At 58.8% G+C, this 108,745-nt stretch carries 133 protein-coding genes, 3 tRNA genes and 1 pseudogene (2 of these 137 cut by a window edge); 80 read left to right on the forward strand and 57 right to left on the reverse strand.

Features of this window, described 5'->3' with window-relative positions:
* Positions 1-2,978, reverse strand: the 5' portion of a protein-coding gene (locus P2T68_RS16710) for a hypothetical protein (protein ID WP_277379620.1). 97 nt of this gene lie to the left of the window's left edge; the window shows 2,978 of its 3,075 coding nt (coding positions 1-2,978); it begins with the start codon at positions 2,976-2,978; the stop codon falls past the left edge of the window.
* Between the two features lie 229 nt (positions 2,979-3,207).
* On the opposite strand from P2T68_RS16710, the gene P2T68_RS16715 reads away from it, so the two are divergent.
* On the forward strand, positions 3,208-4,674 hold the full coding sequence (locus tag P2T68_RS16715) for a hypothetical protein (protein ID WP_277379621.1): 1,467 nt from the start codon (positions 3,208-3,210) through the stop codon (positions 4,672-4,674).
* Here the strand turns inward: P2T68_RS16715 and P2T68_RS16720 are convergent, their stop codons facing one another.
* From P2T68_RS16720 to P2T68_RS16740, 5 genes are all read right to left on the reverse strand, one after another.
* Positions 4,675-5,106: a YqaA family protein gene (locus P2T68_RS16720; protein WP_024075735.1), complete on the reverse strand. Its 432-nt coding sequence runs from the start codon at positions 5,104-5,106 to the stop codon at positions 4,675-4,677.
* 3 nt (positions 5,107-5,109) lie between these two features.
* Positions 5,110-5,556, reverse strand: a complete 447-nt coding sequence (locus tag P2T68_RS16725) for a DUF411 domain-containing protein (RefSeq protein WP_024075734.1) — start codon at positions 5,554-5,556, stop codon at positions 5,110-5,112.
* Between the two features lie 110 nt (positions 5,557-5,666).
* A complete protein-coding gene (locus P2T68_RS16730; RefSeq protein WP_277379622.1) occupies positions 5,667-6,122 on the reverse strand; it encodes an SRPBCC family protein in 456 nt (151 codons plus the stop codon).
* A 90-nt stretch (positions 6,123-6,212) separates the two neighbouring features.
* On the reverse strand, positions 6,213-8,207 hold the full coding sequence (locus P2T68_RS16735) for a methyl-accepting chemotaxis protein (protein WP_069076285.1): 1,995 nt from the start codon (positions 8,205-8,207) through the stop codon (positions 6,213-6,215).
* A gap of 143 nt (positions 8,208-8,350) precedes the next feature.
* Positions 8,351-9,346: an aldo/keto reductase gene (locus P2T68_RS16740; RefSeq protein ID WP_277379623.1), complete on the reverse strand. Its 996-nt coding sequence runs from the start codon at positions 9,344-9,346 to the stop codon at positions 8,351-8,353.
* Positions 9,347-9,463: 117 nt separating this feature from the next.
* On the opposite strand from P2T68_RS16740, the gene P2T68_RS16745 reads away from it, so the two are divergent.
* Positions 9,464-10,375 carry a LysR family transcriptional regulator gene (locus P2T68_RS16745; RefSeq protein ID WP_168232950.1) on the forward strand — a complete coding sequence of 304 codons (912 nt, stop codon included), beginning with the start codon at positions 9,464-9,466 and terminating at the stop codon, positions 10,373-10,375.
* Between the two features lie 45 nt (positions 10,376-10,420).
* On the opposite strand, the gene P2T68_RS16750 is transcribed toward P2T68_RS16745, so the two are convergent.
* Positions 10,421-11,341, reverse strand: a complete 921-nt coding sequence (locus tag P2T68_RS16750; RefSeq protein WP_024075729.1) for an AraC family transcriptional regulator — start codon at positions 11,339-11,341, stop codon at positions 10,421-10,423.
* A 102-nt stretch (positions 11,342-11,443) separates the two neighbouring features.
* Between P2T68_RS16750 and P2T68_RS16755 the strand changes: the two genes are divergently transcribed.
* The 5 genes from P2T68_RS16755 to P2T68_RS16775 are packed head-to-tail and all read left to right on the forward strand — an operon-like array spanning position 11,444 to position 15,870.
* Positions 11,444-12,004, forward strand: a complete 561-nt coding sequence (locus tag P2T68_RS16755) for a carboxymuconolactone decarboxylase family protein (protein ID WP_024075728.1) — start codon at positions 11,444-11,446, stop codon at positions 12,002-12,004.
* Between the two features lie 51 nt (positions 12,005-12,055).
* Complete coding sequence (locus tag P2T68_RS16760; RefSeq protein ID WP_168232951.1) at positions 12,056-13,117, forward strand: acyl-CoA dehydrogenase family protein; 1,062 nt, start codon at positions 12,056-12,058, stop codon at positions 13,115-13,117.
* The gene (locus P2T68_RS16765; RefSeq protein ID WP_168232952.1) at positions 13,114-13,917 is read left to right on the forward strand and encodes an ABC transporter ATP-binding protein; all 804 of its coding nucleotides are present in this window, start codon (positions 13,114-13,116) and stop codon (positions 13,915-13,917) included. The genes P2T68_RS16760 and P2T68_RS16765 overlap by 4 nt, the downstream gene beginning before the upstream one ends.
* The gene (locus P2T68_RS16770) at positions 13,904-15,103 is read left to right on the forward strand and encodes an ABC transporter substrate-binding protein (RefSeq protein WP_024075725.1); all 1,200 of its coding nucleotides are present in this window, start codon (positions 13,904-13,906) and stop codon (positions 15,101-15,103) included. Before P2T68_RS16765 ends, P2T68_RS16770 begins: the two co-directional genes overlap by 14 nt.
* Positions 15,100-15,870, forward strand: coding sequence for an ABC transporter permease (locus P2T68_RS16775; RefSeq protein ID WP_024075724.1), 771 nt, complete (start codon positions 15,100-15,102; stop codon positions 15,868-15,870). Before P2T68_RS16770 ends, P2T68_RS16775 begins: the two co-directional genes overlap by 4 nt.
* Before the next feature lie 84 nt (positions 15,871-15,954).
* Here the strand turns inward: P2T68_RS16775 and P2T68_RS16780 are convergent, their stop codons facing one another.
* Both P2T68_RS16780 and P2T68_RS16785 read right to left on the reverse strand, forming a co-directional pair.
* Positions 15,955-19,656: a membrane-targeted effector domain-containing toxin gene (locus P2T68_RS16780; RefSeq protein WP_277379624.1), complete on the reverse strand. Its 3,702-nt coding sequence runs from the start codon at positions 19,654-19,656 to the stop codon at positions 15,955-15,957.
* A 333-nt stretch (positions 19,657-19,989) separates the two neighbouring features.
* Positions 19,990-20,124: a hypothetical protein gene (locus tag P2T68_RS16785; RefSeq protein WP_277346835.1), complete on the reverse strand. Its 135-nt coding sequence runs from the start codon at positions 20,122-20,124 to the stop codon at positions 19,990-19,992.
* A 188-nt stretch (positions 20,125-20,312) separates the two neighbouring features.
* Here P2T68_RS16785 and P2T68_RS16790 point away from each other — a divergent pair, with 188 nt between their 5' ends.
* Positions 20,313-20,507, forward strand: coding sequence for a hypothetical protein (locus tag P2T68_RS16790; RefSeq protein ID WP_017846379.1), 195 nt, complete (start codon positions 20,313-20,315; stop codon positions 20,505-20,507).
* A 14-nt stretch (positions 20,508-20,521) separates the two neighbouring features.
* Here P2T68_RS16790 and P2T68_RS16795 read toward each other — a convergent pair whose 3' ends face one another.
* Positions 20,522-20,902 (reverse strand): fe2+ zn2+ uptake regulation protein, encoded by a 381-nt coding sequence (locus P2T68_RS16795; RefSeq protein WP_024075720.1) that lies wholly within the window; start codon positions 20,900-20,902, stop codon positions 20,522-20,524.
* Positions 20,903-21,139: 237 nt separating this feature from the next.
* On the opposite strand from P2T68_RS16795, the gene P2T68_RS16800 reads away from it, so the two are divergent.
* The 3 genes from P2T68_RS16800 to P2T68_RS16810 all read left to right on the forward strand — a co-directional run bounded on the left by P2T68_RS16800 (position 21,140) and on the right by P2T68_RS16810 (position 24,830).
* A complete protein-coding gene (locus P2T68_RS16800) occupies positions 21,140-23,428 on the forward strand; it encodes an acylase (RefSeq protein WP_277379625.1) in 2,289 nt (762 codons plus the stop codon).
* A gap of 213 nt (positions 23,429-23,641) precedes the next feature.
* Positions 23,642-23,715, forward strand: a tRNA-Cys gene (locus P2T68_RS16805).
* 137 nt (positions 23,716-23,852) lie between these two features.
* Complete coding sequence (locus P2T68_RS16810) at positions 23,853-24,830, forward strand: site-specific integrase (protein WP_277379626.1); 978 nt, start codon at positions 23,853-23,855, stop codon at positions 24,828-24,830.
* Here the strand turns inward: P2T68_RS16810 and P2T68_RS16815 are convergent.
* From P2T68_RS16815 to P2T68_RS16960, 30 genes are all read right to left on the reverse strand, one after another.
* Entirely contained in the window at positions 24,827-25,072 is a 246-nt protein-coding gene (locus P2T68_RS16815) for a hypothetical protein (RefSeq protein WP_277379755.1), read from the reverse strand. The two genes, P2T68_RS16810 and P2T68_RS16815, sit on opposite strands and share 4 nt — an antisense overlap.
* 2 nt (positions 25,073-25,074) lie before the next feature.
* Positions 25,075-25,323 (reverse strand): hypothetical protein, encoded by a 249-nt coding sequence (locus tag P2T68_RS16820; protein WP_277379627.1) that lies wholly within the window; start codon positions 25,321-25,323, stop codon positions 25,075-25,077.
* Positions 25,323-25,592: a hypothetical protein gene (locus P2T68_RS16825; protein ID WP_277379628.1), complete on the reverse strand. Its 270-nt coding sequence runs from the start codon at positions 25,590-25,592 to the stop codon at positions 25,323-25,325. The genes P2T68_RS16820 and P2T68_RS16825 overlap by 1 nt, the downstream gene beginning before the upstream one ends.
* A 142-nt stretch (positions 25,593-25,734) precedes the next feature.
* Positions 25,735-26,301 carry a hypothetical protein gene (locus P2T68_RS16830; protein ID WP_277379629.1) on the reverse strand — a complete coding sequence of 189 codons (567 nt, stop codon included), beginning with the start codon at positions 26,299-26,301 and terminating at the stop codon, positions 25,735-25,737.
* The gene (locus tag P2T68_RS16835; protein WP_277379630.1) at positions 26,298-26,483 is read right to left on the reverse strand and encodes a hypothetical protein; all 186 of its coding nucleotides are present in this window, start codon (positions 26,481-26,483) and stop codon (positions 26,298-26,300) included. The genes P2T68_RS16830 and P2T68_RS16835 overlap by 4 nt, the downstream gene beginning before the upstream one ends.
* The gene (locus P2T68_RS16840) at positions 26,470-26,676 is read right to left on the reverse strand and encodes a hypothetical protein (protein WP_277379631.1); all 207 of its coding nucleotides are present in this window, start codon (positions 26,674-26,676) and stop codon (positions 26,470-26,472) included. Before P2T68_RS16840 ends, P2T68_RS16835 begins: the two co-directional genes overlap by 14 nt.
* Positions 26,677-26,712: 36 nt before the next feature.
* Positions 26,713-26,940, reverse strand: a complete 228-nt coding sequence (locus P2T68_RS16845; RefSeq protein WP_277379632.1) for a hypothetical protein — start codon at positions 26,938-26,940, stop codon at positions 26,713-26,715.
* Between the two features lie 36 nt (positions 26,941-26,976).
* Complete coding sequence (locus P2T68_RS16850; protein WP_277379633.1) at positions 26,977-27,315, reverse strand: hypothetical protein; 339 nt, start codon at positions 27,313-27,315, stop codon at positions 26,977-26,979.
* A gap of 290 nt (positions 27,316-27,605) precedes the next feature.
* Positions 27,606-28,427, reverse strand: a complete 822-nt coding sequence (locus tag P2T68_RS16855) for a hypothetical protein (protein ID WP_277379634.1) — start codon at positions 28,425-28,427, stop codon at positions 27,606-27,608.
* A gap of 64 nt (positions 28,428-28,491) precedes the next feature.
* Positions 28,492-28,998, reverse strand: a complete 507-nt coding sequence (locus P2T68_RS16860; RefSeq protein ID WP_277379635.1) for a hypothetical protein — start codon at positions 28,996-28,998, stop codon at positions 28,492-28,494.
* On the reverse strand, positions 28,995-29,561 hold the full coding sequence (locus P2T68_RS16865) for a MazG-like family protein (RefSeq protein ID WP_277379636.1): 567 nt from the start codon (positions 29,559-29,561) through the stop codon (positions 28,995-28,997). The genes P2T68_RS16860 and P2T68_RS16865 overlap by 4 nt, the downstream gene beginning before the upstream one ends.
* A gap of 305 nt (positions 29,562-29,866) precedes the next feature.
* Entirely contained in the window at positions 29,867-30,334 is a 468-nt protein-coding gene (locus P2T68_RS16870; protein ID WP_277379637.1) for a hypothetical protein, read from the reverse strand.
* A gap of 45 nt (positions 30,335-30,379) precedes the next feature.
* On the reverse strand, positions 30,380-31,540 hold the full coding sequence (locus P2T68_RS16875) for an RNA-directed DNA polymerase (protein WP_277379638.1): 1,161 nt from the start codon (positions 31,538-31,540) through the stop codon (positions 30,380-30,382).
* A gap of 212 nt (positions 31,541-31,752) precedes the next feature.
* Positions 31,753-32,109 carry a four helix bundle protein gene (locus P2T68_RS16880; protein ID WP_102624691.1) on the reverse strand — a complete coding sequence of 119 codons (357 nt, stop codon included), beginning with the start codon at positions 32,107-32,109 and terminating at the stop codon, positions 31,753-31,755.
* 54 nt (positions 32,110-32,163) lie between these two features.
* Positions 32,164-32,784: a DUF1566 domain-containing protein gene (locus P2T68_RS16885; protein ID WP_277379639.1), complete on the reverse strand. Its 621-nt coding sequence runs from the start codon at positions 32,782-32,784 to the stop codon at positions 32,164-32,166.
* Positions 32,785-32,863: 79 nt separating this feature from the next.
* Positions 32,864-33,475, reverse strand: a complete 612-nt coding sequence (locus P2T68_RS16890; RefSeq protein WP_277379640.1) for a DUF1566 domain-containing protein — start codon at positions 33,473-33,475, stop codon at positions 32,864-32,866.
* Positions 33,476-33,526: 51 nt separating this feature from the next.
* Positions 33,527-33,838 carry a hypothetical protein gene (locus P2T68_RS16895; RefSeq protein ID WP_277379641.1) on the reverse strand — a complete coding sequence of 104 codons (312 nt, stop codon included), beginning with the start codon at positions 33,836-33,838 and terminating at the stop codon, positions 33,527-33,529.
* Between the two features lie 69 nt (positions 33,839-33,907).
* A complete protein-coding gene (locus tag P2T68_RS16900) occupies positions 33,908-34,501 on the reverse strand; it encodes a hypothetical protein (RefSeq protein WP_277379643.1) in 594 nt (197 codons plus the stop codon).
* A complete protein-coding gene (locus P2T68_RS16905) occupies positions 34,498-35,115 on the reverse strand; it encodes a lambda exonuclease family protein (RefSeq protein WP_277379644.1) in 618 nt (205 codons plus the stop codon). Before P2T68_RS16905 ends, P2T68_RS16900 begins: the two co-directional genes overlap by 4 nt.
* Entirely contained in the window at positions 35,099-35,881 is a 783-nt protein-coding gene (locus tag P2T68_RS16910; protein WP_277379645.1) for an ERF family protein, read from the reverse strand. Before P2T68_RS16910 ends, P2T68_RS16905 begins: the two co-directional genes overlap by 17 nt.
* Before the next feature lie 10 nt (positions 35,882-35,891).
* Entirely contained in the window at positions 35,892-36,995 is a 1,104-nt protein-coding gene (locus tag P2T68_RS16915; RefSeq protein ID WP_277379646.1) for a hypothetical protein, read from the reverse strand.
* Positions 36,996-37,151: 156 nt separating this feature from the next.
* The gene (locus P2T68_RS16920) at positions 37,152-37,508 is read right to left on the reverse strand and encodes a hypothetical protein (protein WP_277379647.1); all 357 of its coding nucleotides are present in this window, start codon (positions 37,506-37,508) and stop codon (positions 37,152-37,154) included.
* A 76-nt stretch (positions 37,509-37,584) separates the two neighbouring features.
* Positions 37,585-37,845 carry a hypothetical protein gene (locus tag P2T68_RS16925; protein ID WP_277379648.1) on the reverse strand — a complete coding sequence of 87 codons (261 nt, stop codon included), beginning with the start codon at positions 37,843-37,845 and terminating at the stop codon, positions 37,585-37,587.
* Positions 37,842-38,132 (reverse strand): hypothetical protein, encoded by a 291-nt coding sequence (locus P2T68_RS16930; RefSeq protein ID WP_277379649.1) that lies wholly within the window; start codon positions 38,130-38,132, stop codon positions 37,842-37,844. Before P2T68_RS16930 ends, P2T68_RS16925 begins: the two co-directional genes overlap by 4 nt.
* Positions 38,110-38,394, reverse strand: coding sequence for a hypothetical protein (locus tag P2T68_RS16935; RefSeq protein WP_277379650.1), 285 nt, complete (start codon positions 38,392-38,394; stop codon positions 38,110-38,112). The genes P2T68_RS16930 and P2T68_RS16935 overlap by 23 nt, the downstream gene beginning before the upstream one ends.
* 21 nt (positions 38,395-38,415) lie before the next feature.
* Positions 38,416-38,616 carry a hypothetical protein gene (locus P2T68_RS16940; protein ID WP_277379651.1) on the reverse strand — a complete coding sequence of 67 codons (201 nt, stop codon included), beginning with the start codon at positions 38,614-38,616 and terminating at the stop codon, positions 38,416-38,418.
* A gap of 20 nt (positions 38,617-38,636) precedes the next feature.
* Positions 38,637-38,951, reverse strand: coding sequence for a hypothetical protein (locus P2T68_RS16945; protein WP_277379652.1), 315 nt, complete (start codon positions 38,949-38,951; stop codon positions 38,637-38,639).
* A gap of 198 nt (positions 38,952-39,149) precedes the next feature.
* Positions 39,150-39,632: a DUF1566 domain-containing protein gene (locus P2T68_RS16950; protein ID WP_277379653.1), complete on the reverse strand. Its 483-nt coding sequence runs from the start codon at positions 39,630-39,632 to the stop codon at positions 39,150-39,152.
* Between the two features lie 369 nt (positions 39,633-40,001).
* The gene (locus P2T68_RS16955) at positions 40,002-40,196 is read right to left on the reverse strand and encodes a hypothetical protein (RefSeq protein WP_277379654.1); all 195 of its coding nucleotides are present in this window, start codon (positions 40,194-40,196) and stop codon (positions 40,002-40,004) included.
* Between the two features lie 437 nt (positions 40,197-40,633).
* Entirely contained in the window at positions 40,634-41,293 is a 660-nt protein-coding gene (locus P2T68_RS16960; RefSeq protein WP_277379655.1) for a LexA family transcriptional regulator, read from the reverse strand.
* Between the two features lie 99 nt (positions 41,294-41,392).
* On the opposite strand from P2T68_RS16960, the gene P2T68_RS16965 reads away from it, so the two are divergent.
* The 43 genes and pseudogenes from P2T68_RS16965 to P2T68_RS17175 all read left to right on the forward strand — a co-directional run bounded on the left by P2T68_RS16965 (position 41,393) and on the right by P2T68_RS17175 (position 65,119).
* Positions 41,393-41,596, forward strand: coding sequence for a helix-turn-helix domain-containing protein (locus P2T68_RS16965; RefSeq protein ID WP_102642906.1), 204 nt, complete (start codon positions 41,393-41,395; stop codon positions 41,594-41,596).
* 31 nt (positions 41,597-41,627) lie between these two features.
* Positions 41,628-41,816: a hypothetical protein gene (locus P2T68_RS16970; RefSeq protein ID WP_277379656.1), complete on the forward strand. Its 189-nt coding sequence runs from the start codon at positions 41,628-41,630 to the stop codon at positions 41,814-41,816.
* Between the two features lie 330 nt (positions 41,817-42,146).
* Positions 42,147-42,923: an HNH endonuclease gene (locus P2T68_RS16975; protein WP_277379657.1), complete on the forward strand. Its 777-nt coding sequence runs from the start codon at positions 42,147-42,149 to the stop codon at positions 42,921-42,923.
* The gene (locus P2T68_RS16980; RefSeq protein ID WP_277379658.1) at positions 42,916-43,830 is read left to right on the forward strand and encodes a hypothetical protein; all 915 of its coding nucleotides are present in this window, start codon (positions 42,916-42,918) and stop codon (positions 43,828-43,830) included. The genes P2T68_RS16975 and P2T68_RS16980 overlap by 8 nt, the downstream gene beginning before the upstream one ends.
* Entirely contained in the window at positions 43,805-44,581 is a 777-nt protein-coding gene (locus tag P2T68_RS16985) for a hypothetical protein (RefSeq protein ID WP_277379659.1), read from the forward strand. Before P2T68_RS16980 ends, P2T68_RS16985 begins: the two co-directional genes overlap by 26 nt.
* Complete coding sequence (locus tag P2T68_RS16990; protein ID WP_277379660.1) at positions 44,578-44,796, forward strand: TraR/DksA C4-type zinc finger protein; 219 nt, start codon at positions 44,578-44,580, stop codon at positions 44,794-44,796. The genes P2T68_RS16985 and P2T68_RS16990 overlap by 4 nt, the downstream gene beginning before the upstream one ends.
* A complete protein-coding gene (locus P2T68_RS16995) occupies positions 44,789-45,052 on the forward strand; it encodes a hypothetical protein (RefSeq protein ID WP_277379661.1) in 264 nt (87 codons plus the stop codon). The genes P2T68_RS16990 and P2T68_RS16995 overlap by 8 nt, the downstream gene beginning before the upstream one ends.
* Positions 45,049-45,579, forward strand: a complete 531-nt coding sequence (locus P2T68_RS17000) for an HNH endonuclease signature motif containing protein (RefSeq protein WP_277379662.1) — start codon at positions 45,049-45,051, stop codon at positions 45,577-45,579. The genes P2T68_RS16995 and P2T68_RS17000 overlap by 4 nt, the downstream gene beginning before the upstream one ends.
* Entirely contained in the window at positions 45,579-46,049 is a 471-nt protein-coding gene (locus P2T68_RS17005; RefSeq protein WP_277379663.1) for a hypothetical protein, read from the forward strand. The genes P2T68_RS17000 and P2T68_RS17005 overlap by 1 nt, the downstream gene beginning before the upstream one ends.
* Positions 46,046-46,315, forward strand: coding sequence for a hypothetical protein (locus P2T68_RS17010; protein WP_277379664.1), 270 nt, complete (start codon positions 46,046-46,048; stop codon positions 46,313-46,315). Before P2T68_RS17005 ends, P2T68_RS17010 begins: the two co-directional genes overlap by 4 nt.
* Positions 46,312-46,947 (forward strand): recombination protein NinG, encoded by a 636-nt coding sequence (locus P2T68_RS17015; RefSeq protein ID WP_277379665.1) that lies wholly within the window; start codon positions 46,312-46,314, stop codon positions 46,945-46,947. Before P2T68_RS17010 ends, P2T68_RS17015 begins: the two co-directional genes overlap by 4 nt.
* Positions 46,944-47,096 carry a hypothetical protein gene (locus tag P2T68_RS17020; protein WP_277379666.1) on the forward strand — a complete coding sequence of 51 codons (153 nt, stop codon included), beginning with the start codon at positions 46,944-46,946 and terminating at the stop codon, positions 47,094-47,096. The genes P2T68_RS17015 and P2T68_RS17020 overlap by 4 nt, the downstream gene beginning before the upstream one ends.
* Before the next feature lie 85 nt (positions 47,097-47,181).
* Positions 47,182-47,376 carry a hypothetical protein gene (locus P2T68_RS17025; RefSeq protein ID WP_277379667.1) on the forward strand — a complete coding sequence of 65 codons (195 nt, stop codon included), beginning with the start codon at positions 47,182-47,184 and terminating at the stop codon, positions 47,374-47,376.
* The gene (locus P2T68_RS17030) at positions 47,373-47,810 is read left to right on the forward strand and encodes a dATP/dGTP diphosphohydrolase domain-containing protein (protein WP_277379668.1); all 438 of its coding nucleotides are present in this window, start codon (positions 47,373-47,375) and stop codon (positions 47,808-47,810) included. Before P2T68_RS17025 ends, P2T68_RS17030 begins: the two co-directional genes overlap by 4 nt.
* Positions 47,807-48,946, forward strand: a complete 1,140-nt coding sequence (locus P2T68_RS17035) for an oxidoreductase (protein WP_277379669.1) — start codon at positions 47,807-47,809, stop codon at positions 48,944-48,946. Before P2T68_RS17030 ends, P2T68_RS17035 begins: the two co-directional genes overlap by 4 nt.
* On the forward strand, positions 48,943-49,518 hold the full coding sequence (locus P2T68_RS17040) for an HNH endonuclease signature motif containing protein (protein ID WP_277379670.1): 576 nt from the start codon (positions 48,943-48,945) through the stop codon (positions 49,516-49,518). Before P2T68_RS17035 ends, P2T68_RS17040 begins: the two co-directional genes overlap by 4 nt.
* Positions 49,518-50,183 (forward strand): hypothetical protein, encoded by a 666-nt coding sequence (locus P2T68_RS17045; protein WP_277379671.1) that lies wholly within the window; start codon positions 49,518-49,520, stop codon positions 50,181-50,183. Before P2T68_RS17040 ends, P2T68_RS17045 begins: the two co-directional genes overlap by 1 nt.
* Positions 50,180-50,557: a hypothetical protein gene (locus P2T68_RS17050; protein ID WP_277379672.1), complete on the forward strand. Its 378-nt coding sequence runs from the start codon at positions 50,180-50,182 to the stop codon at positions 50,555-50,557. Before P2T68_RS17045 ends, P2T68_RS17050 begins: the two co-directional genes overlap by 4 nt.
* The gene (locus tag P2T68_RS17055) at positions 50,554-50,775 is read left to right on the forward strand and encodes a hypothetical protein (RefSeq protein ID WP_277379673.1); all 222 of its coding nucleotides are present in this window, start codon (positions 50,554-50,556) and stop codon (positions 50,773-50,775) included. The genes P2T68_RS17050 and P2T68_RS17055 overlap by 4 nt, the downstream gene beginning before the upstream one ends.
* Positions 50,772-51,026: a hypothetical protein gene (locus P2T68_RS17060; RefSeq protein WP_277379674.1), complete on the forward strand. Its 255-nt coding sequence runs from the start codon at positions 50,772-50,774 to the stop codon at positions 51,024-51,026. The genes P2T68_RS17055 and P2T68_RS17060 overlap by 4 nt, the downstream gene beginning before the upstream one ends.
* 256 nt (positions 51,027-51,282) lie before the next feature.
* A tRNA-OTHER gene (locus P2T68_RS17065) sits at positions 51,283-51,352 on the forward strand.
* A gap of 7 nt (positions 51,353-51,359) precedes the next feature.
* Positions 51,360-51,440: transfer RNA gene (locus P2T68_RS17070), tRNA-Ser, on the forward strand.
* A gap of 272 nt (positions 51,441-51,712) precedes the next feature.
* Positions 51,713-52,027 (forward strand): phage holin, lambda family, encoded by a 315-nt coding sequence (locus P2T68_RS17075; RefSeq protein WP_277379756.1) that lies wholly within the window; start codon positions 51,713-51,715, stop codon positions 52,025-52,027.
* Entirely contained in the window at positions 52,024-52,230 is a 207-nt protein-coding gene (locus tag P2T68_RS17080) for a hypothetical protein (RefSeq protein ID WP_277379675.1), read from the forward strand. The genes P2T68_RS17075 and P2T68_RS17080 overlap by 4 nt, the downstream gene beginning before the upstream one ends.
* 5 nt (positions 52,231-52,235) lie before the next feature.
* Positions 52,236-52,412: a hypothetical protein gene (locus P2T68_RS17085; protein WP_277379676.1), complete on the forward strand. Its 177-nt coding sequence runs from the start codon at positions 52,236-52,238 to the stop codon at positions 52,410-52,412.
* Positions 52,409-52,843 carry a proteasome subunit beta gene (locus P2T68_RS17090; protein WP_277379677.1) on the forward strand — a complete coding sequence of 145 codons (435 nt, stop codon included), beginning with the start codon at positions 52,409-52,411 and terminating at the stop codon, positions 52,841-52,843. The genes P2T68_RS17085 and P2T68_RS17090 overlap by 4 nt, the downstream gene beginning before the upstream one ends.
* Before the next feature lie 70 nt (positions 52,844-52,913).
* Positions 52,914-52,997 (forward strand): annotated as a pseudogene (locus tag P2T68_RS17095) (HGGxSTG domain-containing protein); the annotation flags it as partial.
* Positions 52,998-53,090: 93 nt separating this feature from the next.
* Entirely contained in the window at positions 53,091-53,444 is a 354-nt protein-coding gene (locus P2T68_RS17100) for a hypothetical protein (RefSeq protein WP_277379791.1), read from the forward strand.
* A complete protein-coding gene (locus P2T68_RS17105) occupies positions 53,425-54,672 on the forward strand; it encodes a terminase family protein (protein WP_277379757.1) in 1,248 nt (415 codons plus the stop codon). Before P2T68_RS17100 ends, P2T68_RS17105 begins: the two co-directional genes overlap by 20 nt.
* Before the next feature lie 2 nt (positions 54,673-54,674).
* Positions 54,675-56,066, forward strand: a complete 1,392-nt coding sequence (locus tag P2T68_RS17110; protein ID WP_277379678.1) for a DUF4055 domain-containing protein — start codon at positions 54,675-54,677, stop codon at positions 56,064-56,066.
* 121 nt (positions 56,067-56,187) lie between these two features.
* Complete coding sequence (locus tag P2T68_RS17115) at positions 56,188-56,946, forward strand: DUF6651 domain-containing protein (protein ID WP_277379679.1); 759 nt, start codon at positions 56,188-56,190, stop codon at positions 56,944-56,946.
* Positions 56,947-56,961: 15 nt separating this feature from the next.
* Positions 56,962-58,116 carry a P22 coat - protein 5 family protein gene (locus P2T68_RS17120; RefSeq protein ID WP_277379680.1) on the forward strand — a complete coding sequence of 385 codons (1,155 nt, stop codon included), beginning with the start codon at positions 56,962-56,964 and terminating at the stop codon, positions 58,114-58,116.
* Between the two features lie 51 nt (positions 58,117-58,167).
* Complete coding sequence (locus P2T68_RS17125; RefSeq protein ID WP_277379681.1) at positions 58,168-58,413, forward strand: hypothetical protein; 246 nt, start codon at positions 58,168-58,170, stop codon at positions 58,411-58,413.
* Between the two features lie 2 nt (positions 58,414-58,415).
* Positions 58,416-59,774: an SGNH/GDSL hydrolase family protein gene (locus P2T68_RS17130; RefSeq protein WP_277379682.1), complete on the forward strand. Its 1,359-nt coding sequence runs from the start codon at positions 58,416-58,418 to the stop codon at positions 59,772-59,774.
* A 28-nt stretch (positions 59,775-59,802) separates the two neighbouring features.
* Positions 59,803-60,195 (forward strand): hypothetical protein, encoded by a 393-nt coding sequence (locus P2T68_RS17135; RefSeq protein WP_277379683.1) that lies wholly within the window; start codon positions 59,803-59,805, stop codon positions 60,193-60,195.
* A 1-nt stretch (position 60,196) separates the two neighbouring features.
* The gene (locus P2T68_RS17140; protein WP_277379684.1) at positions 60,197-60,835 is read left to right on the forward strand and encodes a hypothetical protein; all 639 of its coding nucleotides are present in this window, start codon (positions 60,197-60,199) and stop codon (positions 60,833-60,835) included.
* A gap of 1 nt (position 60,836) precedes the next feature.
* On the forward strand, positions 60,837-61,658 hold the full coding sequence (locus P2T68_RS17145; RefSeq protein ID WP_277379685.1) for a hypothetical protein: 822 nt from the start codon (positions 60,837-60,839) through the stop codon (positions 61,656-61,658).
* Between the two features lie 8 nt (positions 61,659-61,666).
* Positions 61,667-61,843, forward strand: coding sequence for a hypothetical protein (locus tag P2T68_RS17150; protein ID WP_277379686.1), 177 nt, complete (start codon positions 61,667-61,669; stop codon positions 61,841-61,843).
* A gap of 61 nt (positions 61,844-61,904) precedes the next feature.
* Positions 61,905-63,464, forward strand: a complete 1,560-nt coding sequence (locus P2T68_RS17155) for a phage tail protein (protein ID WP_277379687.1) — start codon at positions 61,905-61,907, stop codon at positions 63,462-63,464.
* A 57-nt stretch (positions 63,465-63,521) separates the two neighbouring features.
* The gene (locus tag P2T68_RS17160; RefSeq protein ID WP_277379688.1) at positions 63,522-63,947 is read left to right on the forward strand and encodes a hypothetical protein; all 426 of its coding nucleotides are present in this window, start codon (positions 63,522-63,524) and stop codon (positions 63,945-63,947) included.
* A gap of 93 nt (positions 63,948-64,040) precedes the next feature.
* Positions 64,041-64,448 (forward strand): hypothetical protein, encoded by a 408-nt coding sequence (locus P2T68_RS17165; protein WP_277379689.1) that lies wholly within the window; start codon positions 64,041-64,043, stop codon positions 64,446-64,448.
* Between the two features lie 35 nt (positions 64,449-64,483).
* Positions 64,484-64,630 (forward strand): hypothetical protein, encoded by a 147-nt coding sequence (locus P2T68_RS17170; protein ID WP_159440216.1) that lies wholly within the window; start codon positions 64,484-64,486, stop codon positions 64,628-64,630.
* 3 nt (positions 64,631-64,633) lie between these two features.
* Positions 64,634-65,119, forward strand: coding sequence for a hypothetical protein (locus P2T68_RS17175; protein ID WP_277379690.1), 486 nt, complete (start codon positions 64,634-64,636; stop codon positions 65,117-65,119).
* Here P2T68_RS17175 and P2T68_RS17180 read toward each other — a convergent pair.
* Positions 65,109-65,390: a hypothetical protein gene (locus P2T68_RS17180; protein ID WP_277379691.1), complete on the reverse strand. Its 282-nt coding sequence runs from the start codon at positions 65,388-65,390 to the stop codon at positions 65,109-65,111. The two genes, P2T68_RS17175 and P2T68_RS17180, sit on opposite strands and share 11 nt — an antisense overlap.
* A gap of 31 nt (positions 65,391-65,421) precedes the next feature.
* Entirely contained in the window at positions 65,422-65,667 is a 246-nt protein-coding gene (locus P2T68_RS17185; protein ID WP_277379692.1) for a hypothetical protein, read from the reverse strand.
* Positions 65,668-65,698: 31 nt separating this feature from the next.
* Between P2T68_RS17185 and P2T68_RS17190 the strand changes: the two genes are divergently transcribed.
* From P2T68_RS17190 to P2T68_RS17225, 8 genes are read left to right on the forward strand one after another with little or no spacing between them, the layout of a single operon-like run.
* Positions 65,699-67,792, forward strand: a complete 2,094-nt coding sequence (locus P2T68_RS17190) for a hypothetical protein (RefSeq protein ID WP_277379693.1) — start codon at positions 65,699-65,701, stop codon at positions 67,790-67,792.
* 3 nt (positions 67,793-67,795) lie between these two features.
* Positions 67,796-68,779: a hypothetical protein gene (locus tag P2T68_RS17195; protein WP_277379694.1), complete on the forward strand. Its 984-nt coding sequence runs from the start codon at positions 67,796-67,798 to the stop codon at positions 68,777-68,779.
* Positions 68,780-69,886: a rhs element Vgr protein gene (locus P2T68_RS17200; protein ID WP_277379695.1), complete on the forward strand. Its 1,107-nt coding sequence runs from the start codon at positions 68,780-68,782 to the stop codon at positions 69,884-69,886.
* Positions 69,883-70,488, forward strand: a complete 606-nt coding sequence (locus P2T68_RS17205; protein ID WP_277379696.1) for a phage baseplate assembly protein V — start codon at positions 69,883-69,885, stop codon at positions 70,486-70,488. The genes P2T68_RS17200 and P2T68_RS17205 overlap by 4 nt, the downstream gene beginning before the upstream one ends.
* Positions 70,485-70,850 carry a phage tail protein gene (locus P2T68_RS17210; protein ID WP_277379697.1) on the forward strand — a complete coding sequence of 122 codons (366 nt, stop codon included), beginning with the start codon at positions 70,485-70,487 and terminating at the stop codon, positions 70,848-70,850. Before P2T68_RS17205 ends, P2T68_RS17210 begins: the two co-directional genes overlap by 4 nt.
* Position 70,851: 1 nt before the next feature.
* The gene (locus P2T68_RS17215) at positions 70,852-71,979 is read left to right on the forward strand and encodes a baseplate J/gp47 family protein (protein ID WP_277379698.1); all 1,128 of its coding nucleotides are present in this window, start codon (positions 70,852-70,854) and stop codon (positions 71,977-71,979) included.
* Entirely contained in the window at positions 71,980-72,636 is a 657-nt protein-coding gene (locus P2T68_RS17220) for a hypothetical protein (RefSeq protein WP_277379699.1), read from the forward strand.
* Positions 72,637-72,691: 55 nt separating this feature from the next.
* Entirely contained in the window at positions 72,692-74,356 is a 1,665-nt protein-coding gene (locus tag P2T68_RS17225) for a hypothetical protein (protein WP_277379700.1), read from the forward strand.
* Here the strand turns inward: P2T68_RS17225 and P2T68_RS17230 are convergent.
* On the reverse strand, positions 74,322-75,350 hold the full coding sequence (locus P2T68_RS17230) for an IS30 family transposase (RefSeq protein WP_019818564.1): 1,029 nt from the start codon (positions 75,348-75,350) through the stop codon (positions 74,322-74,324). The genes P2T68_RS17225 and P2T68_RS17230 overlap by 35 nt on opposite strands.
* Positions 75,351-75,412: 62 nt before the next feature.
* Between P2T68_RS17230 and P2T68_RS17235 the strand changes: the two genes are divergently transcribed.
* The 7 genes from P2T68_RS17235 to P2T68_RS17265 all read left to right on the forward strand — a co-directional run bounded on the left by P2T68_RS17235 (position 75,413) and on the right by P2T68_RS17265 (position 80,161).
* Positions 75,413-76,231, forward strand: a complete 819-nt coding sequence (locus P2T68_RS17235) for a hypothetical protein (protein ID WP_277379701.1) — start codon at positions 75,413-75,415, stop codon at positions 76,229-76,231.
* Positions 76,228-76,587 (forward strand): tail fiber assembly protein, encoded by a 360-nt coding sequence (locus P2T68_RS17240; protein ID WP_277379702.1) that lies wholly within the window; start codon positions 76,228-76,230, stop codon positions 76,585-76,587. Before P2T68_RS17235 ends, P2T68_RS17240 begins: the two co-directional genes overlap by 4 nt.
* Before the next feature lie 48 nt (positions 76,588-76,635).
* Entirely contained in the window at positions 76,636-76,956 is a 321-nt protein-coding gene (locus P2T68_RS17245; RefSeq protein ID WP_277379703.1) for a hypothetical protein, read from the forward strand.
* A 51-nt stretch (positions 76,957-77,007) separates the two neighbouring features.
* Positions 77,008-77,559 (forward strand): glycoside hydrolase family 19 protein, encoded by a 552-nt coding sequence (locus P2T68_RS17250; protein ID WP_277379704.1) that lies wholly within the window; start codon positions 77,008-77,010, stop codon positions 77,557-77,559.
* Positions 77,556-78,059, forward strand: a complete 504-nt coding sequence (locus P2T68_RS17255) for a lysis system i-spanin subunit Rz (RefSeq protein WP_277379705.1) — start codon at positions 77,556-77,558, stop codon at positions 78,057-78,059. The genes P2T68_RS17250 and P2T68_RS17255 overlap by 4 nt, the downstream gene beginning before the upstream one ends.
* 35 nt (positions 78,060-78,094) lie before the next feature.
* Positions 78,095-78,865, forward strand: a complete 771-nt coding sequence (locus tag P2T68_RS17260; RefSeq protein ID WP_277379706.1) for a hypothetical protein — start codon at positions 78,095-78,097, stop codon at positions 78,863-78,865.
* Between the two features lie 480 nt (positions 78,866-79,345).
* On the forward strand, positions 79,346-80,161 hold the full coding sequence (locus P2T68_RS17265) for a TIR domain-containing protein (protein ID WP_277379707.1): 816 nt from the start codon (positions 79,346-79,348) through the stop codon (positions 80,159-80,161).
* Between the two features lie 58 nt (positions 80,162-80,219).
* Here P2T68_RS17265 and P2T68_RS17270 read toward each other — a convergent pair whose 3' ends face one another.
* A complete protein-coding gene (locus P2T68_RS17270; RefSeq protein ID WP_277379708.1) occupies positions 80,220-81,284 on the reverse strand; it encodes a tyrosine-type recombinase/integrase in 1,065 nt (354 codons plus the stop codon).
* 292 nt (positions 81,285-81,576) lie between these two features.
* Here P2T68_RS17270 and P2T68_RS17275 point away from each other — a divergent pair, with 292 nt between their 5' ends.
* A complete protein-coding gene (locus tag P2T68_RS17275; protein WP_277379709.1) occupies positions 81,577-82,305 on the forward strand; it encodes a hypothetical protein in 729 nt (242 codons plus the stop codon).
* Here P2T68_RS17275 and P2T68_RS17280 read toward each other — a convergent pair.
* A complete protein-coding gene (locus tag P2T68_RS17280; protein ID WP_277379710.1) occupies positions 82,302-82,640 on the reverse strand; it encodes a hypothetical protein in 339 nt (112 codons plus the stop codon). The two genes, P2T68_RS17275 and P2T68_RS17280, sit on opposite strands and share 4 nt — an antisense overlap.
* 480 nt (positions 82,641-83,120) lie before the next feature.
* A complete protein-coding gene (locus P2T68_RS17285) occupies positions 83,121-83,321 on the reverse strand; it encodes a hypothetical protein (RefSeq protein WP_150053969.1) in 201 nt (66 codons plus the stop codon).
* Between the two features lie 706 nt (positions 83,322-84,027).
* On the opposite strand from P2T68_RS17285, the gene P2T68_RS17290 reads away from it, so the two are divergent.
* The gene (locus P2T68_RS17290; RefSeq protein WP_024075712.1) at positions 84,028-84,660 is read left to right on the forward strand and encodes a hypothetical protein; all 633 of its coding nucleotides are present in this window, start codon (positions 84,028-84,030) and stop codon (positions 84,658-84,660) included.
* Positions 84,661-84,707: 47 nt separating this feature from the next.
* Here P2T68_RS17290 and P2T68_RS17295 read toward each other — a convergent pair whose 3' ends face one another.
* The gene (locus P2T68_RS17295; RefSeq protein ID WP_024075711.1) at positions 84,708-84,959 is read right to left on the reverse strand and encodes a hypothetical protein; all 252 of its coding nucleotides are present in this window, start codon (positions 84,957-84,959) and stop codon (positions 84,708-84,710) included.
* Between the two features lie 212 nt (positions 84,960-85,171).
* On the opposite strand from P2T68_RS17295, the gene P2T68_RS17300 reads away from it, so the two are divergent.
* From P2T68_RS17300 to P2T68_RS17310, 3 genes are all read left to right on the forward strand, one after another.
* The gene (locus P2T68_RS17300) at positions 85,172-85,321 is read left to right on the forward strand and encodes a hypothetical protein (protein ID WP_173906425.1); all 150 of its coding nucleotides are present in this window, start codon (positions 85,172-85,174) and stop codon (positions 85,319-85,321) included.
* Between the two features lie 262 nt (positions 85,322-85,583).
* The gene (locus tag P2T68_RS17305) at positions 85,584-86,192 is read left to right on the forward strand and encodes a LysE family translocator (protein WP_024075709.1); all 609 of its coding nucleotides are present in this window, start codon (positions 85,584-85,586) and stop codon (positions 86,190-86,192) included.
* Positions 86,193-86,582: 390 nt separating this feature from the next.
* The gene (locus P2T68_RS17310; RefSeq protein WP_024075707.1) at positions 86,583-87,566 is read left to right on the forward strand and encodes a GlxA family transcriptional regulator; all 984 of its coding nucleotides are present in this window, start codon (positions 86,583-86,585) and stop codon (positions 87,564-87,566) included.
* Between the two features lie 67 nt (positions 87,567-87,633).
* On the opposite strand, the gene P2T68_RS17315 is transcribed toward P2T68_RS17310, so the two are convergent.
* From P2T68_RS17315 to P2T68_RS17335, 5 genes are read right to left on the reverse strand one after another with little or no spacing between them, the layout of a single operon-like run.
* A complete protein-coding gene (locus P2T68_RS17315; RefSeq protein WP_277379711.1) occupies positions 87,634-88,884 on the reverse strand; it encodes an FAD-dependent oxidoreductase in 1,251 nt (416 codons plus the stop codon).
* Between the two features lie 3 nt (positions 88,885-88,887).
* A complete protein-coding gene (locus P2T68_RS17320) occupies positions 88,888-90,459 on the reverse strand; it encodes an aldehyde dehydrogenase (NADP(+)) (RefSeq protein WP_277379712.1) in 1,572 nt (523 codons plus the stop codon).
* Between the two features lie 59 nt (positions 90,460-90,518).
* Positions 90,519-91,466, reverse strand: coding sequence for a dihydrodipicolinate synthase family protein (locus P2T68_RS17325; protein WP_024075704.1), 948 nt, complete (start codon positions 91,464-91,466; stop codon positions 90,519-90,521).
* Between the two features lie 42 nt (positions 91,467-91,508).
* Positions 91,509-92,435: a 4-hydroxyproline epimerase gene (locus P2T68_RS17330; protein WP_024075703.1), complete on the reverse strand. Its 927-nt coding sequence runs from the start codon at positions 92,433-92,435 to the stop codon at positions 91,509-91,511.
* 12 nt (positions 92,436-92,447) lie between these two features.
* Positions 92,448-94,073: an APC family permease gene (locus tag P2T68_RS17335; protein ID WP_277379713.1), complete on the reverse strand. Its 1,626-nt coding sequence runs from the start codon at positions 94,071-94,073 to the stop codon at positions 92,448-92,450.
* 187 nt (positions 94,074-94,260) lie between these two features.
* Between P2T68_RS17335 and P2T68_RS17340 the strand changes: the two genes are divergently transcribed.
* From P2T68_RS17340 to ppsA, 3 genes are all read left to right on the forward strand, one after another.
* Positions 94,261-95,028: an AraC family transcriptional regulator gene (locus tag P2T68_RS17340; RefSeq protein WP_069076054.1), complete on the forward strand. Its 768-nt coding sequence runs from the start codon at positions 94,261-94,263 to the stop codon at positions 95,026-95,028.
* A gap of 85 nt (positions 95,029-95,113) precedes the next feature.
* A complete protein-coding gene (gene treS, locus P2T68_RS17345) occupies positions 95,114-97,180 on the forward strand; it encodes a maltose alpha-D-glucosyltransferase (protein WP_277379714.1) in 2,067 nt (688 codons plus the stop codon).
* Positions 97,181-97,447: 267 nt separating this feature from the next.
* Entirely contained in the window at positions 97,448-99,892 is a 2,445-nt protein-coding gene (gene ppsA, locus P2T68_RS17350; protein WP_277379715.1) for a phosphoenolpyruvate synthase, read from the forward strand.
* A gap of 76 nt (positions 99,893-99,968) precedes the next feature.
* On the opposite strand, the gene P2T68_RS17355 is transcribed toward ppsA, so the two are convergent.
* Entirely contained in the window at positions 99,969-100,541 is a 573-nt protein-coding gene (locus P2T68_RS17355) for a phosphoribosyltransferase family protein (protein ID WP_024075698.1), read from the reverse strand.
* 35 nt (positions 100,542-100,576) lie between these two features.
* Positions 100,577-101,224 (reverse strand): BON domain-containing protein, encoded by a 648-nt coding sequence (locus P2T68_RS17360; RefSeq protein WP_277379716.1) that lies wholly within the window; start codon positions 101,222-101,224, stop codon positions 100,577-100,579.
* Between the two features lie 398 nt (positions 101,225-101,622).
* Between P2T68_RS17360 and P2T68_RS17365 the strand changes: the two genes are divergently transcribed.
* Positions 101,623-103,905, forward strand: a complete 2,283-nt coding sequence (locus tag P2T68_RS17365; RefSeq protein ID WP_277379758.1) for a heavy metal translocating P-type ATPase — start codon at positions 101,623-101,625, stop codon at positions 103,903-103,905.
* Between the two features lie 227 nt (positions 103,906-104,132).
* Here the strand turns inward: P2T68_RS17365 and P2T68_RS17370 are convergent, their stop codons facing one another.
* The 3 genes from P2T68_RS17370 to P2T68_RS17380 form a co-directional block, all read right to left on the reverse strand.
* A complete protein-coding gene (locus P2T68_RS17370) occupies positions 104,133-104,285 on the reverse strand; it encodes a hypothetical protein (protein ID WP_277379792.1) in 153 nt (50 codons plus the stop codon).
* A 281-nt stretch (positions 104,286-104,566) separates the two neighbouring features.
* Positions 104,567-105,172, reverse strand: a complete 606-nt coding sequence (locus tag P2T68_RS17375) for a cysteine hydrolase (RefSeq protein ID WP_024075693.1) — start codon at positions 105,170-105,172, stop codon at positions 104,567-104,569.
* Between the two features lie 589 nt (positions 105,173-105,761).
* Positions 105,762-107,228 carry a TolC family protein gene (locus P2T68_RS17380; RefSeq protein ID WP_024075692.1) on the reverse strand — a complete coding sequence of 489 codons (1,467 nt, stop codon included), beginning with the start codon at positions 107,226-107,228 and terminating at the stop codon, positions 105,762-105,764.
* An 87-nt stretch (positions 107,229-107,315) separates the two neighbouring features.
* On the opposite strand from P2T68_RS17380, the gene P2T68_RS17385 reads away from it, so the two are divergent.
* Both P2T68_RS17385 and P2T68_RS17390 read left to right on the forward strand, forming a co-directional pair.
* The gene (locus P2T68_RS17385) at positions 107,316-107,936 is read left to right on the forward strand and encodes a TetR/AcrR family transcriptional regulator (protein ID WP_024075691.1); all 621 of its coding nucleotides are present in this window, start codon (positions 107,316-107,318) and stop codon (positions 107,934-107,936) included.
* Between the two features lie 174 nt (positions 107,937-108,110).
* Positions 108,111-108,745, forward strand: the 5' portion of a protein-coding gene (locus tag P2T68_RS17390; protein WP_277379717.1) for an efflux RND transporter periplasmic adaptor subunit. 487 nt of this gene lie beyond the right edge of the window; the window shows 635 of its 1,122 coding nt (coding positions 1-635); it begins with the start codon at positions 108,111-108,113; the stop codon falls past the right edge of the window.

Here is a 108,745-nt window from a genome sequence, read left to right on the forward strand (position 1 = left end):
TCGCAGCCCTCTTCAACCCCCAGCCAGTAATATGAGTCATACGGAACGGGTAATGGCGAACCGTATACGGTCCGCATAAACGATATGCCATCGGCATAATAGATACCTACAGCGCCAGGTAATGATTTGCGCCAGGCGACGGCCTGGCTCCAATTCATTCCTGCACGATTTTCACGCAGTTGCCATACGTTGCTGACCTCTACACGGTATGACGCGGTATTGCCTGCCCTGTCTTCTACATCGATATAGGTGCTTCCGTTAGCCATGCCCCTGACCTTGCCGTCGTTTAAGTTGACCGTCGCGATACCTGGGTTTCTTGAACGGTATGAGTAAGGAGGCGAGCCCCCTTCTGCCTCGCGTATCTGGGCATTGCCCGGGTATTCCTGGCCGTTTCGTGGCCAGCCGGGAGCGACGATGGCTCGCCCGTTCAAAATCATGGTCGAGTTGCCAATAGTCAACGGCGGCGCTTTTAAAACGGAGTAGATCACCGGTGGAAACACGATCGCATCCGCCCGTTCTGGGCTGGTGCTGAACGCGGCCGAGAACTCCATCGTCAGCGTCGAAGCGTGGTCCAATTCATTGAGGTAAGTGGCCAGGATCGGATGTTCGTAGCGACCCTGGTTTATCCAGTCGCCATTGACACGATCACCCCCGCTGCCGTTTAGGAGGGTGATCGGGTAATTCACGCCGTTCTTTTTGCCTGTCAACGTCAGCCAAACCGGCCAGAACTCGGTAATAAAGTGCCAGGTGCCAATATGGGCGGTCGCCCCGTCAATCACTTTTGCCAGGTCGAGTATTTGGGTTTGTTGATCTGCTTCGTTGATACGGATGATGGTTTTCTGCAATTCATCCAACGGAATAGGCAGCACCTTCACGGTCAATATCTGAGAGTCCGGCGACGGTTCACCCCTGCGGGTGACCACGTACTTGAACGTCATGAACTGATCGCTATTGCCTATGTTGGCCGCAATGGCCTGCCGGGGGATGTCGAACACGACCTCTCCCGCTAATTCGTTGCCGAATTTGGCCGGGATGTCCGGCGAGCCTTGCCCTTGCCTACCGAGCATGGACACTTTGATGGAGTCGGTGTCGAGCATCCCCACGTAGCGCACCACCAGGTCGCTGCCATTCAGCGCATCCAGCGGCGCCAGCGTGGCCCTGCCTGGCCCGGTGATCGTGGCTCGGACCAAGTCCGGTGGTGGCAGGTCCATCAGGCCTCGGGCAATCAGCACGGACGTGATTTCGGAGTAACGCGTCGGTTCAAGCCCCCGCTTGAGGGTGTAGGAAACAATTACGTCCTGATCAAGGTTGCGTTCGACAAAGACGTACGGCACCACGAACTCAGCGAGTTCGCCATCCCGGTGGACATCGTAGTCGACTTGGGTGCTGGCCAGCGGGCCTGTCCACCACAAGATCATCTGGTCGCCTGCGCGCGTGCTGGCGAAGGGGGCAATGACTTTGGCGCCATTCTTTACATCGTCCGGGTCCAGTTGAGCGCCCGATGCCTTTTCGATTTTGGGTGGGGGCATATCGCGTTTGGGCTCGCCCACTTGATAGGTTTCGCTCAGTGAGTCCTGCCCGGTGCGCAGAAGGGTGTAGAACACCTGCACGCGCAACCCGTCAAACCGCTTGATATCTTCACCCGGTACGGTGAACGAGAGCACGCCCTTGTCATTCGGGATGCTGTCAAACCGTTTGCTCTGCTTGTACTCAGTCGTGATGTTGGGGTTGCTGACCAACAGCGTGATCTGGATGAGGTCGTCGGGTCGCCAGGTGTCCTGTTCACGAAAGCTGACGGTGGCGTTGGCAGGGCCTGGGGGGATAATGTCGCCTACCGCCTCTACCACCCAGGGGGCGGGCCATTTCAGCGCTTCACCGATAACCGACAGGAACAGATTGTGCGAGCGCTTGGTCGGCTGCCCGTTACCCTCCAGCAAGTAGTGAACGGTTGCGCTGCCACTGGCAATGGCCTTGACCAAGGCATTCGGTACGTCGAAATAGTAAGTCCTGCCCCCAGGTAACACCTGATCGTCAATATGGGGTACAGAGCCATTTTCATTGGTCCCGGCCCAAATCAGAAAGACGCGCTCGTAGATCCGGGCATTGGCGGCTGAGACATAGAGCCCGATTCTTACGTGTTGATTGCCCAACTGAGCCAAGTCGATGGTGGGGGCCGTATCGGGAAAATCCAACCAGGGAGGGTCCAAACGATCATTGCGCAGGTACACCGATATCCAGGTTATGACCGACCACAGAGCCCTTGGGTCGGGACCATTGCCGGTGGGGCCTATCACTTGGAAAGCGACTGGCAATTGCTCGCTGTCGCCGACATCGGTAATCGTCGGGTACTCCACGGTGAGCTTGATATCAGACCCGACGTCAGCGGGTTGCACTCGGTACTCTATGATCACGTTGCCCCAGGCCAGCCGAAGTAGATCATAGGGCGCCATATTCTCCCAGTGTCGGAACGTTATCTGAACACCGAGCTTGGCACGGTCATCATTGATACCGTCAATTTCTACATCGGGCGGCAGCACCAGGACCAGTTTTCGATTGCCGGGCTGGGTGGGTTCCGGCGCGATGCCTCCTGGACGACGCAGATTGACGCGCAACCGCAACGGCATGGTTTCCGAAGGGTTCCCACTGAGACGGATGACCCTGACCTGTACCGGGTCGGCCCACGACTCGCGAATGAAATTTTGGGAGATCGTAAAGGGGATACGGGTCAGGTTTTCGTCGCCGTCGCGAATCTGGTTGAACGCCACCGCGACGCCTGCCCAGTAAAACTCAAAGCTGGTGCCTTTGGGCGTTGAAGGCGGACGGGCAATATGCACCACCAGGGGAATCTCGGTATGCCGAATGCCGATGCCACCATCGGCCCGCTCGTGGTCGCCTACGATAGGGGGTTGCAAGAGCCCAATCTCGACCGGTGGCAGATCGGGTACAAACGGATTGACCGGTGCAGGGTGCTTGATCATGAGGATTTCCTCGCAGGCGTATGGCGAAATTGAACCTCTGCGCGAGGACCGCTGACTACTGTCAACTCTGACAGGTGGCGACGAATGGAACGAGAAGCGGCCGGTGTTGAGACCACTGGTCGTTACCTGTCAACTCTGACAGTAGCCATGCCCCACCCATCATTGTTTGATAACACCAACCGCTCAATAGCGTCGCTTGAGTGTTCGCTTGATCAGTCGGAGAGAATCCATGGACATTGCCCTGCCCCCCCAATCACCCCGCCAACCCAGGCAACTCGATCGCCTCAATATTCCGGGTATGAAGCAAAACGTCATTGGCTATGACGGGGGCGTTGGCCTCTGGTTGCTGACGTATGGCTTGACGGTGGTGGTGGACAGGAACTGGCTGGCAAGCCCGGGCGATGTGATCAATATCGTGCGCATGCCCGATATGCTGCAATTGGCAACCCTGATGCTCAAGGAGGGCGATGAGGCGGCCAACCATTATTTCTTCAGCATTGAACACAAGAACCTTCCTGATGGTGAGGTGCGGCTGGGGTACGTGGTGCATTTCAAAGAGGGAGGCGAGGCCGCTTCCTACACCTTGAGCGTGTTGGTGAAGACTGACCTGCCGGGTGGAAGAAACAATAATCCACCGTTCCCTGGCGTAGGGCATTCAGAGCTCAAGTTCACCCTGTCGACCACGATTATTGACCCTCCGGATGCCATACGCGGGGTAACGGTGACAGTTGCCCCCTATCCGAACATGCATGCCCGGGACATGATCCATTTCTCTTGGGCAAGCGTGCTTATCATCCAACAAGTGGCGGGGGTTGGCCGCGAAACCGTGTTCAACATCAGTCGTGACCAACTGATGGAAGGGGGCGACGGCACCGACCTGTTGGTAGGGTTTTTACTGGTGGACCAGGTAGGCAACACATCGACGGACAGGTCCGCAGATACCAAGGTGCAGGTGAACCTGGATAGTACGCGGCTAGAGGGCCCGGCCATTATCACCGATGGCCCCGTTGACACTATCGATATAGAGCGACTCAATGGCGAGGACCTGCTCATCGAGATGCACAACTCTGCAGCCATCGCCCCGGCGGGAAGTCTGTACGACATAGACTTCCGGTCCTACCCGCCCAACGGGGGTGTGATTGTGCATCGTGATTTTGAACGGGTCATCACGGCTGGCAGGACGGTCACGCACAATGTCCCATATGGTGTGGTGCGTGCCGCTGCAGGCGGCCGGGTGGAAATCAAGTATGTGCTGAGGAAGCAGAATCCTGCCGTCGATCTGTATTCGAGAATCACCGTTGCGAAGGTATTCGGCTCGATTGTCAGGCTTGAGGCGCCTTATTTTGCCGAATACCCCGGCCATACGGTGCATCCTATTCCCAACTCCGCGCTGGTGAGTATTCCCTATTACCCATGGCGTCAAGCGCAGGATAAATTGACCCTGATCATGCGCTATGTCCGTGGATTGAATGATGTGGTGGTGTTCAGCGAGTCGAAGCTGGTCGGCGACTCGTGGCCAGAAGGCGCCCCCGTGCAGCGTTTGATCTACCGCCAGGACCTTGAACGATTCGACGGGTACAAACCGTACCTCTATTACGTCGTGGAGCCGCGAATTGTTGAGGGTTCTACGCCGGAGTTGAATGAATCGTTGCGCCAGTTGGTACAGATTGGCCTGCCGGTCAGCGCCGACAGATGACTATGTCCAAGGCCCCGTCAGATAGGCTACGAGGCCATAGCGCGCTGTTTTGGCGATAGAGACCATAAGCAAGAAGCGCCACAGGGGTTCGCGCATCACCCCGGCCACCAAGGTCAGGGGGTCGCCTATGATCGGCACCCAACTGAGCAATAACGTCCAGTGCCCCCAACGCGCGTAATGGCCGCGGGCCTTGTCCAGTTGCCGGGCACTCACCGGGAACCAGCGTCGCGCCTTGAAGTGATCCACCCAGCGGCCCAACAGCCAATTGACCAGCGATCCCAGCACATTGCCCAAGGTGGCGATGCCCAGCAACCACCACAAGCTGTACTGGCCGCTGAGCAGCAAGCCCACCAGCACGGCTTCCGATTGCAGCGGCAGCAGGGTCGCGGCACCAAAGGCCGCGACGAACAGCCCGAGGTAACCGACCAACACCGATCAGTGCGCCGGATACTCGGCGACCACGACATCCTGGCCGTCACGCGTCAGGCCAATGACCTGATAGGCCTCGGCTTGACCGTCCACTTCCATCCCCGGCGACCCCATGGGCATGCCCGGTGCGGCGATGCCCAGCAGGTCGTCGCGCTTGCGCAACGCCAACACCTGTTCGGCGGGGACATGACCCTCGACGAATTTGCCGTCGATGACCGCGGTATGGCAGGAACCCAGGCGCGGGGCGACGCCCAGGCGTTGCTTGACCGCGCTCATGTTGGTTTCGACGTGGTCATTGACCTTGAAACCGTTATTTTCCAGGTGGCTGATCCATTTTTTGCAGCAGCCGCAATTAGCGTCGCGGTGTACGTCGATGGGTATCAAGTCGGCGGCTTGGGCCAGGGCGGTGGTGAACAGGGCTGACAGCAGGGCCAGGCGCAAAGGGGTTTTCATGGAAGGTCTCGTCAGCAGGAGGTGGCCATTGGGATGGTGGCGATCATGACCACGTCATCGCGGGCAAGCCAGCGCCGCCGGTGCGCGACGCCAGTGGTAATGTTTCAAAATTATACGAAGTCGGGATTTTCCAGCCGGTGCTTGAGCTGGTCCAGCGCGATCGTGGACAGCTCGATCATGCGTTCATGCAAGCTCGCCAGTTGCAACTCCGTCTCATAGGTCAACACGCGCTTGAACAGCGTGCCGCCGTTATAGGGTTGCAAGACGTAGTGTAGGGAGCCGTCGACAGCCAGGGAGGTGAACACGGTCTTGAACTCCCCAGGCTTGTGCGCGATCTGCACGCGATAACTCATGGGAACCCGTACACCCAGCAGGTCGATGACCTCGGTGAAACGCGCGCCGGCGGGGAGTGAGCCGCTGGTGCCGGTCTCGGCACCAAGGGAGGTGGGGTGCCATTCGTGCCATCGATCCGGTTGGGTCACATAGTCATAGACGGCGTCGATAGGGGCCAGGATAAAACGTTCCTGACTGATCCGCTCCAGGCGAATCGACTGCTCAGCGCGCATGGCACACCTCCTGTGTGGCGAAACTATGCACCGTGAGCTGTCAGAATAGTCCCACTCCCGCGTATTGCACGGGAGTGTTTCATCCATTTATCAGCGCACCTTGAATCGGCTCATCAACGCAATCACCCGACCGTTCGCATCCAGCAGGCTTTGTGTATTGGTTTCAGTGGCATGGCCGCTTTGTACCAGCTCTTCGACCATATGTCGGATCTGCACCATGCTGCGGTTGATCTCTTCGGTCACTGCGCTCTGTTGCTCGGCGGCCGTGGCGATCTGGGTACTGAGGTTGTTGATATGGCTGACCGAGCCAGCCATCTCATCCAGGCCGCTGTTCACCCGTGCGGTAGCGTCCGCCGCCGACTGGCAGCTGGCCTGGGTGTTTTCCATGGCCGCCACGGACGAACTCACGCCCGTGGTCAGGCGCGCGAGCATCTCATTGATCTGCGAGGTGCTGGCCTGGGTCCGCGCCGCCAACGCACGCACTTCGTCCGCCACCACCGCAAACCCACGGCCTTGCTCGCCGGCACGCGCGGCTTCGATCGCCGCGTTGAGTGCCAACAGGTTGGTCTGGCCGGCAATCGCGCCAATGACCCCGAGGGTTTCAGTGATGCGCGCGGCGTCCTGGCGCATGTTTTCCACGGTGTGGGTGGCACTGGCGACTTCACCGATCAACGCACTGACGCTGGTAGAGGCTTCACCCACGACCACACGGGAGCGGTCGGCGTGCTCATTGGCGCGCTGGGTGAATGCAGCGGTTTCGGCGGCGTTGTGCGCCACCGTGTCGGCGGTGGAGCTCATTTCGGTGATCGCGGTGACGGTCTGGTCGGTCTCCGAGGCATGCCGCACCAGGATACTGTTGGTCTGCGCCGAGGTTTGCTGCAATTGCGCCAGGCCAGACGACATGGCCCCGGTGGCCAGGGTCACTTCGCCGATCATGTTTTGCAGGTAGACGATAAAGCGGTTGACCGAGTGGCCGATGGCGCCGAGTTCGTCTTCGGCGCGGATGGTGATGCGTCGCGTGAGGTCGGCGTCGCCGGCGGAGAGTGCGTCGATGTTGCTTTTCAGCGTTTTCATGCGCTGGACCAACTGGCGAATCGCATAGGCCGCCAGCAGCACCAGCAGCAGTACCATGGGAATTTGCAGCAGCGCCAGGGTGCCGAGCACGTCATCGCGCTGGGCGGTGATCAGCGAGGTGGGCAGGGCGGTCGCGAGGAACCATGGCGTGCCTTCGATCGGGCGCATGTAGAAGGTGCTGGCCACGCCCTGGTTGTCGAACTCGCTGCGTTGCAACTTCTGGTCACGCTGGCCAAGGGCTTTGCTGATCATGGCGGCGAACGCCGAGGTGCCGCTCAGTTCGCTGATGTTCTTCAGCACCACCGGGCTGTTGATACGTGTGCTGTTGCTGATGATCTTGCCGTCGCCTTCGACGATCAGCATTTGCCCGCCGATGTCTTTTTCCTTGCTCGCCACCAGGTCGTTGAAGAAACCCAGGGTCACGTCGATAGTGGCAACGCCATACGCCGCGCCATCACGCTGGATGGCCATGGCGCAGTTGGTGCGCGGCTCCTGGCTGGCGTCGTCCTTGTAGGCCGCGGCCCAGGCACATTGCCCGCGTGGCGCGGCGAGGCCGCCCTTGTACCAGCTCTGGTCGTAGTAGTTGGGCGCCGGGTCGCTGTTCCAGAAGGTGTTCACGGCCAGCTTGCCCGACGCATCACGGTGCCAGAAGGTGCTGTGCTTGTTGCGCCCGGGCGTGCGCTGGTTGGGCAGCGGCCAGATACCACCGCCGAACACTTTCAGCTCGCCATACTGGTCCACCAGGCCTGGCAGGACCTTGTCGATGGCATCGCTGTCGAGCAGGGGGATGGTTTGGGTGATGGTGCGTTGCTGGGCCTGGACTTTGTTCAACTCGCCCTGGATCTGTACCGCAACCTCGGCGATGCGATTGAGTACGACCTGCTCTTCAGTCTGGCGCAGGGTGGGCGCGACCAATTGGCCGATGCCCACGACGGTCAACACCAATAGCATCAGGACGAACAGCACCAGGAACACGGTGTAGCGAGCTTGGATGGAGCGCAGTGGGGGCATGGGGGTCGTCCTTACGAAGCGTTTATTGTCGACGCGGCTTTGTTAGAGCTTCGTAGGGCTATCGGCTTGGCGCGCAATAGCTTTAGGTACGATGGTGCAAGGAAGGGGAGCCCCTTTATAAAAGGGCTCCCTGCCAGGGCTCGTCAGATATCCAGCATTGCCATGACTTCCTTGGGGTAGCGCAGGCCAGCTGTGGCGTCGGCAGGGAAGATGGCGTCCAACGCCGCCAGTTCGGCCGGGGGGAGGGTGATCGATACAGCCGCTACGTTCTGTTCCAGGTATCTGCGCTGCTTGGTCCCGGGGATTGGGATGATGAAGTCACCTTGCGCGAGCACCCAGGCCAAGGCCAATTGCCCGGCGGTGACGCCTTTGTCAGCCGCCAGGCGTTGTACCTGTTTCACCAACTGCAGGTTTTTCGCAAAGTTATCGCCCTGGAAACGTGGGCTGAGACGGCGATAGTCATCGGCGCCGAAATCGTCCGGGCTTTGCAGGGCGCCGGTGAGAAAGCCCCGGCCCAACGGACTGTAGGGCACGAAGGCAATGCCCAGGCGTTGGCAGGCGGCCAGGCAGCCGTTGTCTTCCTGGTCGCGGCTCCACAAGGAATATTCGCTTTGCAGCGCGCTGATCGGATGCACCTTGTGGGCGCGTTCCAAGGTGGCAGCGGACGCTTCGCTCAGGCCCAGGTAACGCACCTTGCCTTGCTTGACCAGCTCGGCCATGGCGCCGACGGTTTCTTCGATAGCGACCTCAGGGTCAATGCGGTGCTGGTAATACAGGTCCAGTGTCTCTATGCCCAGCCGCCGCAACGTGCCGTCGATGGCCTCGCGGATGTACTCGGGACGCCCATTGACGCCGCGCCGCGCCGGGTTCGTCGGGTCGCGCACGATGCCGAATTTGCTCGCCAGGAACACTTGCTCGCGTTTGCCGGCAATCGCCTGGCCGATCAGTTGTTCATTGGTGTGCGGGCCGTACATGTCGGCGGTGTCGAGGAAGTTGACCCCCAGTTCCAGCGCGCGATGCAGGGTGGCCGTGGCCTCGGTGGTATCGGTGTCGGGGGTGTAGAAGTCGGTCATGCCCATGCAGCCGAGGCCGATGGCAGAAACACGTGGGCCGTTTTTACCGAGTTGACGAGTGTGCATGGGTGCAGCTCCTGTTGAGGTAGGCGCCTATTGTTACCCTCGACAAAACCGGGATAAACCGGCTAAAAGCACTATCACTATTCGTAAAATCTAAATAATCCATAGAGGTGGCGAGATTTGGACCGTTTCAACGCAATGCGCGTGTTTACCCGGATTGTCGAGTTGGGCGGGTTCGCCAAGGCGGCCGACAGCCTGCAACTGCCACGCGCGTCGGTGACGATCCTGATCAAGCAACTGGAAGCGCACCTGGGCGTGCAGTTGTTGCAGCGCACGACGCGTCAGGTCAGTCCGACCCTGGATGGCACGGCGTATTACCAGCGTTGCGTGCAATTGCTGACAGACCTGGAGGAAACCGAAGCGGTGTTTTCTACCCGCAGCCAGAACCCGCGCGGCACCCTGAGCATTGATATGCCGTCGGGTATCGGGCGCCTTATCGTGATCCCCGCGTTGCCGACGTTCACCTCGCGTTACCCGCAGATTGAACTGGAGATCAGCCTTAATGACCGCCCGGTGGACCTGATACGCGAAGGTGTGGATTGCGTGCTGCGCGGTGGCCCGGCCCTGGACGAATCACTGGTGGCCAGGCCGCTGGCAATGATGGACCAACTGACCTTGGCCAGCCCCGGGTACCTGGAGCGTATGGGGGTGCCCCAAACCCTGGACGACCTGGCCCGGCATCAGATGGTTGAGTATGTGTCCAGCGCCAGCGGCAAACGCTTCGGGCTGGAATTCGCATTAGCGAACGAGTTGCGGAGCGTCAACCTGGCCAAGACTGTCGCGGTGAACAGTTCAGACGGCTATTTCTCTGCTTGCGAAGCCGGATACGGGTTGATCCAGGCCCCCCATTATCATGCGATGCAGCAACTGGCCCGGGGGACGCTGGTGGAAGTGCTGCCACACCTGCCAGTCCCGACAATGGCCCTGACGGCGCTGTACCCGCCGCACCGCCAGTTATCACGGCGGGTGCGGGTGTTTGTCGATTGGCTGGTGGAACTGTGCGCGCGGCCCGGCAGTGGGTTACAGCGTTAGGGGCGGGCGCCTGCAAAACCGTCCCATTTATTACGATGCGTGGGCTTAGCGCTTCACGCCTGGCGCCTGGCCCTTGCGATAGGCCCCCGGCTGCTGGCCAATGACCTTGTGGAACGCCCGCGTAAACGCGGCCACCGACTGATACCCCACCTCCAGCGCAACATCGGCCACGGTCTGGTCGTTTTTGAACAGCTGGCAGGCATGGCGCATGCGCATCATCAGTAGCACTTGCCCTGGCGATTGCCCGCACAGCTCATTGAAGCGCTTGAAAAACGCCGAGCGCGACAGGCCGGTGCAGGCGGCCATGCTTTCCAGGGTCCAGGGCTCCGCCGGCCGGGCGATCAATTGTTCCAGCAGGTGCGCAAATGCCGGCTGCCGGCCCAGCGCGGCGAGGCCGCCCAAGTCGGTGTTGCCGATCACTTGTTGGCGCAGTACATACAGGAACAGCAGGTGGCACAGACGTTCGAGCAGGGTGGACGAGGGCGCCGGAGTGCGTTCGCACTCTTGCAGGATCAGTTCGAACAGGTTGCGCGCGGCGGTCAATGACGGGTCGCCGGCACGCAGGATGATCCACGCGGGCAGGCTGTCGACAATCATTGCGGACAAGCCGGATTGGAAGTGAAAGAACCCGCAGACCAGCCCCACGCCGTCGGTGGCCGCGCTGTCCAGTGGCACCATCGGGCGACGCGGGCATTCCTGCGCACCCGCCGCCGTGGCTTCGCCGGACAGTCGGTACTCAAGGTCACGCAACAGAAACACCGCGTCGCCATTGTTCAGGTGCTGGGGGCTGGGCTCGCCGTCGATATGCAGCCAGCATTGGCCCTGCACGAGCAGGTGGAAACTGGCCCGTGCCAGGCCGTGGGTGCTGGCGTGCCAGTCACCGCAGTAACGCCCGACATGAAACAAGCTGGTCTCGAGTTCAAGGCTGTCTAATAACCAATCGACAAGTGCACCGGACGAATTCATCTAATGGAAAGACTCAAGAGCAAGTAATCGCTACTTTAGCCTATTGAGGCGTTTTTTTATAACCAACAGACTTGGTACACGAACCAATAAGGAGACCGCACCATGTCCCGCGTACCGCTGCTCACCCTCGAAACCGCTCCGCCAGCGGCCAAACCCTTCCTGGAAAATGCGCTGAAAGGCTCGGGTTTCATCCCCAACCTGCTGGCCGTGCTGGCCAATGCGCCGGCCGCGTTGGAGACCTACATCACCGTTTCCGGCCTGAACGCCAAGGCCGAGTTGAGCCTGGCCGATCGCGAAGTGGTGCAACTGATTGCCGCGACCACCCACGGTTGCGATTTCTGCGTGGCCGGCCACACCGCCGTGGCGCGCAACAAAGCCAAGCTGCCCGAAACCGTGATCGAAGCCCTGCGCCAGCGTGGCGAACTGCCCGATGCTCGTTATGAGACCCTCGCCGCGTTCACCCGCGAAGTGATCGCTACCCGAGGCGATGTGAGCGATGCCGGCTACGAGGCGTTCCGGGCCGCCGGCTACTCCGAAGGCCAGGCGCTGGAGGTTATATTGGGGGTCAGCCTGGCCACTCTGTGCAACTTCGCTAATGTGTTTGCCCGTACCCCGTTGAACCCGGAGCTGGCGCAGTACCGTTGGGAACAACCGGCCAGTTGAAGGCGCGCACGCGTCGGTGATGGTCATCTGCTTTAACAAGGAGAAACATGAATGCTTGACCCAATCTTGAGCCGTTGGCTCGATGTTCAAGCGCAGGCCCTGGATGTGGGCAGTTGCGACCCACAGGAAGTGCTGCCGCGGTTGGCAGACGCCAACGTGTTGCGAATCGGCATACCCAAGCACCTCGGTGGCCTCGGCGGCGATGTGGGCGGGGCGGTGGACGCCATCGCGAATGTTGCCAGCCATTCCCTGGCGGCAGCCTTTGTGTGCTGGGGGCAGCGTTCGTTTATCGAGTATCTGTTGCACAGCCCCAACGAGCGGCTGCGTGAGCAGTTGTTGCCGGACCTGCTCAGCGGCAAGCTGGCCGGGGCAACGGGGCTGTCGAATGCAATGAAGTTCCTCTCGGGTATCGAGACCTTGCAGATCAGCGGCGAGCCGAGCGACGACGGTTGGACCCTGAACGGTCGCCTGCACTGGGTGACCAACTTGCGCAAGAACGGCTTCGTCGCCGCCGCCGCGATTGAACATGCCGACGGTGGTGCGCCGTTTATCCTGGCGATCCCGGACTCAGTGGCGGGCTTGCAGCGCTCACACGACCTTGATTTGCTCGGCTTGCAATCCAGCAACACGGCCGCCCTGGGGCTGGAAGGTGTGGAGCTGAGTCGCGACTGGTTGCTGCATGAGGATGCACGCCAGTTCCTGCCGGCGGTGCGCCCGGCGTTTCTTGGCCTGCAATGCGGCATGTCGATTGGCCTGGCGCGTCGCTCGTTGGCGGAAGTGGCCTATCATCTGGGCGCGTCCCGCACCGTGTTGCGTGAAGAGTTGGAGGCGTTGCGCGTGACCCTCGATCACCTGGTCACCGAACTCAAGAAAGGGTTGCTGGCCGGACGTTTTGCCGCCGAACCGGTGCCATTGTTCAAGCTGCGCATTGCCCTCGCGGAAACCGCCGCGAGCGCCGTGCAACTTGAGCTGCAGGCCAGTGGCGGCAAGGCCTACCTCACCGCGCACGGCAGTGGTTTTGCCCGGCGCTGGCGTGAGTCGGCCTTTGTGCCGATTGTGACGCCCAGCCTGGTGCAACTGCGCACCGAACTGCAACGCCAGGCCGCGCTATGAGCCAGGCGGTTCTGACGGCCCGGGGCATTGCCCTGGGGTACGCCAGCGGCCCGGTGCTGCAAGGCTTCGACCTGCAGTTGCAGCCCGGCGAAGTGGTATCGATCCTCGGCCCCAGCGGTGTGGGCAAATCCAGCCTGTTGCGGGTGCTCGCCGGCTTGCAGGCGCCTCAGGGCGGCGGCGTACAGGTACTGGGCGAGCCATTGAGCGGCCCGCACCCGCGTGTGGCGGTGGCGTTCCAGGACCCAAGCCTGTTGCCGTGGCTGAGCCTGGAAAAGAATGTGGCGTTTGGCCTGGACTTCGCCCGTCAGCCGCACCTGAGCCCCGAGGAGCGGCGCCAGCGCGTTGACCATGCCATCGCGGCCGTGGGCCTGGAGCATGCGCGCCAGCAGTTCCCGGCGCAGTTGTCCGGTGGCATGGCCCAGCGCACGGCGTTGGCCCGCTGCCTGGCGCGCCAGCCGCAAGTGTTGCTGCTCGATGAACCCTTTGGTGCCTTGGACGAAGTGACCCGTGCCGACATGCAGTACCTGTTGCTCAAGGTCAATCGCGAACAGGGTTCGGCGGCGGTGTTGATCACCCACGACATCGACGAAGCCTTGCTGCTGTCCGACCGCATCCTGCTACTGGGTAACCGCCCGGCGCGCACGCTGGGCGAATGGCGGATCGACCTGCCTCAACCCCGCGAGGAACAGGTAGAAGCGATTGGCGCGCTGCGCATCGAGATTCTTAAAACCCTACGGCAGGCGAGCCGCCCTCAACCCAACCCCCTTGACCTGCTGGAGCCTAGCCATGTGTCTGGATGACCTGACCCACTCGCGCCGTGATTTTCTCAAACTCTCTGCGGTGCTCAGCGCCGCCGGTGCCTTGCCGCTGTTGAGCAGCCTGCAGGCACGCGCGGCCAATGAACCGGATGCACCGGTACGCATCGGTTATTTGCCGATCACCGACGCCACGCCATTGCTGGTGGCGCATAACAATGGCCTGTTCGAGGCCGAGGGCATCAAGGCCGAGCGCCCGGTGCTGCTACGCAGTTGGGCCCAGGTGATCGAGGCGTTTATCTCGGGCCAGGTCAACGTGATTCACCTGCTGTCGCCGATGACCGTGTGGGCACGCTATGGCAGCCAGGTCCCGGCCAAGGTCGTGGCGTGGAACCACGTCGGCGGTTCCGGGCTGACCGTGGCGCCGGGCATCACTGACGTGAAGCAACTGGGCGGTAAGTCGGTGGCGATTCCGTTCTGGTATTCGATCCATAACGTGGTGGTGCAGCAACTGTTCCGCGATAACGGCCTCACCCCCGTTGCCCGTGCGGCTGGTGGCGCGATTGCCGCCAATGAGGTGAACCTGATCGTGCTGCCGCCCTCGGACATGCCGCCGGCATTGGCCAGCAAGCGCATCGACGGCTACATCGTCGCCGAGCCGTTCAATGCCCTGGCGGAAAACCTCAAGGTCGGTCGCGTGCAGCGTTTTACCGGCGATGTGTGGCGCAACCATGCGTGCTGCGTGGTGTTCATGCATGAGCATGACCTGGTCAACCGCCCGGAGTGGTCGCAGAAGGTGGTGAATGCCATCGTCAAGGCCCAGGTCTGGACCCGCGACCACCGCGAAGAAGCGGTGAAGCTGTTGTCCAAGGATGGCCCGAACCGCTACACGCCGCATGCCGAACCGGTCTTGAGCAAGGTCCTGGCACCGGCGGCCAGCGACCGCGCTGCGTACCTGGCGGAGGGTGCGATCCAGCATGCCAACTGGGACGAACATCGCATCGACTTCCAGCCCTATCCCTTCCCCAGCTACACCGAGGAACTGGTACGGCGCCTGAAAGACACCTTGATCGAAGGCGACAAGAAGTTCCTCGCCGATCTCGACCCGGCCTTCGTCGCCAAGGACCTCGTGGATGACCGCTTTGTGCGCAACGCCATCGAGGCCGTGGGTGGCATGAAGACCTTTGGCTTGCCGGAGGGCTTTGAGCGGCACGAGGAGATCGGCGCTTGAACCGAGGTAAAACCGTAGCGTGGCCGGGCTGGTTGCTCGGGTTGGGAGGCTTGGCCGGGTTGCTGTTGCTCTGGTGGCTGGGTGTGAAGGTGTTTGGCGCTGCCGACGGCTTGTCAGCGCGTTTTTCACTGGCGGCCACGTTCGGCAGCCTGTGGGAGTTGTTGGGGCGCGGCGAGCTGTACCTGCACATTGCGGTGAGCCTCAAGCGCATTGTGGTCGGGCTGTTTCTTGCCTTGCTGGTGGGCGTACCGCTGGGGTTGCTGGTGGGCAGTTCGCGCAACCTGGAGGCTGCGACCACGCCGGCCTTTCAGTTCCTGCGGATGATCTCGCCCCTGTCGTGGATGCCGATCGTGGTGATGCTGATGGGCGTCGGGGACCAGCCGATCTACTTCCTGCTGGCGTTTGCCGCGGTGTGGCCGATCATGCTCAACACCGCTGCCGGGGTGCGCCAGCTGGACCCACGCTGGTTGCAGTTGAGCCAGAGCCTGAGTGCCACGCGCTGGGAGACGCTGCGTCGGGTGATCATTCCAGGCGTGGTCGGGCATGTGTTGACCGGCGTGCGCCTGGCCATCGGCATTTTGTGGATCGTGCTGGTGCCGTGCGAGATGCTTGGGGTCAGTGCCGGGCTGGGGTATTACATCCTCGACACGCGGGACCGCCTGGCTTATTCGGAACTGATGGCGATGGTGCTGCTGATCGGGCTGCTGGGCTTTGCGCTGGATGCGTTTGCGCGATGGTTGCATCAGCGATGGGTGCATGGCGGGTGACAGGCCCTGAACAAAAGCCCGGCCTCCGGCCGGGCGTTTTGTCATCGCGTATGAGCAGGCTGGGTTCAGGGGGTAGGTTGGACCTCAGACCTCGTGGAAAATGTGCAGGTCACCCGGTGCGTCGTGAGGATCTAAGGCCTTTGCCGGATCCGGGAGGTTTTTGGTCTTCCTCATTCCGACGCTTACTCCCGGGTCTGTCCTTGTGAAAACGCCCACCCCAATGCCGCCTGTCAGCTCCGCCACTCCCGGGACTCCTTGGGATGTCTTCATATGGGCATTGCCCATCAGCGCAATCCACTTTTCGCCCGGAGGGTTCTGGCGAATGGTCTGTGCGGCGTAGTAATTGAATTCCCTGAGCCTTGGCTCATTTTGCTGCGCCTGATTGATTGCTTGGAACTGCTCGGGCTCATCTTTGTGCCGGGTGAGATAAGGATGGTCGAGGGGCACGATCTCTATCCCTTCATCATTGAATTTTTTGACCAACTCATCGAATGAGGGCGATAGCCGTGGTGTCTTGCCGTTGCCGAGAAAACCGATGCCGTCGTCAATGACTTTCATCTGTGCGTCATAGAACGTGGCTTCGATATACAGTTTCTTGACCCCTTTTTGCTTGAAGGTGTCTACGTTATCGAACAGCGTCTGGAAACTGGCCATTTCTTTATGGATGTCACCAAAGACCACGCCATCGGATGCATCCAGGGCCTTTTCGATCAGCGTTTTGGGTGTGACTTGACCAGGGATCACGGGGAGGGTGGGGCGAGCCGGAAGGCCGCCGTTTGCCATCCGCCGATAAAAGTCATTCATTTCTTGCCCGAACTTTTGCCGGGTTGCCGCCTTCCTGCTCGGGGTGAAGTGTGCATCGCTTATCGCGCCTTTGATGCTGGTGACATACTCCCCCTGAGGTAAGTGGTCGGTCTTTTGGATGCCGTTCGGGACCGCTTGTACCGGGCCATTCGCCGGTGGCTGCGGACGGGCCGGGCGGTTGCTCGAGCTAAGCGGGTTATGCCGGTTATTGTGTGCGGATGCGGGGAGATTGCGGGATGCGTTTATATTGGGGGCGGGCGGCATCATCCCGTCCAGCGGGTTGAATGCCTCGATCGGCGCTCCGTAAGGTTTGCCCTTGTCGGGATCATAGGCATACCGTTGGCCATCAAACAGGATGGTGCTTCCCTCGACGGTTTGGTCGGCAGCCTTGAAGGTGCCTTGGGTAATAGGTCCATATTCGGCACTGGCGACATTCAACACGTTGTGATGACGACCTATGCGCTTGACCTGTTCAATCCCGTTGTCGATCAGCCTCGCACCGCCTTGAACCAGATCGCCTATACCACTGAAGGGGTTGAGCTCACCGATGACGGTGGTCCCGAGTATTTTTGCCACCCGCAGGGCCTTGGTTGCGGCACTGACGGCCGAGGTTCCGGCTTTTGTCACTTTCGCTGCCGCCCCGGCGCCGGCAGTGACGAAACCAAAGATATCCATGCCCAGGTCTGTCGCGCCATCCAGGTAGTCACCGTTTTGAAAGTTGACAATGGCCGACCTGAGTGGAATCAGGTCCAGTAAAAAGTTGACCAGTTTCCACTCCGTGTCCATCTGCTGATCGTAGCTGCTAGCCCCCTTGGCCTGCCGGACCACGTCCTTGCCGGCAATGTCCAGGTGTTCGACAAAGGCATCGGCAATGGACTGTGTTCGGGCACTTGTGTAGCTCGAAGGCGTGGGCGGAGGAGAACTGACGGTCTTGTCCTGGGCGAAGTCGGCCTCAGGCGAGGTGGTTGGTGTGAACCGCTCAATCGGGTAGACCAGGCTGGCGTTACGTTCGTGCTGATCGGTCAAAACGGTGGTGGGAACCTGGGTCACGCGCCCTTGTTTCAGGTCGATCTTATACACCGTCTCGCCGCTTGGCCCTGTGGCTTTAACCAGCAAATTGTCGTTTTTGCGGTGAAGGGTTCTTCCGGTAAATCCTAGCCCCAGCTTGTAGGTATTGTGCTGGTAGAACTCAAGTTCCCCATGCTCCAGGTTTTGCCTGTCGGCCAGGGGCAATTGGGCAATCATGTGTTTGACCGCCGTAGCAATGCCCTTTTTTCTTGAATCGATGGCTTGGGTGAACTGATCGTTGAAGGTGCTGTTCACGTCGAATTGCAGGGACTCGCCTTGCGTGGCGCGGAGGATGCGTGGGTCTGTGCTTTCCCATTCGTACTGGTGCAAGCCACTCATGGCGATATCCAGCAGCGAGTGCAAGCCTGCCGGGGCACGATTGGGGTCGTAGAGCGGCTGTATGTGGGGTTGCTTGGTGTTCTTGACGCTCAGCAGTTTTTCTTCAAAGGGCACATTCGAGCCGAACCGTTGTTTAAGTGCGGCCAGGGCAATGTCTTTGCGGCTGGGCATTTCAGCCTGGATCTGGGTGGACGCCTCCAATCGTTCATTCGCCTGTTGATTGAACGCGCTGCGGACCTTCTCGACGTCGTCGGGGCTGTAGCGATCAGCTTCTTGCTGGGAGAGTGCGCCACTCACCACGCCCCACACCCGCAGGGCGGCGCGTTGTGCCTGTTGGGTCATGGCTGGATCTTGCAGGCTGGCGTCTTCGGCGGCATTCATGACCTGGGCAAAGCTCATGTTGGGCACTTTGCCCGGTGTCTGGGCTTCTATTGTTGCCGCGGCGATCGACAGGTTGACCCAGGCAGGGCTGCCATAGGTCACGTTGCTGGGGATGTCCTTGATCAGCAACTCGGGCGCCTTGCGGGCCAGCATCAGGTAAGCGCCTACGTTGGCCATTTCGGCCGTGGCGTGGCCTTGCGCGCTCAAGTGCTTGCTCAGGGCCGGGAATATGGCTGATGCGGGTTTGCCCCAATGCTCCGACTGTGCCAGATCAAACCCGGCGACGGTGTTTCGATGGGGCGTGCTGATGGACTGTGGGTCCAGCATCAGATTGAGCGCGGCCAGTGTGTAGTCATTGACGCTGGTGTCAGTCGCAATGCCGTTCAATTGAGTCTGCATGGCTTGCCCCAGCGCTTGTGCACGGGGGGTACTGAGCAGGGTTTCCAGCACCTTCGCTGGATCACGTGCGGCTTCGCCGCTGAGTGGCTGATTGCTGTTGAGATAATCCAGCGGGCCCAGGCTTGCCCCCATCGACGGTGGGTTGGGGTGGAGCGTGACATATTGCGTGGCGGCACTGAGCAACGTGCGTTGCTCCGCGATACTCAGCGGCAGCGGCCAGGACAGGGCACCGCCCAGATTGCCCAGGGGGTGTTCAATGGCCCTGCTGAGCACGGCGTCTGCCAATGCGGTCAAGGCGAAATGGCTGTTCGGTACAGCCACGCCTATGGAGGTGATGAAGGCCTCCATTGTCGTGGCATGGCCGGGGGCGACCGGATAGGACGAGGCGGTTTGCACATCCATGGGGGTCGACTTCAGCGCGGCCAGGATCTCCTGCGGCGTGGCGTTTACACCCAGGCGCTGGGCCATGTCGTTGAGTTTTTGCCCCAGGCTGCGCAGGTTCTGCTTGTCTGCCAGGGTTTGCGCCAAGCTGCCACTGGCGGTATCGGTGGTTGAGGGGTTTGTTTGGGTTGAGTCGGACTGTTCGGTGTCGGTGGTGGGGTTCTGGTTGCCCGGGAGGGCGGGCGTGGGTGTGTCGATCAGGAGGGGAGGCTGTTGGGGCAGAAGGTGCGGTAAGGGCGTGGAGGAAAGACTTGTCATCGGAGGGTACCTTTTCAGACGTGCCGAGAATAAGCGCCTGCCAGTAGGAGGATCCCTGTTCCCCAGACGCCCCTTTTGGGTGCAAAAAACACCCACGGGGGTTCCCTCTGGAGATACCGTGTTGTGTAAGGCTTAGTGTTGGTTAACTTTTGAAAAGTCCTTGCGGGTGTGTGTCAGTTGATGCGTCTGTGGCTGACCCACTGCTATCGGGGGCAAGCCCCCTCCCACATTTGGATCTGCATACATCAGGTCGACCTGAGTGCTTTGGCTGCCCTGGCGCCGACCGGAGTTATGCCTGGTGTACTCGGTTGAAAATGTGGGAGGGGCGGTGCGACGATTCGACTTGCCCCCGATGAGGGAGTGAAGTTGATGCATCCATGGCTGACCAGTCGCCGTTACCGCAGAAACGGATAGGCGGGAACCTGCCCCTCAGCGCTGGTAGTAACCCGGCCCGCCACCTTCATAGCGGTGGTCATGCCAGCCGCCGCCGTGGGGGAATATGATGCAGCCGCTCATGCTCAGCATGATCAGCAGGGGAATCAGCCAGGTGATTCGACGGAACATTTCAAAATCCTCCAGGGTTCTCACGGGGTGACATCAGGCCGGCTCAATAAAAGCATCGAACAAGCCAAAGCTTTTCATCGCCTGTAACATGAGACCCTGCCGACCCCATTCCATCCCCGTCATCGGGTATGTGCCTGGCATGTTCGGCGATACAAAGTGGATACATTCTCAAGGTTCAGGAACCCGTCATGACCCAAAAGCAACGCTTGAAATATTCAATCCTGATCTCCCTGGTGGTGCTGGGGACGATGTTTGGCCTGTCCTACCTGCAGAACACCGGGGTTATCAGCGAAAAAACGTTCCAGTACATCGCCATTGCGGTGGCGGTCACCGTGGTGGTGATCAATGGCGTGATGCGTCGTAAGGTCAAGCCTAACTTCTGATTGACGTCGTCGAGTCAGGCGCGGCCTTCGAGCACTTTGGCAGCCTCTTCATGGAGGCTGTAGCTTTTATCGGCATTGAGGGTGATCACGCCCTCGCTGCACAGGCGCTTGAGTACCTCACGCACGCTGAGGAACGACAAAGGGATGCCCAGTTCCAGCAAGTGGCTGTGCACGCCGCGTACCCCGAGGGTGCGCTGGTGGGCGGCGGCCGTGAGCAGGGCGTCGATGACCTTCAGCCGGATCAGGCTGGTGCGCAAGCCGAAACACTTGAGCAAATGCCGAATTCGTTGGTTGCCTTGCTGCTCTGGCGCTTTGCCGAAGGCTTGTACGCCGCTGCCAAACGTGGCATCGGCGGTCGTTGAGTGTCCGTCCGTGGGCAGTTGCGAGTTGTACATGCAAAAACTCCTTATCAGAGCCTGATCAGGAAAATGATGGCGCTCTTATTCAATAAGACGAACGAGTGAGCGAAATCATGAAGTGCCGCATGTAGAAAATTTGTCGGTATCGGTTTTGTCACAACGCAGTCGCGTTCAATGAACGGACTGCGTCGCTAAATTATTCGCGGTCTGTTGCGTCCTTACGGTGGGGGAATGACCCCAGGCAAGGGTGTTCAATTTGACTGTGGAGTCTGTGTGATTATTTCCAACCGGTTGTCCAGGATGTGCGTGGCGGGACTGATGCTGGGCTTGAGCCTGGCTGCATCGGCGCGCGAGCAGGTGGCGCAGGCGTCCGCCGATATCCGGCGCACCAGCTTCGGCGTGCCGCACATCCGCGCCAGCGATGAGCGCGGCCTGGGGTTTGGCATCGGTTACGCCTACGCCCAGGACAACCTGTGCCTGCTGGCCAATGAAGTGGTCACCGTCAATGGCCAGCGCGCGCGGTTCTTCGGCCCGGAACAGGCGACCCTGGAGGAACGCAACAACCTCTCCAGCGATGTGTTCTTCACCTGGCTGAATACCCCCGAGGCCGTAGCCGCCTTCTGGCATGCGCAGAGCCCGGCGATCCGCCAACGCATCGAAGGTTATGTGGCCGGCTACAACCGCTATCTCAAAGAGCAGGGCGCCCCGGCGCCATGCCAGGCCGGGTGGGTGCGGCCGCTGGTGGTGGAAGATCTGGTGAAGCTGACCCGCAGGCTGCTGGTTGAAGGCGGCGTTGGCCAATTCGCCGAAGCCCTGGTTGGTGCGGCGCCACCCCAGGCCACCGCCAGCGTGCAGCGTCGCGCAAAGGCGTTTGAACTGGCGGCGGCCCAGCAGCAGCGCTTCAGTCTCGATCGCGGCAGCAACGCCGTCGCGGTGGGCCGTGATCGTTCATTCAATGGTCGTGGCATGCTGCTGGCCAACCCGCATTTCCCCTGGGTGGGCGGCATGCGTTTTTACCAGATGCACCTGACCATCCCCGGCCAACTGGATGTGATGGGCGCGGCGCTGCCGGGTCTGCCGGTGATCAACATCGGTTTCAACCAGCATGTGGCTTGGACCCATACGGTCGACACGTCCAAACACTTCACCCTGTACCGACTGACCCTCGACCCCAAGGATTCCACGCGCTACCTGCTGGACGGTCAATCCATCCCCCTGGCGAAAACCTCGGTGACGGTGCAAGTCAAACAGGCCGACGGCAGCCTCAAGGCCGTGTCCCGTACGGTCTACAGTTCGAGCTTCGGCCCCGTGGTGCAATGGCCCGGCAAGCTGGATTGGGACAGCCAGCACGCCTTCAGCCTGCGCGACGCCAACCTGGGCAATGACCGCGTGCTGCAACAGTGGTACGCGATGAACCGCGCCCCCAGCCTCAAGGCACTGCAAACCTCGGTGCACACCCTGCAAGGTATCCCGTGGGTCAACACCGTGGCCGCCGATGATCAGGGCCAGAGCCTGTACATGAACTTGTCGGTGGTGCCCAACGTCAGCGCCGCCAAACTCGCCCAATGCAGCGACCCGCGGGCCGGCCTGCAATTTATCATCCTCGACGGCGCCCGCAGCGCCTGCGCCTGGGACATCGACCCGCATGCCGCGCAACCGGGCATCTTCGCCGCCGCCCAACTGCCGCAACTGGAGCGCACCGACTACGTGCAACACGCCAACGACTCGGCCTGGATGGCCAACCCCAAGGCGCCCTTGACCGGCTTCTCTCCAGTGATCAGCCAGGACCACATCGGCCTTGGCCCGCGCGCGCGCTTCGCCGTGCAGCGCCTGCAATCCCTGGAGCAACGGCCGATCACGGTTGCGGACCTGCACAACATGGTCATGGACAACGAAGTGTATGTGGCGGGCCAAATCATGCCTGACCTGCTGGAATACTGCGCCACGCAACTGGGCAGCGATGCTGTCGCGTTGCAACCGCTGTGTACCAGCCTCAAACACTGGGACCGGCACGCCAACCTCGACAGCGGCCTGGGCCTGGTGCACTTCATCAACCTGGCGGAGCACCTGCAACAAACCCCCGATGCCTGGCGCGTGGCTTTCGACCCGGCCGAACCATTGACCACCCCCCGTGGCCTCGCCATCGACCGCCCCGACGTTGCCAAGGCCTTGCGCGAAGCCATGCTGGCCTCTGCTGCTGAAGTCGCCAGGCTCGGTCTCAGCGCCAACAGCCGCTGGGGCGATATCCAAGTCTCCGGGCAAACCCCCATCCACGGCGGCCCGCAAGCGCTCGGCATCTATAACGCCATGCAAACCGTGCCAAGGGCCGATGGCAAACGCGAAGTGGTCAGCGGCAGCAGTTACTTGCAAATCGTCAGCTTCGACGACCTGGGGCCGAACGCATTGGGCGTGCTCGCGTTCTCCCAGTCCAGCAACCCCGCGTCCAACTATGCCAAGGACCAGACCCAAGCATTCTCCGAGAAAAAACTCCGCCCGCTGCCATTCACCGAAGCGCAAATAAAGGCCGACCCGCAGTACCGGGAACAGGTCATCAAGGAGTAGGGCGCACACGCAACCCCTTGATGACTGGGCAGAATATTTTTTGAAATCAAGGGGTTGCAGGCATAAGCAAATGAGTACATAATGGCGCCCATCGAACGCAATGAAGCGTTAAAAACTTCAATGTATTCAATGAGTTAGAGTAGAGGTAGGGTTTTATAGCCCACTCATGTTTTTATACGGTGAATGTCAGCAACAACGGCATTGATCGTTTGAGGCCGAGTAGCAAAATGGTTATGCAGCGGATTGCAAATCCGCCTACGCCGGTTCGATTCCGACCTCGGCCTCCACTCTTAAAAGCCCCGCAGCCATTGAGCTTGCGGGGCTTTTTTTATGCCTGCGGATTTTGTTCGGCGCGGCGATTGGGACAATCCTGGGACACCGAGACTGTTTGCATGTCCCAGGGCTGATCGGCAAAATCCGCTGCATGGCGACTATCGAACAACGTCCCAATGGGACATGGCGGACCAAGATCCGCAAAAAAGGATACCCGGCTCTTTCGGCTTCGTTCGACACGAAGTCGGAGGCGCAGCGGTGGGCTTCTGAAATCGAGGGGGATATGTCGCGCAAGCGCTTCGTCGATACCCGCGAGGCCGAAGCCACCACGGTTGCGAAGGCCTTTGAGCGCTATGCGCGGGAAGTATCTGCGCAGAAGAAGGGGGCTCGCCAGGAGCTGACCCGGATAAAGACGTGGTCCGAGGGGAAGTATGGCGGCAAGTCGCTGGCAGAACTGCGGTCGTCTGACCTGGCCGAGTACCGCGATGCGCGCCTAGCTGCCGGTGCATCGACCAACACCATTCGGTTATCGATGGCGCTGATCAGCCACTTGTACACCGTGGCAATCAAGGACTGGGGGATTGAGGGGCTGAGCAACCCAGTGGCAAAACTGAGGATGCCGAAGGGTAGCCGTGAGCGTGACCGCCGACCGAGTGCTGCTGAGTTGAAAGCGGTGATCAAGGCCGCTGGCGAGTTTCATGCCGAGATGCCGGTGATCATCGAGATTGCCGTAGAGACCGCAATGCGCCGTGGCGAGCTGCTGACGCTCCGGCGCGCCGACATCAGGGGCAAGCATGCGCTGCTGGAGGACACCAAAAACGGCAGTCGCCGGCTGGTGCCGCTGTCAATCCGGGCCCGCGCGCTGCTTGAGTCGTTGCCTGCGCGCATTGATGGCCAGGTGTTTTCCCTGGCCCCGCACTCCGTGAGCCAGTATTTCTTGCGCGCCTGCCGGGCGGCTGGAGTAAAGAATCTCCACTTCCACGACATGCGGCATGAAGGCACCTCGCGCTTCTTTGAAAGGGGATTGGCGCTCATGGAAGTTGCCTCCATCACTGGGCACCGCACCCTTAGTGTTTTGCGCAGGTACACCCACCTTTGTCCTGACGCCCTGGCGGACAAGCTCGGCTAACCCACACGGGCGAGCGTCGGCGGCGTCTGGCGTTTCCGTCCTGGCCGCTTCGGCGCATGCATCCCTTCCTCGCACTCTTTCAGGAACCGCATGACCGTGCTGACCCTCCAGCAAATCCGGCTGCCCTGCTTGAAGAACGGCGGCAGCCAGTATGCTCCCGCCTGGTGTGCACTGCGAATCGATGACTCGGACCGGCCCAGCAGTTTTGCCAGTTCCGGGACGTGGATCACTTCCTGTTCAATGCTCATGGCTTCACCTTCAGGCCGAGTGATTCAAGCGTGTCACGTATTGCGTGGTTGCGAATGCAATTTCCACCCTGAACGGCTGGGTTAGGCAACTCCACCTCAATGGATTCGCGGGAGGCAAACCATGCCCACTCAGCACAAACCAACATCGCAGCCGCATCGGGGTTGCTGTGTGCAGCCATTCGCCCAAAGCCAAATTGTTTTACGAATGCCACAATGAACTCTCCCCGCAGTTTCTCAGTGCTCATCACTCATCCTCCCCAGCTTTGGCGCGGGAAATAAACTCTTCTGCCTTTCTGATCGCAACGAAAGCCATTGGATCAATAACCGGCAGGAGATATTCGACCATTGCAACCGCCTCGTCATAGATGGGTTGCGGCGGGGTTGGGGCGGCTGCCAATGCTCTGGCCTTCTGAATAGCATCGTTCAGCTCGTGGAGGGTATAGTTGCTACTGTTGGAAAACACATCCAGCAGCTCGCTTGAGATACGCTTGTAACCCTTAGGAATATTGTTCATACCACCTCCACAGCCTTGAATTGCCCCGGCCGCCACAGCCTGCTTGGCTGGCCCTGGTAGAAGCTGACGTAGCTCCCTAGGGTTGATGTCGACTTGCTGACACGGTGCCAGCTGCCGGTGTTGTCTTGGATTCGGTGGGTGGTCATTGGGGTGCCTGCTTGCGGTAGCCCATATCCAGAATTTCACCAACGATTTGCATGCGGAACTGCCAGTTTTCCTCGTTCTCGCCTTCCGTTCTGCCGTCGGCTGTCATGGCATTGAGGATTTCAGTTCTCGCTAGATCGCGCTCTTCCGCCGCGATCTGCTCGGGCGTGCGGATTGGGCGGAACTGATCAACCCAGCTCGGCTTGGTGTTTTCCAGGCTGAACACAAGAATTTCGCCTGGCGATTCCGGTAACGGCCCATGTACAACTTTGGCAATCTGCCAGAACCGAGCACTACCGAGAGCTGGCAGCATGGCTTCAATCTCGATGCCTACAGGCGGCAGGCCTTCGCCGGCCCATTCAGGCTTGGCAACTGGCCGAAGCTCTGCGCCAGCAGGGAAATCTGCGCGGCCACCCATCCAAGTCCATACGTAAATTCCAGCCCCTGGACAAATCTGCTGAACTTGGCCAATGCCGTCGCGTCGATACCATGCGTCGTAAGTTTCAGACGCCCCCAAGTAACCAGCCTCGGCGTCATACGGAGCCTTGCTCCAATCAATGCTCATACCTTCCTCCAAGCTTCACGCTGTGCTTTGTTCCAGCCTTCAATCCACCGCTGCATCGAAACAGGCGATGTATCCTTTTCAAGCTGATATGGGTTTTGAGTGAGGGGTGTTCCATTTTTGAAAGCCTGGTAGCCAAGCTCGAATGGACGCAGCTTGTGCCCGTGCAGCTCAGCAGAGGCCATGGCGGACTACCTCGATCACCTGCAGCATTCCCTTCGCGTAGTCAGCCGGCCGAACCTGCGACACCACCTCAAGGTTGTGCGCCATCGTTTCCACCGGACCGCGTCCATCAAACATGCATTTGGGAAGGTGGGGTGCCTGCTCGATCATCTGCGCGGCAAAGCGTTGTCCTTCCCATATTTCAATCTGAGACATAGCAAAGCTCCTTGCCGGGGTGCGGCAGGCGTGTGGTTATTTGGTGCTGGTTGGCCGAGCGGATTTGACGTACTGGATGACGCACCAGATAGCGAAGGCGATGGTCAGCATCAGCCAGGCCACGGTGCCGAGGAATGCGCCAAGCCGGGCCGTCCCGCCGCCAATCGCAATCAGCGCCGGAGCGACATGGCCAAACCAGTAATCCGTGACGCCCAGGTACAGCGCGGCGCCCAGCAGGAACAGGGGACGTATGAAGGATTTCATGGGGTGTCCTTGCCGCGCTGTGCGGCAGAAGGTGGGTTAGGGTTTGGCGATCTTCGTCCAGCCACCGGGGCGATGGGTTTCGTGGTAGGTATCGATATCGCGGTCCCGTCCGTGGCTTATGCGGCAGATCTTGCAGATGCGGGAGTATCCAAAGTCGCCGTACTTCACGGCCTCGAACCTGGTCCAGCGATGGCCGAACGGCTTGCAGATCAGCGTGCGCGCCGTCATCACGATGGCGTTCCAGAGTTTCGGGTGCTTGGAGTGCAGGTCGTTATGGATGTGGTTCAGCCGCATCCCCATACGCCAGCGCAGTGGCCGGCTCTTGTCGCCCTTGCGAAGCGGTTCAGTGATGAGTTTTCCAATTTGTTTGAGCACAGGAATACCTCGCCCGCCGCTCACCGGCAGGCATGTAGGGGGATTGGGGTTAGTAGAGCGGGCCTTCGTATTCGTCGAAGCAAGGGGCACACAGCGGGCGCTGTCCGCGTACGGCATGAGGCGATTGCTTTGGCACCCAGCGCTCTTTTGGGACGAAGCGGCCGCAGTCGCGACAACTGGTGTGATGGTCTGCGGCCTTCCGGTCTGCCAGCTCGGCGCGAATTTGAGCCAGAGTGATCATGGCCTTGGCCCCTTGTAGATGAACACGTAGGCGAACCAGAGGGTGGCGATCATGGCGTCACCCGCTTGAACTCGACCACCCAGACCCACGGGTTGGCATTCCAGCTTTGCGGTGATGCCTCGTACGCAGCTGCTCCCTTGGGGAACGATCCGCCCGCAACATGGCACCAGAGCGACTCGAACGACTCCTTGGGAGTGCGCACGCAGAACGTGCCATCGCCGCTCAGGTGGTAGTCGCGCCAAAACTGGTGCGAGTGCTCGTTGGTTTTCGGGACCGGGTGTATGCCCTCTGCAATGCATTGGGCTTCGCTGATGTCCTGCAACCGCTCAACGCGTACGTCAGTGATCTCCAGCAGGATGCGGCTGGCCCAGCGCGGCATGTGGATGCTGGGAGTCCACCCGGTGTAGCCGCCTTCGGCCGGAACGGTCATTCCGTGTTCTGGGTCTGGCTGCAGCCTGCGGTAAGGGTGGGCGTGGCTGTGATAGACGACGGGGTACGGCCCATCGGCACGATAGATCGTTTGGTAGGTGACGCCAGGCGGGCCAGGGATGCCGGCGCATCCTTGCTGCGTATATCGGCCGCCAGTGACCTGTGCGGGGTGAACATCTTGCCAGCTCTCGCGCACCCACAGCCGGTCGCCGAGCTTTCCGTATGGGCAGGCAATTGGGTATTCCATGCCCTCATGGTCAGACGTGAAGTCGCCAAATGCGTTGTATGGCCACCAGCCGTTACCGTGGTCAAGCATCATGAAGCCGTCGGCGTGCGCCTTGGTCGCTTTCACTGGCCGCCGCGTGACCGTCTTCCGGCCTTCCAGGATGGCGCGCACCATCGGCGCCGAAAAGAGTATTGGCCGTTCCTTTATTTCAGGCATGCCGGGTTCCTTGCCGCTATAGCGGCTGACTTTGAAGGGGGAGGGGTTACAGAGTGGGGTTGAGCTAAACGCCCATAGCGGTGCGAGGGTCTTTCTTTGTCGCGTCTATGCGTTCCTGGCGCCACTTGCGAAAAGCAGCCTCTTCGCCAGGCTCCGCGTCGTGTTTGATTTCAAACGGTGTACGGGGCTCGGCCACCGCTACCGGCGCGGGCTGCTCGGCGTTAGCGCCAGCGTGGTACGCTACCTCCATGTTGTATTTTGTGAAGCGTGGTTCTTCGCCCTTGCTGCCGTCACGATAAGCAGAATCAAGCCACTGCCAAAAACCACCTTGGTCGTTTTCCTGGGGCCGGGCGGCTGGCGTTTCGTAGCAGCAATCCTCGCAAAGCATCTTTCCGCAAGCAGTAGGCTTGCTGCACTTTCCGCAGGACTTGGCATCCAGCAGGGCGCGCAGCTCATCCAGCGCGTCGCGGTGATCAAACAGGTACTCAGGCGTGCGCAGCATCGGTACAGCCAGGCGCCTGGCCAGCTCACGCGGCACCAGCACGCCGTCAATCGTTTGGTTGGTGGTCATTTGCGCACCATATCTGTTGGCAAGCGCAGTTCGCTGTTCACGCGATCCGACACTTCGTTGAATTTCAGGGCAACCGCCTGGCCCAGGTCGATTCCGTAGCGTGCTGCGAGCAGGTCAGCGTAAGTGACCATGTCGGCAAGCTCTTTGCCAAGGGCAATGATCCGTTCAGCCGTGAGCCCATCACGGTCAATCTTCTTGACGACGTTGCAGGCTTCCCCGCATTCACCAGCCATGGCATTCCCCCACCACGGGCCGTCCTTGGAGTCGAGGGCGAAGAACGAGTTGTTGCAGCGCTCGATATTGGCCGCACGCAGCTCTTTGAACGAAAGTTGTGAACGCCTTTCACCGTAGCGCAGATCCTGCTTTCTCTGCCGGTCCTGCCAGGTTGCCATGTCTTCACTGTCCGGCTCATAGAGAGTGCCGCTCACGAACGTGCTGCCGCCCATGCACTGAGAGCCGTGCCAGCCGCCAGCATGTGGCGAGGTCAGTTGAGCAAGCGCCGTGCTGCCGCTGCCGTAGCGAACAATGTCGCCGATCTTTGGGTTGTTATTTACGTTACGCATAAATCACCTCAGCAAATCAGTTGTGCCAGTGCCAGCAGGCACCAGCAGTAGGCGGGGAGTTGGGATTTCATTGCTGCACGTCTCTATCGTGAAAAGTCCGGACCTTTCCTGACTTAAGGTTTTCGCCGTAGATCTCGCCTGCACTCGACCACCAGTATTGCCCGTGGCCTACGACTTTCAGTGTCAGCCGATGGCCGCCAAGGTGAACATCTACAACCCGACCAATTGGGTAGACACGCTCGACCACCCGCATCAAGTCTTCGTTTGCGGTCCGGACTGCGCTAGTTGCTGATTGGACTCGGATGTCACTCATCGCCACGACCCTCTGCTGGCTTGAGTGCGGCGTCGCAAAGATCGTCAATGCGCTTGCTCTCTACTTCTGACGACTCAGACCATGTTGGATGCGGAGCCGGGAAGTTTTCGACAGCCATGACAGAGCGCAAATACTCATAGCGCTTAGCGTTCTTGAGTGTTTCGCCAAAAAGGTCATCGACCTCCTCAAGGGGAATGCCCAGCTCGTCGAGAAGCGCGGCCTGTTTAACTGACACAGACTCCAGCACATCCGCCCGCTCATCCGCTGCGGTCAGGCGCTGTTGCAGTTCCTTTTCCCGGCGCTCTGAGGCAACGCAGCGCTCGGCCGCATCTAGAAACAGGCGGTTAGCCTCATCAAAGGCGGAAGCCATCACAATCCACGGGCCGTGCGGGTCGTAAGCAATCTTGTTGCCAGCGTCGGAAAGCATCGTCACGACTTGGTATCGGTGAACTTCGGACACAGTAATTTCCTTGCCGGGCCATGCCCGGGCGGTGGAGTGGGGGAGTTACTTCTTCGGGTAGGTCTTGGTCAGCGCCGCGTTGACGCTGTTGCCACGTTTCAGCACGACTCGAGCGAGTGCTGCCCGGTCTTTCTCGCTATGGCTGGCCTGGCTGAGCAGGCCAAAGTAGCTGTTGGCCGTTTCGCGCAGATCCTCGGCCGGCGCCGCGGCGGTTCGCTTCAGTGCCTGGGCCAGGGAGCGCTTGCGGGTGGTTCGCCGCCAGGGCTTGATGACGTGTCCAACGAAGTCGACGCCGCGATCTACTGGCTGCAGGATCGTCTTCGTTGGGTTCAGCTTGGCGCCGAGCCTGGGTAGGAACGCTTCGACCTCTGCGAGCCACTGGTTGAGCTGTTGGGGCGACTCATGCAAGAACACGAAATCATCGACGTACCGGATGTAGTGCTTGGCGCGCAACGTGTGCTTTGCGAACTGGTCCAGGGCGTCGAGGTAGACGTTGGCGAAGAACTGCGATGACAGGTTGCCGATGGGCAGGCCGAGACGCGCGGGTTGCGCAACCAGGCGCTTGTGCTGCGGCACCCGGTTGAAAAGGTGCGCCGGGCTGCGGGTTTCGTAATCTTCACGCGGGTCGTGCATGAGTATTTGCGTAGCCAGGGCCAACCACCAGGGTTCGGTGATCTTGGCCTCCAGCTGCTTGCGCAGCACCGCCTTATCGATGGCGACGAAGAAATTGGCCAGGTCGCACTTGAGGTAGAAGATCGGCTTCGACCAGTTCTCGCTGGCGCTCCGTATCTTCGACTCAAGGCGCTTAGCGGCGTACAGCGTGCCGCGCCCTGGAATGCATGCGCAACTGTCCGCTATGAAGCTGGCGTAGAAGCGCGGTGCCACATGGTTGTACAGCAGGTGGTGGACGACGCGGTCCCGAAAGGCTGCCGCCCACACTTCGCGGGCTTTCGGTCGGGTAACCACGAAACAAATGGATCGGCCTGGGCGGTAATTGCCGCTGACCAGGTCGTCGTGCAGCTGGATCAGGTTGCGCTCCAGATCGATTTCGAAAGCCAGTGCACTGTCGCTGTTGCGCTTGGTGCGTCGGCAGTCGTAATAGGCCTGGACCAGATCCTGAAACGGGTAGGGACCCAACGTCGAATCTGCGGACGGGGCGGACACGGAGCTCGTTGTCCTTGTCGTTGTTGTTCTGATTGCCATCATCGAAGTTCATGTTGAATGCGTTGTTGGCTGAGCGCTGCGACCTATCGTGCTATCTACGTCGCCGAGCCGAAGGCAGAGCCGATCAGCAAGGAAACTGCGCGAGACCTGCACGGACGCTTTAGACCGTCGGTATCTCGTGTGCGCATGGCGGTGACCCATCAGGTCAGCGGCACGACCAGATTCAATTCGCACAGACCAGAAAGCCGTAACCTTCAGGTAGCGGGCGCGGTTGGGGTGGAGCGTTTCCAGGCATTGGCTTGTCGCCCAATTGAGGCCGTTACCTCAATTGCCTGGGCGTGTTGCGGGATGCTGATGAAGCGGTTGTCTTTGAAGAGCCGCATAAGGAACTCGACCACCTGGACCTTCTCGACTAGCAGGGTCAGGTGCGGGCGCTTGTCCTGTGTGGCGTTTGCACGGGCGATCAGCATCAAGACATCGATGCATTCATCGATCACTCGCTTACCAAGCGACTGCTTCAAGTCGCGCGGGATATTCCTGGTCATGGTTGTGGCCATGTGCAGAAGCCCCATCGAGGCCTTGTAGATCTGCAAGTCCGTATGCATTGCCATCAGGCTCGCTCTCCAAGAGCAACCGGCCGCAAGCGGCCGGATTAAATGAACAAATTACTGAATAAGCTCGCTGCGGACGGGGCGGACACGGAGCACGTTGCCCTTGCCGCTGATGACCTGACTGCCATCACCGAAGGCCATGTAGAATGCGTGGTTGGCTGAGCGCTGCGAAGATGACCAGTACCAGGTGTCGCGGAAGGCTTCGGCGCCGCCTTCCTGGAATGCTGCATGTGCGGTCTGCGCCGGGTCTTCTTCGCTGTACAACAGGCCTACGGGCTCGCTGTTTGGGTTGTCACCGCTGCGGGCGCCTGCCCAGTTTTCTTCGGTGGTCGGCTTGAAGTGGCGGTACTGCAGCTCTTGCACGTCGCGCGCCGGGATTGCCCAGTCGGTGAAACCTTCGATGCTCAGGGTCAGAACCTTCGCTGCCAGTTCGCTGCCTGCCGCCGCCATGGCCTGGGTGTTGGCCAGACTGTCGGTGAAGCTGTCGGCGCCCTCGATCTTCTCGCCGTACTCGCCCCACTTGCCGACCAGCTCATGCTCGGCACCAGCGGTGATGTTCAGGAAACGCTGGCCGGTTACCGGGTCGCGGGTAATGCCAGTGACGAAACCGCCGCCGTAGGCCTGGCCGATGGCTGGGGTGGTTACGGCCGGTACTGCTTTCTCAACTGCGGACATGGTGCTTCCTCTTTTCGAAGGCAACAAAAAAGGCGCTGTGCGCCCTGGTGTGTCGGATCAAGAACGAATGGATGAAGGATTAAATAAAGAATCTGCGGACGGGGCGGACACGGAGCACGCTGACCTTGGCGAGGCTGAACTGATCGCCACCACCGAAGCCCATGTCGAACGCGAAGTCGGCTGAGCGCTGCGAAGATGACCAGTAGTAGCAGTTCTTGGCGAATACCTCAGGGCAGTTCAGCCAGCCCTGATACAGCTCGGCAGCGGCTGGCAGGTAGAAGTCATGATGACCATCAGCCTGGTACTCTGCGCACGCGTCAGCAGCGGGATACTTGCGCTCGTCGTCGTTACCGATCAGCACCTGGGTGTTGGTGTAGCCGTCGGTCTTGCTGAGCCCCTTTACCTCAACCCCGCGGCCGCCCCACTCGCGGTCGCCTACGTCCTTGGCAGCGATGATCAGGTAATGCGCCGGTACGTCGCCGCGTGCATGAACTAAACCTCCATTCAGGCCGCCTTGACCCGGCCATGGTTGGCCGATTTCCGGGGTGGCGGTGTGCGCTGCCGGTTGAACGTTAGCTGCCGGTGGCAGCACCTGGGCAAAAACGCTGGCCATTGCCAGTTGTGCCAAGGCCGAGGCGGGCATCTTGATAGTCGAGTCACCGTGTTTCAGGGTGATCATTTCGGGCTTCATGGGTATTCCTCAGGATGGAGCCAAGCCCGGCGCGGGGATCGGCTTTTTTGGTTATTCGTCGTGACAGATGCGCAGCGATTCGCGGTTGTAGGCGAGCTGCAGTTTTGCCGACACGTTTTCGGGTATAACGTATTTGTGTTCCGGCGGTGCGAGGAACTGCGCTGATCCCGCCGGTCCCAGGCCGTGCAGGTGGTGAATCATCAGGGTCATGGCCTCGCCCTGTTCCTCGATGCCGTGCCAGGCCATCAAGTCAGCCAGGGCTTGGCGTGTGCCGGCCATGGTGTGGAATCGCAATTCTTCCTCGCCGCGAGTCTTTCGCCTCGCCGCAGTCTTTGCCGATCGTTCTTTCTGCGCGGCAGCCATGGCCTACCTCTTCTATTCCGCTGGCCGGCAGTGCGAGCCAGGTTTGTCGTTTGCGTTGCTGGGTGCGGGCTATGCGGCGCATGTTCGGCTTCCAAGTCGAACTTTTGGATAGTCAATGCAGTACTCATCAAGAATGCGCTCCAGCGTTCTGTTGGATATCGCAAGCTTTCCGCAAACAACCCTGCGTGAGATACCAAGCTCTTTGAATGCCTTGATGCGCTCGGCAAATTTGGCGTCTCGCTCCGAAATTTCCTTTTTACGCTCGGGTCCGTTGTATCCGCCGTGCGTTGAGCGTTTGAATGTGAAGCCGAAGTCTTTGGCCAAAGCCTTGATGGTTTTGCTCGTCATGCCTAAGGCGAAACACGCTTCGGTCTGCGTATGCGTGGATGCTATGGCCTTTGCTTGTTCGGCCTGCTTTGCTCGCCTTTCAGCTCTGGCATCGACCGGATCAATCGGCAACGGTGCCGCTTCAACCCGCCGCCGAACAAACGGCTTTGGCGCCGGCGGCATCTGGTTGCTGTAGGTGATGGGTTTGGGCTTGTAGCCGATCGGCTCCGCCACTTCAATTTTGCCGCCGGCCGCCAGGTACTGATCGACCTGGGCGGCCAGTTCGTTCGCCGCTGGCCGAAGGCGTGCTACTTCGTTCTGTAGGATGCTGATCATGCTGCGATCCCCAATACTTGGTTCATGCGGTCTTCAAGGATTTCGTAGAAGGTCTTAACCCGCTCTGTGATCTTGCGGATCATGGCTTCGTCCCGGTAGGCACGCTTGACGAACATCGGCATGCCTGGCCAGTAGCACACAAAGTCGATCCACTCGCGCTCCGAGACCCACAGGCCGCCCTGGCACTGGGCAACGTGTTCTTTTGGAATCTCGCCAGAAAGAATCACTTCAACCTGGAATTTTGGCAGCTTGGTTTTGATTTCCGTCAGGCCCTTGGCCCCCACAAGCGAGTCAGGCGAATAGCCGGCCCCGTGATTGAGGATGATCGCCACCTGGCTGGTTTCGACTTTCTCGCGCTGCTCGTAGAGCTTACGGGCGACACCTTCCAGCTCGTGGCCGCGCTCGGTGTGCCGGTTGCCCGTGAAAGGGTCGGCAGCCTCGCCGGTGATGCGCTCGCCGATCAGCGTGTTCATGTAGGTGAATGCGCCGACACAGAAACCGGCCTCGCCCTTACCGTTGGTGAGCAGGCATTCTAGTTCCGAGCAAGTGACGATACCCAGGCGGAGGGCCAGCCATTCTGGCGAACCCTGATCAACTTCAGTGATTATCTGCATCGGTGTTCTCCTGAGCCGCTGCGTTTTGCGCGGCTGACTTGGTGAGCATTCCCAGTACCTGATCGAATACCGCTTTCTCTACGGAAGCCGGTGTGCCATGGATCTTCTTGAATGCTTCCTTGGCCTTGTCACTGCACTTTTCCAGTAGAGTCGCCAACTGTGTTGCCTGGGCCGAGGTAACGCGCGGCGTGATCTGGGCGGCTGGTCCGTTGCCGTCATCATCTTCCCCAGTAGTGGTGATGTTCAGCAGCAGTCCAGCGGTGTAGCGCTTTCCGTAGCTGACGCTGGACGCCACGGCCTGTACGCCGTTTTTGCTTCCAGTCGCATCCACAGGTAGGACGATTGAGGTCACTTCACGATGCCCGCCGCGGTGACTGAGAACGCCCTCAACCTCTATGCCTCGCTCGTTGCGCGGCGTTCGAAAGGTAATGGCGAATCCGTGCTTTGCCATCACCGGCTTGATCATTTCGTTTACGTCCTCCCAGAGCGCGTAGGTGCTCTGAATGCGTCCGTTTTTATCCCTAATCCCGCCGCGCTCGCCGATGACGGGCATCTCTTCCTGCATCTGTGCCAATGCTTCGTCGTACAGCTGTTTTGCACTGTGCGCTTGCATGCGCTCATGCATTTCCATAAGGCGTTCAAGCTTGTTGATGTCACAGGATGGATCGGAGGCTGCACGACTGATTACAGCCATGATGCTGGTGTCCATTGCGGCCGGAGCGGCTACCTGGCGGCGGTGCTCCGGCATGATGATGTCGGTGGACATGCTTGATACCTCAGAATTGAATGGAGACGTTCGGCACTTCGCCGCGGGCGATCTTCAGGACGATGGCCTTGGCCAGCTCTTCGCTGATGTTCATGCCGATCAAAGCCTGCTTTGCTTCGCCAAGTATTTTCGACTTGTGAGCTACGTCGGCCTGGCGTTCCTGCTGCTGGCGCAGGATTTCGTCTGCCGCTGCATCGGCGCGAGCCTTCTCGTCCAGGCGGGCCTGCTCAACAGCCCGCTTCTGGTCTTCGATGCCTTGTAGGCGGTCGCGCTCGGCCTTCTGTTCTGCCTCGACCTTTTCGCGCTTTGCCTGTTCGGCCTGGCGCTCGGCTTCGGCGGCCTGCAATTTCAGATCGTTTTCCCGCTTCTCGGCGGCGGCCTGCTCGTTGCGAACGCGCTTTTCTTCGGCCTCACGATCAAGGCGTGCCTTTTCTTCGGCTGCCCGTGTTGCTGCTTCGGCGGCCTCGCGGGCAATGCGGTCCTCGTTGTCCTTCTTATCGCGGGCTTCCTTCTCCAGGCGAAGGCGGGTCAACTCGGCCTGTTCGGCTTCGTACTGGGTGCGATCGGCTAGCAGTGCGCGCAGCAGGGAAAGGGTTCGGTCTTTAGCCTGGGCGGCCTCTGGCAGGAACTCTTCCCAGGAGTCACCCAGCTCAACCTCTTCCAACTGGGCAATTACCTGTTTCAGTGCAGAAGCGGTCGGCGTTGCTCCAAACACCTCCATATCCTTGATCGCCTGGATGTTGTCTATGTGCCGGTCCTTGCGGGCCTGCTCAGCGTTTTCCCAATCCGTCAGCGGCTGTCGGGTGGTATCGCGTAGGCTGTCCATCTTGGTGACGAAATCGCGAAGCTCAGCCTCCACCACCTTCGGCATTTCCTTGAGGCGCTTCAGGTAGTCGCGGCCTGGTGTCTCGACTGCCTTTTTGGACTTGCTCACCGTTGCGGCAAGGGAGGCGATACGCTCGCGGCCCTTGCGGGTAGTCAGGTCTGGAACCTCGCCGGTGACTTCTGCCTTCACCGCATCGAAGAACTGGCCCAGGCCGCCGGCCACGTAGATGGCCGGAGCATTGTCGGCGCTGATGTCGTCGATGGTGATTACTTGCTGTTGTGCGGACACGGTGACTCCCTGCCGCGATGTTCGCAGCGATTGAAGGTGTGGGTTATTGAGTAATTCGATCAGCGAGCGCGCCGAGCAACATCACGAAAGTAAATAATGCGAGTGCTATGGCAGACCCGCGCCAGAAGCAGTAGCGCTTGGCTCTTTGGTAGGAGGTCATTTGTCTATATCCCGCTTTTGCGCGGCGCGCACATGCTCGGTTACGGCGATGAACAATTCTGGCGACATGCGCTCCCGCAACGCTTTTATGAGCCTCGAGTCATAAGCATTAGCCGCAGCATGCCTTTGCTTTGTCAGAAGATGTTTTTTCGCGCCGTCCTTTTGTATTTTTTCGGCTTGGGCAACGGCCCTCGCGGTTTTCTCTTGCTGACTTATTAGCCTTTCCTGCGCTTGGTGAAGCTCTGTGCGTAGCGATGCTTCGGCCCATCTGCGCAGCCACGCATTGATAAAGGTCCTCACATCGCCACCTTGCAAGTCCAGCGGCCAGCACACTTGCAAGGCTGCTCGATCCATTTCACGTCTACCAGAAACAAGAAACCCTGATTTCTCAGGGCCTCGGCGATACCTTTGAATGATCCGGCGATGATGGTCATGACGCACGCTCGTATTGGAGTTCGTAGTCGGCAAGGCGCCGGGCCGCGCTCTGTTGTTGTAGTTCGCGGCGCCGGGCTGAAACGGCATTGACCAGAAGCTGCATCAGCTCAACCGATTCCTCAGTGCTGATGTGACCCTGGCCGACATTCGCCTGAATCATGCCTTCGCAGAAATCCTCGCTTGGGCATACTGATTTACAGACCCGGGTTATCTGGTGCTGGATCATGTCGATCGCGCGCTGATGTGAGCTTTTCATGCTGCAAACCTCCGTTCTCGGCGCTTCATGGCGTCTATCTCTACCCACAGCGCGATATTGATTGGGGTGTAGTACTGATGGGCCAGGACCGGCAGCTGCCAGCTAGGAACGTCCATCGGTACGCCGTCATCGTCGTAACACTTGGCGGATAGCAGCTTGAACTCCAACTCGCGGTCGCCCATTGCATCCCAGTCGCTATCCCAAGTTCCAGGCCGCGCAGGCTCATTCACGCAGTGGGTCACCTCCACCTGGAGGACAAGCCCCTCAACAACTATTTCGTGTTCCATGGTCGCCTCCAGATTTTTGGGATGCTCGAAAGCGCCGCATGTATGCACCAGTCAGGCGGCGCATCAGCACGGCGTTGCGTTCGTCTTCGTGATACCAGCAGGTCAGCCACTCGCCGCCGATTGAACCGCCGTAATCCATGTACTCGCAGTCGCAGCGGGTTTTGAGCAACGCCCGGGCCTCGGCAGCACAAGCCGACCTGAGCGTGAGATAACGCCGACCGCCGCCCTTGTAGACGACAGCCTGCGAGGTAGTGACGGCCATGGCGACCTCCAGTGTTTGGGGTTAGGCTTCGATTTCGGTAACTTCAAACTCTGCGTCAGGGTCATCGTCCGCGTAGTTTTCGCGGAATGCCTCAGCAAGAGTTGAAACTCCGCCGCCATTTCCAGATGCAAACCCCGTGGCCGCGTAATCGGCATCAGCACGATCATCGAAACCCACGCACTCGGTGCCTGATTCATTCCAAACCAAGTAAATCGTCGTCATGACTCTCTCCATTCGTTGGTTCACCCGAGCGCACGAGCGGCGAGCATGGCGTCAGCAAGCGCATATGCGTGTTTCGCGAAGTCTTCTGGCGCCCAGGTGGACACGTCTTCATGGCTGTAGGCCTGGACGGTCGATAGCGCCTTGGCGGCGAAGTAATCGCGGAGCGTCATGCCAGACAATTGCCGCTTATGCTCTGTGAGGGTTGCCGGCCGGAATGTCTGGTGGTCGTAATCCGCGATAGGGAATGCCGGTTGCAGACCGTCCTCGATCGCTGCGTCGTATGCGAGTTGGGCGCCTTCAATCTGACGATCCATTTGAGCTGCCATGTATTCCATTGCTGATTCCTCAGTTGCTTGGTTCACCTGTATTCGTCAACACACATGCCTCCCGCTGGTTGCCGATGGGCGCGGGGTGAGTGCTGACGGGTAGAGGCGGGAAAGGGTGCAGGCGCCGAGCGCTACCTCGGACGCTTCTGGTCTGGCTACGGATGCCCGTAGGCCCAGGAATCACCTGCATGAAAAGCAATAAACGAATTACTGAATGAATCTGCGGACGGGGCGGACACGGAGCTCGCCGCCCTTGGCGTAGTAGAACTGACTGCCATCAACGAAGAGCATGAGGAATGCGCTGAGGGCTGAGCGCTGCGAACTCGACCACACCCAGCCGGCCAACTTGCCATTCAGGTTCAGCCATATCTCGTACAGCTCGGCGGCAGCGGGTAGGTAGAAGTCGGTGTGACCGTCGGCTTCGTGCTTGTGAACTGCGATGGCGGCAGGGTATTCGCCGCCCGACTCGATTAGCGCCAATGTGTTGGCTCGGCCATCGATCAGGCTGGTGGCCGGAGAATCATCGCCATACTGGCCCCACTCGAAGCGTCCAAGCTCATCACCCAGAACCAGGTGGTAGCCCTCGTCGCCGTTGCGGGCCGGCATGAAACCGGCGTAGATACCGCCCTGGCCAGGCCATACAGCGCCGATTTCAGGGATGGTGACTTGTGCTTGATCTGCTGCTTGCATGATTGATTCCTCGTCAGGTGTGTTCGTGGCTTCCAAATACCTCCAGGGGGTCTAGAGGCATTTGTGAAACCAGATGGCTACCTGAATCAGCAGGGAGCCATCTGTACCCGGTCACGCTACTGGCGTCAGGCCGGGGTGGTTCGTCAGAGGTGTGATGCAGGGGGCCGCTTTGCGCGGTGTGTAGTGGTCATCCGCATCGGATATAGCTCGAATCCCTCCGAGTTTTGCCCGTCTACGCCGCGACAAAATCCGCTCAGGCTCAGGACAAGGTGGCCACCCTGCTATCACAAAGAAGGCCGAGCTATATCCGATGCGCTCTCATAGAGAGGATCGGGCAGTTAACGTCAGTGCTGACGTGGCGCTGGTTGTTCAGGCTGCGCGCTTGGCGTCTTGTAGGCGAGAACGGCCGCACGATTTGAGTTGGCAGGGCGCAACGCTGAGATGTTTGATCCGGTCGCGACCGAACTTATCGCGGGCCGAAGTACCGACGTAGGCGGTTTCTTTCACATCAACGCCTTCTAATTTCAGCAGTTGGCGTATGGCTTTGCATTTCTTGGCGTTCATGGTGTTACTCCCGTTGGATTTCCAAAACGCCCGGTTGCCCAGGCGCTTCAGTAAATCTGTGGTTGTTTCATCTCCACCACTCACAACTGCCGAGTCGTCTCTCACCGGCGCCGCACATTTCGTGTTCGATGCATTGCCAGTTTGTGTGCGTGGTTTCGCGTACTCACATGTGGAAGTACGGCAGCTACCAGAGGCTGCATGGACGACGGTTTAGCTTTCTCACCACCGGGTTGGCCGGTACGTCGTTGGGTCACGTCAGGTTGTGTAAAGAGCGGCGGGTCTTGTGAGGCCCTGGCGAGTCCCTGTTGGGTGACTCGACGGATGAACTATACGAATCCTCATAACGGTCGTCAATACGTTTTTGCATAATATTTTTCATGGGCGTAAAAAAGCCCGCGCAAGGCAGGCTCTATTGGTGAATGGCTATATGGTTGGTACTACATCTCGCCGCCACGCCAGATGACGCGCCCCAGGATGGGGATCTCATGCAAGGCGTTCTCCGACAACATTTCGTCCGGGTACTTGGCTTTGTCGCCGTTGTCGCTACGGATCATCCAGGCCCCGGACATCTGTTGAATCATGCGCTTGATGCTTATCCCGCCATCTGGTCGGCGGATGACGTAGGCCTGGCGATCCTTTGGCTCGATCTTTGAGCTATCGAACAGCACCACATCACCCTCAAACACGTAGGGCTCCATGCTATCCCCTTCGGCGTAGATGATGCGCAGGTTCTCCGGCTTGGCCTTCATTCGCGCCAGCCAGTCGCGCTTGAATACCAGGCCCTCGGTTACCTCGACGTGGTCGTTCAGGTATCCATCGCCACATGATCCATGCGCCTTGTATTGAGGGATAAGCGCATAGTCGGCCTCGCTGGGCGATCCGTTAGATCTTGAATCATCGCCTCCAAATAGAAGCCAGTCAGGCGAAACCTTCAAGGCCCTGGCCAGCGGCTCGATAGTGCTCTTGCGTGGACTGCTGCTTTCACCTGAAAGAATGCGGTTAATGGTTGGCTGGGGAACACCGCACCGCCTCGAAAGCTCGCTCTCGCTCATCTCAAGAGAAGCCATTTTTGCGCGCAAGCGCCCAGCGATATCCATTGCTCACCAATTATACGAATACGGGTTATACGAATTCTATTGCATGGACTCATACTTATTCGTATGATTTGTCATGCAAAACCTCATAGGATTCCCGTCATGACAGTTCAAGAGATGTTGAATCGCCTTTTCCAGCTCGGGCTGTCGCAGACAGAAGTAGCTGAAAAGTGCGGCACCACGCAGGCCACGATCTCCCGCGCAACCAGCGGGACGATGGTCGGCTACAGCACCGGCAAAGCCATTGAGCTGCTGCTGGCTGATCGCGAAGAAGCCGCCAAGAACACTGCTACTCAAGCCGCTTAATTCACCTTGCATGCTCAAAGGAGCAAAAACGATGCACTTCGACCCAAGCCACATGCACGACAAACCCACAAAGGTCCGCCTGGATGAAGCGGCTGACGATCTGCTGACAGCGATGGCTCGTTTTCAGCGGACACAGAAAGCCGTTCTCGCCCGGGAAATCCTTGAGCGCGGCCTGAACCAGATGATGGAAGAGCTTACCGCGAAAACTGACGTGGCATGAAGTTGCCAAGGAGGCCCTGTGCCTGAAAGAAAACCATTGGAAGTCTGGCTTGACGGGAAAGGCCAATCGCAATTGGAGCAGCTAGCCAGCGCGTACGGCATCACTACCGAGCAGCTGACAACCAAGATCATGAACGAGGCGCTAGATCGAATGACGCGCCCACCAAAAAGCCGGAGCAACGTCGCTTCCATAGGACGCAAGGGCTGATAAGTCCCCCAGGGACTATTGAGGTACCGATGAACAGAAGCACCAAATCACAGGCACAAAAAAGCCAGGTTCGCGGCCTGGCTTCTTGTGCAGCAAATTACAAATAACTCTGTGAGACAAATTATGCACATTCAAGCCGTACCAAGCAACCAAAAGATTAACCGTGTAGCCATCGGTAAGAAGCAGCGTTTTGAAGTATTCAAGCGAGACTCCTTCACCTGCCAATACTGCGGTTCAAAGGCCCCTGATGTTGTGCTGCATGTCGACCACATAAACCCGGTAAGCAAGGGCGGTGAGAACGAGATCATCAACCTGATCACCTCTTGTGTGGCCTGCAACCTTGGGAAGAGTGATCGCCTACTTACCGACAAGACATCGATCGAGATGCAGCGCAAGCAGCTTGAAGAGCTTGCTGAGCGCCGCGACCAGCTTGAAATGATGCTTGCCTGGCGCGATTCACTGAAAGGCCTGGATGACGACATCGTAGATGAGGTGGCGATCCGTATTGAAGACTACATCCCAGGCAACACTATTAATGATCATGGCAAGTCTCTGATCAGGAAGTGGCTAAAGAAGTACAGCATTGAAGAGCTGTTAGACGCTGCGGAGATCGCAGAAAAGAAACTCGACGCTGGCGTAACAGCCGAGGCCGTAAGCATTTTCTTCAACTCAATCCCAAAAATCTGCGCCACCAAGCGCTTGCCTGAAGCCAAGCAGCGCCTTCTCTATGCGCGCGGAATTCTACGTCGTCGTGTGTATGTGAACGAAGCCCAGGTCATGAAGCTGATGGAGAACGCTGTGGCTGCCGGCCTCGACGTGGAGGAGCTAATTGAGTTTACCAAAGAGGTCCGCAACTGGACCGAGTTCCGCAATGAGATGGAGGTCGTCGCCAATGGCTAGGGCCCGCAATATCAAACCTGCATTGTTTACCAACGAGATCCTTGGTGTTGGCCATCCACTGTGCACGCTTCTGTTCCAGGGTCTTTGGCTTCTGGCAGATCGAAGCGGCCGCCTCGAAGATCGTCCACTCCGCATTAAGGCCGAAATATTCCCTTACCGCGAAGCTGACGTAGACGCGATGTTGCATTGGCTTGCACATAAAGGGTTCATCGTGCGCTACCAGGCCGATGGCAAGGCGTTCATTGAGGTCCTGAACTTCACAAAGCACCAGAACCCACACAAGAACGAGAAGGAATCAGAAATTCCTTCTGTATCAGAAGGTTGTATCACTTCCGATATTCTCGGTACTCGTTCCGAATTTATCGGTAGCGCTCCGGCTGATTCCCTCTCTTCTGATCTTCTGATTCCTGATTCACTGATTCCTGATGTTCTGATCCCGGATTCAGAAACCTTGCCGATCGCCGAGGCTCCGGCGCCGACGAACATCCAAGCCCTCAAGCCAAAAGCAAAGCAAAAGACTGACGCGCAAATCGCCAATGCCAACACTTGGGATGCGTACACCATCGCGTACCTGGAGCGCTACGGTGTTGAGCCAGTTCGTAACGCCAAGGTCAATGGACAGATTGCCCAGCTTGTTCAGCGCCTCGGGGCTATTGAGGCCCCACAGGTTGCGATGTTCTACGTGACCATTAACGACTCGTTCTTCATTCGCGCATCGCATGAGTTCGGGTTGCTCGTCGCTCGCGCTGAAGGCATCCGTACGCAATGGATCACGGGTCGTCAGGTCAACGCTGTCACTGCCCGACAAGTTGAGAACGCCCAGGCCAACATAAACGCCGCCCAGGAAGCCAGCCGCAGCATTCTCGAAGGAGGTGCGCCCAATGCTTTCCTGCGCCGAAACCGCTGAGCTGAGCATGGCCATCTGCGCCACGGCTGAGACTCTTGGGCAAACCCTGAGCGCACCAGCCGCCAAGCTGATGGCCGAGGATCTGGCCGAACACCCGATGGATGTGATCGCCAATGCACTGTGGTCATGCCGCCGCGAACTGACCGGAAAGCTGACCCTGGCCGCCATTCTTCAGCGCGTCCAGGCCGCCGACGGTCGCCCAGGCAAGGACGAAGCCTGGGCCATCGCCATGACCACCAACGACGAATACGAAACCGTTGTCCTGACCGACGAAATCCAGCTGGCCCTGGCCGCAGCGAAGCCTGTACTCGATGCCGGCGACAAGATTGGGGCCCGCATGGCCTTCATCAGTGCGTACGAGCGGTTTGTCGGCCAATCCCGAGAGGATGCCAAGCCTGTGAACTGGCACGTCTCTGTGGGCTTTGACGCCAACCGCAGGATTCAGGCCGTCACCAAGGCGATGGAACTCAAGCGCATCCCCCGTGAGCACGCCCAGAAGTACTTGGCAGACCTTAGCGTCGAGCCCATCACCGAAGACGGCCGCGCCATTGCCGGCTTGCTGACTGGCAACGTCACTCAGCCAGCGCCTGTGCTGCGCAAGAAGCTGGAGTTGGTCAAGAACTCAATGATGGAAATGCGAATGGCCAGCGCCGAACGGAAAACCGAAATGCGGATCGCTGCGGCCAATGAACTGGCTGATCGGCGCGCGCTGATGATCAAGCAGGCCCAGGAATTGGAGCAAAGACCATGAGCGACATTTGCGATGACGCCGACGTAGTAATCGAAGAGGCCCTGAATCGGTCCCTATCCAAGATCCCTCGCTACACCGGAATAAGCGCCACAGAGTGCTGCGAGTGCGGGGAGGAGATCCCGGAAGGCCGTCGTGTGGCTATCCCAGGTGTGACGCTGTGCACGCCTTGTGCTGAGCGTGAGGCGCTTGTGCGCGGAGGTGTTCGCCGTGGCTGATTATTCCGAAATCAAAAGTTTGGCCATGGAAGTCAACGCGGCATTCCCGGACAAGGAGGACTTGTGGAACATGGTGTGTACACCATCGGTAGCGCTGCATCTGGTTGCGGATATTGAGCGGCTCAAGGCCGAGAACGAGGCGCTGCGCAAGGCGCTTGGCGATATTCTGGAACTTTACGATACCGACGAGGGGTGCAAGAACCTTCCGCAGTACATCGCCGGCTGCAATGCCATGGGCAAGGGAGAGCAGTCATGACCAGATCAGTGAAGATTATCGATAGGGATTTTGTCAGCACTCATCTTGATTACGACCCTTATACCGGCGCTTTTCGGTGGAAAACCTGTCGTGGCCCCCGTATGGACTTGGTTGGCAAAAAGGCCGGATACGTCAATGGCAAAGGATATGTGCAGATTGGCCTGGAGGGCACTTACTACTTGGCACATCGGCTTGCATTCCTAATGGTAGATGGTTCGTTGCCTGAAGCGGACGTCGACCATATCAACGGAGATCGTCAAGACAACAGGTTTATCAACCTACGCCGAGCGGATCGAACAGAAAATAGCCGTAACCAAAGGCGCCGCATAACCAACAAGAGCGGCGTGATGGGTGTTTATTGGCTGACTCGAAGGAATCGCTGGGAGGTAACCATTGGGTCTGACGACAGAAGCGTCTGCGCGAATGTCTACCTAGGCCACTACAAAGACTTTTTTGAGGCGATATGCGCGAGGAAGTCAGCAGAGTTCCATCGCGGCTTCCATGTAAACCACGGGAGGTCTGCTTGATGAGTGAAAAAATCTCCGTCAACAGCGCCAGCAAACTCTCCAAGGCCATTACTGCTCTGACAGCCATGTACCGCCAGAGCAAGTTCGTGGTGGTGTCGATGCGCCCAGGCAAGGATCGGACCCTTGACCAAAACGCCCTGTGGTTCGCCCTGTACCAGCGTATTGCCCAGATGACGCAGATCGGTGACGTGGAGGACGCCCGCCGGTACTGCAAGCTTCACTTTGGCGTGCCGATCATGCGCGCCGCGAGCGAGGACTTCCGCCACGGCTACAACATGGCGCTGCTCAACCTGCCATACGAGGTCAAGCTCAGTTGGATGGGACCGTGCGCACTGTTCGGCCCGGACGGCTTCCCGGTGACCCGCCTGTTCAATCGCGCCCAGGGCATCGCGTACACGGACCGGATCGTTGCCGAGTTCAGCGCCAAGGGTGTGGTGTTCACTGATCTGCTGAATGAGGTGGCAGCATGAGCCAGTTCAAGCCGGGTGACCTCGCCTTAACGATCGTGGATGACCCAGAGATCCCAGCCTACAGCGTTGTAACGCTCGACTCTGAGATCAAGAAGGGAGAGAGCTGCTTGACATGGGACGACAAGCCATCAGTAGCGCCTGAGGATGGCTGGTTTGTTATCCATCCGTATGCAACTGCCGCACGCCTTTATGCTAATCGCGAGTTGATGCCCCTGCGCGGCGATTTCGCGCCCGAGCAGCAGAAGTCGCGGGAGCTGACCACATGATCAACAAAAAGCCCCGTCCGAAGAAGTGTAAGAACCCAGCATGCGGCGAGAAGTTCGTCGCTCAACGCCTGGGCCAAGCCGTATGCAGCCCAAAGTGTGGCCTGGCCATCAAGGATGTGAACCAGGCCAAAGCGCGCAGGTCGCTGGCCCAGGTTGGCCGTGCCGACATCAAGATCCGCAAAGAGGCCCTGAAAAGTCGCGCTGACCACCTCAAGGATGCGGAGAAGGCCGTCCGAGACTATCGGCGCACCTACGAGCTGAGCATCGGCAGCGGCTGCATCAGTTGCGGCGAGTCGCAGGAATCGATTCTGGAAGCCCAGGGCTGGAAGGTTGGCGGCGCATTTGATGGTGGCCATTTCATGGGTAAGGGTGCCCGCCCAGAGCTTCGCCTGGAGCCAACCAATATCTGGCTTCAGTGCAAAGCCTGTAACTCTGGCTCCTACATGCACGCTCGCAAGGGGTACACGGTTTCCCAGGGCTTCCGGACCGGCCTTATCGCGCGCATCGGCCTGGAGGCTGTTGAGGCGCTGGAGGCCGACCAGTCGGTGCGCAAGTACACCATCGAAGACCTGAAAGCCATCACCGCCGAATACCGGGCAAAGGCCAGAGAACTTAAGAGGGCTGCAGCATGAAAATCATCATTGCGCTTCTGGGCGCGTTCGTATTCGCCGGCCAGCTTCAGCAGCCGATCAGGTCTTACTGCCGACCAGCCTCCACCTTTTCTGGATGGGGCCTCAATGGTCCTTCATTCGCCATCTGGACGATTGAGGTATCGGCATGACCATCACCTGCACAGTAACCACGCTTTTCTGCATCTCCTGGTTTTTCCTGGAAGGCCACGTCATCAACTGGTGGAGCGCTCGGCCATGAACTGGAAGCCAGTCAACAAATACTGCATTTCCTCTGATGAGGGCTACCTGATCAGCAAGTACGCCCTGGAAGTCGGCCACGCGTACGTAACGCGCTGCCCGAAAGGGAAAATCCTGCACTCGGGCAAGGAGCTGGACAAGGCCAAGGCGGCATGCGCTGAACATTTGAACAATCAGAAGGTGGCCGCATGAGCGAATTAAAACCGTCGAACCCTAAGGACCTTGTTGGGAGCGGGAAAATCCCCATGCACTTATGGCCTGCAACTGCCACAGCGTTGGGGAGCCTTGGCTTGCTCGATGGGATGCTCAAATACGGTCGATCTAACTTTCGTGCCGTCGGTATCCGCGCCTCGATCTACTACGACGCCGCCAGCCGTCACCTGAATGCATGGTTCGAGGGGGAGGCTTTCGATCCAGATAGCGGACTTCCGCACCTGGCCCACGCGCTCGCCTGCCTGGCCATCATTGTGGACGCAGAGGCGGCCGGGAAGCTCAACGACGACCGTATGCACCCGGGCGGTTACCGAGGGCTGATCAATTCGCTTACGCCTCACGTGGCGCGCCTCAAGGCCATGCACGAAGACAAGAGCCCAACGCACTACACCATCGCCGGAGACGCCCAATGAACGAGCAAAAAGTCACCGACGAGCAGATCATCGAGGCGCTGAAGACGATGACCCTTAACCAGGCTGCAGCGCATTTGGGTTTGCATGTGCGGACACTGTCGAAGCGCAAGGCACGGATGGCTCTGCGCGGGCACATTCCAGAGATGCATATCGAGACGAAGCTGCCGCCGTTCCTGAAGATCAAGGGCACATCCCAGCTCATGCGCCGCGGTGAGGCCGAGCCATTGCTGTCCTGGGTAAAGACGAACACCGACACCGAAGCATTAGAGGCCCTAATTCGGGCCTCATGCGAGGCGGCGGTCAAGGATCTGCCTCAAGTCCAGCCGCGGCCATTCGCTGGCAGCTACTTGCCCGACCTGATGACAGCCTATCCAATTGGTGACCCGCACTTTGGAGAATACATCTGGGCCGAGGAATGTGGGGCTGACTGGGACCTTAGCATTGCAGAGCGCGTGCACTGCGCTGCAATGGCTTCGTTGGTCGACTCTGCGCCGGCCACGGAGACAGCCATCATCGTGAATCTCGGTGATGCAGCACATTATGACTCTATGGCTGCGATTACCCCGCGCAGTGGCCACCACCTCGACGCAGACAGCCGATACGCCAAGATGGTCGACATCCTGATCCTTGCCATGCGCCAGTGTGTCGAGTCGGCGCTGACCAAGCACAAGTTCGTGCATGTGGTGCACGTTATCGGTAACCACGACGAAACCGGCGCAGTCTGGCTGAGCCGCCTGTTCGCCCACCTGTACGCCAACGAGCCCCGGGTAACCGTCGAGACCTCTCCAAGCGTCTTCAGCTACTACCGCTGGGGCAAGAACCTGATCGGCATGCACCATGGCCACACCAGCAAGGCCGACAAGCTGCCTGGCGTGATGGCGACTGATCGCGCCCAGGATTGGGGTGAGACCCTGCATCGCTACTGGTGGACCGGCCATATCCACCACGAGAGCAAGAAGGAATACCCAGGCTGCACCGTTGAATCCTTTAACACCCTGGCTCCAGGTGACAGCTACGCCCACGCCGGCGGCTGGAGATCGCGCCAGAACATGAAGGCAATCGTCCTGCACCGCGAGCACGGCGAAGTCGCTCGCCACACCGTACATCCTTCCATGCTGAAGGAGGTGGCAGCATGACTTCATCTCCTAGGCAGGCCGCAAAGGTTGCCGGCGAGCTTTATTACTCGACTGGTCGGCCCTGCAAGCATGGGCATATTGCCAAAAGACAAACTAGTTGCGGGACCTGCATGGTTTGCAAGGATTTACGGGCAAAGCAGCCTGAGGCAATCGCAGCAAGGAAGATTTTAAGCAGCGCACATTATCAGCGAAACAAAGAAGCAAGATTGCAGTACGGCAAGGAGTACCGGGAGCGCAACAGAGAAAAATTCACTCAATGGATGGCTGATTGGCGAGCCGCCAACCCAGAAAGAAGCAGGGCGAGCAAGCGCGCATCGCAGTCTAGGCGGAGAGCCTCCATGCAGGGTGTATCCAGTAGTGAACTGGTTGCTTGGACTGCCGTGCAGCCAAAGGTCTGCCACTGGTGCGCGAAGGACTGCATTGAACAATTCCACGTCGACCACTACGAGCCGTTGTCGCGCGGTGGAAAGCATGAGATTTCGAATCTCGTTATCTCCTGCCAGTTCTGCAACTTGAGCAAGAAGTGCCGAGACCCGTACGCCTTTGCCGCATCCCTTGGGAGATTATTCTGATGACTTACCGCAACGTGGTATCCGCTGTTGTCCGCGCCCTGGCTGCCGAGACTATCAACTCGGCCGGCGGTTGCGATTTCGACCCCAAGGTCCAGTGTGCCAAGCAGAAAGGGGAGATCAGCGGTAAGGAATGGTCGCTGCTCCAGGACTGCATCGTCCACAAGCTGCTCCACCAGGTGCTGAGCCAGCGCCACTGGTTCGCCCTCACAGCGAAGTTCAGCACGCACAATGGGCGCAAGATCGAGGCGACCGGCCGGTTGGTGGCGATCGTGACCAGCCCGGCGCCGCAACTGTTCACCCGTAAGGCTGTAACAGCCTGGGCTATTCCTCAAATCAAGGGAGTGCGCAAGGAGCCTGTGAGGGCCAAGGCGGTCGAGCAAGACAAAGACGCACCAGCGTGGCGGGTAGCGGCAGCAAAGGCCGCAGTCGAGCGCGCAAATGCATCAGCGGCCAAGCGCAACACGTCGCAGCAGGATGGCCCGATCATTCTTGCAGAATCAAACTACGATATGACCACCTGGGACGCTCAAGGTCTCGACGACCGCACCTACCGCCGCTGGCGCCATTCCATCCATAAAGCCCTCGAAAGCCTTGTGGATACCGCTCTGGTGGAAGCACAATTGATTCTTGAGGAAGCAGGCGTACTTGGGGAACGGGCAGCATGAACAGCCAGGCCATTGATCAGCTTGTCCTATCGGTCGGTACTCGGAGACTACCGGCCGCGCTGCCGGCGGTTTCTACCTGTGCCGTGCTTATCGTCGACAGCCATAACGACCCTGCAAAGTGCGCCAGGATTGAGGCTGAGATGCGGCGAAATGGCTATACCGCGATTGTTGTCACCGAGGCGCAATATAACGAACTGGAATCTGCTGGATTCGATCGCGATATGATGGCTCTAGTCACGGGGTATTTTCAAACGATAGGGATGGACTACCTCGGCGGGATCATCCCTGCACCAGATAACCGGCCATGGCCAAAAAAGAAGCGGCCCGCTCAACAGCATTCATCGCTGCGCAACCGCTGGGGACAGATCAGATGAATGCCATCAAGCGCCTAATCGGCCGGCTTTACTGCAAGCACCAGAGCAGCGTATGGCTGTGCGAGAATGCCGTAGAGCCGAAGAGCGGCGTCTATCCGGTGCGGTGCTGCCTGGATTGCGGGAAGTTGATCTGGGCAAAAACGACTGTCGAGGGTGGCACTGCCAAAGTCGAATACCTCACGCCAGTTACAGTGGCGCAGATGGGGTATCGGCCATGAGCGTCAAACTCAGCGAGCTTGTCGATAGCACGTTGCGGCTGCATAAAATGGTAGAAGCACACGGCATACCGCGTGACGCCAGATTGGCGGTAATTGACCGGCAAGCCAAGAAATGCGATCCGTTACCCGGACTCATAGTGGCTTTTGCAAAACTCGACAGCATGCTTGACGAGGACGGAACATTCACCAGGCGAGACATATTTGAATTTCTTGGTGATGCGATCGAGGCCGCACGGGGAAACCTCGTGTAATTTGATAAAATTTATGAGCTCCTGCAAATACCGCTTGCATTAAATGTCCGCGTGTCCGAAGATTGCGTCATCTTGGGTTATGTACGTTTGTATGTAGCGCAGGAAGAAAGCCCGTCCACTGTGTCGGGCTTTTTGCTTTATGCAGATGAATGCGCAGGCTGATGCGCGATTTTAATCACTGGCTTAGCGGCTGGTGAAATTCTGATGGTTCGCCATCTATGAAGCCGGAGATCAGCGCCGGCCATCTGCACACTTTGCGGGTAGCGCAGGTCGCTAGTCAGCCTTCCAAGCTTACGATCAGGGTTCGATTCCCTGTATCCGCTCCAATTCAAAGCAGGTGGCGCCGTACGGACGGCAAACGGTCTTGAAAACCGTGCTACTGGAAACGGTAAGGGTTCGATTCCTTCACCTGCTGCCACAACGCCGACTGAATGTGCGCTGGGACGCACACGGGACTGTAAATCCTGCGCCTAGCGCTAAGTGGTTCGATTCCATCGGGCGGCACCAATTCCAAATCCTCGCCATCGTGCGGGGATTTTTCGTTTTCAGCCCCTCCACACCCGTTGCGCTAAGCCGGGAGTGCTGCTGGGGCTGTTCTATTCGCCGCTGCTCCCCAGCGTTTGGGTGCTCACACCACCCTTTTTTATTCCTCTACTCCCAGAAGGGAGGACTTCGGATTGAAGATCATGCCCGAAAAAGACCCCTCCTTCTGGGCGATGGTTTTGAATGCCCTTCGCGATAACGGACTAGCCATGGTCCTGACTTTCCTTCTGGTCTGGTTGCGAATCCAGTACGACGGCAAAGAGACCAAGCCTGTCCGCCAGATTATTGAGTCTGTACTTGGGGCCTTGATTGTGATGGTGGTCGGCCTGACAGTGCAGAAGTTCGGGTTAAGCAGCGGGTGGTCATTCTTCGCTGCTGGCTTCGTCGGCATCCTCGGTGTTGATCAGGTCCGGCAACTTGGCAAGCGCTGGTCTGAGCGCAAGGCAGAAACGCTATGAAGTTGATCGAGAACGTCGCCGCGTGCCACAAGCTGTGGTCTGTCCGCCTGGCGCTAGCCGGCGCAGTGCTGAACGCAGGTGCTATCGGCTGGACGGTATTTCAGGGCGCAGTTAACCCGCTGATCTACGCAGCCATCAATATGGGGCTTGGGATCGGCGTTGCAGTTGTCCGCGTACTTTCCCAGGCCAAACCAGATGAGTGAATGCCATGGCCAGACAAATCACATTGCTGGCCTATCACCCTTGGTGGTTCCGTCTCTACGTGGTAGCGGTGAACACCTTCGCTTACCTGGCAGGCCTTGAGGTCGACACTGACAAGCTTGAGGCCCAGGCGCGCAAAGCGACCCGGTACCGCGAGATCGACATCGACGAGGATCAGCCATGACGACGATTGCCTACAAAGACGGGATCATCGCCTATGACGGTCGAGTAACTGCCGGACGCACGATTGTCTATGACGACTTCGACAAGCTGAGAGAGCGTGATGGTGCATTCTTCCTGGGCACTGGCGCGACGAGCGAGATCAACAAGCTGATAGGCCTCTTCTTCGGTGAAGAGATCATTGGCGAATGCGGCGCCGAAGCGATTGTCGCCCAGGACGGCGTACTTACCCTGATTGGCTACTACGAGGGCAAGCTCTCCAAGACTCCGATGCTGCTCGACCGGCCCTACGCCATCGGCAGCGGTATGGATCACGCACTGACCGCATTCGATATGGGCGCGTCCGCTTACCAAGCCGTAGAGATGGCCATGAAGCGTGACAGCTGCACTGGCGGGAAGATCAGAACGCTCACCGTGACCAAGCCAATCGAATGATCATTGAATGACGTTCGAACGACGCTCAATGAGTCGTTCTGCAATAACACCCCATGAATGAGGCAAGCCCATGGCCCTATGTGGCGCTAAAACGCGCTCAGGGGAACCATGCAAGCGACACGCTGTTCCGGGTTCCTCGCGGTGCAAGTTACACGGTGGCGCTGCATCGAAGGCCAACAAGGCTAACAAGCACGCCGCGAAGCCTGGCTCGATCTATAGCCAGTTCCTCACTGATGCCGAGAACGACATGTTGTCCCGCATTGAGCTGGGACGTGTTGACGACGAGCTGCGCCTTACCCGCATTCGCCTGATGCGTGCACTGAATCAAGAGAACGAGCGTGGCGACACCGCCGAGCTTGAGGCCCGCGTCGAGCGCGAAGGAGCCGGCGAATACCAGGCCAAGACCGAAGAGAAATTCAAGGTCAGGGACTATTCCGGCCTGATCGACCGCTTGACAGGTCGCATCGAGAGCCTGGAGCGCACGCGCGCCGAGCTGCTGAAGACGAATCCTCCAGAGTTGCCACCGGTGACCAGAATCGAGATCGAGGTGGTAGGTGGAAGGAAGGACGCTGCGGGTGCAAATGACGCAGCCGCAGGCTGACTTCTATCAACTGACTGACAAATACCCGGCGTTCGTGGGTGGGTTTGGCACAGGGAAGACCGAGACCCTGGCCAACTGCGCGCTGCGTGACGCTCTGGCATCGTCCACAGCCTTGATCGCGCTGTACGAGCCCACCTATGACCTTGTTCGCCTCATCCTTGCTCCGCGCATGGAAGAGAAGCTCACGGACATGGGCATCCGGTACAAGTACAACAAGCAAGAGAACATCATCTATACGAGTTCGCCCAACTGCGGCGACTTCGTGCTGCGGACGCTGGAGAACCCGGCCCGCATCATTGGCTACGAATCGTATCGTGCGCACGTCGATGAGATTGACACGCTCAAGAAGGCCCAGGCTGCCATGGCCTGGCGCAAGATCATTGCACGGAACCGGCAGCGCCCTGATGACGTTGCAGATCCGTTCAACCGGGTGTCGGCCTATACCACGCCAGAGGGCTTCCAGTTCGTCTACGACACTTGGGGGAGAAGCCCAAAGCCTGGCTACGTGATGATCCAGGCGGCGACGTACACGAACCCGTTCCTACCAGAAGACTACGTACAGACGCTGCGTGACAGCTACCCAGCCGCACTGATCGATGCTTACATTGAAGGTCGGTTCACCAACCTGACCGCCGGCAGCGTCTATCCAGACTTCTGCCGCAAGCTGAATCACACTAACGACACGCTCCAGTCTGGCGAGCCCGTACTGATCGGCATGGACTTCAACCGCTTGAAGATGAGCGCCGTGGTCTATGTGCTGCGCGATGGGCTCCCGGTGGCGGTGGATGAGATTGTCGACGGTCGGGACACGCCTCAGATGGTTTCCATCTTCAAAGAGCGCTATGCGCTGAAGGGCCACGCTGTTCAGGTGTTCCCCGACGCATCAGGCCAGAACGCCAGCAGCAAGAATGCCAGCGAGTCTGATCTGAGCATTATCCGCCAGGCCGAACTGACCGTTCGGGTCAACTCGACCAACCCAGCCATCGCCGACCGCGTGAACGCCGTCAATGCCTTGATCCTAAACGGCCAGGGCGAGCGGCGACTGAAGGTCAACACGAACCGCTGCCCACACCTTACCGATGGCCTTGAGCAGCAGGCGTACGACAAAAACGGAATGCCCGATAAGTCGAGTGGTGTAGATCACGTCATCGACGCCGCTGGCTATCCGCTCGCTATGCTCTTCCCGATCGTCAAGCGAGTCGCCTCCCAAGAATCTCTGAGACTTTGAATATGAGCAGTGATGACCCGAGCAAAACGCTCCCTGTCGTAGACGAAATGCGACAGGACTGGGCCATTGTTGACGCTCTCATGGGTGGCACAAGGGCTATGCGCAAGGCAGGCGTTACCTACTTGCCGAAGTGGCCGAAGGAAGAGCAGGACGCTTATCAGTCCCGCCTCAAGACCTCCACGCTGCTGCCAGCGTACAGCGAGACCGTACAGAACATGACCGGGCGCGTATTCGCCGACCCGATCACGCTGACCAAGGACGTGCCTGAGCCCATCAAGGAGATGGCCGAGGACTTCGACCTTCAGGGGAATAACCTGCAGGTCTGGGCTCAGTCGCTGTTCAGCATCGGCCTGTCTCATGGACTGTGCCACGTTCTGGCTGATTACCCGATGGCCGACGGTCTCAAGACCAAGGCTGACGAGAAGTCCGCCGGGGTGCGCCCTTACGCGGTGATGATCAAGCCTGGCCAAGTGCTGGGCTGGCGGTCTGCCAACAAGGGCGGCCAGCAGGTTCTAACTCAGTTCCGCTACATGGAGTGTGTCGAGGTAGACGACGGCGAGTTTGGCACCAAGAGTGTCGACCAGATCCGCGTGTTGATTCCTGGAGCCTGGGCGACCTACATCGAGGTGGATGACGGCAAGGGGTCGAAGACATGGCAAAAGAATGGGGAAGGGCTCACAAGCCTGACTGAGATCCCGCTGACCACTTACTACACCAAGCGCACCGGCTTCATGACGGCTACACCGCCGCTTCTTGAGTTGGCGAACATGAACATCAAGCATTGGCAGTCCCAAAGCGACCAGGACAACATCCTGCACGTTGCCCGGGTGCCGATGCTTGCGGTGATCGGCATTGAGGAAGGCGTCGACATCACTGTTGGCGCTGGTTCGGCCACACGCCTGCCGCGCGATGCGGACATGAAGTGGGTCGAGCACACAGGGAAAGCCATCGAGGCAGGTCGGCAATCGCTGATGGACCTGGTCGATGATATGCGCCTGGCTGGGGCCAAGCTGCTCCAGAAGGAAAAGCAGTCAGTCAAGACGGCCACGCAGGCCGAGGAAGAGGCTTGTCAGGAGATGAGCCCACTGCAAACCATGGCCGGCCAGCTTGAGGACGCGCTCGACCAGGTGCTCCATTTCTTCGCGGACTGGATGAAGACGCCGGAAGGTGGTCACGTCCAGGTCAAGGGCAACTTTGACGTCGACTTCAGCCCTGAGACAACCATGCCGTTCCTGCTCAACATGAACATCAACGGCGTGCTGTCCGACCAAAGCCTGTTTGCTGAGGTCCAGCGCCGTGGCCTTCTCAGCGAAGACCTCGATTGGGATGACGAGCTGACGAAGCTCAAGGCTCAGCCTGTGAAGCCTACCGCTCGACCGCTCGACAACCAGTAAAACGAACACAGATTTCAGCCCTGGCAGCCGCCGGGGCTTTTTATTGGGCGCGATTCCGGATGGATAGCGCCGCAGCGGGCCGGATGGCTCAACAAATGGGCGGATGCCCGGAGAAGCATCAATGAAACTGAAATTGGATGACCAAGGCCACGCAGTTCTGCTCGATGGCAAGCCTGTATATGTGCACGACGATGGCAAAGAGGTCGCATTTGATGCGGTCAGCACCGTCGCCACGATTACCCGGCTGAACACTGAAGCCAAGACCCACCGCGAAGGCAAAGAAGCGGCTGAAAAGGCCCTGAAAGCGTTCGATGGCATCGAGGACGGTGCTGCCGCCAAGAAGGCCCTTGAAATCGTTGCAAACCTCGACTCAAAAAAGCTGGTGGATGCCGGTGAGATCGAGAAGGTGAAGGGCGAAATCAGCAAGGCCTATCAGGCTCAGCTCGATGAAGTCGGCACCAAGGCGGCGACGTTCGAAAAGCAGCTCTACGAAGAAAAGATCGGCGGTGCATTCAGCCGTTCCAAGTACATCGGCGAGAAGCTGGCAATCCCCGCAGACCTGGTCCAGTCCCGTTTCGGCTCCGCCTTCAAGATCGAGGACGGCAAAACCGTCGCCTACGACAACCACGGCAACAAGATCTTCAGCCGCGCGCGTCCAGGTGAAATCGCTGACTTCGATGAAGCAATCGAAACCCTTGTTGAGCAATACCCGCACCGCGATCACATCTTGAAGAGCTCCGGGGCTTCTGGCTCCGGCGCTTCTAACAACGGTGGGAATGGCGGCAACGGCAAAAAATCCCTCTCTCGCTCTCAGTTCGACGCACTTGACCCAGTGGGCAAGCATGCGCACGTGTCTGCGGGCGGTGATGTTACCGACTGATCCCAGGAGTAATCCATGAGCAACACTCTCACCGGCCTGACAACCACCATCTACAACGCACTGGACGTCGTGTCCCGCGAACTGGTGGGCTTTATCCCCGCCGTTTCGTCCGACATGACCTACGACCGTGCTGCTGTGGGTCAAACCGTCACCTCGCCAGTGGCGCCGGCCGCGACCGCGACCGACATCACCCCGGCCGTGACCCCGCCAAACGACGGCGACCAAACCATCGGCTCCGTGTCGATGACCATTACCAAGGCTCGCCGTGTACCGGTGCGTTGGAACGGTGAAGAGAAACGCGGCCTGGACAACAACGGCGCCTCGTACAACGTGATTCTGCGCGACCAGCTCGCCCAGGGCATGCGTGCTCTGGTCAACGAAGTCGAGTCCGACATCGCCAACCTGTGCCTTCAGTCGTCCCGTGCCTATGGCACCCCTGGCACCGTCCCGTTCGCCACCAACCTGGCAGAAGCCGCGCAGATGCGCAAAATCCTGTCGGACAACGGCGCCCCGATGAGCGACCTGCAGATGGTGCTGGACACCACTGCCGGCGCCAGCATGCGCACCCTGGGTCAACTGACCAAAGCGAACGAAGCGGCTGACACCTCTCTGCTGCGTCGTGGCGTGCTGCTGGACGTGCATGGCTTCGCTATCCGCGAATCCGCACAGGTCAAGACCGTGATTGCTGGTACTGGTGCTTCTGCCACTACTAACACCGCGGGCTATGCCGTCGGCGCTACCACCATCACCCTGGCTTCGGCTGGTACTGGCACCGTTCTGGCTGGTGACGTAATCACCTTCGCCGGCGACACCAACAAGTACGTCGTACTGACCGGTGACACTGACGTCTCGAACGGCGGCACCATCGTTCTGGCTGCTCCCGGCCTGCGCAAGGCAATTGCTGCCTCAGCAACCGCGATCACCGTGATTGCCGCGACCACCCGCAACATGGCGTTTGCCCGATCGGCCTTGGCTGTTGCCACCCGCGCCCCGGCACTGCCAGAAGGCGGCGACAGCGCTTCCGACCGCATGATCATCACCGACCCGGTGAGTGGCCTGTCGTTCGAGATCTCGCTGTACAAGCAATACCGTCAGATCCAGTACGAGATCGCACTGGCCTGGGGCGTTGCGATGGTCAAGAAAGAACACACCGCGCTGCTGTTGGCGTAATGACTGCGCCCGGGGCTTCGGCCTCGGGCTCACCCCATCCTGGAGAAGAGCATGGGCGACAACACCATTCAAGTGAAAACGTGGGGCGAAGGTCAGGGCGATTTTGTGCTGATCAACGAGTCAGACTTCGACGAAAACGTTCACGAGCTGTACGGTAGTAAGAAGCCGTCGGCCAAGGAAGTAAAGGCGGCCAAGCTGCTCGTCGATACCAAGGCGGCGCTGACTGAAAAAGGTATTGCCTTTGAAGACGACGCCGACCTGGCGACCCTTCAGGCCTTGCTTGACCAGGCCGCCTAATCGTGGCTCTGTCTGCCGGTGATTCGGCCTCAAACAGCCTGCAGCGCGGCTGCGTAGCAACCATCACGCCAATCGCTGGCAACGCGCTCGTCGATCTCGTGTACGGCGGCAGGGTGGTTTCTTCGCAGAGCAGCAGCTTCCCGATTGTCCTTGGGCCATACCACTTTGATATGTCGTTCAAGGTGGCGTGTCTCGCTGGTCGGACACAGATTGATGTGTCCGCCGACATGACAAAGGTAGGGTCTTCGCTGAAGAGCCCTCTACTGTCTCAAGCGATTTCGGCTCGTCCTGCTGGAGTCTCGCTTCGCTATGCAACACTCGGCAACTCGATCTACGCAGGCGTCAATGGTATTTCTGTGGCCGACCAGGCTGCCTACGCTGCTGGTGACGTGGTACGGCTGATCAAGTCTGGCGGCATTGCTGGCAACACAAGTGCCATGATGCTCGACAGGATGGGACGCGACGTGCCTCAGGATGCTGAGGTTTGTACCTTCATGGAGGGAGCAAACGATGGTCTGACTGGCGTTACCGTCCAGACCCACAGGCAGAACATGGAAGCCATCATCCAGAACCTGCTTGGGCGCGGCATTGTTCCCGTGCTTGACTTCACGTCTCCGCTCACCAGTAACGTCGCCCTAGCGGCCTCTTACCTGGCCGCGCAACAGGCCCTGGTTTGGAAATACGGCATATCCGGCTTCGACCAATGGGGCGGAGTGATGGATTCGGCAACCGGGACTTGGGCGGCTGGCAATTCTTCGGACGGCATTCATCCACTGTTTGCGCCAGCGCTGGTTGCTAAGTCTGCAAAGGCGGCGTGGCTGCGTGCTGGGGCGCCTGCCCAGGCTTGGGCCCCGAGATCAAACGTTGCTGGCACTGCCAACTACTGCTTGGGAAGCGGCAACTGCTTCATGCTTACCGATACCAACGCAGACGGCGTGCCCGATGGCTGGACAAAGGCCGGAACGGCTACCGCATCGATCACCGCTGCACCCACTGGATACCGTGGCAGCTTTGCCCGCCTGACGGGTACAACTGCATCAGGTAACCCATATCTCCGCAAGGTGATCACCTCAGGCTGGTTTCCTGGAGACGATTTGCTGATTTCATTCGCAATGGAATCAGCTGTCGGGAACCTTACGACCGGCAGTTCGTTCCTGACGATAAAGGTCGATGGCGTTGAACTCAACATCCTGAACGGTGCGGTGGCTGACATCACGGCGCAGCGCATGATGTTCTGGATCAAGCCTACAACCCTCACTCAGCTTGAGTTTTACGCGAAAATCAACGGCACTGGCACCGGTAACTACATCGGCGTCGGCGAGTTCGAGATCTACAACGTCACCGCGCTGCTGAATCGTTGATCTCTGCCCATCACATCGAGGACCGCAGATGCTTACCGATCAGCAAAAATCGGATGCCCGCCGCTATGCCGGCTACCCGATGCAGGGTGACGTGACGCTCGACGATAGGCGCGATACCGCATGGGGCTGGGTGGCGCCGATGATTTGGCAGACGCTGAATCACCGGCTCGATAGCTTGCGCCCGGAAGAGATCGTCACGGTGACGGACTTTCTGACCAAAATTGCAGGCCTTGAGGCTGATGTCCTGTCGTCCACCGAGAACCTGGATACTGACCAGGCCGCCGTATGGGTGCACAACAAGAACGAGGTGTCGGACCGGATGAGCCTGTATCGGATCTGGCGCCGCGAGTTGTGCGGCTTCCTCGGTGTTCCGCCAGGCCCGTCGCTGGGCAATGGCGGGATCAGTATGGCCAGGGGGTGACATGGACGGCACGAAGCTCCAGGCCAAGATTTACATCGGTTATGGCAAGGCAGCCAAGCGTATCGGTTTCGACTACCAGCAATTTCGCGCTACGAGCGCCAGTAACCCGCTGTCGTCAACCGCTTTGCAGACGCTGCCCGCGTCGTTCACCACGAATTTCAGCTACTCCGCGCCGAACAAGTACGGCCAGGCTACCTGGCTTGGCCTGTTCGATGCTCGACCGTTTGAGGTTGGCGACTTCCTCGTCGGCCGACAGGGAACATTCTTCATCGCCGCCATGCAGGACACGCTTCCGATCTACTGCGTGCAGACTAATCGCGTTGTCAGCGTATTGCGCGATCATCAGGACCAAAGCATTGGCCTTGGCGCCTACTCGGGCGGTACACGGGCAACTGAGGTGTCGCTCATGCAGGGCTGGCCCGCCAGCATCTTGCAGGGCACGAAGGGCGAGACGAACGATGCAAAGCTTCCTCTGGACGTGAAAACGCCATGGTGGCTGATCCTAATGCCGGCTTACCCGGGCATCATCCTGCGCACCAGCGATGTGATCCGATGCGAATTGGGCCGCAAGTACGTGATTTCGAGCGCTGAACTGACCGATATGGGCTGGCGCATTACCGCAATGCAGGCGCAGGTGTGATATGGCGAGTCTGACCGACGTACTAAAGCAGGTCGCCGCCCAGGTCGCCGCTGTGGTTTACCCGAACGGCACCGGGCAGCCAAGCGTTGCAGGTGTCCCGCTGCGGGTTTACCCAGGATGGCCTGTGCCGAACCAGTTGGAGACGGATCTCGCCAATGGCTTGGCGCACATCAGCATCTACCCGCACGGCAAGGACCGCAAAACCACCCGATACCTGGGCCGGACGTGGATTCCACTGACGGCGCCGGCGCACACGCTGGTAATGACCGTGGCCGGGTCTGTTGTGACACTGTCGGGCACGATCTCGCCTCAGAACATCCTGATCAACCTGAACGGCTTCAGCTATGTGTACGCCGTTCAGCAGTCAGACACGCTCACGACTGCGGCCACGGCACTTTCGTCGATGATTCCTGGCGCTTCCAGCGCTGGTCCGGTCATCACGCTCACGGGCGCCCATGGCGTCTTTGCCAGGGTCGGAGGCTTCGGTACTGCCTACAAGGAGACGAAACGCCAGGAACAGCCGGTGCAGATCACGGTGTGGGCAAACAGCCCGCAGGCGCGTGACGCAGTGGCAAGCCCGCTCGACTCTGCGCTGTCCGACAGCAACAACATCTCGTTCATTGACGGCTCGTTCGGTGTGATCACCGGCAACGGCCAACTGATGACCGACCAGCTCCAAAAGGCCGACCTGTACCGGGTAGACCTGTTCTACATCATCGATTACGCAACAACACAGACGCTACAGGCCGCTGAAGTCATTGCGCCGGTGCTGGAAATCGACAACGCCCAGACCGGGCTTCCTGAAATCATTCGAAACCCTTGAGGCCCACCATGAGCGATACCCCAGACGTCCCGGCTGTGAAGACCAAGCCGGTACCGTACAAGCTGGTCGTAAAGTTTGCCTTCGCTGACTACCAAGTCGGCCAAGAAATCTCCGATGCCGCTGAAGTCGCTGCCGTCCTGGACGGTGACTGCGACGGCAAGGCCCTGAAAGTCGCCAACGCCTAACAAGCGAAACCCACACACAAGAAGCCGCCCACTGAGGCGGCTTTTTCATTAGGAGGACGCCATGCCCATTTACCCGGCAGGCAGCTTGAACACGGCGGCACTTCAGGCGCCAGATTTGTATATCCAAATAGTGCCGCCGAAGACGCGATACATCAACGGCGTGGCCACTGACATCCTGGGCATTGTCGGCATTGCTGACTGGGGACCGGTAAACAGCGCCACTCTGATCGGCTCGCCCGGTGATGCATCGCAGAAGTTCGGCACCCAGACCGTACGCAAGTATGACCTCTGCACCGCTATCGCTGTGTCGATCCAGATCGGCGCATCGAACATCCGCGCCGTGCGCGTGACTGACGGCACCGATACTGCGGCTACCAGCACGCTCAAGGACACTGCAGCCGCTACCGGCGCAACCCTGACCGCGTTCTACACCGGCACCCTGGGCAACTCGCTGAGCGCGACCCTGGCCACTGGTTCGGCAGCATCGAGCTGGAAGCTGACTATCTCGCTGCCAGGCGTATCGCCGGAAGTGTTCGACAACATCACCGGTTCCGGCCTGGCGCTGTGGCAGAACATCGTCAGCGCAGTGAACAACGGCCAATCCGGCGTTCGCGGTCCTTCGCAGCTCGTCGTAGCCACCGTCGGCGCTACTACGCTGGCCCCGGTCGCACTGACCCAGACCGTTGCGTTCACTTCCGGCACATCCGGTAATACCACTCTGACCGACGCTGTTCTGGTCGGCGTGGACGGCGTTATCGGCTCCGCCCGCAAAGGCATGTATGCGCTGCGCGGTACCGGCGCTCAAGTGGCCAACTTGGTAGACGTCACCGACAGCACCCAGTGGCCAACCATGCTGACCTACGGCCTGTCCGAAGGTTGCTACCCGGTAACTCAGGGCGTTGCCGGTGCTTCCTACACCACCGTCGCTACCGCGCTGACGACCGCCGGCTGTGACAGCTACGCGCTGAAGGTTATGTGTGGCGACTGGGTCTACTGGCAGGACCAGGTGAACGGTCAACAGCGCATGATCGCGCCGGCCACGTTCGCCGCCGCCAAGATCGCCGCCCTGTCGCCTCACCAGAATGCCCTGAACAAGCCGATCACCAACGCGGTATCGACTCAGCGCAACCTGGCCCAGCAGCCGTACAGCATTGCTGAAATCGGCGCGATCAATACCGCGCGCCTGGACGTCATCACCAATCCATGCCCGGGCGGCAGCTACTTCGGCCACCGGTCCGGCCTGAACTGCTCCAGCAACTCGGCGGTAAACGGCGACAACTACACCCGGATGACCAACTTCATCTCGCTGACCATTGCCGCCTCGTTCGGCGGCGTGATCGGCCAGCTGCAGACCCCGGATTTGCGCCGCACCACCAAGTCGACCATGGAAAGCTTCCTCCAGACGCTGGCGCAGCAGGGGATGATCGGTGACGTCAACGGCGGCCCGGCCTTCTCGGTGCAGATCGACGCCGCAAACAACCCCGATGCCCGCGTGGCCCTGGGTTACATGCAGGCTGACGTGCAGGTCAAGTACCTGTCCGTGACCCGCTACTTCCTCGTCAACCTCGAGGCCGGCCAGTCAGTCTCGATCGTTGCGTCCGCCACCCCCCGCGCCGCGTAAGCGACGAAACCACTATCAAGCCCGGCCTAGAGCCGGGTTTTTCGTTTGGAGAACGCCATGCAAGGTGGATACAACACGGGGAAAGACGTCGCGATCGACATCAACACCCCAAGCGGTCCGATCCGGCTGCCGAAGATCATGAAATTCGACTCGAAGCCGAAGGTCACCAACCAGGAAATCACCCCGCTCAACGGCCAGACCGACGAGCTGATGATCCCTAAAGGCTGGACTGGCACCTTCGAAGCTGAGCGCGTCGATTCGACCCTTGATGACTGGTGGGCGCAGTTCGAAAGCGACTATTACGCCGGCGTCAACCAGGGCTCGGCGACCATTACCGAAACCATTCAGGAAGTCGGCGGTGGCGTGACTACCTGGCGCTACACCCACGTGATCCTGAAGTTTGAGGACGCAGGCCCAAAGGAAGGCGACAAGACGATCCGTCAGTCGATGTCCTTCACCGCCCGCCGTCGCCTCAAGGTTTGACCCTGTTTGCATGGCAGCCCGGCTCGCAGGGCGCGGGACTCGTCACCCCGCACGCCATGCTCCTTGACGACTCACTGACCAGAGGCTTTACCCATGGCTAAATTGACCGTTACCGAATCCGCTGCACCGGTCCACGTTGACCAGAAACCCAAGTTCACCACGATTCAGGACAGCCGCGGCCGTACCATTCAGCTGCGTAAGCTGGGCCCGCTGGAGCAGGGCCGTATCGTTATGGCCGTCGGCGGTGATATCGCCGGCAACCAGACATACATGTCAGGCTTCGCACTGCCGGCCGCCATGGTTGTCTATATCGACGACACCCCATTCGGCCTGCCGCAGACCAACAAGCAGATCGAAGCGGTGCTTCAGGAGCTTGGCGAAGAGGGTATGGCAGCCATCAACGAGCACTTCGAAGAGAAGTACAAGGCTGCCAAGGCTGAAGCAGATGCCAAAGCACTCAAGGAAGGGCTTAGCGCCGAGCAGGCCGCAGCAAAAAACTAGCAACGAACCCCGAGTTTCGCCGGGATTGTTGGCTGGTGAAAAACGGGGTTCCGTTCGATCGCTTGTTCGAGTGCGGCCCGCTGGAAGACTACGAGCGCTTCGCCTTCTCCATCCTGTTCTCTGAATTCGAGGGATCTGGTGTCTGGAACTGGCATAGCATGCAGTTCGACAAGAAGGATTGAGCCATGGACTTCAAAGACCTGGGCAGCCTGGCGCTGCACATGGCCGCGCAAGAAGTTGCGCTTCTTGCCAGTCTGAACGCCGGGCTGGAGAAGTGCGCAAAGAGGGTGGAGCAGACCGCTAAGGCGGAGATTGGCCACTACCAGGCAGCAGTTGGTCCGTATTTCGAATGGGCGCCTCTGGCAGATGCAACAGAGGCGGCCAAGGCTCTCGCAGGTTACAGGGCTGATGCGCCTCTGGAGGCTTCTGGCGAGATGCGCGACAGCATTGAACATAAAACCATGTGGCTTGAGGCCATAATTGGATCAAAAGACCCCAAGCTTTTTTATCATGAGTTTGGCACCGAAAATATGCCAGCTCGTGCCGTCATGGGGCCGGCTGTTTTCCGCAACAAGGAGTACATCCAGCGAGTTATTGGTGCTGCTACAATTTCAGGGCTGTTCAAGGGATCGGCAATTCACGCATCGCTGGGCTACGACTCTACTGTGTAACCCACATCGGACCGGTGTCGGTCTTCACCTGGATGTATCCATCAGCGCGCTTGACCACCTTGAAGGTGCCATTGAGCGGCTTGCACATGTAGGTCGACAGGTTGACCAGCGATTCCTGCATTTCCTCACGCTGGGCAACGTAGTGCGGGTTGTCGGACATGATGTTTTGCATCAGAACCTGGCGCGACCGCTGCGTCGATTGATCCTCACACCCGTACTCACCGTTGAGCTGCAAGTCCGCCGAAACTGCGGCTCCGGACAGTGCTGCCATCGTCAAGAAAACTACTGTTTTTCTCATTTGGTCACCCGAACAGGACTGAATAGAGGACAACGCAGACGAACACAAGCACGCCGCCGGCAAACACCAGCGTGACGCTGCTGAGCGTGAAGAGGAGCAGGGCGTTCTGGATGCCCAGCCCCTGCTTGCGCTGGACTGTTTTGGGCCGAGCTGGCTTTCCAGTCCCGCCGATATCGCGCCAATGCCTGGGCGCCTCTACGTGCTGAATTCGACCATTTACCCATTCATACGTGCGCTGATTATTTGCCATGTGATCCAACACCACAAAAGGGAAGCTCATTATGGCATTTGAGGCGTACTCCGTCGCTGTCAAGCTGTCGCTGATCAACCACGTCAGCGCTGGCATGGCCCTGATCAGCAAGAGCTTGTCCGCCACCGGCGGGGACGTCGACAAACTGAATGCCAAACTGGCATCGATCGGCAAGCAGGGCGCAATCGGCGCTGCTATGTTCGCTGGCGGCCTTGGTCTGGCGTCGATGCTGAAGGGGCCGCTCGATGAGGCGAAGAAATTCCAGAACGAGACGGAGCGCTTCCGCTCCCTTGGCCTGGGCGACAAGGTCACCGCCGACGCAGTGAAGTTCGCCAGCGGCATGAACACCTACGGCACCAGCATTCGCGAAAACCTCGGGCTGCTGCGTGACGCCCAGACGGTTTTCGGCGACTTCCACGAAGCGCAGATGGTGACCCCGCTCCTGGCCAAGATGAAATTCGCCAACGCCGCGCTCTACGGCGACGAAGGCGGCGCCATGAAAGACCGCGCCTTCATGGACATGCTGAAAGTCATCGAAATGCGTGGGGGCCTGTCCAGCCAAGAGGCTTTCACCAACCAGGCCAACATGGTCCAGCGCGTCCAGACCGCTACGGGCGGACGGGTAGGTGCCAACGAATACCTGAACTTCATCAAGACCGGCGGTGTTGCTGCCAAAGGGATGAAAGACGAAAACTTCTACTACGCCATGGAGCCGCTTATCCAGGAGATGGGTGGTAACCGTGTAGGTACCGGCCTGATGTCGGCCTATCAGAACTTGGTGCAGGGCCGCACTACTCAGCGCGCTGCCAACGAGCTGATGCGCATCGGGATGCTAAACCCGAAGATGGTCGACTATGACAAGGTCGGCAACATCAAACAGATCAAGCCCGGCGCTGTGGCTGGTAGCGACATCATGATCTCCGATCCCATGAAGTGGATGCAGACGGTCATGCTGCCGGCGTTCGCCAGTAAAGGAATCACGGACAAACAGGCGATCCTCAACGAAATCGGCGCTATCTTCACGAACCGCACCGCCTCGCAGCTCTATTCGACGATGTACCTGCAGCAGGCGAACATCGCGAAGAACTTCAAGCTGAACAGTGGCGCCGCAGGCATTGATGAACTGGAGAAGAACGCCAAGAACACCATTACCGGTAAGCTGATTGAGCTGGACAAGAAGTGGATCGACCTGCAGCTGAAGCTGGGCGAGGTGATCCTACCGCTGGCTATCAAGGCGGTTGACGGGCTGAACGTCGCAATCAAGAACCTTACGGTCTGGATTGATGCCAACCCAGGCAAGGTCAAGGCGCTGACTTACGCCTTTATGGGCTTGTCGGCGTTCCTGATCACTGGCGGCCTGATCAATATGATCATTGCTGCAGGGCGCGGGTTTGTGCTGCTCGGACAGGCACTGTTCTTCCTTGCTGGGCCGCTGGTTCCGCTGATTGCAAGATTCGGCACCTACCTCGTGATTTTCGTCGTGGATGCCTTCAAGGCGGTCGCCATGTTCCTGTCGTCCGGCTTCCTGCGCGGCATCGTCATGGCGTTCCTGTCTCCGCTGAAGCTACTCGGACAGGGACTTCTGTTCCTTGGCCGCGCCTTGCTCATGACGCCGATTGGCTTGGTTGTAACTGCCATCGCTGCAGCTGCCTATCTGCTCTGGAATAACTGGGCAGAGATCAGCGGCGCGCTGAAGCTGATGTGGGGCGACATGAAGACAGGCTTCGTCCAGCTATTCCATGGCGACATCGGCGGGGCCTTCAAGTCCTTCGCTTTGGTGTTCATGACTGGCTGGCAGACGATCTTCAACACATTGATCGCCGGGGCCAATGCCATCCTGCCTGCGTCGATGCAGATCTCGAAGACCACGTTCGCCGACGACTACCGCAACAGCGGCAAGCCCAAGGAAGCGTGGTCACCAATGGTCGCACCGGTGCCGAGCAAGCAGTCCGGTGGAGGCGAGCAGAACATCAACCTGTACCTGGATGGCAAGAAGCTGACCGACGTAGTCATTCAGCGGGCGGCCAAGGAAGCCATGCGCCCACGCAACGGCACCCAGGGCTTCGACCCAAGCCGCAGCATGTTGATGCCTGGCACCCCAAGCACAGCCTTACCAAGGGGATAACCGATGAGTTTCACTGAATTCCTGGACAACTTTGCTCCGGGCGGGGACCCCTTTGCCACGCGCTTGATAGTGGGCGACGTGGAATTTACCGGTCTTGAGGTTCCTCCGTCCTTAAGGCTTGGTGCAAAGCAGCAGTTGGTGGTGCACAAGCTGGTAGGCGGCAAGCGGATTGTTGATGTGCTGGGCGTGGACTACGACAACCTGTCGTGGTCTGGGTGGATGACCGGCGCGACGGCGGGTGAGCGGGTCACCGCACTTGAAACCCTGCGCGACGTCGGTGCGCCGCTGGCATTCAGCATTGATGGCTACTACTACAGCGTGATCATCCAGTCTTTCAGCCATGAGTTTGAGCACGTCTATCGCCGCTACTACAGCATCGATTTGCTCATTGTGGAGAGCCTAGACACGCCTATCACCGAAAACGCACTGGCCGGCACACTCGACGCGCTGATCAACAGCGATGTGGGCGAGTCGCTTGGCCTGGCCAGCATCATCAACTCGAGCGCAGTCAGTACCGCGATCGACTCAGTAAAAAGTGCTGTTTCGCAGGTGCAAGGCTTCGCCAATGCCACTATCGACACGATCCAGACGGTTATCCGTCCACTGGTTGCCGCGCAGGCGGTCGTCCAGTCGGTGATTGCTCAGGTTGGCGCTTCGGTAAACGACATTACGACCCTGGGCGGCCTGGTTCCGGGCAATCCGGTAGCACGTGCTGCCAACAACGTCCTGCGCCAGGGTGCGGCGCTGACCCAACTGGCTCCGCTCTATCAGATGCAGAGCGTTCTGGAGCGGATGCAGAAGAACGTACTGGCCGGCCCACTGGCCAACGGCACATCGAGCATCACCACGAGCAATACCAGCCTGCAGAAAGTCTCGGCAGATGCCTATGGCGACCAATCCCGATGGACCGAAATCGCCGCGGCCAACAGCATCACTGACCCACGCCTAGACGGCATCCAGACCATCAAAATCCCAGTAGGTGAATAAGTGGACCTGAATACCAGAGAGGCGGAGCAGCTCGTCCGGCAGGTGGTCGGCCGCCTGCTCCTGAATGGCGTCCATGTGCCTTTCTACTCGTTCGACGTTGACAGCAACGCGTTCTACTCGGCCGATACCTTCTCGGTCGTGCTGGTCCTGAGCGACTTGCCGCCACCATACGACACAGTCCAATGGTGGGGCTCGCAGACGTCGATCGATGTAGCCATCTGGGCCGGATTGATCAATCAAGGCACTCAGGATTGGAAGGAACTGATCGTCGGTGCTGTCGATCACCTGTCGATCCGACCGGCGAAGTTTGAGGTCACGATCAGCGGGCGCGACTACACAAGTCGCTTCATCGACCACAAGACCAACGAGAAATTCGCCAACATGACCACCAGCCAGGTGGCCACGTTGCTTGCTGCGCGCCGCGGCCTCACGCCGGTCGTGACGGCCACTACCACACAGGTTGGCGGCATTACCAAATGGGATCACGCGCATGTCACGGACGAGCGCACAGAGTGGGACTTGCTGGCGTACTTCGCCGGCCTGGATGGGTTCCAGGTTTACGTAAGTGGCAGCGAACTGCACTACGAGCCGGCGCTTGATCCGCAGACCACAGACCAGTATGTAATCCGCTGGGTAGAGCCAAATGCCTATTACTACCCGCAGTCGAACACGACCGACGACATCACCTTTGAGCGTGATTTGACTTTGGCGCTTGGCGTCACGGTGCAGGTCATCTCCTATAAGGATGGGAAGACGGTCACCGCCACCTATCCGAACAATTCGGCCAAGGGCATCTCGCCTGGGCAATCCACGTCGAAGCGCCAGGTCTACGAGATCAAGCGCAACGGCCTGGATAAGGCCCAGGCAATCCTGCTTGCACAGAAGACGCACAAGCAGATCACAGACCACGAAATGCGCATGTCGTGCTCAATGCCGGGCGACAACTTGCTGATGCCGAATACGATCGTGCGCCAGGAAGGCACGGGCTCCGGGTTCGACCAGCTCTATTACGTCGACGCTGTGCGCCGCTCGATGAGCTTTGAGTCGGGCTACACGATGAGCCTGACCGCCAAGAACCATAACCCCAATTCACTGGTGCAGCCATGATCGATGACTTCATGAATGCAGCCAGGCAGCGCCTTGGGGACGATGGCACGGGCCCGCGGACGGGAACGATCACCGGTTACGACCCAGTGAATGGCGTGGTAAAGGTTGCGATTCAGCCAGAAGGCCGCGAAACGAACTGGATAAAGCTGGACTGCCCTGGAGTCGGCAACGGCTGGGGCGTGGCGATTGGTCCGCAGATCGGCGATGAGGTGACGGTTTCATTTGAATCTGGCGACCCGAACCTGGGCAAGGTCACGGCCAGGCACACCAACTCGCTGAATCTCCCTATGCCGGTACCGTCCGGTGAAATCTGGATGGTTCACCAGTCTGGATCGCTGCTCAAGTTCAACACCGACGGCACCGTCACGCTGCACACCATCGGGGCTCTTGGCGTGCACTCGGATGCGGCCATCAACTACGACTCGCCGCAGCACAACTTCACTGGCGGCCCGGTCACGATGGATCACACGCTCACCGTGGCCGACTCAACCGGCATCGTCGTGACTGGTGGTGACGTCAAGGCCGATACGATCTCCCTTAAAACTCACCGCACAAGCGGCGTCACCCCGGGTGGCGGGACTTCTTCGGTGCCGGTCGTATGAAAGACCTGAATCACTATGCCGGCGGCGACCTTTCGTTATCGCCGACAGGCAGCCTTTCTCCAGTGGAAGGCATCGAGCGGGGCAAGCAACGGATTCTTCGGCGATTGATCACCAACCCTGGCGACTATTTGTTCCACACAGAATACGGCGCCGGCCTGGGCCGATATGTGGGTGCGCTCACCAATATCCCCGAGATCATCGCTCTGATACGCGGCCAAATCCTGCTAGAGGACTGCGTGACCAAGAAACCCGCGCCGGCCATCTCGGTCTCGACCGACAACGAGACCCTTTCCGTGACTATCAGCTACACCGATGCGCCGCTTGGCGAGCCGGTGACGCTCTCGTTTGAGGTAAATCGCTGATATGGCATCGCTCAATATCAAGGACTTCACCACGCTGGTCCGGGACCAGGTGACAGCGATCCAGGGCCGTGCCGCCGGCCTTGTTGACTTCACCATCGGGTCCCTGCTTCGTGCTATAGCCGAAAGCAATGCAAGCGTCTTGCAGTGGCTCCAGCAGCTGATCGTCACGCTGCTAGCCACTACGCGCGCATCCACGTCTTCCGGCGCCGACCTCGACAGCTGGATGGCCGACTTCGGTTTCTTCCGCCTATCTGCAAGCTTCGCCACTGGAAGCGTTACCTATTCCCGGTTCACGCCTACAGTCTCCGCGCTGATCCCAATCGGTGCCATAGTCGGATCAACTGACGGCTCGCAGCAGTACACCGTCACGATCGATACGACCAACGCAATGTACAGCGCTGGACTGGCTGGTTACCTGATTCCGGCTGGAACTACGTCGGCCACGGTGCCGGTTGTGGCTAGCACTGCCGGAGCAGCAGGTAACGCACTAATTGGTACGGTCACGGTGATCGTCGGCAGTATCAGCGGCGTCGACACCGTGACCAATACGGCCGTGTTCGCTGGCGGCGTCGACCAAGAAGAAGACACGCCATTCCGCGCGCGCTTCGTTCTGTGGGTGCAGTCGCTGTCGAAGGGTACTAAGGCGGCCATCGAGTACGCGCTTTCGTCCATGCAGCAGGGTGTTAGCTACACCCTGACCGAGAACCAGGACTACAGCGGAAATCTTCTCTACGGGTACTTCTATGCGGTCGTTGACGACGGCAGCGGATCTCCGCCTGGCTCGTTTCTGGTCACCGCCGGAGCTGCCATTGAGTCGGCCAGGGCATTTGCCACCCGTTACGGAGTGTTTGGTCCGGTGCTGGTGAGCGCAAATGTCAGCATGACTATCACCACTGACTCTACGGTTGTACACAGCGTCGTGGTGGCTCAAGTGGTATCAGCCATCCAGGTTTACATCTCTAGCCTTGCGCTTGGCCAGATCCTTCCATATACGCAACTCGCCGCGGTGGTGTATGGCGTGACGCCAGCCATCACCAACGTGTCGGCAGTGCTTCTTAACGGCGGCACTGCCGACCTGGCGGCAACCAATAAACAGGTCATACGACCTGGCACAGTGACGGTGGCTTAAATGAGCATTGGCGACCAAAGCGACATGTTTGAGCGCTTGAAGAGCCTGCTGCCGTTTGGTTGGTTCGGCGATAACAACCCGGTCCGAGATGCGTTGCTGTGGGGGTATGCGCAGGCACTTTCATGGGGATTTACCCTATACCTTTATGCCAAGGACCAGACGCGAATCAAAACGGCTACCGATGGCTGGCTCGACATTATTGGGCTCGACTTCTTCGGGAACGGCTTAATCAGATATGCCGGGCAGCTAGATGCAAGCTACCGGAACCGAATCCTGATCAACATCTTCAGGGAGCGTGCTACCAGGCATGGCATGGATCAAGTCTTGTACGATCTGACCGGCCGGCGGCCGCTAATTATCGAGCCCGCGAAACCGGATGATTGCGGCTGTCTTGGGCTGACGCTTGGTCTTGGCGTTGCCGGACCGCTCGGGTCTACCAGCTGCCCATATCAGGCATTCGTGACTGCATACCGGCCGACAGGCAACGGCGCCGCGAATTGGCCAGGGATAGCAACAAACTGGTTTGGACTTTCCATGACCAGCGGCCTATTGCCAGCCGCCCAGCTATTTCCCGAAGTCTCCGATGCAGACATCGTCGCCGCAATCGAGGCGACTAAGCCATACGGAACCACAGTTTGGTACCGAATTACCAACTGAAACCCTTCTTTTGAATCCAGGCCCGCCATGTGCGGGCCTTTTTTATGGGGCACCCATGGACAGACAGATCGTATATCCAGGCCAGATCCTGCCTGAAACCACACTGCTGCAGATGGCAAAAGATGCCATGATTGGGAATTCAAAGCTTGCTGCCGCAATGCTCGGCACCAGCACGATTGCCAACGGCTTCGCGGTCACTCCAACCGGGCCCGCTTCGCTGCAGGTGGTGGTAGCACCTGGCGAAATCTACGCCATGGCCAACATCGACTCACTGGCATTCTCCACACTTCCCGCGGACACCACCCACTCGATCCTGAAACAAGGGATCTTGCTGGATGGCGTTACGCTGAGCTGCCCTGCGCCAACCACTACAGGCCAGTCGATAAACTACCTGGTCCAGGCCACGTATCAAGACCAAGACTCGACGCCTGTCCTGCTTCCGTATTACAACAGCGCCAACCCGGCACTTCCATTCAGCGGCATGGGTAACAACGGCCTGACTCAAAACACCGCCCGTAAAGGCGTGGCTATTGTTCAAGTCAAAGCCGGTGCGTCGGCTGCCAGTGGCAGTCAAGTCACTCCCGCTCCAGACAGCGGTTATGTTGGCTTGTATGTGGTGACCGTGGCTTTCGGCCAGACCGTCATCAACTCCGGCAATATTTCCCAGTACGCTGGCGCGCCATTGCTGCCATCCGGCATTATCCAGTCGATCCAGAGCGGCAACACCACGTTTGCGCTGGACGTTGGCACCGTAAACGCATGCGCCGCCACCTTCTCGCCGGCCGTGACGGTTTCCGACTCCCTGGTTTTGCGCTTCAAAGCGGCCAATACAAATACCGGGGCGACCACATTCAGCCCTAATGGCATCACCGCAGCTCCTATAGTCGGTGGTAACCACGCAGCGCTCCAGGGTGGCGAGATCATCGCGAATGGCGATGTCTGGGTTCAGTGGAATAGCTCCATTGGGGGCGGCTCGTGGGTTCTGGTGGAAAGCAGCGGTGGTGGCTTTCAGGTTGCTCCAGCCACAAAAACATTGCACGCCGTCAGTGCCGGCCAGATTCAGGGTCAGGGCCTGGTTGCGTTTACCGCTGCAGGCACATCTCCAGCATTCACACTTGCTCCAGTTCCCGCACTGTCCGGCTACGCGGCAAATCAGCGTTTCCAAGTAACATTCAACGCTGCTGGTGGTGCAACTCCAACGATTAACGTGTCCGGCCTGGGCGCAAAGAACATCAAGCAATACAACTCCACCGGCGGGAAGATCGCTGCCGCCATCTCGGCGGGTCAGACCTCGGATATCTTTTATGACGGCACAGACTTTGTACTTCTTGACCAGTTGCCAAACTCCACTGGCGTAACCGCGGCACAGTTCGACAATTCTCTGAACCTTGCAACTACAGCTTTCGTTCAGGGTGTTGGCTTTCAGTTTAATGGTATTACTGGGATATCTTCTAACACCACCCTTACTGCAGCTGCTGCAGGATCGATGGTGTACTCCACAAATGCAACGCCGTTAAATGCAACACTGCCATTGGCCTCTGCAGTTCCCGCAAAGACAACGATTACCTTTTGGAATTTTGGCGCAGGAGCGCTGAATTTAATTTGTAGCGGTTCTGACGGGATGTATACCAATCAGATCGTAACAACCTATCAATTGGCGGTTGCAGAAGCTGAGTGCAACACGGTTATTGATTTGAAGCTGGAGCATGATGCCGCATAGCCATGGCTTCCTGCATCACCTCGCCCATGACTTCGATCGGGCACTTGAAATCGAAGCGTTTACGGGGGCGCATATTCAGCTCCAAGGCGATGGCATTCAATTGCTCTTGACTGTGTACCGACAAGTCAGTCCCCTTGGGCAGGTACTGGCGGATCAGGCCGTTGATGTTTTCGTTGCTACCGCGCTGCCAGGGGCTGTGCGGGTCGCAGAAGTAAATAGCGACCCCTGTCTGCTGGGTGATTTCAGCATGCCGCGCCATCTCCCGGCCCTGGTCGTAGGTCATGCTCTTGCGCATCGCCAGCGGCATGCTGTTGAGCGCTGCACTGAAGCCCTCCATCGCCGAGGTCGCCGTTGCGTCGTTCATCTTCATCAGCATCAGGTAGCCACTGGTGCGCTCCACCAACGTGCCTACCGACGAGGCGTTGGCCTTACCCTTGATCAGGTCGCCCTCCCAATGCCCCGGCATCAGCCGGTCTTCGATCTCTGGCGGGCGAACATGAATGCTGACCATCTCAGGGATCTGGCCGCGCCGATCCACGCCACCAGAGCGCGGCCGGCGCGTCGTCTTGCCTTGGCGCAGGCAGACGATCAGCTCCTTGCGCAACTCGCCGACCGGCAAGGCATAGATCGCGTTATAGATCGTCTCACGACAGACGTAGGCATCTCTGAGGTTGGGTATGGTCATGCTGCGCAGCTTGCCGGCAATCTGCTCGGGAGACAAACGCTTACGCAGCATGTGGGCCACCAGTTCGAAGCGCTCGCTGCCCGGCACAAGCTTGCGCTTGGGGCGACAAACCTGGCGCCGAATGTTCATCTGTTGCTGGGCGCAGCGGGCCGAGTAAGCACCACTACTGCCTCGATTGCGCTTCAGCTCTCGGCTGATGGTCGAGGGCGACCTGTCAATCAGGCGAGCAATGCCGCGCAGGCTGAAGCCTTGAGCTTGACTGAGTTGAATGATGGCGCGCTCTTCGACGCTGAGTTCGGAATAGGACATAGGGGCAGCACCGTACCGGAAAGGTCAGGTGTTGCACTCAGTTTTCGCGGCCGCCATTGGTAATGGGAACTTCTGTAACGCTGGTATCAAATGGTTCTGCTGCATGGCTTGTAATTGGGCTTCAGAACACCACAGGTATAACTGGTGGATTTAAAAATCTTGCCGGATCAGCTACGGGCCTAAGCGCCGTGGTCACTTACACCGCTGATGAGCTGACGGTTTCAAATCCAGCAGGCTTCTATCAGACATTGAAGTCCGTAAGCATTACACCATCTCTCGCGGCATCTGGCGTCAATGGGCTTGATACGGGGACCTCGGCGGTATCCACTTGGTACAGTGTGTGGGTTATTTGGAATGGCGGCACTATCGCAGGGTTGCTTTCTACAAGCGCGACATCTCCAACAATGCCGTCAGGCTATACCCACAAGGCGAGGGTAGGATGGGTTCGTTCAGATAGCACGGCCGGCAACAAATTCCCCTTGAGCTTCGTCCAGATTGGCAGGAACGTTCAGTACAAGATTGCGTCTGGGTCTAACCTTGTCGCGCTACCACTGATGGGTTCTGGTACATCTGGTAGTCCGACCACGCCATCTTTAACAGCTATCGGTACGGGCGGATTTGTACCTAGCACTGCGGCAGCGATTGTTGGATTCATGGCTCCAGGCAGCACCACCGGCTCTATGGCTGGGATTATTTCACCAAATGCGTCGTATGGTGGTTACACATCAAACACTAACTCTCCGCCTGTGGTTATGGCGTCCGGCTCGGGGACAACCCCATCTTCTGTTACATTCAGGTTTATGTTGGAAACCGCTAACATTTACTGGGCGTCAACCGGTATTTCATATATCTACTGCTTTGGCTGGGAGGACAACTTATGAGTGGTGAAGTTATTATCGGTGGCTATGCGGTTGACAAGAAAAAGGCTTACTGCCGATGGATTGATGACTCAAGCGATCTTTATGAGACCGAGTATCTAAGCGCTATCCCAGTTGATCCTGTTCCTGTTCCCCCAACAGCAGAAGAACTGAAAGCAAGTGCCCTATCTAAAATTGATGAGATTTTATCTCTTGCTGCAACTCGCATTGCTCCACTGCAAGATGCCGTAGATCTTGAAAAGCCCGATGCGGATACAGCGCTTCTCATAAAGTGGAAACAGTATCGAATTGATGTCAATGCTGTGTCAGCTCAGAAGGGATTCCCTGCTGAAATTGTTTGGCCTGTAGAGCCATCCTGATAATCCGGACGTGCATGCCTTGGTTGCAACAACAGTAAGGATAAACATATGCTTTGGTATGGTTTTATAGATGGCACGGATCATTTTTCTCAGCCTGATGATCAGCCGTGGACGCCTATTACTGGCTGGATGCTAATGCTGGTTGACTGGCCAACTAACCGACCGGACCGTTTCGGTGATTGGTTCGCCCGCTCAACCGGCGAGTGGGAGTGGGTGAAATACCCTGATCCGCCGTTCAATGTTGTGTATCACGAGGGCAAGCTGAAGAACGCTGACACGATGGTCGAGATCACTCCAGAAACTCTGCCAGGCAATATCGCTGCCAGATTGGCAGCGCTTGAAGCCTTGGTTCTTCCGCCATCCCCTTAATCCAGATGGTCACAGCCGCCTTAGGGCGGTTTTTTGTGCACGGAGAAAACCATGCCGATAACTGAGCAGCAGTTGCTGAAGATCACCCCAAATGCCGGCCGAAACGCCGGCATTTTTGCATCTGCGCTGAACCTGGCGATGGACCGCTACCAGATCAACACGAGGCTTAGGATGGCAGCCTTCATTGCTCAGGTTGGGCATGAGTCTGGCCAGTTCCGCTATGTGAAGGAGCTTGGCGGAGATCAGTACCTGAGCAAGTATGACACCGGAACCCTGGCCAAGCGCTTGGGGAATACCCCAGAGGCCGACGGTGACGGGCAGAAGTACCGCGGGCGCGGACTGATCCAGATCACAGGGCACGACAACTATCTGGCATGCAGCAAGGCACTGTTTGGCGACGACCGCCTGTTGCGGGCCCCGGAGCTGCTGGAGCAGGCAGAGTGGGCGGCTAAGTCTGCGGCCTGGTTCTGGAATTCCCGCGACCTGAACAAGCTTGCTGACTCCGGGTCATTTGAGATGATCACGCGCCGCATCAATGGCGGCATCAATGGCCAGGACGACCGCAAGGCTCTGTACAACAAGGCGCTGGAGGTGCTGGCATGAACGCGATTCTGCTGAAAGCCATTCCTTATATGGTCGCGCTGCTGGTCGGCGCCACTGGTGCCTGGATGTGGCAGGCCAATAGCTACGGCAAGATCCTTGCCGACAGCAATGCAAGCCATCAGACGGATCTGACCAATATCGCCAATGCCGGGGCAACCCAGGTTCGCCAGGCGCTCGAAAAGCAGCAGCACGCCGAACAGGCACTTGCTGACCTTGACCAGAAAGCCCAGAAGGAAAAGACCGATGGCCTCGCTGAAAATGAAAAGTTGCGCCGCGCTGCTGCTGACTCTGCTCGCCGGCTGCGCATCGCGGGAGGTTGTCGTGCCAGTGGCGTCGACGTGCCCGGCGCCACCAGCGCCTCCGGCCTGGGCGATGCAGGCACCATCGAACTCTCTGCTGCTTCTGGATCGACTATTTTCGATATCCGCGCCGGAATCATCGCCGATCAAGCAGCCCTGAAAGCGCTTCAGGACTACGTCGTAAATGTGTGCCGCCGATAAAAGTCACATGGCCTCAATCTCAGCAGGTGGTTAGAATGAAAATCTTTACTCAGGGATTGATTTCAGTGATTAAGTATTCTGGCGCTCTATTCAAGGCTGCTTTCTCTCTTTCATTTGTTGCTGCAATCTTCTGCGCTTCCGGGTGCGCGCCAAAGAAAGAGTTCAAGGCGGTGCCGCCTCCAAGCGAGCCAGCTAACCCGGATATGGTATTTATCGGGAACAGCCTGACATTCCACCCGGCCAGTGCTGAGCTTGGCTGGTATGGCGCTCATGGGATGGCCGCCAAGTACGAGTCAACCGATTATGTGCATGTAACCCTGAGAGAACTTGGCATTAGCGCCGATGGTGCATACGCTAGGAACTTCTATCCATTTGAATCTGATGACAGCGTCACTAAAAGCCATATCGATTCCCTGGCCTCCATTCTTTCAAAGAGCCCGAAAATTGTCGTTCTGCAACTTGGCGACAATGTCGAGCTGAATAAGAAGCAGAAGATTCAGTCGATCATCAACCTCTACAACTTCTGGTCTGCGTACGGCGACTTGCTGGACGCGGTCAAGAAGACCCCAGCGCAGATCTACTGTGTGTCGACGTGGTGGCAGTCTGACTGGAAGGACCGGGTGATCAAGCAGCGCTGCGAGGCGGCCGGGGGCGCCTACGTGTACATCGGTGACATCTACACCGACCCGAGCAACACCGATCGCGCCACGGTTGACTACCCGTCGGCCGGCGTCGACTCCCATCCGAAGGATTACGGGATGAAGGCGATTTCTGATCGCCTGGTAGCGGCCATCAAGGCGAAATAGGACTCCGGGGGAGGGTGGGACAATCCTGGGACACTGGATGTCCCATTTATCGCTGTATGAATACACAGCATGTTATACAAAATCCCAATAAATACAGATACTTGATGCTATTGGCCCAATGAAATAGAGGGCCGCTAACGGATTGCAAATCCGCCTACGCCGGTTCGATTCCGACCTCGGCCTCCACTCTTAAAGCCCCGTAGATCAATGATCTACGGGGTTTTTTATTGCCTGTGATTTAAGAACCGTTCCGCAACTTTTGGCATGCGTTCCGCAACCTTAGGGTTAAGCCCTGGCCATTGATTGCCTCTAAGTCGGGCAGGCTTGGTATTGATTGCTGCCCTCGTAGAGTAGAGCTCAATGAGTTAAAAGAGATATTTTCCCTTCGATTAGCGTCCAGAGAGGTCCGACGTGGGGGATGTAATTTCTGTATGCGCTGTGAGATATTGCTTTTTTTTTTGCGTGCCAAAAGGATTCGGGATGAAGGTGTTCGTAAGCTGGTCAGGGCAAAGGAGCAAGGCAGTTGCAGAATTGCTGAGCGACTGGATCAAATGTGTGTTGCAGGCATCTCAACCTTGGATATCTACGCGTGATATTGACAAAGGTGCAATATGGTTTTCTGAAATATCAGATCAGCTACGGGAAACGGCCGCTGGCATAGTGTGTTTGACTCAAGAAAATAAAAATAAACCTTGGATTCTTTTTGAAACTGGTGCTCTTGCCAAGGGGCTGAGTACCAATCGTGTTTGTACCTTTCTGATTGATTTGTCTCCGTCTGATATTGAGGACCCGTTGGCACAATTCAACCATACTTCGCCAGAGCGTTCCTCAATGTGGGGACTAATAACTTCACTGAACTCCTGTCTAGATAGTGCCCGTTTAGATGAGCGGATATTGAAGCAGGTATTTGACACGTACTGGCCTAAGTTCGAGTCCTCGTTTAAAAATGTACTTGAGGCTACACCTGCGGAGATTAACGTAGCTCCGAGATCTGGCGATAGTATCTTGGCGGAAATTTTATCTAACACTAGATTGTTGTCCGGCAGGGTGCGGGAGCTGGAGCATCGTGTTCCGGTTTCAAGTGAATCTGTGATTGAGGTTGGCCCTCCAAATAGCATTCTCAAGATAATGGCTATGGCTCAAACTCCTGGAGTAACAATCGCGGAAATTGTTGATACCGCGAATAAGATTGGAGTCCCTATGTCTGAGGTCGATGCGATAATTAAAAAATATCGCATGATTGACACTCCGCTTTTCAAGCGAAAGATTCCTGTTAAGCGGCCCGACCCAGAATAAAAGTAGGTGTTTTTAGGGGCGGTGAAGCTCACTGTTTTAATTCGAACAAAGTAACTTGTTACTTTGTGGGGTTCACAATTTCACCTACCCTGCGATAGACCTTCTTGGTCATCTCTTCCGTTGAGTGACCAAGTAAGCGGCTTGCGTGCGTCAACTCGATCTCACTTGCTGCTTTCGGTCGGATGTCCTTGAACTGGAACTGGCGAATCAGTACTGCCAGGGCGGAGTCACCGTCGGCGCCGGCTTTGAGGGCGGCTTTCTCGCGGGCTTCGTCCCAGCGATTGCGCAGCATTTGCTGGCTCATCCGAAGTCCGGATGTGTTGGTGATCAGCCTCGATGTTTTTATGCCGCTGAGGGAGCGACGTTCCTGCAGGTCATTGATAAAAGCGCTTAGCCCGGACTGCACGCCTGCATCCTCAAGCCGTAGGCGAAGTTTCTTCGCGGTCTTGCCCTGTTTGACCAGTAGGAACTCGCCGTTTAGATCAGTGGTGGCCACTTTCAACACGTCGGCGGGGCGCTGACCGGTCAAGTAGGCGAGGTCCATGGCATCCTTGAGCTCCTGTACGGCTGCGTCGTACACGGCATTCCACACGATATCGCCGGCGTAATAGTCCCGTGGGGTCTCCTTGTTGCGGCGCACACTGAAGCACGGATTGGCGTTGTTGGTCAGGCCCCACTCGCGGGCTATCGTGAACATGTGCGACAGCAACGCGATCTCGCGATTGGCCCTGACCTTTGCGGTCCTGGCGTCCCGGTACTGCGCGACCACCTGGGGCGTTATCGAATCAATAGGAGCTTTCTCAAACGCTTTCCTCAGTTGTTTGAGTTCTTTCATGTTGTCGGATTGGGTGCGTAGTCCTTTAGTCGGGATGATCTCTGTCACGTACCGGTCGAACAAAGAGCCCAGCAGATGGCTCGGTTTGGGTGGCGCACGACGTTCCAGCCTGGCCCACTCCACCTTGGCCTGGTCAAGGTCGGCGCCCAGGGGGATTTCTTTGCGTTTGCCCTGGGCGTCTCTGCCGTTGTAGTAATAACTGATCCACGTTTTTCCGCTCTTGCGCTTGTGGCATCGCCGGATCATCCGTGGGGGTAGGTCTCGGTTTGCTATCGATTTCTGGCGCATTGATCAGCTCACGTTTGCCAGGTCAAGCGTCCAGGTTTCGGCCGCCGGGTTCACGGCAGAGGGCGTGACGCCTGCCAGTTTCATTCGGGCATATACGCGTCCAACGATCGGCCGGCGTGCCCCGGTCAACACATGTTCCCAGTGGTTGTCGATCAACCACTGGAACCGACGCGGGCGACCAAGGACTGATCGCGCTCCGGGCGTGCCAATCGTACGCTGCTAGCGTTTCTGAGCTGAAATAGCTGGTCGGCCCAGTTAATATGTCCACTCGATCAGCACCAAGGAGTAGGACATGTCGGATTTGACCAGTGGTCTTTACGGGGCATTATTGGGAGGAGTTGTGGCTGCAATCGCGACTTATGTGGTCGCAAGGATCCAGCTCAAGCAGATTGCAAATCAGCATACTGAAACGATAAAGATGGTTACCTCCAATCATTTCCAGAGTCTAGACCTTGTAACAAAACATCATCAAGAAGCGATGGTAGAACAAAACAGACTTTTGAAAGCCACCTTCGAGCATCAGTTGTTGCTTCAGGCAAATGAACAGAAGCTTCAATATAAACTTGATTTCTTAAAAGATATTAGCAGGTTGATAGACGGCGAAGCCGCGGTGCTTGTGCAAGAGGGAAGCAACCTGAGAAACGATAGCAAAGGCCAGATAAGACAATCCGGTGCCTATACCTTCTCCTTAACTTTGGAGGACTTTAGAGATAGGGTTTCACTAGTTGTAGGAAGTTTTGGTAGTGTGTTGAACCAGTATAGTCATTTAGATAGCTTGCGCAGTGCCTTCGATTCTACTCTAGTTTTTCAGCGATTGTTTTTTGAACCAATACAGGTCCTTGTCGAGTCGCTAAAAAAACTGCCTTCCTCTCCAGAAGAGGAGGTTTTGGACCTTTTAAGTACAAAACTCAACGGACTATCCTCAGCGGTTGAGAGTTATATGAATTGGCATTCAAACTGTCGTGTCATGTGCAGGGAGCATCGAAAGCTGATTCTAGACGGCGCCGATTCTAAAGCTTAGACAATCGTAAAGGGGCGGGGCCTCATTTCATTCACGATCTGTCGTAGCTCAATAACCTCCCGTCTATGTACGCTGTCCGATGTGGTGAGGTCGGCGATCTGCTTTCGCATCGCTGCCGCTTCGGCACCGCGTTCTCGTAGGTAGCCGGCAAACTCAGCATTCTTTGTCTGGGTCTCAAGCAGCATCTGGCTGATTCCGAAAACGTCCTCGCGAGCTTTGCGTAACTGACGATTCAGTTCCTGAATCTCGTTTTCCAGGAGACGACAGTGCTGCCGGTACATTTGCAGTGGCGTAGGGAGTCCTAGCCAGCCACAGGTGTCTTCATCGATATTCATTGGGGAAAATCCAGTAACTGTATTTTTATACAGTGATCGATGGTTGTGGGTTGTGCGAACTCAGGCGACGAAGCGTAGGAAATCCATTCCGCATTCGGGAGACGACCTCCCGAATCCAGCGGCTTTCAGCGGATCTGAAAATACGCCGTTGCGGAATTGATATCTTGTTAATATTATGAAAAATAAAGATATTTGTATGGATTTCAAATCCGCCTACGCCGGTTCGATTCCGACCTCGGCCTCCACTCTTGAAAACCCCGTAGATTAACGTCTACGGGGTTTTTTATTGGCCGCGATTTGGCAATCGCGTCCGCAATTTTTTGGATCGCTTCGGCGGCCACACTTTTTTGTCGGCAAAAACGATACGCCATATGGGCGGATTCTCTTCGATTGGACGTGAGATTGTGCTCAAGGCTGAGGAGCGTAGGCGTCCGCCAACGGTCGATTCTGTTGAAAACCTCGGCGGCAGTTTTTGAGGCATCAAAGCATGCATCGAAGATTGAAATCTTGAATATTGGCAGCGCCTTTAGGCTGAGATTTCACGTGGAAACGTACGGAAGAGGCGCTTTGATCGCCCCATTCCACCGTGTTCTGAAAAACCGACTGTTTCAACAGATTCGGCCAAGCGCGATCCGTGGACACCATGATGGCGAAATAGTAGCCTATGTCGCTGGTGAGCAAGAGAAAATCATCAGCCGATCACTTGGGATGATGTCGAGAGATGGGACCGAACACTGAAGACCTGATCTTCATTCTTGGGTCACCACGCTGCGGTTCGATCGGCGTCATCTGGCGTTCACTTATCTGCACCTCGAACTGTTCGTCCGTTAAAAATTCGCAACCAACGAAAAACTAAATCGCCAAGGAAGTCACATGCCAGTCACATGCCCAAGTTGTGGTTCTGATAAAACACAGAAAAGAAATATCGGGACGAAAGTCGCAGGAGGCGTTGGAGCCGTAGCCGGTGGGATAGGAGCAGTAGCAGGCGGGGGTGAAGGCGCCGCTGCTGGTGCTGCGATAGGCAGCGCCCTGTTTCCTGGGGTTGGGACGCTCGTTGGCGGTGTAATCGGTTTTTTAGGTGGCTTGGCAGTCGGTGCTACGGCGGGAGCAGTGGCAGGGAAAGCCGTAGATGAATACATCTTGGACAATTACAAATGCAACGCATGCGAACATACATTCAGTAGTTGATTGCAGCTCGACGGCAAAGCGGCCGACCACGGCTCTAACGTGGCAAAAAAGGTACCACCTGTTCACGTTTAAGCTGCTTCCTTAGCGCCGTTTTGCCTTGTTCATCGATCAGCGACGTTTTCACTGACGATTTCGTGGCGCGGCCCTTTTCAAGGGTCAGCAGTGATAACGTCTGTGCTGCATTCCTGGAGCCTGCTGGATGAATCGTCAAAGCCCGCCTCACCTCGTCGCAACGCCTTTAGCCGCACCAGGCACTAAAACCCCCGCCGCCCATCCACCTATTTGGCATTACGGCCCGAATATACCGGTCGTTGGCAGCACTGGTCTGGGCCTTTTTGGTTTCTTCGTGGGGTTGCTTTTGCTGTTGCCGGGCTACGGGCTGGTGATGTTGGTTATTCTCGGCCTTGAAGCCATGCAAGGTGTGCCGCCCAGCCATGGGACGAGCTTTACGGAGTCGTGGCTTATCCTGCCCCTGCTTGGCACAGCGGTGCTCATGGGGGTGATGCTTGCCTGGGCTTCCTCCGCGCCTCGAGTGCAGGCCTTTACGTTCGACGAAAACCAGCAGCTCCTTACACTCACTGTCACCCATCGCGTCCGCAAACCCATCGAAGTACGCGTGCCATTCAGCGACATCATTTATATCTGCCCTTACGTGGTCGCCATGTTTGATCGCCATGGCCATTTCAGCGTCGTATGCCAGGGACCGAAGGGCAATGTGTCCGAATATCGATTGGCTGAAGGTAGTTCTCTGGAAGAAATGGAGTTTCATGCAGCCTGGTTGCGGGGGATGATAGGGGAGCGGATGCACGAACTATTGAATCTGGACAAGTGAAGGGTGCATGCCCCTCCTGGCACTGCCCAGTTGCACTCGCATCCCAGTCAGGCGTCGGGCCTGAGGATGCATTGGTCTTTTACTTCATCCGCGTACACACTGAGCTTTTCCTGCTGAGCCGCCAGCAGCGCGCATATTCTCATCAGCGCTTGCGTCTCAGCCGGGGTTTTGCCGCTTGCGGCTATCGCTGTCAGTTCAACCACCGACCATCCAATCACCGCTGCCGCATCTTCCAGGTCGTAAAACAGTTCTTGCTGAGCAGTCCTGGGCCCGTCGAGCCCCTGTATCAGTTCTTCCATTTAATTCTCCGGTCGGTGCTGTTCAAGTTCCTCGAATTCCAGGCATGTTCTTACCCGGTGACGCATACAGCGACACTCAAGCTGTGGGTGGGCAGTGTGTACCGCCCACCTTACAAACCCTACCATCAGGTTACACGATAGTCGTGACGCACTTTGTTTTGCGCTGTCATACCGTGCGAGAAGTTAATCTCGTCAAGTAAGAGAGTGTGGTCATGAAGTTAAGTTATCTAACCAAGGCAGTTGTGGTTATCGCGCTGCTGTCGACCTTGTCCGGTTGCTGGATGTTCATGCCTCCGGGCGGTGGCGGCGGTCATGGCGGTGGCCATGGTCCTGGCGGGCCTGGTGGTCCTGGCTTGCGCTGATAGCAGGCAAGGGAGGCAAGCCAAGGGCTTGCCTCTTTTTTTTACATCGGCCAAATCCAAGGCAAAGAAAAGCCCGCGATGGGGAGAGCGGGCTAAAGGGGATGTTCACTAGGAGCTGGGTTCAACTTAGACGCTTGCCTGTGAAAGGTTTGTGAAAGCGCTGCCATCAAATTGTACGCCTCGATCTACCCCTGGCTGTACGGGGCAACGGGCCCCATAACCCATTATCGTCGCAGGCATACCGCCCGTTTGGATGCCCATCATGTTTATGTCGACCAGCCTGTTATCGGCCTTTGTGCTGTTTGCCTTCGTTTCTTCGATCACGCCCGGTCCGAATAACACCATGTTGCTCGCCTCGGGTGTCAACTTCGGCTTTCGTCGCTCGATGCCCCATGCGCTGGGGATCAGTATCGGCTTCATGCTGCTGGTGATTTCGGTCGGCCTGGGCCTGGGCGAGGTGTTCAAGCTATTCCCTTGGGCCTACACGCTGTTGCGCTATGTGGGCGCGGCGTACCTGCTGTACCTGGCGTGGAAGATCGCGACCGCGGGCGGCATGTCCGAAAGCAGCGATGAGCACGGCACGCCCATGACCTTCCTGGGGGCGGCGGCGTTCCAGTGGGTCAATCCCAAGGCGTGGATCATGGCGCTGGGAGCCATCACCACCTACACGCCGGTCGAGGGCTATGTCACCAACGTGCTGGTGATTGCGCTGGTCTTTGCCGTGGTCAACCTGCCCAGTGTGTGCGTGTGGGTGGGCTGCGGCACGGGCCTGCGCAATGTGTTGCGCGAGCCACGCTGGTTGCGGTTGTTCAACCTGTCGATGGCGGGCTTGTTGGTGCTATCGCTGTATCCGATGCTGTTTGCCAGTTGATCAGACCGGCGAAATGGTCGCCAACAGGCCGATGCCGATGGTCAGTACCAAAAAGCCGAACAGGAAAAGTGCCATCTTGGTCATAAGGCCTCCGAAGGGAAGGGGAGCGACAGAAGTGTCGGGATGTGTGCCATTGTCCGCCCCGGGCGGTTTTCGATACAGACCCAGATGATGACGAAAAAACCGTATCAGATGCGTTTGTGAGGCTGTGCCACGGGCTTTCCAAGGGCCCGGTTTTAACAAGATCAGAGACCCAGCGCACTTTGGTACAGCGCCGGCCGTAGCGTACCGACTGAGACAGCCGCCGCATTTGCCCCTAAGATGGCGCCCACGGCATCAACAATAACAGTGGGCCAACCCTCGATGGAAAGACGTCAATTCAGCGGCGGCATGAAAGGCAAGAACTTGCGCTACCTCGATGATCCCTCCCAGCAGCCGGCGTCGGTCACCCGCGTCGGCTTCTTGCTGCTGGAACACTTCTCTTTGCCGGCATTTACCCAGACCCTCGACACCTTCGTCACCGCCAACCTGTTGCGCCCTGAACTGTTTGCCTCGCGCACTTTTGGCTGCGACGAGGGCGAAGTCATCAGTGACCTGGGTCTGGTGATCCGCCCCGACGCGTGCCTTGATATCGCGGCGCTGCAGGCGCTGGAGCTGTTGGTGATCTGCGGTGGCTTGCGCACCGAACTCAAGGCCAACGACGATTTCATCCACCTGCTGCGCACCGCCGCCGAGCAGGGTGTCAGCCTCGCCGGGTTGTGGAACGGCGCCTGGTTCCTCGGCCGCGCCGGCCTGTTGCAGGGCTATCGTTGCGCGACCCACCCCGAACATCGCCCGGCACTTGCGGAAGTGTCCAAGGCCACCCATGTCACCAGCGAACCCTACGTCATCGACCGCGACCGCCTCACCGCTTCCAGCCCCTCCGGTGCCTTCCATATGGCCCTCGACTGGATCAAGGGCCTGCACGGCAAAGCCCTGGTCGAAGGTATCGAAGACATCCTCGCGTTTGAAGAATCGCGCTACCGGCGCATCAAACCGACGGAAAACGTCTGCGTCAGCGCGCCGCTACGCGAAGTGGTCAAGCTGATGGACGCCAACCTTGAAGAGCCCCTTGAGCTCGACCAACTCGCTGTCTATGTCGGCCGCTCCCGTCGCCAGCTCGAACGGCTGTTCAAGGAGCAACTGGGCACCACGCCGCAGCGCTATTACATGGAACTGCGCGTGACCGAGGCACGGCGTTTGTTGCAGCACACCGAGCTGTCCCAGGTGGATGTGCTGGTGGCATGCGGGTTTGTGTCGCCGAGTCATTTCAGCAAGTGTTATAGCGCGTATTTTGGATACCGCCCCTCCAAGGAAAAGCGCTTGGTCAAGTAGCCTGACGCAGGCGATGTGCAGTCAGGCGGCGACGCCACCTGGGAAGACGCCCGCCCGGCGAGTGTTCTCAAAAGCGATCCAGTCGATAGGCGTCCATGCCGGAGAGTGTCGCCGGCGCTGAAGCCAGTCGCACCACCCACTCCGCCGTTACCGCGGCCTGCGTCAACCCCAAATGCTGATGCCCAAACGCCAACAACACCTTGCCATCGCACACCCGGTCAATCACGGGCAGCGAATCCGGCAACGATGGCCTGAACCCCATCCAGGGTGTGGCGTCCTGCGCATTCAACGCCTGGCGAAACAAGCCTTCGCTCAGCCGTTGCAATTGCCAGGCGCGCTGCATGTTGGCCGGGCGCTCGAGGCCGGCGAATTCGACGGTGCCGGCCAGGCGCAAGCCGCCAGCCATGGGGGTCATGATGAACTTGCGCTCCAGGGAGGTGACGGCGAATGGCAGTCGCCCGTGTTCCTGGGGCAGCATCAGGTGATAGCCACGCTCGGTGTCCAGCGGGACTTTTTTACCGGTCAGCGCGGCGGTGAGTTTTGCCGAGTGGGCACCGCAGGCGATCAAGACCTGGCGCGCGGCCAACGGGCCTTGGTCGGTGCTCAGCGACACGCCCTGGGCGTCAACCCGTCCATCCAGCACCCGCCGCTTGAGGAACTGCACGCCGCTGGCCTGGGCGGCGCTGACTAATGCGCAGACCACCTGGTAAGGGTCGAGAAAGTGCCCTGTCGCCGGAAAAAACAACCCGCCCAGGAGCTGCTCGCTCAGCTGTGGCGCGGCGTGGCGTATATCGGCACTTGACCACACATCCACGGGCACGCCTTGTTGTTGCATGCGCTGGCGCAGCGCCTCGAGCGTCGCGCGCGAAGCGGCCTGTTCGAACACCAGCAACGAGCCGTCCTGGCGCAGTAACTGAGGCTGCGCGATGCTGTCGAGCAGGCGCTGCCAGGCGCCGAGGCTACCTTCATTGAGCGCACGAATACCGGCCACGGTGCGCTGGTAGCTGGCCGGGCGCAGGTTCAACAGCAGGCGTGCGAACCAGGGCAGGGCTCGGGGCAGGTATTTCCAGTCCAGGCGCAGTGGGCCCATGGGGTCCAGCAGCATGGCGGGCAGGCGCTTGAGGATCGACAGGTCGGCAATGGGGAACACTTGTTCGGTGGCCAGGTGGCCGGCATTGCCATAGGAGGCCCCCATGCCGGGGTCCTGCGGGTCGATCACCACCACCTGGCGGCCCTGGCGCGCCAACTGCAAGGCGCAGGCGACGCCAATGATGCCGGCGCCGACGATGGCGATATCCGTTGGGTTGGAATCGGCCATGGTCTACGCCTCTCTCCGGCCGTCGAGCAGGCGCCGCAACAGCAGCGGGTTGCTGTGCTGGAGTGCGGTCGGCAGCAAGCTGTCCGGGAAATCCTGGTAGCACACCGGGCGCAGGAATCGCAGGATTGCCGCTGTGCCCACCGAGGTGCTGCGCGAGTCCGAGGTGGCGGGGAAGGGGCCGCCATGGACCATGGCGTCGCACACTTCGACCCCCGTCGGCCAGCCGTTGACCAGCAGGCGACCGGCCTTGCGCTCCAATACCGGCAGCAGCGTGCGTGCAGGCACCAGGTCGTCTTCATCCAGGTGCAGGGTCGCGGTGAGTTGGCCTTCGAGGTGTTCGGATACCCGGCGTACTTGCTCCTCATCGGCGCACGCCACCACCAGCGAAGTGGCGCCGAAGACTTCGGCCTGCAAATGGGCGTTGCCCAGGAACGCGTCGGCCGAGGCCAGGAACAGATGGGCCTGGCCTTGATTCGGACCTTGCGCCGCCTGGCCCTGCGCAACGAGCCGGGCGTGGCGGGTCAATGCCTCGACACCCTCTGCATAGGCACTGAAAATCCCCGCAGTGAGCATGGTCTGGGCCGGGCTGCGCGGCAGTAGCTCGCTGACCCGGTTGACGAAGCGGTCCAGGGCGGCACCTTGAACCGCAATCACCAGGCCGGGGTTGGTACAAAACTGGCCCGCCCCCTGGGTCAGCGACGCAACAAACCCCTGTGCCAAGGCTTCGCCCCTGGCTTGCAGCGCGGCAGGAAACAGGTACACCGGGTTGATCGAACTCATTTCCGCATACACCGGAATCGGTTCCGGCCGTGCCTGCGCTGCCTGGGTCAGCGCCATACCGCCACTGCGCGAACCGGTAAAGCCTACGGCTTTGATGCGCGGGTCGGTCACCAGCGTGATCCCGACCTCGTGACCGGAGCCGTACAGCAACGAAAACACGCCCTCGGGCAGGCCGCAGTCGTTAACGGCCTGGGCAACCGCGCGGCCGACCAGCTCACTGGTGCCGGGGTGGGCGCCATGGGCCTTGACGATCACCGGGCAACCGGCGGCCAGTGCCGACGCGGTGTCGCCGCCCGCGACAGAGAAGGCCAGGGGGAAATTGCTCGCGCCGAATACCGCGACCGGGCCCAGTGGGATGTGGCGCTGACGCAGGTCGGGGCGGGCCATTGGCTGGCGCTCCGGCTGTGCCGTGTCCACGCGTACGTCCAGCCATTCCCCGGCACGTACGCAGCGCGCAAACGTGCGCAACTGCCCGCAGGTGCGCGCGCGTTCGCCCTGTATGCGCGGGCGCGGCAGGCCGGTTTCGGCGCTCGCGCGTTCGATCAATTCCTCCCCCAGGGCCTCGATGTGCTCGGCGATGGTGTCGAGAAATGTGGCGCGATCGGCCAGGGTGGTTTCGCGGTAGCTGTCGAACGCGGTCCAGGCGAGGGCGCAGGCTTGCTCAACCTGTTGGCGTTCACCGCCGGCGTAGGCCGGCTCCATTGGCGTGTGGGTCGCGGGGTTGATGGCCCGGACCGCCTCGCGCGTGCCGCAGAGGGGTTGCCGGCCTATCAGCATCTTGCCCGTCAGAGTCATGGGATCATCCTGGAAAACAGAGGGTTGGCCGCTGCAGGAACCGCAGCGGCGCACGGGGGTTATGCGAGGTTCTGTTCAGCCGACCAGTTGGCGTACCACTGGCGGAACAGCGCGTACTGGTTCTCGGCATAGTGCCGCTGGGCATCGCTGAGTGCATCGGTTTCGTTGAAGTGCAAGGCGTAGCCCTGGTCGCCGTTGAGTACCATCAGGTGCTTGTAGTACAGCACCAGGTCGCAGCCTTCATCGAACGACGACAGCACCGCCAGCGCGCTCTCCAGCTCACGGGCCAGGCGACGGGCCTTGGCATCGCCCTTGGCGGCCTGCTTGCTCAGGGCCACCAGTTGCAGCACTTCCCGTGGCAGGGCGTTGCCGATACCGGTGATGGCGCCGGTGGCGTTGCAGTTGACGAAGCCGTGCACCACCTGGGTGTCGACACCGACCATCAGGGTCACGTTGTCGTCCTGGGAGGTGATGTTTTCGGCCGCGTAGCGCAGGTCTGCGCCACCGCCGAATTCCTTGAAGCCGATCAGGTTCGGGTGTTGGCGGCGCAGCTCGAAGAACAAGTCGGCGCGGGTGGCGAAGCCGTAGTACGGGCTGTTGTAGATCACCGCCGGCAAGGTGGGCGCGGCGTTGAGGATCGCGGCGAAGTGGGCTTTTTGCGCGGTGGCCGAGGCGCCACGGGACAGTACGCGGGGAATCACCATCAAGCCATGGGCACCGACCTTGGCCGCATGCGCCGCGTGGGATACCGCTTCACGGCTGTTGACCGCGCCGGTACCGACGATCGTCGGCACGCCCGCAGCCACCAGGCGCGCCACGCCTTCCTGGCGCTGGGCTTCAGAGAGCAGCGGCCAGTCACCCATGGAGCCGCAGTACACCACTGCGCTCATGCCGATATCGATCAGTTCACGCCCCTTGGCCACCAGGGCGTCGAAGTCCGGCTGGCGCGCGGCGGTGCACGGGGTCATCAGGGCGGGAATGCAGCCGGTGAAGATGTTGTCGCTCATGGTTCTAGCTCCTTGCAGCGTTCAGTAAAAAGGGGCCCAGGCTCAGATGCCCCAGGCGAAAGGGTCCTGTTCGTCGATCAGCAGGGTGCTGTCGGCGGTCATGTAGGCGCGGCCGGTGATGAACGGGCGCACGCGCTCGCCGTCCCATTCGAAGTGGCCTTCGAATTGGCTGCCGGTAATACTGGCTTGTACCCAGGGTTCGCCGGGGCGCAGCTTGCCGTCGGCGGCCAGGCACGCGAGTTTGGCGCTGGTGCCGGTGCCGCAAGGGGAGCGGTCGTAGGCTTTGCCGGGGCACATCACGAAGTTGCGGCTGTCGGCGTGGGCGTCGTCGGCGAACAGTTCGACATGGTCGATCAGCGCGCCGTGTTCACCGTGGATGCCTTGGGCTTCGAGGGCCTTGAGCATCGTCCAGGTGTAGTCAGTGAGCGCTTCCACGTGGGCCATCTCCAGCGACTGGCCATGGTCCGACACCAGGAAGAACCAGTTGCCGCCCCAGGCAATATCGCCATACACCACCCCATGCCCGGGGACCTCCACCGGCACCTGCTGGCGATAGCGGTAGGCGGGCACGTTGCGCAGGGTCACGGCGCCGTCTTCATGCAGGGTGGCCGCTACCGGGCCGACGGGGGTGTCAATGGTGTGGACACCCGGTGCGATGCGCCCCAGGTGATGAAGCGAGGCGACCAGGCCGATGGTGCCGTGGCCGCACATGCCCAGGTAGCCGGCGTTGTTGAAGAAGATCACCCCGCAGGTGGCGCCCGGCGTGACGGGCTCGCAGTACAGCGCGCCAACCAGTACGTCGTTGCCACGCGGTTCCAGCAGGCAGGCGCGGCGCCATTGATCATGCTCGGTGCGCAGGTGCTTGAGTTGCTCGGCGATGGTGGCGCCAGCCAGTGCCGGGAAACCGCTCATCACCAGGCGCGTGGGTTCACCGCCGGTGTGGGAGTCGATGACATGCAGTCGTTTCATAACGCGCTCCATTCAGGGATAAGCCGGGGACGGCGTGGCGCTGCCGTGGGGATCGTCGACGGTTTCGCTCTCATCGGCGTCGTGCTCCAGGCGCACCAGGTGGGCTGGCACGCCGGTGGCTGCCCCCCAGTAATAGATGCCCAGGGCGCTGACGGCGACGACGACGGTGTCGAACGGGTGGCTGATTATGCCCAGGCCGCCAAAGCTGCCGAGTTTGGACAGCAGGATCGTCACTGCATAAAAGCCGATCAGCCAGGCTGACGAGCGCACCTGTTGCTTGAGGCTCACATGCGCGGTCGGCACCCAGCGGGCGCACAGCAGGTACACCGCAAACATCAGGATTTGCAGGCCGAGCAGCCACGACACGGTGCTCCAGCCCGACCAGTACACGATCAGCGCGGCGATGATAAAAGACAGCGGACCGAGCACCGCCATGCCCTTGACCCGGAATGGACGCGCCATGCCCGGCGCATTGCGGCGCAGCGCGGCGACGGTCACGGGTGCCACGGCGTAGCTGAGGATCAGCGCGGCGGATACCACATTGATCAGCGCTTCCCAGGACGGAAACGGCAGGGTCCAGAACACCGACAAGCCAAAGGTCAGCCACAGCGCCGGGCGGGGGATGCCGGACTTCTCATCGATCCGCGTGAAGATCTTGAAAAAGGTGCCGGTCTGCGCCCAGCCGTACACCACCCGCGGCGTGGCGTTCATGTAGATGTTGCCGCAGCCGCTGGGGGAGATCACCGCGTCGGCCACCACCAGGTAGGCCAGCCATCCCACGCCCAGCGCCAGGGCGATATCGCGATACGGCAGCGCCAGTTCCTTGCTGATGCCGGCCCAGCCATCGGCGAGCATGTGTGTGGGCACGCCGCCGAGGAACGCGGTTTGCAGCAGCACATAGATGGCGGTCGACAGCAGCACCGAAAGGATCAACGCGATTGGAATCGTGCGTTGCGGGTTCTTCACTTCGCTGGCCACCGAGATGATGGGGGTCAGCCCCAGGTACGCAAAGATCACCCCACCGGCCGACACCGCCATCTCGATGCCCGACAGGCCGAACGGCGCAAACCCGTGCATCTGGAAATTCGCTGGCTTGAAGAAGGTGAACAGCACGCCGATCACCAGCAGTGGCACGATGAACTTGAACACGCTCACCAGGTTATTGGCGATGGCGAAGGTCTTTACGCTGCGGTAGTTGAGGATGAAGAACAGGCACAGCAGGGCAAATTGCACCAGCCAGCCGAGGGGCGTCGGGTCGCTGGAACCGACCTTGGTCAACTCGGGAAACCAGGCTGCCGCGTATTGGCGCGAGGCAACCACTTCAATCGCCACCAGGCTGGAAAACGCGATCAGCGTAATAAAGCCCATCAGGTAGCCCAGCAATGGACCGTGGGAGTACACCGGGTAACGCACCACCCCGCCTGCGCGGGGCAGGGCCGCGCCGAGTTCGCAGTACACGATGCCCAGCAGCAGAACGGCGAAGCCGCCGATCAACCAGGAAATAATCCCGGCAGGCCCTGCAATCGCGGAGACATGACTGGCTGCAAACAACCAGCCCGAACCGAAGATGGCGCCCAACCCGATAAAGGTCAGGTCCATCAGTGAAAGTTGTTTCTTGAACTTGCCTTGAGCAGACATGGCGGCGCCTTCTTGTGAGTTATTGGATAGGCATGCAGTGGCGCTATCCTGAACCCATCAACCGCGCGACGATTGATGTTTTGCGCACCGAGGAATGACGAATTCGGCACAATTTCCCACGCTCGACAGCGCGCCGGACATGGGGCAATCTGCTCGGTCTCAGGCTCACGAATGGGGTGCGGAAGTCATGTTGCAGCGCGCGTTTTCGACCCTGTGCCAAGGCAGCGAGGCGAGCCGTCCGCACAGCATCGAGCAGGTGTTGGCCGGTGTGGCGCAGCTATTGCCGATGCTGGATGTGATCCCCAATGCCGCGATCTTCATCAAGGATATCGACGCCCGCTACGTGCTTGCCAACCGCACCCTGGTGCAGCGCTGCGGCCTCAAGCAGTTGCAACCGCTGCTGGGCAAGACCAGCGCCGAAGTGTTCCCAGAGCAATTGGGGCCGGGCTACACCGAACAGGATCGACGCGTGCTCGAGCAGGGGGTTGTGCTGGAGGACCAGCTTGAACTGCATCTCTACGGCACTCGCGAACCGGGCTGGTGCCTGACCCACAAATGGCCGTTGTACAACCATGAAGGCCAGATCATTGGCCTCGCCGGCATCTCGGTCGACCTGCAATCCGCCAGCGAAACCCACCCGGCGTACCAACGCCTGGCCGCCGTGGACGAGCACATTCGCGCGCACTTCAACCGTCGTGTCACCTTGGGTGAATTGACCCGTATCGCCGGCATTTCCGTGGCGCAGTTGGAGCGCTACTGCAAGCGCGTGTTCCACCTGACGCCGCGCCAGATGATCCAGAAAGTGCGCCTGGACCATGCCCATCGGTTGTTGCACACCGATATGCCGATCACCGAGGTGGCCCTGCACTGCGGCTACACCGACCACAGTGCGTTCACCCGCCAGTTCAAGGCGTCGACCGGGTTTACGCCCAGGCAGTATCGCCAGTTGCAGTAGTTGCGGGTCTGCGATGCAACGAATAGCCCCCGTCGTGGCTCCTATGCTTACGAGTAACCTTTTCACGACTACAGGTATTGGGCTTATGACGGCGGCTGACGACACTCATGTGCACTGGCTGGTGCAGCAATCCATGTTCCACGCGGCGCGCCAGCGGGCCAAGCTCTATTCGGGGCAGGGCCGCTTGTGGCAACAGCCGTATGCACAGACCCGCCCGCGTGACGCGTGCGCCTTGTCGTCGGTGTGGTTCACCGCCTATCCGGCGTCGATTGTCACCCGCGAAGACGGCACGGTGCTGGAGGCGCTCGGCGATGAGACGTTGTGGCATGCATTGTCGAAAATCGGCATCCAGGGCATTCACAACGGCCCGTTGAAAAAGTCCGGCGGCTTGTCCGGGACCACGCACACGCCGACCATCGACGGCAATTTCGACCGCATCAGTTTCGACATCGACCCGCAACTGGGCACCGAGGCGCAGTTGCAGGCGTTGACGCGCATGGCGGCGGCGCACAATGCGGTGATCATCGACGATGTGATCCCCTCGCACACCGGCAAGGGCGCAGATTTTCGTCTGGCCGAGATGGCCTACGAGGATTACCCAGGGCTCTACCACATGGTCGAAATCCGCGAGGAAGACTGGCCATTGCTGCCCGACGTCGCCGCGGGGCGTGATGCGCAGAACCTCAGCCCACTCCAGGTGGACGCCCTGCGTGACAAGCATTACATCGTCGGCCAGTTGCAGCGGGTGATCTTCTTTGAGCCCGGCGTGAAGGAAACCGACTGGAGCACCACGCCGGTGGTCATCGGGGTGGACGGCAAGCCGCGCCGCTGGGTGTACCTGCATTACTTCAAGGAAGGCCAGCCCTCGCTGAACTGGCTCGACCCTACGTTTGCGGCGCAGCAGATGATCATCGGCGACGCGTTGCATTCCATCGATGTGATGGGCGCAAAAATCCTGCGCCTGGATGCCAACGGCTTTCTCGGTGTGGAGCGCAAGCTCGATGGCACCGCCTGGTCGGAGAGCCATCCGCTGTCGATCACCGGCAACCAGTTGCTGGGTGGCGCGATTCGCAAGGCCGGCGGGTTCAGTTTCCAGGAGTTGAACCTCACCGTTGACGATATCGCCTCCATGTCCCACGGCGGTGCTGACCTGTCCTACGACTTCATCACCCGGCCGGCCTACCAGCATGCCTTGCTGATGGGGGACACCGAGTTTTTGCGCCTGATGCTGCGCCAGATGCACAACCTTGGCATCGACCCCGGCTCGCTGATCCACGCCTTGCAAAACCATGATGAACTGACCCTGGAGCTGGTGCACTTCTGGACCCTGCACGCCCATGACAGCTTTCTTTATCAGGGCCAGACCTTTCCCGGCAATATCCTGCGCGAGCATATCCGCGAACAGATGTATGAGCGCCTGGCGGGTGAGCATGCGCCGTACAACCTCAAGTTCGTTACCAACGGCGTGTCCTGCACCACCGCCAGTATCATCACGGCGGCGCTGGGCATCCGCGATCTTGACGCGATCACGCCGGCCGATATCGCGCAGATTCGCCAGATCCACCTGCTGCTGGTGATGTACAACGCCATGCAGCCGGGGGTGTTTGCCCTGTCAGGCTGGGACCTGGTGGGGGCCTTGCCACTCGCGGCCGATGAGGTCGCGCACCTGATGCAGGATGGCGACACCCGCTGGATTCACCGAGGTGCCTATGACCTGGTGGACCTCAACCCGGAGGCCGAGCTTTCGGCGGGGCAGATGCCCCGCTCGAAAACCTTGTATGGCAGCCTCAACAGCCAGTTGCAGGACCCCGACTCGTTCGCCTCCCAACTGCAAAAAATCCTCGCCGTGCGCCGCGCCTACGACATCGCCGCCAGCCGTCAGATCCTGGTACCGGATGTCGAGCACCCTGGCTTGCTGATCATGGTCCACGAACTGCCGGCCGGCAAAGGTATACAAATCACCGCGCTGAACTTCGGCGATACGCCGATCACAGAAACCCTGCACCTGCCCAACATTGCACCGGGGCCGGTGGTGGACATCATCAATGAGCGGGTGGAGGGCGACCTGACCGCTGAGGGTGAATTCACCATTACGCTGGATGCGTACGAAGGGTTGGCGTTGCGGGTGGTCAGCAGCTCGCCGATGTTTTAGTGGGAACGCCGGGAGGCGTGGGCCTGTTTCAGCATCCAGTCGGTGGCCCACGACTGCCTGGCGCGCGCTATTGAAGTGGCCGTGCGCATTTGTTGATAAAGATCAGAGGCTACACGTCGCAACTCCAGATACTCACTCAATCGCCTCATCCCTGTTGGCTGGCCTGGTGAAAACCGGGCGCTTGGGCGATATATCGGCGGCATTGCCATGGGCCCTGCGGTCCCAAATGCCGCCGCGGGTCACCTCACTCAATGGAGGAGAGGCGTCGTGACGCACTCACAGCCATATATTCGTTGGTTCAAGGAGTTGGGCCTCGACGATGTCGCGCAGGTCGGCGGCAAGAACGCCTCGCTGGGCGAGATGTACCAGCAGCTGACCGGTGAGGGCGTACGGGTACCCAATGGGTTCGCCATTACCTCGCAAGCGTATCGGTATGTCCTTGAGCACAATAAGGCCTGGGCGCGGCTGCACGAGGCACTTGAGGGTCTCGATGCCAATGACATCAAGGATTTACAAGCCCGTGGGCAGAAGGCAAGGGCGATCGTATATGACTGTACGCTGCCGGAAGACCTGCAGGCGGCAATACGGCAAAGCTACGCACAACTCAAACACGAATACGGTGACAGCATTTCACTGGCCGTGCGCTCCTCGGCGACCGCCGAAGACTCTCCACTGGCCTCGTTCGCCGGGCAGAACGACACCTATCTGAACATTGCCAGTGAAGAGGCGCTGCTTGATGCCTACAAGCGTTGCCTGGCGTCGAACTTTACCGATCGGTCTATCCATTACAAATATGACCACGGCTTTGATTGCTTCAAGGTCTGTCTCGCCGTTGTCGTCATGAAAATGGTGCGCAGCGATCTCGGTGCCAGCGGGGTAATGTTTTCCCTGGATACGGAAACGGGTTTCAAGGATGTCGTGTTCATCAACGCTGCCTGGGGGCTTGGGGAGAATGTCGTACAGGGCACGGTCGCGCCCGACAGTTTCTACGTGCACAAACCCAGCTTCATCGCCGGCTACCGCGCCGTGCTCAAGCGCAGTCTGGGTAGCAAAGAAAAAAAGATGGTGTTTGCCGAGACCCTCAATACCGGAAATATTGCGCTGGAATACACCGTGAATACCGATACATCCACCGAACAACAAGCCCGTTTCTGCCTCTCTGACGAGGACGTCATGCAGTTGGCCGACTATGCCATCAAGGTTGAAAACCACTACTCGAGCAAAGCCGGTTTTTACAGACCCATGGATATGGAGTGGGCGAAGGATGGCGTCGACGGCCAGTTATATTTGGTACAGGCACGTCCTGAAACGGTGGCCTCCCAAGAAAACAGCAACGTGCTGCGCATTTATCAGCTCAAGCAACGATCGACAGTGCTGCTGAAGGGCAAGGCGGTCGGCACCAAGATTGGCGCGGGAAAGGCCCGCGTGATCAACGATGTCAAACAGCTCAGCGAGTTCAAGCCTGGCGAGGTGCTGGTTTCGGATAACACCACGCCGGATTGGGAGCCCGTCATCAAGACCGCTGCGGCGGTTGTGACAAGCGGGGGCGGACGTACCTGTCATGCCGCCATCGTATCGCGTGAGTTGGGTATTCCTGCGATCGTGGGGGCAGTGAACGCGGCAGAGGTCATCCACACCGGAGCGTCGCTGACTATCAGTTGCGCTGAAGGCGAAAGCGGGATTGTGTATGACGGTGAACTGGATTTCGATGTCCAGGAGACGGACCTCAGCCAATTGGGACGCCCCGCGACCAAGATCATGATGAACCTGGCTAACCCCGACCAGGCCTTCAGCCTCGCCTCCCTGCCGGTAGATGGCATCGGCCTGGCGCGTATGGAATTCATCATCAATGAATACATCAAGGTCCATCCAATGGCCCTTGCTCACCCGGAAAAGCTGGATGACGCCACCCGTGAAACAATCGCGGTGCTGAGTAGGGCCTATCAAGACCCGACGGATTTTTTTATCAAGACCTTGGCAGAAGGCGTCGCCACGATTGCCGCGGCGGTGTATCCAAAGCCTTGCGTCGTACGCATGAGCGACTTCAAAAGCAATGAATATGCAACCCTGCTGGGCGGGCAGTATTTTGAGCCGGAAGAGCATAATCCAATGCTCGGATTTCGGGGGGCGTCCCGATACAGCCATTCTGCCTATGCCGAAGGGTTTGCGCTGGAATGCGCGGCCATGAAATGGGCGCGTGAACACATAGGCCTCACCAACATCAAGTTGATGATCCCTTTTTGTCGCACCGTGAAGGAGGGTGAAAAGGTATTGGCGGCAATGGCCAGCCATGGTCTGCAGCGCGGAGAAAACGGGCTGGAGATCTACATCATGTGCGAAATACCCAACAACGTGATCCAGATCGATGCATTCGCCCAGTTGTTCGACGGCTTCTCCATCGGCTCTAACGACCTGACTCAATTGGTACTCGGCGTGGACCGTGATTCGGAAGTCGTCGCTTTCGATTTCGATGAGCGCGACCCAGGGGTAAAACAGATGATTCGCCTGGCGGTAGAAGGCGCCAGGCGTAACACTCGACACTCGGGAATCTGTGGACAGGCTCCGTCGGATTATCCCGAGATGGCCGAATATCTAGTGGAGATTGGCATCAACTCGATGAGCCTCAGTCCAGACGCCGTGCTCGCCACGATTCGGCACGTCCTGGCTGCGGAAAAACGCTTGCAAATCAGTCGGTCGATTCCCGACGGTTGAAGAGGGCGGCTTTCGCACCGTCGGCAATAGCGCTGTAATCGCGGTTTCGACCCTGCGTAGATAACACCCCCATTAGCTAGCGCCGATGGGCAGCGCCATGCCGAACCACCTCGATGCAAAACGCCTGTTCGAAAGGCGGCACGTTGCACTCGACGACGTCATCGGCGGCGACTTGCAGGTGCACGCCGACAATGTCGGCCCGGATCGGCTGCTGACAGACATGTCGGTCGACCAGCACCGCCGTGTAGACCCGACAAGCACCCAGTTGTGCCAGATAGGCGCAAGTACGCAGCAGCGAATGACCTTCGAACAGCACGTCATCGACAACCAGGAACGTCGTGTTGGCAACGTCCAGGTTGCCCAGGCCCGGGTTCTCGATCAATTGCGTGTAGGTATGCAGCACTTGCAGGTCATCGGTGTAACGCTTGACCTGAAGGGGGAAAAGAGGAAGTTCCGGTTGACCGGTCTGACGCGCAATGCACTGGCGCAACCGTTGAGCCAAAGGCTCGCCCCGGCGTTGGAGGCCAATCAGTGCCGTGTGCGAGGCTGGCAGCAAGTGGGTGGCCTTACGCGCCATCGCCTGCAATACATTATCAAGCTCATTGCTGTCATACAGGCGTAACCGCTGGGTTGCCAGTAGGATCGTCATTGCCTTCTCCTTTCCCTAACCCTTGGGGCATTGATTCAGGCGATCAGCAAATAATCTTCGACCTTACTGACACCTGGCACCGACCAGGCGGCCCGTTCCGCAATCTGACGCTCGCGCCAGAAATGCACCTTGCCTTCGAGCTTGACCACACCGCCTACGACCTTGATTTGTATGCCCTTGGCATCGACTTCTGCATTGCGTTTGAGTGCCTCTTCGATGCTCTGCTGAATATCCGTGACCTTGACTCTCTTGCGCAGGGTGAGGCGATTGTCTATGCCCACCACACCGGACAGTTTGCGCACGGCACTCTCGGCGGTTTCCTTCTGATACTGCCAATCCACCTGGCCTTCAAGGATCACCCATCCTTTTTGCACGATCACCTTGATGTCGCCTTCGGGTGTATCGGATCGCCACGAGATGATGTTCAAGGCGCGTTTTGCGATGGCGTCATCTTCTGTGCCGGCGTCTTTGTTCAGCCGGACCTGGAGTTCTTCAGCCACTGCGCGTACGCCTTTGACAGTTTTGACCGCACGCTCGGCACTGATCTTCTGGGCGTAGCTTTTCACGTAGCCTGAGAGTGTGACGACACCGTTGTCCACGCTTACGCCAATGTGGGCAGCGTCGATATCGGGCTGAAAATCCAGCTCATCCAAAATGGTATTTCGCAAACTTAAGTCATTCATGATGGTGTCCTTTTCTCAATTAAAAAAAACACGGGGCACAACAACCTGATGCCGGTCAGTCGATGACGAACACTGTAACTGTGGCGAGCGGGCTAGCCCGCTCGCCACAAGTGACTCTTTGCTCGTTCTATCCGTTGTTGTTTTTACGCCTGAGCGATCGACAGATATTGAGCTAAATCAAAAAGGGTCCAGGGGGCGCACGCCGTTAATCGCCCGCTGTTTATGTGATAAATGTCAGCGCGAATACTGGATAAACCCAGCTATTTTATTCGAACGGCTGCGCTTTGCAGGCGAGGACCGACAGCGGGAACGTCATGACCAGGTGCTTGCTCGTGGCCTGGCTCGGCCTTGTTGTGACGGCAGAGGTGGTCAAATCGCTTTTTGAGGAACTCACTTCCATGCTCGCTAAGTGGCTGGATCCCCTCCTATTGCTGCTCACGGCACTGACGCTGGCGGCCGGGGGCATTGCGCATGTCGCGCAGCAGCCTGATTGGGCATCTATGTGTTGGGCCGCAGGCAGCCTGGTGATGGTTGCGGTGCTGCTCATCGAGATTGTGGGGCGTCTTGCCCGGCGCGAGGCCGGTGTGGACCTGATTGCGTTGCTGTCCATCACCTCGGCGCTGTTTTTCGGGCAGGCACTGGTGTCCGCGGTGATCGCTTTGATGCTGGCGACCGGACGAGCCCTGGAGTACTTCACCAAGCAACGCGCTGACCGTGAGTTGCGTGCGCTCATCGACCGCGCGCCACACTTTGCCTGGTTGCAGGAGGGCGGCAGCCTGCGCAAGATCCCCATCGAGCAGGTCACGCTGAATCAGACATTGCTGGTGCGGTTGGGGGAGGTGATACCGGTCGATGGTCGCTTGCTGAGTTCGACGGCCGTTCTGGACGAATCGGCGCTCAGTGGTGAGTCGTTGCCCGTCACCCGTCGAGAGGGTGAGCTGCTGCACAGCGGTGTTTCCAACGTCGGCGCGCCGATCTTGCTGATTTCCACGCGAACAGCTGCGCAGAGTACCTATGCCGGCATCGTGCGGATGGCCGAGGCAGCGCGCCGTTCACGTGCTCCTTTCGTGCGCATGGCTGACCGTTATGCAGTGTTCTTTATCCCGCTGACATTGTTGATTGCCGGGTTGGCCTGGCAACTGAGCGACGATCCTTTGCGAGCGTTGGCTGTTCTGGTGGTGGCGACACCTTGCCCTTTGATTCTGGCGGTACCGATTGCGTTTATCTCGGGTATTTCAAGGGCAGCGCAACGCGGGATCCTGATCAAGGATGGCGCGACCTTGGAAGCACTGGCCACGGTCAAGCAGGTTTTTCTCGACAAGACCGGTACTCTGACCAGCGGCCATGCTCGTCTGCAGTCGATAGAGGTCAACGGACTGCACGATCCGCAACGCTTGCTTGGCCTGGCCGCGTCTCTGGCGCAGGCCTCGACACATCCTATCTGCCAGGCAATTGTTGAAGCAGCCCATCAGGGGCAGTTGTCGCTCAGCGTCCCGCAGGGCGTGGAAGAAAGCTCGGGCGCGGGGCTTTGTGGGCGCGTCGATGGCATGCAGGTGCGCTTTGGTACTTTGTCTTTTGCGCACAAAGGCGCCGAGGCAACCGGCTGGGTCGTAGCCATGCTGCGCCGCATGGACCACCTGGCGTGCAGCGGAAGCTTCATCGACGTGGACGGGAAACTCGCGGGCCTGTTTGTTTTCTCGGACAACATTCGGCGCGAAACGCCACAGACGCTGCGTCGACTGCGCAACAGAGGCATCGAAAAGATCGTCATGCTCACCGGGGATCGCCTGGAAACTGCCGAGATGATTGCGCTGTCTGCCGGGATTGACGAGTTGCGTGCCGGGTTGACCCCTGAAGATAAAGTGCGGGCGCTACAGCAGGGTGGCCAGCACGCCAGCACGCTGATGGTCGGCGATGGCATCAATGACGCACCGGCGCTGGCGGCGGCTGATGTCGGTGTGGCAATCGGAGCCAGCGGCGCCACCGCTTCTGCACAAGCCGCTGGTGTTGTGCTGCTGGTGGATCGACTGGATCGTCTGGTCGAGGCACTGGACATCGCCCGGCGCACCCGTTACATCGCGCGCCAGGGAGTGCTGGTCGGCATGGGGTTGTCATTGCTGGCCATGGCCGTGGCAGCCTCGGGTTACCTGCAGCCGCTGATCGGCGCCATGGTGCAGGAGGGCATAGACGTGGTGATCATCCTCAATGCCCTGCGGGCACTGGGGCCGTGGTGGGGAAGGAGGAAACAAACGCTCACCGCTGAGCATATCGATCGCCTGCATGATGAGCATCAACAACTCACTGCCGTATTGAATGATCTGCACCAAATGGCCAATGACTTTGCCCAGCGTCCAGTTGCGCAAGCACGGAGCGACCTGGTGGCGCTGGTCGACAAGCTGCAAACAGTACTGGCGCAGCACGAACACAACGACGAAGACACACTCTACCCGCTGCTGACGCTGAGCATGCCGGGCGAGGACCCCATGTCAGCGATGAGCCATGCTCACCGAGAGATCTTTCGCCTTATCCATTTACTCGCGCGCATGAGCAGCGACTTCAGTTCCGACCCCGCGACGGCACCTGCTGACGAGATTCAGCATCAGCTGATTCGCCTGGACACCCTCGTGCGCCTGCACTTTGATCAGGAGGACGAACTGTTTCACAATCTGGATTGGCGCTAGACGTGAGTAAATCGCGCAAGGCTCTCGACTCTGGCGGATACCCCGTCGCTGATCTTTTTTGTTTAAATGCCATATAAAACAATAGGTTATATTTATATATCATGCTGACAGTTGTATGCCCAACTGATCTCGTGCATCCAGACTGCTGCCTGTCGATTCCTTCTTGTCTGTTGCAGTTTTTGCGCGCGTGTCGCGCATCTGAAAGGCAGATTTTTCCATGCAGGCCTTCATCCTTGCCGCGTCAAATCTCCCTCGCATGCGCGGCGGGGCAACTCAGGGTGCCAGACGTGGAGGCGCTGGCCGCCTTCCAGCTGAACCTGCACAAAGTCCAGGCCGTGCAGGGTGATCTTGTCGGTCATTGCGTCGTCGGTGATGCTCACGTCAACACTCGTCCTTGCCGCTATAGCGGCTGACTTTGAAGGGGGAGGGGGAGGGGTGGAACGAAAGAGTGAGGCGCTAATTCCAGCGAACGTCGAGTTCTGAAATTTGTTGCTGCAGCTGCTCTATGATTTCAAACCAAGAATCGAAACCATTTGGCCAGCGCCTCTGCACTCGGAACCGGCAACGGCGTCGTTCGATGCGGGCCTGCCAATGATTGCCAAGCTCGCCGGATTACCCGCCGCATCACGACGGGCAACCCTTCGCGCTGGGCATTTTTGGGTTATTTGGCGTTCAACGCGGCCAGGAACTGTGTGTGCTTCAGCGTTTGCGAAAACATCGGCAAGGTAAATTGCTCGGCGGCGTGTTGTTGTTCATCGGTGAAGGTCGCTGTGCAATCGGTCAGTGTCACCACCTCATAGCCCTTTTCATAGCCGGTCCGGACGGTGCCTTCAACGCAACAGTTGGTGAGAAAACCCGCCACCACCAGATGCTGGATGCCATTGTTGCGCAGCACCAGGTCCAGGCCCGTGGTGGCGAAACCGTCCAGCCCACGCTTGCCCTCGACCACGATGTCGCTTGATTCATGGGTCAGTGCATCGGTGATTTCGGCGCCCCAGCTGCCGGCGCGGAAGGCGCTGCCATCTGCCACGCCTTTGAGAATCCCGTAGGAGCGCAGGGTCAGCTCTGGATAACCGTCGGCAAACTGGATGGGCAGGTGGATGATCTTCACGCCGAGTTTGCGCGCTTGTTGCACCGTGGTGGCGGTGTTGGCAAGCATGTCGGTGGCATGCATGACGTCTTTGACGGCGTCGTGGAAGACCCCACCCGGGGTGGTGAAGTCATTCTGGAATTCAATCAACACAAGGGCGGTTGTACTCGGGTTCATGGTGATGCTCCGATCAGTAGGATTTACCACGTCGGACGGCACAAAGCGCCGCCGATCAACCAGGGGGCATAGGGAATGGCGTCATGGCTTTACGCTTGGGTTCCGGCTACACACGATGAGTGTACAACGTTGGTTAATGCATTTTGTCTTCAGGACCGCGTGTATCGCACGGCCTCGATGTTCCGATTCCCAGGGTTATGCAGGTTCACGCCCTGGGCAGTGGGAGATAGGGTTGGGTCTGAACCCCTGGAGGTAACTTCATCAGCGACTACTGCAAATCCACGGTCCGCTTCCCCTGCGCACTCAGCGGCTAATCGGAAATTATTGATAATGATTGTCAGTCGGGAGTATCTTTGCCGCGCTCACCCAGAAGGGAACGCTCTTTACCGGTCTATGGATGGCGAGGCTGATTCTTCTGGGTGAGCACCTGGCTTGCCGTCCACCAGCAGACATGCAGGGGAATGAGCATCTTCCCACTGCGTCAGTACCTCAGGAACATCTGCATTTGACCCCGAGTTCATTTCTCCAGAAAAAAACGGCCAGTTAAGGCCGTAAAGTGGGATGAACCGTTTCGTGAGGTATTCGACTGTTATTGGGCACTCGAGAGAAATCGCGGGTCTTGTGACTCGTGTTGCCAACCGCCACCCAATGCTTTGAATGTGGCCACCGCAGCTCGAGCCGATTCCGTTTGGGCTTGTGCTCTGCCATCAGATGCGGCTAACAAGTTCTCATCGGCACCCAGTACTTCGATCAGGCTCACCACGCCTTTTTCGTAGGCGGTGAATGATCTGTCTCGGGCTTTTGTAAAAGCAATTTCACCCTGCGCAAGCTGTTTAAGCTGCTGCTCGCGGTTGATCAGCGCGGAAAAAGCGGTTTCGACATCCTCGGAGGCCCGTAGCACTGACTGGCGATAGGCGGCTAACGCTTCAGCTTCTTGCCCCTTGGCCAAGTCAATCTGAGCGTTAATACGGCCAAAGTCGAACAGCCTCCAGCGTAGTCCCAATACCGCCGATGCCTGACTGGCATCGTTGGAGAAAAGATTTCCGCTGGAGACCGACGTCGCGCTGCCTATCAGCGCGCCTACGGAAAACTTGGGGTAGTACTCGGAAATGGCTTCGCCGATGCGAGCGTTTGATGCCGCCAGCCGGCGCTCTGCGACGATCAAATCTGGACGTCGGCGCAGGAGGTCCGCTGGAGAGCCCAGGCTGGCGAATTGTGGTACATCCGGGATGTGTGTCGATTGAGCCAACTGCGCAGTATAAGTACCCGGTGGCTTACCCAAGATGACATCCATAGCGTTCATTGCCGAATCAAGGCCAGCCTGCAGTACTGGCACCGTTGCTTGCGCTTGGTTCAACGATCCTTGAGTCTGATTCAGCTGCAGTTCAGCAGCCAGTCCTTTGGCGTAGAGATGTTCGATGGTGGCGAGTAGGTGTTGTCGCGTCTCTACTTGCTTTCGGGCAATTTCCAGGCGTGCTTGCAGGCCGCGGATGCTGATGTAAAGGTCAGCAGTCTGCGCTACCACTGCTAGCCGTGTGGCAACTGCTGCTGCTTGGGACGCCTGGTAGTCGGCCACGGCTGCTTCTTTGCCTCGACGTAATCCTCCAAACACATCAAGTTCCCAGCCAGCATTGAGATTCGCCTCATAAGCACTACCGTAGCGGTTATAGGATGGATCTGAATTCAGCACTTGGCCCAACGGTGTTTCCAAGGATTGTCGCGCTCTAGCCGCTTGGCCACTGACGGTGGCCGACGGCAAAAGAGCGGCATTAGCTGCTCCCAAGCCCGCGTGAGCCTGTTCGATCCTGGCGGTTGCCTGAGCTAAATCGAGGTTCTGTTCAAGGGCTCGATTGATTAACTGGCTGAGAACGGGGTCATTGAAAGCCTTCCACCAGACGGTAAGATCGCTGGAGGTTGAGTCAACTGTTCGTGTTGTAGGTGGATGCGCTGAAAAATGCGCGGGCAGTTCTACTTTGGGCTCCGAATAGTCAGGGCCCACCGAGCAGCCTGTGACCATACCGAAACTTAGCAAAACGGCAAAACGGAAAGGGTGCATGTGACACCTTTGAAATGATCGATTGGTGACCATATTACGATTTGGTCATAAGTTGTCAACAGCCCTGCGGGTGCGTAAGCTAATCGCATGAACCCATTATCCGTTTCCTCGTCCAGCACTCGCGGTCCTGCCGAACACGAAATCCGAGACCAGATAGTCGCGGCGGCCAACGAACATTTCAGTCAATACGGTTACAGCAAGACAACAGTCTCCGACCTCGCGAAAGCGATCGGTTTTTCCAAGGCGTATATCTACAAGTTCTTCGACTCCAAGCAGGCGATTGGTGAAGCCATTTGCAGCAATTGCCTGTCGCAAATCATTGCGGCCGTGGAGGAAGCTATCAATGCCGTGGGTATCTCACCCACGGAGCGATTTCGACGATTGGTCAAAAGCCTTATAACCAAAGGGGTTGACCTGTTTTTTAATGATCGGAAACTGTATGACATCGCGGCGTTCTCTGCGTCGGAGCGCTGGCCCAGCTCGCAGGTCTATGACATGCGAATCAAACACTTCGTACTGCAAATTGTACGAGAGGGGCGTGAACTCGGAGAGTTTGAGCGCAAGACGCCTTTGGATGAGACAGTGGAGTCGATTCACCTCGCACTACGCCCCTACATCAACCCTTTGCTGTTGCAGCACAACCTTGACGTCGTTGAAGAGGCCCCTGGGCTCATTTCCAGCCTTATTCTGCGCAGCCTGATGCCTTAAAAAGCGCTGGCTGGCAGATCTGTACACCTCCGCACTTCCCTTGTATCCGTAACTTAAGGCCGACTCTGCTGATCTCACCTTGATCTGCAGGCGGCTTTCATTTGTATGTTTCGTGACCGTTGACTTATTTGGTCACTTGGATGAGCATGGCGCATCCGCTTCCAAGAGGTCTCTATGATCCAGCGCCGTTCCACTTCATTTATGTTCATCGGTCTATTGCCGTTTGCCTTGGCTGCATGCAGCGAGGCACAGCCTCCTGATCCTCGTCTCCAGGCTCCTTTGGTTCGCGTCAGCCTGGTTCAGCCTTCTGTACCTGAAGCTCGCCTATACACCGGCGTCGTAGCGGCTCGGGTTCAGAGTGACCTTGGTTTTCGAGTGCCCGGAAAGGTGACGGAACGCCTCGTGGACACCGGCCAGAGCGTCAAGCGTGGACAGCCGCTTATGCGCATTGATGCGAACGATCTGACGCTGACAGCGCGGGCGCAGCAAGAAGCGGTGCTCGCAGCAATGGCTCGATCCCGACAGGCCTCTGATGACGAGTTGCGCTACCGTGATCTGGTGTCTGTCGGTGCTGTATCTGCTTCGGCCTACGCAGGAATCAAAGCAGCCGCCGACTCGGCCAAGGCTCAACTGAATGCCGCCAAAGCCCAGGCTGATGTGGCGAAAAACTCCACCGGTTATTCAACCTTGCTGGCCGACTCCGACGGCGTTGTTGTAGACACCTTAGCGGAGCCGGGGCAGGTAGTAGTTGCAGGCCAGGTGGTAGTGCGTGTTGCCCATTCCGGACAACGTGAGGCCGTTATTCAATT

The organism is Pseudomonas sp. G11, from assembly GCF_029457515.1.
GTDB lineage: Bacteria > Pseudomonadota > Gammaproteobacteria > Pseudomonadales > Pseudomonadaceae > Aquipseudomonas > Aquipseudomonas gorinensis.

Bases quoted from the DNA above. Each gene is read 5' to 3' on its own strand.
- P2T68_RS16715 (WP_277379621.1), top strand. From the start codon at position 3,208: ATGGACATTGCCCTGCCCCCCCAATCACCCCGCCAACCCAGGCAACTC.
- P2T68_RS16725 (WP_024075734.1), bottom strand. From the start codon at position 5,556: ATGAAAACCCCTTTGCGCCTGGCCCTGCTGTCAGCCCTGTTCACCACC.
- P2T68_RS16730 (WP_277379622.1), bottom strand. From the start codon at position 6,122: ATGCGCGCTGAGCAGTCGATTCGCCTGGAGCGGATCAGTCAGGAACGT.
- P2T68_RS16735 (WP_069076285.1), bottom strand. From the start codon at position 8,207: ATGCCCCCACTGCGCTCCATCCAAGCTCGCTACACCGTGTTCCTGGTG.
- P2T68_RS16740 (WP_277379623.1), bottom strand. From the start codon at position 9,346: ATGCACACTCGTCAACTCGGTAAAAACGGCCCACGTGTTTCTGCCATC.
- P2T68_RS16750 (WP_024075729.1), bottom strand. From the start codon at position 11,341: ATGAATTCGTCCGGTGCACTTGTCGATTGGTTATTAGACAGCCTTGAA.
- P2T68_RS16755 (WP_024075728.1), top strand. From the start codon at position 11,444: ATGTCCCGCGTACCGCTGCTCACCCTCGAAACCGCTCCGCCAGCGGCC.
- P2T68_RS16760 (WP_168232951.1), top strand. From the start codon at position 12,056: ATGCTTGACCCAATCTTGAGCCGTTGGCTCGATGTTCAAGCGCAGGCC.
- P2T68_RS16765 (WP_168232952.1), top strand. From the start codon at position 13,114: ATGAGCCAGGCGGTTCTGACGGCCCGGGGCATTGCCCTGGGGTACGCC.
- P2T68_RS16770 (WP_024075725.1), top strand. From the start codon at position 13,904: ATGTGTCTGGATGACCTGACCCACTCGCGCCGTGATTTTCTCAAACTC.
- P2T68_RS16785 (WP_277346835.1), bottom strand. From the start codon at position 20,124: ATGTTCCGTCGAATCACCTGGCTGATTCCCCTGCTGATCATGCTGAGC.
- P2T68_RS16790 (WP_017846379.1), top strand. From the start codon at position 20,313: ATGACCCAAAAGCAACGCTTGAAATATTCAATCCTGATCTCCCTGGTG.
- P2T68_RS16795 (WP_024075720.1), bottom strand. From the start codon at position 20,902: ATGTACAACTCGCAACTGCCCACGGACGGACACTCAACGACCGCCGAT.
- P2T68_RS16810 (WP_277379626.1), top strand. From the start codon at position 23,853: ATGGCGACTATCGAACAACGTCCCAATGGGACATGGCGGACCAAGATC.
- P2T68_RS16820 (WP_277379627.1), bottom strand. From the start codon at position 25,323: ATGAGCACTGAGAAACTGCGGGGAGAGTTCATTGTGGCATTCGTAAAA.
- P2T68_RS16825 (WP_277379628.1), bottom strand. From the start codon at position 25,592: ATGAACAATATTCCTAAGGGTTACAAGCGTATCTCAAGCGAGCTGCTG.
- P2T68_RS16830 (WP_277379629.1), bottom strand. From the start codon at position 26,301: ATGAGCATTGATTGGAGCAAGGCTCCGTATGACGCCGAGGCTGGTTAC.
- P2T68_RS16835 (WP_277379630.1), bottom strand. From the start codon at position 26,483: ATGGCCTCTGCTGAGCTGCACGGGCACAAGCTGCGTCCATTCGAGCTT.
- P2T68_RS16840 (WP_277379631.1), bottom strand. From the start codon at position 26,676: ATGTCTCAGATTGAAATATGGGAAGGACAACGCTTTGCCGCGCAGATG.
- P2T68_RS16845 (WP_277379632.1), bottom strand. From the start codon at position 26,940: ATGAAATCCTTCATACGTCCCCTGTTCCTGCTGGGCGCCGCGCTGTAC.
- P2T68_RS16855 (WP_277379634.1), bottom strand. From the start codon at position 28,427: ATGCCTGAAATAAAGGAACGGCCAATACTCTTTTCGGCGCCGATGGTG.
- P2T68_RS16860 (WP_277379635.1), bottom strand. From the start codon at position 28,998: ATGACCACCAACCAAACGATTGACGGCGTGCTGGTGCCGCGTGAGCTG.
- P2T68_RS16865 (WP_277379636.1), bottom strand. From the start codon at position 29,561: ATGCGTAACGTAAATAACAACCCAAAGATCGGCGACATTGTTCGCTAC.
- P2T68_RS16875 (WP_277379638.1), bottom strand. From the start codon at position 31,540: ATGATGGCAATCAGAACAACAACGACAAGGACAACGAGCTCCGTGTCC.
- P2T68_RS16880 (WP_102624691.1), bottom strand. From the start codon at position 32,109: ATGGCAATGCATACGGACTTGCAGATCTACAAGGCCTCGATGGGGCTT.
- P2T68_RS16885 (WP_277379639.1), bottom strand. From the start codon at position 32,784: ATGTCCGCAGTTGAGAAAGCAGTACCGGCCGTAACCACCCCAGCCATC.
- P2T68_RS16890 (WP_277379640.1), bottom strand. From the start codon at position 33,475: ATGAAGCCCGAAATGATCACCCTGAAACACGGTGACTCGACTATCAAG.
- P2T68_RS16895 (WP_277379641.1), bottom strand. From the start codon at position 33,838: ATGGCTGCCGCGCAGAAAGAACGATCGGCAAAGACTGCGGCGAGGCGA.
- P2T68_RS16900 (WP_277379643.1), bottom strand. From the start codon at position 34,501: ATGATCAGCATCCTACAGAACGAAGTAGCACGCCTTCGGCCAGCGGCG.
- P2T68_RS16905 (WP_277379644.1), bottom strand. From the start codon at position 35,115: ATGCAGATAATCACTGAAGTTGATCAGGGTTCGCCAGAATGGCTGGCC.
- P2T68_RS16910 (WP_277379645.1), bottom strand. From the start codon at position 35,881: ATGTCCACCGACATCATCATGCCGGAGCACCGCCGCCAGGTAGCCGCT.
- P2T68_RS16920 (WP_277379647.1), bottom strand. From the start codon at position 37,508: ATGGATCGAGCAGCCTTGCAAGTGTGCTGGCCGCTGGACTTGCAAGGT.
- P2T68_RS16925 (WP_277379648.1), bottom strand. From the start codon at position 37,845: ATGAAAAGCTCACATCAGCGCGCGATCGACATGATCCAGCACCAGATA.
- P2T68_RS16930 (WP_277379649.1), bottom strand. From the start codon at position 38,132: ATGGAACACGAAATAGTTGTTGAGGGGCTTGTCCTCCAGGTGGAGGTG.
- P2T68_RS16935 (WP_277379650.1), bottom strand. From the start codon at position 38,394: ATGGCCGTCACTACCTCGCAGGCTGTCGTCTACAAGGGCGGCGGTCGG.
- P2T68_RS16940 (WP_277379651.1), bottom strand. From the start codon at position 38,616: ATGACGACGATTTACTTGGTTTGGAATGAATCAGGCACCGAGTGCGTG.
- P2T68_RS16945 (WP_277379652.1), bottom strand. From the start codon at position 38,951: ATGGAATACATGGCAGCTCAAATGGATCGTCAGATTGAAGGCGCCCAA.
- P2T68_RS16950 (WP_277379653.1), bottom strand. From the start codon at position 39,632: ATGCAAGCAGCAGATCAAGCACAAGTCACCATCCCTGAAATCGGCGCT.
- P2T68_RS16955 (WP_277379654.1), bottom strand. From the start codon at position 40,196: ATGAACGCCAAGAAATGCAAAGCCATACGCCAACTGCTGAAATTAGAA.
- P2T68_RS16960 (WP_277379655.1), bottom strand. From the start codon at position 41,293: ATGGATATCGCTGGGCGCTTGCGCGCAAAAATGGCTTCTCTTGAGATG.
- P2T68_RS16965 (WP_102642906.1), top strand. From the start codon at position 41,393: ATGACAGTTCAAGAGATGTTGAATCGCCTTTTCCAGCTCGGGCTGTCG.
- P2T68_RS16970 (WP_277379656.1), top strand. From the start codon at position 41,628: ATGCACTTCGACCCAAGCCACATGCACGACAAACCCACAAAGGTCCGC.
- P2T68_RS16975 (WP_277379657.1), top strand. From the start codon at position 42,147: ATGCACATTCAAGCCGTACCAAGCAACCAAAAGATTAACCGTGTAGCC.
- P2T68_RS16980 (WP_277379658.1), top strand. From the start codon at position 42,916: ATGGCTAGGGCCCGCAATATCAAACCTGCATTGTTTACCAACGAGATC.
- P2T68_RS16985 (WP_277379659.1), top strand. From the start codon at position 43,805: ATGCTTTCCTGCGCCGAAACCGCTGAGCTGAGCATGGCCATCTGCGCC.
- P2T68_RS16990 (WP_277379660.1), top strand. From the start codon at position 44,578: ATGAGCGACATTTGCGATGACGCCGACGTAGTAATCGAAGAGGCCCTG.
- P2T68_RS17000 (WP_277379662.1), top strand. From the start codon at position 45,049: ATGACCAGATCAGTGAAGATTATCGATAGGGATTTTGTCAGCACTCAT.
- P2T68_RS17005 (WP_277379663.1), top strand. From the start codon at position 45,579: ATGAGTGAAAAAATCTCCGTCAACAGCGCCAGCAAACTCTCCAAGGCC.
- P2T68_RS17010 (WP_277379664.1), top strand. From the start codon at position 46,046: ATGAGCCAGTTCAAGCCGGGTGACCTCGCCTTAACGATCGTGGATGAC.
- P2T68_RS17015 (WP_277379665.1), top strand. From the start codon at position 46,312: ATGATCAACAAAAAGCCCCGTCCGAAGAAGTGTAAGAACCCAGCATGC.
- P2T68_RS17020 (WP_277379666.1), top strand. From the start codon at position 46,944: ATGAAAATCATCATTGCGCTTCTGGGCGCGTTCGTATTCGCCGGCCAG.
- P2T68_RS17025 (WP_277379667.1), top strand. From the start codon at position 47,182: ATGAACTGGAAGCCAGTCAACAAATACTGCATTTCCTCTGATGAGGGC.
- P2T68_RS17030 (WP_277379668.1), top strand. From the start codon at position 47,373: ATGAGCGAATTAAAACCGTCGAACCCTAAGGACCTTGTTGGGAGCGGG.
- P2T68_RS17035 (WP_277379669.1), top strand. From the start codon at position 47,807: ATGAACGAGCAAAAAGTCACCGACGAGCAGATCATCGAGGCGCTGAAG.
- P2T68_RS17040 (WP_277379670.1), top strand. From the start codon at position 48,943: ATGACTTCATCTCCTAGGCAGGCCGCAAAGGTTGCCGGCGAGCTTTAT.
- P2T68_RS17045 (WP_277379671.1), top strand. From the start codon at position 49,518: ATGACTTACCGCAACGTGGTATCCGCTGTTGTCCGCGCCCTGGCTGCC.
- P2T68_RS17050 (WP_277379672.1), top strand. From the start codon at position 50,180: ATGAACAGCCAGGCCATTGATCAGCTTGTCCTATCGGTCGGTACTCGG.
- P2T68_RS17055 (WP_277379673.1), top strand. From the start codon at position 50,554: ATGAATGCCATCAAGCGCCTAATCGGCCGGCTTTACTGCAAGCACCAG.
- P2T68_RS17060 (WP_277379674.1), top strand. From the start codon at position 50,772: ATGAGCGTCAAACTCAGCGAGCTTGTCGATAGCACGTTGCGGCTGCAT.
- P2T68_RS17075 (WP_277379756.1), top strand. From the start codon at position 51,713: ATGCCCGAAAAAGACCCCTCCTTCTGGGCGATGGTTTTGAATGCCCTT.
- P2T68_RS17080 (WP_277379675.1), top strand. From the start codon at position 52,024: ATGAAGTTGATCGAGAACGTCGCCGCGTGCCACAAGCTGTGGTCTGTC.
- P2T68_RS17085 (WP_277379676.1), top strand. From the start codon at position 52,236: ATGGCCAGACAAATCACATTGCTGGCCTATCACCCTTGGTGGTTCCGT.
- P2T68_RS17090 (WP_277379677.1), top strand. From the start codon at position 52,409: ATGACGACGATTGCCTACAAAGACGGGATCATCGCCTATGACGGTCGA.
- P2T68_RS17100 (WP_277379791.1), top strand. From the start codon at position 53,091: ATGTTGTCCCGCATTGAGCTGGGACGTGTTGACGACGAGCTGCGCCTT.
- P2T68_RS17105 (WP_277379757.1), top strand. From the start codon at position 53,425: ATGACGCAGCCGCAGGCTGACTTCTATCAACTGACTGACAAATACCCG.
- P2T68_RS17110 (WP_277379678.1), top strand. From the start codon at position 54,675: ATGAGCAGTGATGACCCGAGCAAAACGCTCCCTGTCGTAGACGAAATG.
- P2T68_RS17115 (WP_277379679.1), top strand. From the start codon at position 56,188: ATGAAACTGAAATTGGATGACCAAGGCCACGCAGTTCTGCTCGATGGC.
- P2T68_RS17120 (WP_277379680.1), top strand. From the start codon at position 56,962: ATGAGCAACACTCTCACCGGCCTGACAACCACCATCTACAACGCACTG.
- P2T68_RS17125 (WP_277379681.1), top strand. From the start codon at position 58,168: ATGGGCGACAACACCATTCAAGTGAAAACGTGGGGCGAAGGTCAGGGC.
- P2T68_RS17135 (WP_277379683.1), top strand. From the start codon at position 59,803: ATGCTTACCGATCAGCAAAAATCGGATGCCCGCCGCTATGCCGGCTAC.
- P2T68_RS17140 (WP_277379684.1), top strand. From the start codon at position 60,197: ATGGACGGCACGAAGCTCCAGGCCAAGATTTACATCGGTTATGGCAAG.
- P2T68_RS17145 (WP_277379685.1), top strand. From the start codon at position 60,837: ATGGCGAGTCTGACCGACGTACTAAAGCAGGTCGCCGCCCAGGTCGCC.
- P2T68_RS17150 (WP_277379686.1), top strand. From the start codon at position 61,667: ATGAGCGATACCCCAGACGTCCCGGCTGTGAAGACCAAGCCGGTACCG.
- P2T68_RS17155 (WP_277379687.1), top strand. From the start codon at position 61,905: ATGCCCATTTACCCGGCAGGCAGCTTGAACACGGCGGCACTTCAGGCG.
- P2T68_RS17160 (WP_277379688.1), top strand. From the start codon at position 63,522: ATGCAAGGTGGATACAACACGGGGAAAGACGTCGCGATCGACATCAAC.
- P2T68_RS17165 (WP_277379689.1), top strand. From the start codon at position 64,041: ATGGCTAAATTGACCGTTACCGAATCCGCTGCACCGGTCCACGTTGAC.
- P2T68_RS17175 (WP_277379690.1), top strand. From the start codon at position 64,634: ATGGACTTCAAAGACCTGGGCAGCCTGGCGCTGCACATGGCCGCGCAA.
- P2T68_RS17180 (WP_277379691.1), bottom strand. From the start codon at position 65,390: ATGGCAGCACTGTCCGGAGCCGCAGTTTCGGCGGACTTGCAGCTCAAC.
- P2T68_RS17185 (WP_277379692.1), bottom strand. From the start codon at position 65,667: ATGGCAAATAATCAGCGCACGTATGAATGGGTAAATGGTCGAATTCAG.
- P2T68_RS17190 (WP_277379693.1), top strand. From the start codon at position 65,699: ATGGCATTTGAGGCGTACTCCGTCGCTGTCAAGCTGTCGCTGATCAAC.
- P2T68_RS17195 (WP_277379694.1), top strand. From the start codon at position 67,796: ATGAGTTTCACTGAATTCCTGGACAACTTTGCTCCGGGCGGGGACCCC.
- P2T68_RS17205 (WP_277379696.1), top strand. From the start codon at position 69,883: ATGATCGATGACTTCATGAATGCAGCCAGGCAGCGCCTTGGGGACGAT.
- P2T68_RS17210 (WP_277379697.1), top strand. From the start codon at position 70,485: ATGAAAGACCTGAATCACTATGCCGGCGGCGACCTTTCGTTATCGCCG.
- P2T68_RS17215 (WP_277379698.1), top strand. From the start codon at position 70,852: ATGGCATCGCTCAATATCAAGGACTTCACCACGCTGGTCCGGGACCAG.
- P2T68_RS17220 (WP_277379699.1), top strand. From the start codon at position 71,980: ATGAGCATTGGCGACCAAAGCGACATGTTTGAGCGCTTGAAGAGCCTG.
- P2T68_RS17225 (WP_277379700.1), top strand. From the start codon at position 72,692: ATGGACAGACAGATCGTATATCCAGGCCAGATCCTGCCTGAAACCACA.
- P2T68_RS17230 (WP_019818564.1), bottom strand. From the start codon at position 75,350: ATGTCCTATTCCGAACTCAGCGTCGAAGAGCGCGCCATCATTCAACTC.
- P2T68_RS17235 (WP_277379701.1), top strand. From the start codon at position 75,413: ATGGGAACTTCTGTAACGCTGGTATCAAATGGTTCTGCTGCATGGCTT.
- P2T68_RS17240 (WP_277379702.1), top strand. From the start codon at position 76,228: ATGAGTGGTGAAGTTATTATCGGTGGCTATGCGGTTGACAAGAAAAAG.
- P2T68_RS17245 (WP_277379703.1), top strand. From the start codon at position 76,636: ATGCTTTGGTATGGTTTTATAGATGGCACGGATCATTTTTCTCAGCCT.
- P2T68_RS17250 (WP_277379704.1), top strand. From the start codon at position 77,008: ATGCCGATAACTGAGCAGCAGTTGCTGAAGATCACCCCAAATGCCGGC.
- P2T68_RS17255 (WP_277379705.1), top strand. From the start codon at position 77,556: ATGAACGCGATTCTGCTGAAAGCCATTCCTTATATGGTCGCGCTGCTG.
- P2T68_RS17260 (WP_277379706.1), top strand. From the start codon at position 78,095: ATGAAAATCTTTACTCAGGGATTGATTTCAGTGATTAAGTATTCTGGC.
- P2T68_RS17265 (WP_277379707.1), top strand. From the start codon at position 79,346: ATGAAGGTGTTCGTAAGCTGGTCAGGGCAAAGGAGCAAGGCAGTTGCA.
- P2T68_RS17270 (WP_277379708.1), bottom strand. From the start codon at position 81,284: ATGCGCCAGAAATCGATAGCAAACCGAGACCTACCCCCACGGATGATC.
- P2T68_RS17275 (WP_277379709.1), top strand. From the start codon at position 81,577: ATGTCGGATTTGACCAGTGGTCTTTACGGGGCATTATTGGGAGGAGTT.
- P2T68_RS17280 (WP_277379710.1), bottom strand. From the start codon at position 82,640: ATGAATATCGATGAAGACACCTGTGGCTGGCTAGGACTCCCTACGCCA.
- P2T68_RS17290 (WP_024075712.1), top strand. From the start codon at position 84,028: ATGAATCGTCAAAGCCCGCCTCACCTCGTCGCAACGCCTTTAGCCGCA.
- P2T68_RS17295 (WP_024075711.1), bottom strand. From the start codon at position 84,959: ATGGAAGAACTGATACAGGGGCTCGACGGGCCCAGGACTGCTCAGCAA.
- P2T68_RS17300 (WP_173906425.1), top strand. From the start codon at position 85,172: ATGAAGTTAAGTTATCTAACCAAGGCAGTTGTGGTTATCGCGCTGCTG.
- P2T68_RS17305 (WP_024075709.1), top strand. From the start codon at position 85,584: ATGTTTATGTCGACCAGCCTGTTATCGGCCTTTGTGCTGTTTGCCTTC.
- P2T68_RS17310 (WP_024075707.1), top strand. From the start codon at position 86,583: ATGAAAGGCAAGAACTTGCGCTACCTCGATGATCCCTCCCAGCAGCCG.
- P2T68_RS17315 (WP_277379711.1), bottom strand. From the start codon at position 88,884: ATGGCCGATTCCAACCCAACGGATATCGCCATCGTCGGCGCCGGCATC.
- P2T68_RS17320 (WP_277379712.1), bottom strand. From the start codon at position 90,459: ATGACTCTGACGGGCAAGATGCTGATAGGCCGGCAACCCCTCTGCGGC.
- P2T68_RS17325 (WP_024075704.1), bottom strand. From the start codon at position 91,466: ATGAGCGACAACATCTTCACCGGCTGCATTCCCGCCCTGATGACCCCG.
- P2T68_RS17330 (WP_024075703.1), bottom strand. From the start codon at position 92,435: ATGAAACGACTGCATGTCATCGACTCCCACACCGGCGGTGAACCCACG.
- P2T68_RS17335 (WP_277379713.1), bottom strand. From the start codon at position 94,073: ATGTCTGCTCAAGGCAAGTTCAAGAAACAACTTTCACTGATGGACCTG.
- P2T68_RS17340 (WP_069076054.1), top strand. From the start codon at position 94,261: ATGTTGCAGCGCGCGTTTTCGACCCTGTGCCAAGGCAGCGAGGCGAGC.
- treS (WP_277379714.1), top strand. From the start codon at position 95,114: ATGACGGCGGCTGACGACACTCATGTGCACTGGCTGGTGCAGCAATCC.
- P2T68_RS17355 (WP_024075698.1), bottom strand. From the start codon at position 100,541: ATGACGATCCTACTGGCAACCCAGCGGTTACGCCTGTATGACAGCAAT.
- P2T68_RS17360 (WP_277379716.1), bottom strand. From the start codon at position 101,224: ATGAATGACTTAAGTTTGCGAAATACCATTTTGGATGAGCTGGATTTT.
- P2T68_RS17365 (WP_277379758.1), top strand. From the start codon at position 101,623: ATGCTCGCTAAGTGGCTGGATCCCCTCCTATTGCTGCTCACGGCACTG.
- P2T68_RS17375 (WP_024075693.1), bottom strand. From the start codon at position 105,172: ATGAACCCGAGTACAACCGCCCTTGTGTTGATTGAATTCCAGAATGAC.
- P2T68_RS17380 (WP_024075692.1), bottom strand. From the start codon at position 107,228: ATGCACCCTTTCCGTTTTGCCGTTTTGCTAAGTTTCGGTATGGTCACA.
- P2T68_RS17385 (WP_024075691.1), top strand. From the start codon at position 107,316: ATGAACCCATTATCCGTTTCCTCGTCCAGCACTCGCGGTCCTGCCGAA.